This is a genomic window from Actinocorallia herbida, assembly GCF_003751225.1.
Classification (GTDB): domain Bacteria; phylum Actinomycetota; class Actinomycetes; order Streptosporangiales; family Streptosporangiaceae; genus Actinocorallia; species Actinocorallia herbida.
In genome coordinates this window covers 7,885,627-8,000,969 of the sequence record NZ_RJKE01000001.1, presented here as the reverse complement: position 1 = coordinate 8,000,969, position 115,343 = coordinate 7,885,627, and the positions used below count along the sequence as shown (strand labels likewise).

Below are 115,343 nucleotides of genomic sequence, written 5' to 3'. Positions count from 1 at the left end.
GGTCACGGTGGAGACGCCGAGCTGGCCGGCGAGTTCGGCCTCGCTCGGCAGCTGCTCGCCGTCCGCCAGCAGCTCCAGGGCGATCGCGTCGGCGAGGCGGCGGACCACGAGGTCGACGCGCGCGCCATTGCCGACGGGCGCGAAGACGACCTGCCGGGGGTCGGCCCCGCCCATGCGCCCTCCCCGTCGATCACGCTCGTTACCTCAGGTTATCGAACCGTGTCTTGAGCTGAAACATATGAATCCATATTTTTAATGTTATGAGCGAACGGCAGGTGGCGGTCCGGCTGCGCGGAGTCCGCAAGAGCTTCGGCGGCGTCGAAGCCGTGGCGGGCGTCGACCTCGACGTCCACGACGGCGAGTTCTTCTCCATGCTCGGCCCGTCCGGCTCGGGCAAGACCACGGTCCTGCGGATGATCGCGGGCTTCGAGCAGGCCACCGCGGGCGCCGTCGAACTCGACGGCCGCGACGTGACCCGCCTCGCCCCGTTCGACCGGGACGTCAACACCGTCTTCCAGGACTACGCGCTGTTCCCGCACATGACGGTCGCGCAGAACGTGGAGTACGGGCTGATGGTCCGGAAGGTCGGGAAGAAGGACCGCCGGGCGCGAGCCGAAGAAGCCCTGCGCTCGGTACGCCTCGACGGCTTCGGCGGCCGCAAGCCGTCGGAGCTGTCGGGCGGCCAAAGGCAGCGCGTCGCCTTGGCCCGCGCCCTCGTCAACGAACCCCGCGTGCTCCTCCTCGACGAGCCGCTCGGCGCCCTCGACCTCAAGCTGCGCGAGCAGATGCAGGTCGAGCTCAAGGAGATCCAGCGCCGCGCCGGGATCACGTTCCTGTTCGTCACCCACGACCAGGAGGAGGCGCTCACCATGTCCGACCGGATCGCGGTGTTCAACGCGGGCCAGATCGAACAGGTCGGCACCCCCGAGGAGGTCTACGAGCGGCCCGCGACCGAGTTCGTCGCCGGGTTCGTCGGGACCTCCAACCGGCTCGGTGGCGGCCGCGTCCGGCCCGAGAAGGTGCGCCTGCACGCCGACCCCGACGCCCCGGCCCCCGACGGGCACGGCCACGCCTTCGGCACCGTCGCCGAGGTCGTCTACGCCGGGTCGGTCACCCGGTACGTCGTGGACCTGGAGGACGGGGGCGGCCGGGTCGTCGCCGTCCGGCAGAACACCTCGGACCCCGCAGGAGCGGCCTCCCTGCGCACCCGAAGGGTCCGGCTCACCTGGGACCCCGCGCACGAGTTCGCCGTGTCCTGAACCCCCACGCCATCTCCTTAACCCCTCAACCCCCATCAAGGAGAAACCCCTATGTGGTCCAAGCGCGCGGCCGGAGTCGCCTCTTCGGCGGCCCTGGCCCTTGCCCTGCTCACCGGCTGCGGCGGCGGCGATGACGACGCCGTCACCGCGGAACAGGGCTTCAAGGTCCCCGACCTCCCCGCGGCCACCGCCGTCGGCGCCCCCGAAGGCCAGGTCAACATCGTCAACTGGGCGGGCTACGTCGAGGACGGGTCGACCGACCCGAAGGTCGACTGGGTCACCGAGTTCGAGAAGACCACCGGCTGCACCGTCAACAGCAAGGTCGCGGGCACCTCCGACGAGATGGTCACGCTGATGAAGACCGGCGAGTACGACCTCGTCTCGGCCTCCGGCGACGCCTCGCTCCGGCTCATCGCGGGCGGCGACGTCGCCCCCGTCAACACCGGCCTCATCCCGAACTACGCCGACGTGTACCCGGCGCTCAAGAACCAGCGGCACAACTCCGTCAACGGGGTCTCCTACGGCGTCCCGCACGGCCGCGGAGCCAACCTGCTGATGTGGCGCACCGACAAGGTCTCCCCGGCGCCCGACTCCTGGGGCGCCGTCTTCGACGCGAACTCCCCGTACAAGGGCAACATCACGGCCTACGACTCGCCCATCTACATCGCCGACGCGGCCCTGTACCTGATGGCGACCGAGCCCGACCTCGGCATCAAGAACCCGTACGCGCTCGACCAGGACCAGTTCGACGCCGCGGTCACCCTCCTCAAGGCGCAGAACGGCCTCATCGGCGAGTACTGGTCGGACTACACCAAGGAGCTCCAGGCCTTCTCCAGCGGCGACTCCGTGCTCGGCACCACCTGGCAGGTCATCGCCAACCTCGCCCAGGCCGACGGCGCCAAGGTCGACGTGACCCTGCCCAAGGAAGGCGCGACCGGCTGGTCCGACACCTGGATGATCTCCAGCCGGGCCGAGAACCCCAACTGCGCCTACAAGTGGATGGACTGGATCATCTCCCCGAAGGCCAACGCCGCGGTCTCGGAATGGTTCGGCGAGGCCCCCTCCAACGCCAAGGCCTGCGCCGAGACCGCCGACCCGAAGCACTGCGCGACCTTCCACGCGGACGACGAGGACTACTTCAAGCAGATCTGGTACTGGACCACCCCCATCGCCCAGTGCCTGGACGGCCGCACCGACATCGAGTGCGTCGACTACTCCGAATGGACCAGAGCCTGGACGGCGATCAAAGGTTGACCTCCTCCACTGCCCTGCTGGGCGGGGATTCCTTCCCTCGCGGGTCGGGTTTCCTGCTTCGCGACCGGTCGCCCGCCGGGCTGGCGCCCTTGGGGTCTTACACCGGCTCCACAGGCGTTTCAGCTCTCCGCCAGCCCGGCGGCGAGAAGGTTTCTGGCTGCGTTGGCATCCCGGTCGTGGGTGGTTCCGCAGCAAGTGCAGGTCCGGGCCCGGACGCTGAGGGGCATTGCGGCGGCTTGACGGCCACAGGCCGAGCACAGTTTGGAACTGGGGTACCAGCGGTCCACCACGATCAGGTTCCGCCCGTACCAGGCCGTCTTGTACTCGAGCATGCCGCGCATTTGACGCCATGCGGCATCGCTGATCGCGCGGGCGAGGGCGACCATTCGGCGGGCCTTCTCCCGGTTTCTGCTGCCCTTGGCCTTGCGGGACGACGCGCGTTGGGCTTTGGCCAGGCGTCGCCGGTGGCGTCGCTCGTGCCGGGGATCGGCGATCTTCTCTCCGGTGGAGAGCGTTACCAGGGAGGTCGGCCCTGCGTCGATGCCGACCATGGTGTCAGTGGGTGGCAGGGTGGTGATGGTGTCATCGCACAGCAGGGACACGAACCAGCGGCCCGCGGCGTCGCGGGACACCGTCACCGTGGATGGCTGCGCGCCTTCGGGCAGGGGCCGGGACCACGCGATGTCGAGCGGCTCGCTCATCTTGGCCAGGGTGCGCAGCCCGTTCCGGAGCCTGAAACCGGAGCGGGTGTACTCGGCAGATGCGCGGGACTTCTTCTTCGACTTGAACGTCGGGTACTCCGCGAGCCTGCCCCAGAAGTTCATGAACGCGCCTTGCAGGTGCCGCGGCGCCTGCTGCGACGGCACGCACGACACCTCGCCCAGGAACGCGAGTTCTTCGGTGCGCTTCCATTCGGTGAGCATCGCCGAGGAATCAGCGTAGGAGACGCGACGGCCTTCGTCTCGGTAGGCGCGGGTTCGCTCTTGCAGGGCCCGGTTGTAGACCAGGCGGACGCAGCCGAACGTGCGAGACAGCTCCGCGGTCTGCGCGTTCGTTGGATGGAAGCGGTATCGGAATGCCCGCTTCACCTGCCGTCCCATGGCCGGGATATTACCAAGAGAACATTCGGGAACACGAACCGTGAAGGGAGGGGGCGGCGTCACCTCCCCTGCTTGAAGACTGGGGTCTCCACGCCGTGAATCAGAGGACCGTTCTGCCTGGTGACCGTCCGGTGCTGCGGCGCCGGGCGGCCGCCCTGTTGCATCGGCGGCCGGGGCTGCGGCTCGGGTTGCTGCTCTCGGCGCCGATGGTCTGGCTCGTCGTCGCTTATCTCGGTGCGCTCGCCGCGCTGTTCCTGTCGGCCTTCTGGTCGACGGACGTGTTCACGGGGGACCTCGTTCACGAGTTCACGCTGAGGAACTTCGAGGACGTGTTCACCGACCCGGTCTACCTGACGATCGCGCTGCGCAGCGTGGGGGTCGCGGTCCTCGTCACGGTGCTGTGCCTGGTCATCGGGTTCCCGATGGCGTTCGCGATGGCGAAGGTGGTCGCGCCGCGGTGGCGTCCGGTGCTGTTGATCGGGGTGCTCATGCCGCTGTGGGCGGCGTACCTCGTCAAGGCGTACGCGTGGCGGGTCATGCTCGCGCAGGGCGGGGTCGTGGACTGGGCGCTGTCTCCGCTCGGCCTGGAAGGGCCCGGCTACGGGCTCACCGCGACGGTCATAGTGCTGACCTACCTGTGGCTGCCGTACATGATCCTGCCTATCTACACCGGGCTGGAGCGGCTTCCCGAGTCGCTTCTCGACGCGTCCGGCGACCTCGGGGCGAAGGCGTGGACGACCTTCCGCAGGGTCGTGCTGCCGATGACGTTCCCGTCGGTCGTCGCCGGGACGCTGTTCACGTTCTCGCTCAGCCTCGGCGACTACATCACCGTCAAGATCGTCGGCGGGAAGAGCCAGCTCATCGGCAACGTCGTCTACGACAACATCGGCGCCGCCAACAACCTGCCCTTCGCCGCGGCCGTCGCGACCCTGCCCGTCGTCGTCATGCTCGGCTACATCCTCGCCGTCCGCCGGACCGGCGCCCTGGAGGAGATGTGAACCTCTCCGCGACGTCCCGGACCGTCCTGCGGGTGTGCCTCGCCGCGGGCTTCGTCTTCCTGTACGTGCCGCTCGCGCTGGTGCTGCTCAACTCCTTCAACGCCGACCGCGCGTTCGGCTGGCCGCCGAGCGGGCTCACCGCCAAGTGGTGGGCGACCGCCGCGGACAACGCGGGGGCGCGCGAGGCGGTCCTCACCAGCCTCAAGGCGGGGCTCGGCGCGACCGCGATCGCGCTCGTGCTCGGCACGATGATCGCGTTCGCGGTGCAGCGGTACTCCTTCTTCGGCCGGGACGCCGTGTCGCTGCTCGTCGTGCTGCCGATCGCGCTGCCCGGCATCGTCACCGGCATCGCCCTGTCGAACGCGTTCCACCTCGTGCTGCAGCCGCTCGGCATCGGCCTCGGGCTGTTCACCGTCATCGTCGGCCACGCCACGTTCTGCGTGGTCACGGTCTACAACAACGTGCTGGCCCGCCTCCGCAGACAGGGCACCCTCGTCGAGGAGGCTTCCGCCGACCTGGGCGCCGACACCTTCCAGACCTTCCGGCACGTCACCTTCCCCCTGCTGCGCCCGGCCCTCCTCGCGGGCGGCCTCCTCGCCTTCGCCCTCTCCTTCGACGAGATCATCGTCACCACCTTCACCGCGGGCCCCGGCGTCACCACGCTCCCCATCTGGATCTTCAACAACCTCTTCCGGCCGAACCAGGCCCCCGTCATCAACGTCGTCGCGGCGGTCCTCGTCGTCCTCTCGATCGTCCCCGTCCACCTGGCCCAGCGGCTGTCCGGCGAGAAGACGCCCAAGGGCCACTGAGGCCACGCCGGCGCGGCCGTCAGGAGGAGGCGGGGTCGGGTTCCGGGACGGGTTGCGGTTCCGGTTCCGGTTCCGGAACAGGGGTGGGCTCGGGCTTGGGGGAGCGGAAGCGGTTGAGGGCGGAGTAGGTGAGTCCGGCCAGGAGGCCCCAGAAGGGGGCGCCGATGCCCAGGAGGGTGATGCCGGAGGCGGTGACGGCGAAGGTGATGACCGAGGCGTCGCGGGCCGCGGGGTCCTGGACGGCGGTGTGGAGGGCGGAGGCCAGGGAGGCCAGGAGGGCGAGGCCCGCGACGGTCTCGATGAGGAGCGGGGGCGAGGTCGCGATCAGGGAGACCGCGACGCCGGAGGCCAGCGCGATGAAGAGGTAGACGACCCCGCTCGAGACCGAGGCGATCCAGCGCCGTGCCGGATCGGGGTGGGCGTCCGGTCCCGCGGCGAGTTGCGCGGTGATCGCCGCGAGGTTGAGCGTGTGCCCGCCGAACGGTGCGGTCACCACCGTCGCCGCACCCGTCGAGACGAGGATCGGGCGCAGGTCGGGGCGGTAGCCGTTGGCCGCGAGCACCCCCATGCCCGGCACGTTCTGGGACGCCATCGTCACGATGAACAGGGGCAGCGCCACCCCGACGAGGGCCTGCAGGGAGAGCGCCGGGACCTCCCAGGTCAGGACGGGGAGGAGCCCGGAGGAGGCCTTGCCGGGCTCGCGCAGCAGCAGCACCGCGACCACGCTCACCGCGAGCGCCGCCGGGACCGCCCACCGCCGGGTCGCCGCGAAGCGCCCGAGCACGAGCCAGGTCAGCACGATCGGCACGGCCGCGCGGGGCAGCTCCGCCACCGCGTGGACGGGGGCGAGGCACAGCGGCAGCAGCACCCCGGCGAGCATCGCCGCGGCCAGCGGCACCGGGATCGCCGCGATCAGCCTGCCGAGCGTCTTCGACAGCCCGGCGACGATGATCAGGCAGCCCGTCACCGCGAAGGCGCCCAGCGCCTCCCGGTAGGAGACGCCCTCGGCCGCCGAGGTCGCCAGCAGGGCCGCGCCCGGCGTGGACCAGGCGATGCTGATCGGCATCCGGTACCTGAGCCCGAGGAAGATCGCGACGAGGCCCAGCATCAGGCAGAGGATCAGCAGGCCCGACGCGGCCTGTCGTTCGTCCGCGCCGACCGCCCGCAGTCCGGCGAGCACCACCGCGAAGGAGCTCGCGAAGCCCACGACGGAGAGCACGATCCCCGCCAGCACCGGTTGTAGATATCGCATGGCCCCACCGCCCGTTCTGTTTACGGAACAGACAGTGTAGGCAGAGCGTTCCGTAAACGGAACAGTGGCATCCTGGTCCCGTGACCGATCTTCCCGCCACCGGCGGCGCCGCCTTCGCCGCCGCCATCGGCCGCCGCATCAGGGCGCTGCGCGGCGCCCGCGGCCTCTCGCTCTCGGAGCTGGCGCAGCGCGCCGGTGTCGGCAAGGCCACCCTCTCGGCCCTCGAGGCGGGCACCCGCAACCCGACCATCGAGACCCTCTACGCCATCACCGCCCAGCTCGACGTGCCGCTCACCGCGCTGCTCACCGACCCGGGCCCGCACCCGGCCGTCCCGCCCGTGCACGGCGAGGCGGTCACCGCCGAGCTGCTCGAGACGTTCGAGGACGCCGCCTGGACCACCGAGCTGTACCGCCTGCGGATCCGGCCGGGCCGCCGCCAGATCTCCCCGGCCCACCCCGCCGGCGTGACCGAGTACCTCACCGTCTTCCAGGGCACCGCCCTCGTCGGCCCGCCCGACGCCCCCCTCGCCGTCCCGCCCGGCGGCCACGCCTCCTGGACCTCCGACACCCCGCACCTGTACGCCACCGCCACGTCCGAAGAAGTCCACGCCGCCCTCCTCATCCGCCACCCCCACTCCTGAGCGGCGCGCGGGGGCGGCGTGTCGGGGCGTCCCGCTATGGGCCCGTGTGGTGGTCGGAGGGCGGGTAGGGACCTTGGGCCCTTTTCTGAGCGTGTGGTCGCGGTCACAATTGGTTCGAATGGTTGGTTGTTCGGCTCGGGAGTACAGTCTTCGCGGGACGCCCGGGAGCGGCGTCTCCGGGGCACGGGGAGCGCGGTTGGGTACTGGATCTTGGGGGCGGGATTGAGCATCGCGGGACCATCGTGACCGCGCAGGGGATCCGGGAACGCCAGGTGTCCGACCTGCGGCACGGAGACCATCTGTGCCTGGCGTTCGCCGACGAGTCGGAGCGCAGAGACGTGCTCACCTGCTACCTGTCGGTGGGCTTGGAACGGGGCGAGCGCCTCCTCTACTACACCGAGCGCAGCGCCCCGGAGACCGTCAAGGGCTGGCTGCGCGACGCGGGCGTCGACTCCGGCAAGGCGGTCGCCGACGGCCGGCTCAAGATCCTCCCGGTGGACGCCTCCCTGCTCGCCTCCGGCCGGTTCGACGCCGACGCCACGGTCGCCACGATCGAGCGGGAGGTCGCCGAGAGCCTGCGGGAGGGCCACTCGGGGCTGCGCCTGACGGGCGAGATGGACTGGGCACTGCGCGATGTGCCCGGTGCCGAGAAGCTGCCCGCGTTCGAGGAGAAGGTCGGCGCGCTGGTCGCCGGGCGCCGCGCGACCGCGTTGTGCCAGTACGACGTGCGCAGATTCGACGCCGACCGCATGACGGTCGCCGACCAGGTCCATCCGGCGGCGGCCACCGTGCCCGCCCTGCACGAGGACGCGATGCTCCAGCTCCTGCCGGTGCTGCGCGACGGTCGGCGGGAGCTGAGGGTCGCCGGGACCGTCGACTACCGGACGACCGAGGTCCTCGCCGAGGCGCTATACACGGCCGCGCGGTGGCCGGGCGACCTTCGCCTGGACATGAGCGCGCTCGAGTTCATCGACCTCTCCGGGGTCCGCACGATCGCGCGGGTGGCCGCGAGCCTGGAGCCCGGCCGCATGCTGTACGTGAACGACCTGGCGCCGCTGCTGTGCCATGTGGTGCGGCTGGTCGGCTGGGACGAGGAGCCGTCCCTGGTCGTCCGCCCCCGGGGGGAGCGGGGATGAGCCTGGCAGGCCCGGCACCCGGACGCCCCGGCGGAGCCGGGTTCTCCGAGTGGTCGGGTGGCGGGCCCGATGAGGACGGTCCGGCACCCGGACGCCCCGGCGGAGCCGGGTTCTCCGAGCGGTCGGGTGGCGGGCTCGATGAGGACGGCCCGGCACCGCGGCTGAACCACCACGGCCTCCTGTACGGGAGCGACGAGGAGTTCCTCGCCGCGGCGGTGCCGTTCTGCAGGGACGGCGTGGAGAACGGCGACGCGGTCCTCGCGGTGACGACCCCGGGCAACATCGGCCTGCTGCGCGACGCGCTCGGCGGCGCGGCCGGCAGGGTGGAGTTCGTGGTGGCCGAGCAGTGGTACGACACACCGGGACGGGCGCTGGCCGAGTACTTCAGGTACGTCGGAAGGCACACCGCGGAAGGCGGCCTGGCGAGGGTGCTGGGGGAGCCGGTCTGGCACGGGCGTTCTCCCCTGGAGACCGCGGAGTGGACGCGCTACGAGGCGGTCGTGAACCTCGCCTTCGCCGCCAGCCCCGCGTGGATCGTCTGCCCCTACGACACGCGGGTCACCTCTCCCGGCGTCGTCGCGGACTCCCTGCGCACTCACCCCCGGCTGCTCGAAGGCACCGGCGAAAGGCTCAGCGACTCCTACGCGCCGCCCACCGACGAGTCGTCCTGGGGCCGTCCGGTGCCGCCGCCTCCACCCGGAAGAGGACGGACCGAGGCGGAGTTCGAAGGCGGGCTGGCGCCTCTGCGCGCGTTCGTCGGGGCGGCGGGGCTGTCCCTGGGCATGTCGCGGGAGGGCGCGGAGCGGCTGGTCCTCGCGGCCAACGAGGTGGCGACCAACGCGGTGCGGCACGGCGGCGGGCGCGGGAGGGCCGCGGTGTGGCGGGACGCCCACCAGGTCGTCTGCGACATCACCGACCCGGGATCCGGCGGCGCCGACGAAGCCGTCTGGTACGCCGGTTATGTCGCGCCCGATCCGTGCGCCCCGTCAGGCCACGGGCTGTGGGCGGTCCGGCAGCTCTGCGAGCTCGTGGAGCTGGAGACCGGCCCGCGGGGCACGACGGTCAGGCTGCGCCTCGCCTTGCGCTGACCGGCGACATAGCGGCGGAGAAGACCCCGACACGGCTGAGTGGGGTGTCCGGTGACGAAGCCGAAAGCCCTGGGGAAGCCGGACGAGCCCCTGGTAGAACGCGGGTTGGGCCGGGTGAGCCGTCGGTCCCGTCGGGTGGCTGAGGGGCCGCATGGAAGTCAAGAACCGGGCGTCTCTCGCCCACAAGATGAGGTACGCGGTAAGCCATCCGCACCGGATCTCCGCCTACGCCCAGCGCTGGGCGCGCGACTCCTGGCTGCGCATGACGACCGACGGCCACGTGGGCTACTACCGCGCGGTCATGCGCTCGGACTCCGCGAAGAGCCCTGAGCAGGCCGTGGGCAGCGCGTCCCACGACAGATGGCTGGCGCTCGGCGCCCTTCAGTTCGACTACCTCCTGCGCCACGGGCTCAGACCCGGGCACCGCCTCCTGGAGATCGGCTGCGGCAATCTGCGGGCGGGCTGGCGGTTCATCGAGTACCTGGACGAGGGCAACTACCACGGGATCGACATCTCCCCGGACATCCTGTTCGCCGCGCAGAAGGTGCTGGCCGGGCAGGGCCTGCAAAGCAAGGTCCCCCATCTCACCCCGGTGTGCGGCCTCGACTTCGCGTTCCTGCCCACGGGGTACTTCGACGTCGTTCACGCGCACAGCGTCTTCTCCCACTCGCCTTTGCCGGTCATCGACGAGTGCCTGGCGCACGTCGGGCGGATCCTCGCTCCCGGCGGCTTCTTCGACTTCACCTTCGACCGGACCACCGGCCCGGAGCACCAGGTGCTGCGCGAGGACTTCTACTACCGCACCGAGACGCTGACCGCGCTGGCCCGGAGGCACGGCCTGGACGCCGTGTTCATGCACGACTGGGAAGAGCTCCCGCACAAGCAGTCGAAGCTGCGCGTGTCCGTGCGGTGCCCGTGACCGTCGTCTGAGAAGGAGGGTTTTATGGCGTCCGTCTGGCCGTCGCTGCCGCTCGCCGAGTTCGAGCCGACCAAGAACACGCTGATCCTGTGGGCGCAGGTCGTCGGCAAGGTCCGCATCGCCCGCACCCCGCTGGTGAACCACTGGTGGAACGCGCCGCTGTATCTGACGCCGCGCGGCCTCACCACGTCGCTCATCCCGGGCGGGCCCGGCCGGAGCTTCGCGATCGACTTCGACTTCCTGGCCGGGTCGCTCGACCTCGCCGTCACCGACGGCTCGGGCCGCCGGATGGCCTTGGCCGAGCAGCGGACCGTGGAGGAGTTCCACGCGCGGCTGATGGAGCTGCTCGACGAGCTCGGCCTGCACACCGAGATCTGGCCGGTGCCCGTCGAGCTGGAGGGGGCGATCCCGTTCCCCGACGATGACGCGCCGCGCGCCTACGACCCGGAGCAGGCGCTGCGCTTCTGGCGGCTGCTGGTGGAGGCGGAAAGGGTGCTCACCGCCTTCCGGGCCGGGTTCGTCGGCAAGAACAGCCCGGTGCACCTGTTCTGGGGCGCGCTGGACCTGGCGACGACCCGGTTCTCCGGGCGGACGGCGCCGCCGCATCCGGGCGGGGCGCCCAACTGTGGCCCGCACGTGATGCACGAGGCGTACTCGCATGAGGTGAGCAGCGCCGGGTACTGGCCGGGAGGGGAAGGAGAAGGCTTCTTCTACTCCTACGCCTACCCGGAGCCATCCGGCTATCGCGAGATGCCGGCGGGCGTGCCGGAGGCCCACTACGACGCGGCGCTGGGCGAGTTCGTCCTGCCGTACGAGGCGGTGCGCACCGCGGCCGACCCCGACGCGACGCTCCTCGCGTTCCTCCAGGCGACGTACGAGGCCGCCGCGGTGGGCGCGGACTGGCCCCGTGCCGAGCTGGAGCGCTGACCCGCCCGCGCAATTCCCGCAGTTGAGAAGGCCTCCGCCGTGCCGGCGGGGGCCTTCAAGATTTTTGCCCAGTCCGAGTTCTCCGTTCTGGCTGGTTTGTCACTGTCGCCCGCTAAGTTCTGATCGTCGTCAGGCGGGACGCCATAGCGTTCCCGTTCTCTCCGGCGTCTCCCCCTTGCCCGTGTGCGCGGGCGACGCCGTCGCGAGCATCAGGAGGTGGGCCTGCGTGGGTTGGGTGTCAGCGGGTGAGGGCTACGAGATAGCCCTCGTGGAGGGCAAGGTGGCGGTGCGCGCCACCACCGGTCGTTCGGCCGGAAGGCAGCTCAAGACGCTGCCCAAGGCGCTGCGGGACCATCCGGAGGTGGAGCGGCTGCGCGGCTTCGCCGAGTGGCTCGACCGGCACGCCGTCGCGTGCGTCGCGCAGGTCGACGCGTGGATGGTGTCCTCCCTGCCCGTGCCGACCGCGCTGATCGGCCGGGTCTGGGCGGACGAGGCCTGGCGGCACGCGCTGCGCGACCTCGCCGTCCTCGGCGACGACCCCGACGAGGTCGGCTTCCTGCGCGACGCCACCCCCGAGGGCGAGCTGCGGGTGGTGAACCTCGACGGGGAGACCGTCAGGCTCGCCCCGGAGACGGTGACGCTCCCGCACCCGGTGCTGCTGCCCGACCTCGACGAGCTGCGGGAGTTCGCCGCGGAGCTGGAACTGACCCAGCGCGTCGAGCAGATCTACCGCGCCACCTTCGCCAAGCCCGGCGACGTCGACCCCAAGGCCACCGAGGAGAAGCGCTTCCAGGGAGGCAAGTACGGCTCCCGCTTCCGCCTCGCCGCCCGCGCGACGTCGCTCGGCTACAAGGTGTCGGGCGGGTACGCGTCGAGCCGGGTGCGCGACGACGCGCGCATGTTCGACGCGACGGTCTGGATCGGCGAGCCCTACTGGGACGGCGACTCCGAGACCGGCGCGCTCACCTTCCGCGACGGAGACGGCCGCGCCGTGCCGCTCGGGGAGGTCGGCCCCGTCGCGTGGTCGGAAGGGATGCGGATGGCTTCGGCTCTGTACGCGGGACGGGTTGTGGAGGAGGAGAAGGCGTGAGCGGCGTGGACATCGAAGGCAAGGAAGAGAACGCGGCGGCGGAGCTGCTGGCGGCAGGGGCCGTGCTGCCTCCGGGCGGGCAGGCCGAGGGCGCGGTGCCGATCGCGGCGCGCGCGTACACGCACCCCGCCCTGGACGACCGCGTCGTCGTCCGCCTGGCCCCGGCCGACCTCGGCGCGGCCGAGGACCTGGCGGCGGGGTTCCTCGGGCTGGTGCCCGACGGCGAGCCCGCGATCGTCGGGGCGGGCCCGCGCCAGACGCTCGGGTTCCCCGAGTGGGTCCTCGCCCATCACCCCGAGGACGGCCACCGCGCCCTCGCGGTCGTGCCCGAGCTGGACCGCCTGTCCAAGCAGGCCAAGACCAAGCCCAAGGCAGCCATGGACGGCATGGTCGGGCTCGGGCAGCGGCTCGCCTCGTCCGTCCCGCACCTGCTGCCGACCTACTTCGAACGGGCCGGCCGCGCCTTCCTCGCCGTGGAGAACGCCCAGTACGCGGGCCAGCTCTTCAGCCGCGCGCGCAAGGCCGAGGTGGAGCACGGCCTGGACGTCGACGAGGACCGGCTGGACGAGGTCTTCCTCGAGTACGCGCTGGCCGGGGCCCTGCCCGTCAAGACCCTCTCCGGTTACGCCAAGGAGCTGAGCGCGCGCGTCGCCCCCGCGGGGGCGCTGCGCCGCTACACCACGCTGTGCGTGCGCCGCGCCTCGGGCGGTATGCCGCCGTCGGCCCAGATGGGCAACGACCTGCGCAGGCTCGCCCGTGAGGCGGGCGGCGACGCGCTGGAGGTGGAGACCGAGTACGTCGCCGAGATGCTGGAGCTGCCCGCGACGACGCGCGCCGGGGCCGGCTGGTGGAAGGCGCACCGGGCCGCGCTGGTCGAGCTGGCCAAGCGCCGCCCGGAGACGCGCGGCAGGCTGCTGGACCTGATGCCGTCCTACGACGAGCACCGGCTGTCGGACCTGTGGCTCGAAGTCCTGGTGGATTCCGGCGCGATCGAGGGCCTGTACGACGCCGCCGTGCCCGCCGCGCAGCGGCCCCGGGACGGGTCGGCGGGCTGGCTGCGCCGCTACCTGAAGTTCCGCAGGGACGGCTGGCGCCTGCCGTCGCGCCAGGAGGCCCTGGAAGAGCTCGTCGCGCGGATGGCCGAGCGGCTGCGCGCCGAACTCGCCGCCGACGGCTCGGCGCTGCCGGTCCCGAGCAGCCTCGACCTCCTCGACCTCATGCTGGAGCTCGGCCTTCCGATCGAGGATCCGACGCGGGTCCGCGTCCTTCCGCTGGAGGCGTGGGCGCGTTCGGAGGAGCGGCGCGCCCTCACCGCGCTGGCCGCGGACGAGCGCTTCCACGAGGGGCTCCACTACTCCTTCGACCGCCTCGGCCCGAGCGAGATCACGGTGTTCCGGGCGCTGGCGGAGACCGACCTCCGGGACCTGCTCACCTCGTGGGTCCGGGTCGTGGCCGGGCGCTCCTTCGCGATGGGCCTGCCCGGCCTCCCTTCCGCGCTGCACAGGCTCTCCTGGCTGCCGGGGGAGATCCTCTCCCTCGCCGAGGACGCCGTGCGCGCCGCCACGAAGGCCGACCTCGGGGAGGTCCTCGCGCGGACCCTGCGCACGGGCCTCTTCGACGAGTTGTCCTGGCCCGCCTTCGAGGAGGCCGTCAACGAGCTCAGCGACCGCGACAACGCGCGGAACCTCGTCATCACCGAGGAGTGGCCCTACCTGGTCGTCGCCAACAAGGCGAAGGCCGTGGTGGTCGGCGTCGAGGGCCGTGTCCTGGAGCACGACCTGCGCGTCCCGGCCGACGCGCACGAGACGTGCTTCCACTACGTGGACGGGGACCTCCTCGTCTACTGGCTGTCCTCCAACGTGTCGCACGGCTACTGGCTGAGCGAGCCGGGCCGCGTCCTGCGCCTCGAGGGCGAGAACCCGGACTCCCTCACCCTGAACTGGCACCGCGGCACCGAGCCCGTCACGCTCGCGGTGCCCGGCGGCGGCCGGACCACGGCGCACGGCATGATCCGGCCCGGCGACAGCGTGCTGCCCGAGGCCGGCGGCGAGATCATCACCGACGGCCGCGGCTACTGGGTCAGGCGCTACCGGGACAACGGGCACAGCTACTGGACCGAGTACGACCCCGCCAGCGGCGAGTTCGGCAGGGAGAGCGTCCCGGCCTTCCTGACGCGGCACGCGGGCGAGCCGGACGACGGCGAACCGGCCTTGGACGGGTGGCTGCTGCCGTTCCCGGGCGAGGGACCGACCCCGGTCGGCCCGGTCGTCGACGGGCTGGTCGGCATGCGCCTCATCCGCAAGGACGGCTCGCTGCGCGCCGAGGACCTGTCCGGGAAGAGCTCGCTGTACAACGACAACGGCGGCTGGATCCCGGGCACGCTCTACTTCCCCGGCGACGACAGCCCGCGCACCTACGTCCGTCAGTCCTGGCGGGTGGACCTGCACGACGCCGACGGGACGCACACCGCCCAGGTCGTCACGGACGGGCCCGCGGGCGCCTACGCGCTCGGCACGGTCATCCTGCCGCCGCTGCGCTACTGGACCCACATGTCGGCGCGCGACGAGCGCGGTTCCGCGGCCCTGCGCGGGATCGGCGCGGAGACGGGCGGGGCGCTCCTCGACGCCGTCGCCAAGGGCGGGGACCCGGTCGAGGCGATCCGCGCCCTCCTGCCCGAGGTCACCCACGAGAGCCTGATCGCGGGCATCGCGGGCATCGTGCAGAAGGCGTCCGAGCAGCGGACCACCCTGGACGAGACGGTGGTCCGGCTCGAGCAGACGCTGGCCGGGGAGGTCGAGGAAGAGCACGTCGACGGCCCTTCCGACCGGCAGTTCCTCGAGGCGCTCAGCGGAGTCACGGGCGGCTCCCGCTACTGGGGGGACGAGAGCCGGACCGCCGCGGGGATCCTGCACCACTACGCGGTGCTCGCGGACGGCTCGGCGGAGCCGGCCGACCCCGGCGCGCTGCACCTGGACCAGCGGCCGCTGCCCGCCACCCGGATGAGCATCGATGCGGTGTTCGGCGCCAGGGAGGCCGCGATCTTCCGCGCGCTGACGTGGGCCACGGACAACGAGGCGAGGGAGACCCTGCGGTACCTGAGCGGGGCGCTCGACCGCGCGGGCTTCACCGCGGACGCGGCGGGCCGGTGGCGCCAGGTCGCGTTCCGCCTCCCCAACGCCCGCACCCGCCTGCCCAACGGATCCACCCGCCCCGGCCATTGGCGCGGCACCCTCGCGCTGCCGGGCGGCGGATTCCTGGCGTTCGAGGACTGGAAGCTCCAGGACACGGGCGACGTCTTCAACGGGATCTTCCACGACCCGTCCGGCGCGTTCGAGGCGCCCGCGCCCTACGAGGCCCTGTCGATCACGGAGTTCGAGGGCTGGTGGAGCCGTCCGCTTCCGCCCTCGGCCTACCTCGCCGCGCTGGACGAGAGGGGCCCGGCGCCCTGGTTCGCCGACGCCGCCGCGGAGTTCGCCAGGCTCACCGGGACCACCCCGACGATCGCGGCGCTCGTCGTCTCCGGCCTGCCCCGGCTCGACAGCAGCGACCACTCCTTCCTGCCCGCCGAGATCCGCAAGGCGCTCGGGGTGAAGGTGGCCGAGGCCGCGGTGGCCAGGGCCGAGGTGCGGTCCCTGCCGGCGCGGCTGCGGGGCGCCGTCGTGGGCGCGCTGCTGCCCGACGACCCGGCCGAGCTGTGGACGCGCGGCCCGGACGTGGCGGCGGCGGCCGAAGTGTGGAACCGGGAGCGGGGCGGCCAGATCGCGCTGCCCGAGGCGCTGCTGGCCGAGGCGAAGAAGGCGGTGGCCGTCGGCTGGGACGCGGCCGCGTCCATGCGCGCGGTCCTCGCCCCCGCCTCCTCGCCGCAGCTCACCCGGGACCTGGCGTGGAAGGTCGACGGCGACAAGGTCGTCGTGGCGGCCGGAGACACCGAGGGCTTCACCGCGCAGGTCCTGACGGGAACCGCGCTCATGACCGCGTGGCTCGCGTACCGGCTGCCCGCCGGGGATCCGCTGCGCGCGACCCTGCCCGAGGCCCTGGCCGCGATCCGCGCACGGCTCGCGCACCCCGGCCTCATGCTCGGCTTCGACAGGTACTTCGACGTGACGGCCTTCCGCAAGGCTGCGGGTGCGCCGACCGAGGAAGGCACCGGCTTCGTCCGCTACGGGGCCATCGTCCTGCCGACCCATGACGACCTGCCTTACCCCGCGCTGAGGACGTCGCTCCTCGACGAGGCGGGGGAGGACCCGTACCTCCCCGCGCTCCGATCGGCCGCTGGGGAGCCCTTCGCCATCGAGCTCGCCCTTCGGATCGTCAAGAGCGAGCGGTTCGCCGCGCTGCTCGCCGACCCCGGGGACCCGGTCGAAGGCGAGCGGTCGAAGGACGGCACCTGGTACCCGCAGGATCCGGGGCGGTCGGTTCCCGACGTCGTCGCGGAGGTCGCGGGGGCCTACGGCCTGTCGGCCGACGCGGCGGCGGTGTACCTGATGCTGCTGGCGCTGCCCGACCCGTCGGACCGCAACACCGCGCGCTGGACGGGCTGGCGTCCGGCGCGGCTCAAGGCGGCGCGGGCCGAGCTCGCGGCGAGCGACCTCGTCGTCGAGGCGCGGCGGACCCGGGCGGGCCGGACGCTGTTCCTGCCCGGCCCGTGGACGGACGCGCGCTCCCCGGCGCCCTCGATGGAGAGCTGGAAGCACACGATGTTCGACCTGGCCCCGGGCGGTACGACGCCGCTGCGCACCGTCGTGCCGACCGAGCCCGTCGCCGACCTGTTCCGGAAGGCCTGGCGCAGGATCGCCGACGGCGACGGCCCGCGCTTCGCCGACCTCCAGGTCCGTAAGGGCGGCCGCCGCAGGTGACGCAGGGACGCCGCCCGTCCGGATCGGTGCCGGACGGGCGGCGTCGCCGGTGGTCTCCGGCGGATTTCGCGGACTGTCGGTGCCGCCCGCTAAGTTCTGATCATGGTCGCGGAACCGCCCCGGTCTGCGGCTTTCCCCCCGGTCCGTCCCCCGACGGGCCGCTCAGGCAAAGGAGGTGAGGCTCGCGTGAGCTGGACGGCCGCGGGAGAGGACTACGAGGTCGCCCTCGTCGAAGGCAAGGTGGCCGCGCGCCGCGTCACCTCCGGGAAAGCGCCGGGACAGCCGCTCAAGACGCTGCCCAAGGCGCTGCGCGACCATCCGGAGGTCGAGAGCCTGCGCCGGTTCGCCACCTGGCTGGATCGGCACGCGGCCGAGTGCGTCGCGAAGGTCGACACCTGGATGACGTCTTCGCTGCCCGTTCCCGCGCCCCTGCTCGGCAAGGTGTGGGCGGACGAGGCGTGGCGGGACGCGCTGCGCGACATGGCCGTCGTCGGAGACGACCCGGAAGAGGTCGGCTTCCTCCGGGACATCACCGAGAGCGGCGAGCTGCGCGTGGTGAACCTCGACGGCGAGACCGTCAGGCTCGACGCGCGCACGGTCCGGATGCCGCATCCGGTGCTGCTGCCCGACCTGGACGAGCTGCGGGACTTCGCCGCCGAACTCGGCGTCACCCAGCGCGTCGAGCAGATCTACCGGGCCACCTGGGCGCGCCCCGACGACGTCGAGGGCAACCGCGTCCAGAAGTTCGCCGGAGGCCGCTACGGCTCCCGCTTCCGGGTCGCGGCGCGCGCCGGGAGCCTGGGCTACCGGGTGTCCGGCGGGTACGCGGTGTGCCCGGTCCGCGAGGGCGGCCGGACCCTTGAGGCGATGCTCTGGATCGGCGCGCCGAGCTGGGACGCCGAGGAGGTCCAGATCGGCTCGCTGACCTGGCACGGGCCGGACGGGAAGGCCGTGCCGTTCGCGGAGGTCGGCCCGGTCGCGTGGTCGGAGGGCATGCGGATGGCCGCCGCGCTGTTCGCGGGCCGCATCGTGGAGGAGAGCGGCGAATGAGCGTTCCCACCGTCTCCCGGCCCTCGGCCGGGACCGCCGCGGAGCTGCTGGCGGCGGGCGCGTACCTGCCCTCGGACACCGCCGACGCCGGGGAAGGCGTGCCCGTCACCGCGCGCGCTTATCAACGCGCCGGTCTGGGCGGCCGCACCGTCGTCAGGCTGGTCCCCGAGGAGATCGGCGAGGCCGAGGACGCCGCGGCGGCCTTCCTCGGCCTGGCCCGGGTGGGGCTGGCCGAGGTCGTCGGGTTCGGCGTCCGCGAAAGGCTCGCGTTCCCCGAATGGGTGCTCGTGCACCATCCGGCGGACGGCCACCACGCGCTGGGGCTGCTGCCGGAGATCGACAGGCTGGCGCGGCTGGCGGTGACCAAGGCCAAGGTGGCCTCCGAGGGCTTCACCGCCCTGGGGAAGCAGCTGGCCACTTCGGTCCCGCACCTTCTGCCGACGTTCTACGAGCGGGCCGGCCGGGAGTTCCTCACCGTCGAGAAACCGGAACTCGCCGCGCGCATGTTCGCCGCGGCGCGCAAGGCCGAGACCGAGCACGGTCTGCCCATCGACGAGGCGCGCCTCGACGACGTCTTCGTGGAGTTCGCCCTCGCCGGGGCGCTCCCGGCGAAGACCCTCTCGGAGTACGCCAAGGCACTCGCCCTGCGCCTTCCCCCGGACGAGGCCCTGGAGAGGTTCCTCCGCCTCGCCGTACGCCGGGCGGCAGGAGGGCTGCCTCCCGCCTCGACGACGGCGCACGACCTTCGCCGGCTCGCCAAGGCCGCGTCCGGGGAGGCCGGGAAGATCGAGCGTGACCACCTCGCCGAGATGCTGACGTACCCGGCGACCGCCCTCGCCCCCGAGACCTGGTGGAAGGCGCACCGGGCGGCGCTGGTCGAGCTCGCCGCCGAGCGCCCCGAGACGTCCGGCGTCCTCCTGCGGATCATGCCGGACCACCCCGATCTCGGGTTCCAGGGGAGCTGGCTCGATCTGCTGGAGGACACCGGGGCCGCGGCGCTGCTGTCCGACGAGGCCGGGAACGCCGGGCCGGAAGACGGCGTGGCCGGCTGGCTGATCCGCTTCCTTCAGGCCCGCGGCCCCGTCTACCAGGCTTCGCGGCGGCTGCCGAGGCTGGAATCCATGGTCGGGCGGATGGCCGGGAGGCTGAAGGCCGAACTCGCCGAGCGGGGCACGTCCCTGCCCGTCCCGGTTTCGGCCGACCTGCTCGATCTCCTGCTGGAACTCGGCGTGCCCGTCGCGGACCCGTCGCCCGGCCAGCGGGCGCACCTCGACACCTGGGCGATGGGAGACGGCCGCAGGGATCTCGCCGCGCTGTGCGCCGACCCCCGCTTCGCCCGCGCCCTGCACCTGGGCATCGCCGGGATGCAGGGCCGTGAGGCGTCCCGCCAGGAGGCGCTGCTCGCCGCCGTGCCCCTGCACCCTCACCTTCGCGCCTACGTCGAGGAGCTCCGTGGCCGCGTCGCCCACGCGGGCCTGCCGGAGACGGCCGCCGCGCTCACCGACCTCGGCCGGCTGCACCCGGGCGTCCAGCGGCTCGCCGAAGAGCCGGTGCGCGCCGCCCTGGCCGTCGACTTCCCCGAACTGCTCGCCCGGACGCTGCGCGGCGGCCTGTTCGACGAGATGTCGTGGCCCGCGTTCGACACCGCGGTCGCCGAGCTGTTCCCGGAGCACTACCGGGGCCACCGGACCATCGCCGAGGAATGGCCCTACCTGGTGGTGGCGAACCGGCAGCGCGCGCTCGTCCTCGACGGCTCGGGGATCGTCCTCGACCATGCCCTGCGCGTCCCGGCGAACACCTACCGCCTCGGCTTCCGCTATGTGGACGGGGCACTGCTCGTCCAGTGGAGCGATGGCCACCGGGGCGTGACCAGCGGCTACTGGCACACCCTTCCCGACCGCGTCCTGCGGCTGGAGGGCGACAGCCTGAACGGCTACGACGCCATGCGCTTCCGGGGGGACCAGAAGATCAGCCTGGCGGCCCCCGGAGGCGGCAGCCTCACCGGGTCCACCGTGCTCCACCGGGGCGACGCCCTGGCGCCGGACCAGCACGAGATCGCCTCCGACGGCAAGGGGTACTGGGCGCGCCGCACCGTGGCGCACCGCCCCGTCTGGCACGCACTCGACCCCGTCACCGGAGCGGTCGGCGAGCCGGACCTGCCCGCGTTCTTCGCCGAGCCCGGCGAGTCCTTCCGCAACGGCTTCCTCGCGCCCTTCCCGGGCACCGGCACGACCCCGGTCGGCGCCGTCGTCGACGGGGTGCTCGGCCAGCGGACCGTCGTCCTGCCCGACGGCGCCGTGCGGGGCGAGGACCTCGCCGGGAACGCCTCCCCCGCGGTGCGCGGACACGGCACGGTGTGGCAGGTCCGGCTGCCCGGCGACGACAAGGCGCGCGCCGTGCTCCGCGAGATGTCCTATGGCCGCAGCGGCTTCCGGCTGATCGGTCCCGACGGCCTCCTCCTGGCCGACTCGGTGCAGGCCGCGCATTTCCGGGCCGGGAGCGGCCAGCTGCCGCCGCTGCACTACTGGGCCCACCTGACCCCGCGCGATCCGCGCGGCTCCGCGGCGCTGCGCCGTGCCGACCGGGACGTCGCGGTCCGGCTCCTCGAAGGCGGCGACACCGAGGCGGAGATCGCCGCACGTGTGCGCGCGGCCCTGCCCGACCTCGCGCACGACGCACTCGTCGCTGGAGTCGCCGGGGTCGTCGCCGCCGCGCTCGCCGCCCGCAAGGTGCTCGCCGGGGTCCGCGAGAAGGCCGAGTCCGCGTTCGCCCCCGGCGCGGTCGAGGAGCTTCCCGCCTCGCCCACGGACGTCGCGCTCTTCCGCGGTCTGGACGGTCTGGGCGAGTACGCCTCCAGGCCGCGCGGGACCGCCGCGCACTCCGCTCATCTGCTGTGGAAGCTCGGCCGGCTGTACGCGGGCGCGTATGCCGCGCGGTCTTCCGATGGCGAAGCCGCGCCGCGCGTCGCGCTGCCGGACCAGAACCTGCACCTTCCCTCGGTCGTGGCGGCCCTCGCGGGCGTCGCCCTGCGCGCGGTGTCGGAGACCACGCCGGAGGACGCCCGAAGCGCACTGCGCGAGCTGTTCGGCCTGCTCGGCGAGGCGGGCCTCCTCGCGCCCGAGCCCGATGCCTGGCGGATCCTCCGGCTCCGGCCGGCCGATCAGCTGGAGCCGCGGACCGACCACCTCTACGGATCGGAGCTGGCCGGAGGCGGGTTCTTCGCCGTCACCGCGCAGCGGTGGAACCGGTTCGGTCAGCAGAACACGCTGGAACTCCAGGCGCTGTGCCACGACCCGTCCGGCGCGTTCGAGGCGCCCGCGGACTACGCGGTCACGGCGGCGGAGCCCCTCGTCGCCGCCCGGCCGGACGTCCCCGTCGCGGAGATCCTCGCGCTGCTGGACGCCCGGGGCCCCGCGCCCTGGCGGCCCGACGCCGTGGCGGAGTTCGGCAGGCTGACCGGCGTCACCCCGACCACGGCGGCCCTCGTGGTCGCGGGGCTGCCCGGCCTGTCGGGCTCCGTGGAATCGGCGCCGCCGGCCGAGTTCCGCAGGCTGCTCAAGGCCAAGGTCGCCGACCTCGATGCGGCTCAGGAGGGCCTGCGGAAGCTGTCCGGGACGGTGCGCCGTGAGCTGGTCGGGGCGCTGCTGCCCGCCGATCCCGCGCGGCTGTGGACCGAGGGCCCGGACGTCGCGGCGGCGGCCGAGGTGTGGAACCGGGCGGTGCCCCGGCGGATCGCGGTGCCCGAGGCGCTGCTCACCGAGTTGGCCAAGGACTTCGGGTCCGGTCGGCTCCAGGCCCAGGCGCAGGCGGTGCTCGATCCGTCGGGCGACGCGGGGATGTCCCAGGACGTGGAGTGGCGGCCGGAGAGCCGCACGTTCGAGCCCCTGGGGAACTCCGGATTCACCGCGCGGACGCTGAACTCGTCGGTGCGGATCCTGGCCTGGCTCGCGCACCGGCTGCCGGTCGGCGATCCGCTGCGCGCGCTGTTGCCCGAGGGGCTCGCGGCGGTGCGCGAGCGTCTCGCGAACCCGGGGCTGGTCCTGCGCGCCGAGCCGGCCGTCTACAGGGCGGAGTTCAAGAAGGCGGCGGGCGCGCCGGACGAGGAGGGACCCACGTGGGAGCGGTACGGCCCCGTCCTGCTCCTGACCGACACCTACTACCAGCGGCCCGGCGTGAAGGTCGCGCTGCTCGACGAGAACGGCGACGACCCCCGCCTCGCGCTGCTGCGCGGCAGCGAGGGCGCGCCCATGCCCTTCGAGGTCGCCATGCGGGTGGCCCGCGACGCCCGGTTCGCGGCGCTGCTCGACGATCCGGGTGAGCCGGTCGATGGCGGGACGTTGAAGGACGGCACCTGGTATCCGCAGGATCCTTCGCGGTCGGTTCCGGAGCTCGTGGCCGAGGCCGCCGCGCGGTTCGGGCTGTCGGCGGACGCGGCCGCGGTGTACCTGATGCTGCTGGCGATGCCCGACCCGACGGACCGCAACACCGCGCGTTGGACGGGGTGGCGGCCTGCCCGGTTGAAGGAGGCCCGGGCCGAGCTGACCGCGACCGATCTGGTGGTCGAGGCACGCCGGACCAGGGCGAACCGGACGTTGTTCCTGCCCTGCCCCTGGACGGAGGTGCGCTCCCCGCAGATCCCCATGGAGGACTGGAAGCAGGAGCTCTACCTCCTTTTCCGGGGCGGTAGGGCGCCGCTGACCAACGTCCTGCCGACCGAGCCCGTCACCGACGTGTACCGGCGGGCGTGGCGGCGGATCGCCGAGGGCGACCTCCCGCGCTTCGGCGAGCTGGAGATCCCCCGGCAGAAGCGCCGCCGCTGACCCCCGATCGTGAAAGAGATCCGATGATGACCGCTGTCCCGACCGCGCCGGAGACCGCCGCCGACCTGCTGGCGGCGGGCGCCTACCTGCACCCGGAGACCGGCGACCCGGGCGCGGGCGTGCCCGTCACCGCCCGTGCGTACCGGCGGGCCGGCCTGGCCGGCCGCACCGTCGTCAGGCTGGTCCCCGAGGAGATCGGCGAGGCGGAGGACAGCGCGGCGGCCTTCCTGGGCATGACGCGCGCCGGTTCGGCCGACGTCGTGGGATTCGGGGCACGCGAACGCCTCTCTTTCCCCGGATGGGTGCTGGTCCACCATCCGGGGGACGGCCACCACGCGCTCGCGCTGGTGCCGGAGATCGACAGGCTGGCGCGGCTCGCGGTCGCGAAGCCTCAGGCCGCGCTCGACGGATTCAACGGGCTCGGCACGCGGATGGCGGTGTCCGTCCCGCACCTCCTGCCGACGTTCTACGAGCGCGCCGCCCGGGAGTTCCTCGCCGCGGAGCGGCCCGACCACGCCGCGCGCATGTTCACCGCGGCCCGCAAGGCGGAGATCGAGCACGGCCTCCCGATCGACCAGGACCGGGTGGACGACGTCTTCGTCGAGTTCGCCCTGGCCGGGGTGCTCCCGGCGAAGACCCTTTCCGAGTACTCCAAGGAACTCGCCCTGCGCCTCTCCCCGGACGAGGCCCTGGGCAGGTTCGTCCGGCTGGCGGTACGCCGGACGTCAGGGGGGCTGCCTCCGGCCTCGACCATGGCGGCCGACCTTCGCCGGCTCGCCAAGGCCGCGTCCGGGGACGCCGGGAGGATCGAACGGGACTACCTCGCCGAGATCCTGACGTATCCGGTCACCGCCCTCGCCTCCGAGAGCTGGTGGAAGGCGCACAAGGCCGCCGTGGTGGCCCTGTGCGCGGAGCGTCCCGAGATCCGCGGCGCCCTCCTGCGGATCATGCCGGAGATCGAGGAGGCGGGCTTCGCCGACCTCTGGCTCGACCTGCTGGAGCGGACCGGGGCCGTGACGCCGCTGGTCGAGGGCGCCGCGCCGGAGGACGGCGCGACGGGCTGGCTGGGACGCTTCCTCAAGGCACGCGGGAGATCGCGCTCGGCGGCGAACCGCCTGGTCGCCCTCGAGTCCGTGGTCACCCGGATGGCCGGGCGGCTGAAGGCCGAGATCGCCGAGCAGGGCACGCCCCTGCCCGCCCCGGCCGGCGCCGATCTGCTCGACCTGCTGCTGGAGCTCGGCGTGCCCGTCGCGGACCCGGCGCCCGGCCACAGGGTGAACCTCGCACCGTGGGCGGGCGGCGCCGACCGCCGCGACCTCGCCGTGCTGTGCGCCGACCCCCGGTTCGCCCCCGCGCTGCTCCAGGGGCTCGGCATGGTGGGGCAGACCGACACGCCCCGCCAGCAGGTGTTCGCCACGACGCTCCCGCTGCGCCCCCACCTCCTCGCCTACGTCGATCGCTGCACGGCGCGCGTGGCCGAGGCGGGCCTGCCCACGTTGCACCAGGCGCTCAACGGTGTCCGAGTGCTCGCGCCGAGCACGACGCGGATCGCCGAGGCCGCGGTGCGGACCGCCCTGGCGGTCGATCTTCCCGAGCTGCTGGCGCGGACGCTGCGCGGCGGCCTCTTCGACGAACTGTCCTGGCCGGCCCTGGAAGACGCCTTGGCCGAGCTGTTCCCCGAGGGATTCACGAACGGCGCCCCGAGGATCGCCGAGGAGTGGCCCTACCTCGTGGTGGCCGGCCCGACGCGCGCCCTCGTCCTCGACGGCTCCGGCGCAGTCCTGGACCACGCCCTGCGGCTTCCGCAGGGCGTGCACGACTTCGGATTCCGCTACGTGGACGGCGCCCTGCTCGTCCACTGGTCCCTGGGCGAGCAGCGCAGCGGATACTGGCACCCGCGCCCCGACCGCGTCGTGCCGCTGGACGGTACGGGGATGAACCGGTCCCGCCTGGTGAACCATTGGAGCACCGGGCAGCAGATCAGCCTTGAGGTCCGCGGAGGCGGCCGGGCCACCGGCACCGCCGTGATCCACCATGGCGACACCCTCGCACCGGGTGGAACGGAGATCGTCTCCGACGGAGAGAAGTACTGGGCGCTGCACGCGGACGAGTCGGGCGCCGTCGTCTGGCACGCCTTCGACCCCGGTGCCGGGGAGATCGGCGAACCGGACCTGCCCGCGTTCTTCGCCGAGCCCGGTGAGTCCTTCCGGCACGGGTTCCTCGCGCCCTTCCCCGGCACCGGCATGACGCCGGTCGGCGCGGTCGTCGGCGGGGTGTTCGGCCGGCGGACGGTCACGCTGCCCGACGGCACGGTGCGGGGCGAGGATCTCGCGGGGAACGCCTCCCCGGCCGTCACCGGGTACGAGAACGTGTGGCCGCTGCGCCTGCCCGGCGACGACCGGGCACGCGCCCTGGTCCGCTCGGGCGCGGGGAACAAGGCCACCTACCGGCTGATCGGCCCCGACGGGCTCGTCCTCGGCGACACCTTCCTGACCTCGCGTTACCGCGCGGGGAGCAGGGCGACGCCGCCGCCGCACTACTGGGCGCACCTGCGGCCCCGCGACGAGCGCGGCTCCGCGGCGCTGCGCCGGGCCGACCGGGCGCTCGCCGTGCGGCTCCTCGACGGACCCGAGGAGGAGACCGCCGACCGGGTGCGCGCGCTCCTGCCGGAGATCGGGCATCCGGGGCTCCGCGAGGGCGTGACCGCGCTCGTCCAGGGGGTGTCGCGCGACCGTGCCGAGCTCGCCGGGATCGTGGCGGGCATCGAGCTCAAGCTCAGTCCCGTGGGCGCCGCCGAGCGTCCGGCGGCGCCCACGGACGGGGCGCTGTACCGCGCCATCGACGGCCTGAACGACGACCCGAACGGCTGGCGGGGAGAGCACACCACCGAATCCGCGCATCTGCTGTGGCGGCTGGGGAGGCTGCGCGCGGGTGCTGAGCGACCGTCGCAGGACGGCACGGCGCCGCAGGTCGAGCTGCCCCAGCAGATCCTGGACCTGCCGCACATCGTCGAGGGTCTCTCCGCCCTCGTCCTGCGCGCGGTGTCGGGCATCACCCCCGAGCCGGGCCGGACCGCTCTGCGTGCGCTGCTCGACCGGCTCGGCGAGGCGGGCATGGCGGACGCCGAGCCCGACGCCTGGCGGGTCTTCCGGCTGCGCGCGCCGAATCCGACGGGGTCCTACGTGAATCACCGCAGGGGCCATCAGCTCGGTGGCGGGGCGTTCTTCGCCGTCGTGGACCAGGGCCGGGCGCACCGGAACCGTCCGCAGGAGGTCACCGCGGTGTTCCACGACCCGTCCGGCGGTTTCGAGGTGCCGGAAGGCCACGAGATCGTCGAGGAGCTGCCCTTCGTCGAAGGTCGGCCCGACGTGCCCGTCACGGAGGTCCTGGCGCTCCTCGACGCCCGGGGCCCCGCGCCCTGGCGGGCCGAGAGCGTCGCGGAGTTCGCGCGGCTGACCGGGGTCACGCCGACCACGGCGGCCCTTGTGGTGTCCGGGCTGCTCGGCCTTTCCGGCAGCCACGCCTCGTCGCTGCCCGCCGAGATGCGCAAGACCCTCAGGCTCAAGGCCGCCGAGGTGGACGCCGCGCAACCCGACCTGGGGAGGCTTCCGGGAAAGGTGCGCCGCGCGCTGGTCGGGGCGCTGCTGCCCGCCGATCCCGCGCGGCTGTGGACCCACGGTCCGGACGTCGCGGCGGCGGCGGAGGTGTGGAACCGCGCGGTGCCCCGCAAGATCGCGGTGCCCGAGGCGCTGCTCGCCGAGGCGGACAAGGCCTTCGGTGGGCGATCCCAGACGCAGAACCACCTGAGGGGCGTGCTCGAACCGTCGGCCTGCTCCCCGCTGTCCCGTGACGTGGAGTTCACGGTGGCCGCGTACGGTTTCGAGGCGGTCGAGAAGGGCGGATTCACCTCGGGCACGCTGCTCCCGGCGGTGGGGATGCTGGCCTGGCTGGCGCATCGCCTGCCCGCAGGCGATCCGCTGCGCGCGCTGCTGCCCGCGGGGCTCGCGGCGGTGCGCGACCGCCTCGCCCACCCGGGGCTCGTCCTCAACGCGCTGAAGCGCGTCGCGGCGGACTTCGAGAAGGCGGCGGGCACTCCTGACGAGGTCGGCGACGGCTGGGCACGGTACGGCGCGATCCTCATCAAGCCCGGTGACGTGCACCACCGCCCGGGCGTCAAGGTCGCGCACCTCGATGCGGACTCCGACGACCCCCGCCTGGTCCTGCTGCGGGGGAGCCTCGGGCACCTCATGGGATTCGAGGTCGCCCTGCGCACGGCCCGGGACGCGCGTTTCGCGGCGCTGCTCGACGATCCGGGCGAACCGGTCGAAGGCGGGCGGTCGAAGGACGGCACCTGGTATCCGCAGGATCCGACGCGGTCGGTTCCCGACCTCGTCGAGGAGGCCGCAAAGGCCCACGGATCGTCCGCGGACGCGGCGGCGGTGTACCTGATGCTGCTGGCGATGCCGGATCCGACGGACCGCCACACCGCGCGCTGGACGGGCTGGAAGCCCGCCCGGCTGAAGGAGGCCCGCGCCGAGCTGGCCGCCACCGAGCTCGTCGTCGAGGCGCGCCGGACCAGGGCGGGGCGGACCCTCTTCCTGCCCTGCCCGTGGACCGAGGCGCGTTCCCCGCAGGTCCCGATGGAGGACTGGAAGCAGGCCCTTTACCCCCTCGCCAACGGCGGCACGGCGCCGCTGACCACGGTCGTGCCGACCGAGCCCGTCGCCGACGTCTACCGGCACGCGTGGCGGCGGATCACCGAGGGCGATCTCCCGCGCTTCGGCGAGCTGGAGATCCCCCGTCAGACGCGCCGCCGCTGAGCCCGGAGAGAGACACCTCATGACCATGTCACCGCCTGAGGGCACCGCCGAACTGCTGGAGGCCGGCGCCTACCTGCCCGCCGACACCGCGGAACCGGGCGCCGGCCTGCCCGTCACGGCCCGCGTCTTCCGGCGGCCCGGCCTGGCCGATCGCGTCGTCGTGCGGCTGGTCCCGGAGGAGAACGGCGTGGCCGAGGACGCCGCGGCGGCCTTCCTCGGCATGACCCGCGTGGGTCCCGCCGAGGTGGTCGGGTTCGGCGCCCGGCAGCGGCTCGCCTTCCCCGAGTGGGTGCTGCTGCACCATCCGGAGGACGGCCACCACGCGCTGGCGCTCCTGCCGGAGATCGACAGGCTCGCCCACTGGGCGCACCGCAAGCCCAATGTCGCGTTCACCGGCTTCCTCGGGCTGGGCGCCCAGCTCGCCGTCTCGGTGCCGCACCTCATGCCGACGTTCTACGAGCGTGCCGCCAGGGAGCTCCTGGCCGCGGAGCGGCCGGACTACGCGGCCCGCCTTTTCGCGGCGGCGCGCAAGGCCGAGAGCGAGCACGGCCTGGACATCGACCAGGACCGGGTGGACGACGTCTTCGTGGAGTTCACCTTGGCGGGTGTCCTTCCGGCGCGGACCCTTTCGGAGTTCTCCAAGGAACTCGCCCTGCGCCTTCCCCCGGAGGAGGCCCTGCGCAGGTTCGTCCGGCTGGCGCTGCGCAGGACGTCCGGCGGGCTGCCTCCGACCTCGACGATGGCGGCCGACCTGCGCCGGCTCGCCAAGGCGGTCCCGGGGGACGCCGGGAAGGCCGAGCGCGCCTACCTCGCGGAGACGCTGACGTATCCGGCGACGGCGCTCGCCCCCGAGACCTGGTGGAAGGCGCACCGGGCCGCCCTGAAGGCCCTGGCCGCGGAGCGTCCGGAGACCCGGCTCGCCCTCCTGCGCGTCATGCCGCATGAGCCGGAGACGAGCCTCGCCGCGCTCTGGCTCGACCTCCTGGAGGACACCGGCGCGGCCGCCCTGCTCGGCGAGGGGGAGCCGCCCGAGGGCGGCGCCGCGGGGTGGCTGGAGCGCCTGCTGGAGGCGCGCGGCACCGGCCACGTGGCCGCGGAGCGGCTGGTGCCGTTGGAGTCGCTGGTCACCCGGATGGCCGGAAGGCTGAAGGCCGAGATCGCCGAGCGGGGCGCGCCGCTGCCCGTCCCCGTCAGCGCCGACCTGCTCGAACTGCTGCTGGAACTGAAGATCCCCGTCGCCGACCCGGCACCCGGCCACACGGTGCGGCTCGGTACGTGGGCGCGGAGCGCGGAACGCCGCGACCTCGCCCTGCTGTGCGCCGACCCCCGCTTCGCCCCCGCACTGCGCCGGGCGCTCGACGTGCACAGGACGGGCGTGTACGCCGCCTCGCTCCCGCTCCGTCCGCACGTCCTGGCCCGCGCCGAGGAGATCGCGGGACGCGTCGCGGAAGCCGGGCTGCCGACCCTGGAGGGCGCGGTCCACCGTGTCCGCCGCCTCGATCCGGGAACCCTGCGGATCGCCGAGCGCGCGGTCCGCGCGGCCCTGGCGGTGGACGTGCCAGAACTGCTGGCCCGGACACTGCGCGGAGGTCTGCTCGACGAGCTGCACTGGCCCGCCTTCGACGCGGCCTGCGCGGAGCTGTTCCCCGACTGGCTCCGCTCGTGCGTGATCGCCGAGGAATGGCCCTACCTCGTGGTGTCCGACCGGAAGCGCGCGCTGGTCCTCGACGGCTCCGGTGTCGTTCTCGACCACGCCCTGCGCCTGCCGCCGACCGGCAGCCGGTGGATCGGATTCCATTACGTGGACGGTGCGCTGCTCGTCCACTGGCGCGGTGACCAGGGCGAGGAGATCCGCGGTTACTGGCACACCGATCCCGACCGGATCATCAGCCTGGAAGGCCCCAAGACCTTCAGCAGGTACCTGTCGCACAGGTGGAACACCCCCCGGATCAGCCTGGAGTCGCCCGGGGGCGGCCGGACGACCGGGACCGCCGTGCTCCGTCCGGGAGACGCCCTCGTGCCCGCCCGCGTTCCGATCGCCTCCGACGGCCGGGCGCACTGGGCGCGGCTCCCCTTCGAGGGCGGCCACGCCTGGCACGGCCTGGACCCGCGCACCGCGGAGCCCCGCGAGCCCGGGATGCCCGGATTCTTCGCCGAGCCGGGAGCGGACTTCGAGGGCGGCTTCCTCCTGCCGTTCCCCGGCACCGGGACCACCCCCCTGGGCGAGGTCGTGGACGGCCTGCTCGGCCAGCGGATGGTCGGCCTGCCCGACGGCGCCGTACGGGCCGAGGACCTCGCGGGGAACGCCTCCCCGGCCGTGTCCGGGTCCCCGTCCGTCTGGCTGGTGCGCCTCCCCGGCGACGACCGGCCGCGCGCCCTGGCGCCCGCCAAGAACAAGAACGACAGCACGTACCGCCTGATCGGCCCCGACGGCCTGGTCCTCGCCGACACCGTCATGCCGAAGCTCTTCGCGGCCGGGAGCGAGACGATGCTGCCGCCGCACTACTGGGCCTACCTGAGGCCGAGGGATCCACGCGGCTCCGCGGCGCTGCGCCGCGCGGACCGGGCGCTGGCCGAGCGGCTGCTCGACGGGCCGTGGGAGACGATCGCCGACCGGGTCCGCGAGGCGCTGCCGGAGGTGAGCCACCCGGCGCTGGTCCAGGGACTGGCCGGGATCGTCAGCGCGGCGCAGCGCGTCGGCGCGACCGTCTCCTCGGCGCGGGAGACCGTCGAGGCCGTGTTCGAGCCCCCGGCGCCCGTCGTCTCGGAGCGCCCCGCCTCGCCACGGGACGGCGCCCTGATCCACGCCGTCGACGGCCTGAACAACGTGCTGTCCGTCACCGCCAGGAGCGCTGGAGGCACCGAGTCCGCGTTCCTTCTCCGGCAGCTCGGAAGGCTGCGCGCGGGCGCCTTCCCGGCGGAGCCTTCGGGTGCGGTACCGCAGATCGAGCTGCCCCGGCAGGGACTGCATCTGCCGTGGCTGGTGGAGGGCCTGCCCGCGCTCGTCCTGCGCATGGCGTCGCGGATCACCCCCGGGGAGAGCCGGACGGCGCTGCGCGAACTGCTCGGACTGCTCGACGCGGCGGGCCTGATGGCGGGCACGCCCGCGCAATGGCGGCTCTTCAGGCTGATCGCGCCCGGGGAGGCGAGCCACTCCACGAACTTCTGCCGCGGCTTCCAGCTCGATGGAGGCGCCTTCTTCGCCGTCGTCTCCCAGAGCAGGCCGGAGTGGAAGAAACCGCAGCAGGTCACGGCGATCTTCCATGATCCGTCCGGGGTGTTCGCGGTGCCCGCCGAGTACGAGGTGGTGGAGGAATCGCCCTTCGTGGAGGACTGGCCGGACGTGTCCGTCACCGCGTTCCTGGGGCTCCTGGACGCCCAGGGGCCCGCGCCTTGGCGGGACGGGAGCGTCGCGGAGTTCGCGCGGCTGACCGGTGTCACGCCGACCACGGCGGCGCTCGTGGTGTCCGGATTCCCGGGCATCCTCCGGGTCCTCTCCCCGCTGCTGCCCGAGGAGGTGCGCAAGACCCTCAAGCTCAAGACCGCCGAGGCGGACACGGCTCAGAAGGAACTGGCGAAGCTGCCCGCGAAGGCCCGCCGTGAGCTGGTCGGGGCGCTGCTGCCCGCCGATCCCGCGCGGCTGTGGACCGAGGGCCCGGACGTCGCGGCGGCGGCCGAGGTCTGGAACCGGGTGGCACCGCGCAGGGCCGCGGTGCCCGAGGCGCTGCTCATCGAGGCGGACAAGGCCTTCGAGAAGGGGATGCCATCGCAGAACCACCTGCGCTGGGTCCTCGATCCTGCGGACTCTCCGTATCTGTCGCGCGATGTGGAGTTCGCGGTGAGGCAGGGCAAGTTCGAGCCGACCGAGAAGGAAGGATTCACCGCGGTCATCCTCGAGCACACGGTGCGGATGCTCGCCTGGCTGGCGCACCGGCTGCCCGCAGGGGATCCGCTGCGCGCCCGGCTGCCCGCGGGGCTCGCCGCCGTGCGCGCACGCCTCACCCACCCGGGGCTCGTCCTCCGTGCGTCCTATTCGCTCGACATGGCGCAGTTCAAGACCGCCGTCGGCCCTCCTGACGAGGAGCGCGACGGGTGGGAGAGGTACGGAGCCCTCCTCGTCGTCGCCGATGCCTTCTTCTGCCGTCCGGGCCTCAAGGTCGCGTTGCTGGACGAGCACGGCGAAGACCCCCTGCTGCCCCTCGTGCGGGGCGTGCTCGGCCGTCCCATGCCCGTCGAGATCGCGCTGCGCACGGCCATGGCCGAGCGGTTCGCGGCGCTGCTGGCCGATCCGGGAGAGCCCGTCGAAGGCGGACGGCTGAAGGACGGCACCTGGTATCCGCAGGACCCTTCGCGGTCGGTGCCCGAGCTCGTCGCCGAAGCGGCCAAGGTCCACGGGCTGTCGGCCGACGCGGCGGCGCTGTACCTGATGCTGCTGGCCATGCCCGACCCCACCGACCGCGACACCGCCCGCTGGACGGGCTGGCGTCCCGCCCGGCTCAAGGAGGCCCGCGCCGAGCTGGCCGCCACCGACCTCGTCACCGAGGCGCGCCGGGCCAGGGCCGGCCGGACCCTCTTCCTGCCCTGCCCCTGGGTCGAGGCGAAGAGCCCCGAGATCCCCATGGAGGACTGGAAGCAGGAGCTGTACCCCTTCTCCAACGGCGGCCTCGCACCGCTGACCACGGTCGTCCCGACCGAGCCCGTCGCCGACGTCTACCGGCACGCGTGGCGGCGGATCACCGAGGGCGATCTCCCGCGCTTCGGCGAGCTGGAGATCCCCCGCACCAAACGCCGCCGCTGACCCCTACCCCCGAAAGGAACCCCCCATGACGACCCCAGCACCTACCCGGCAGGTCCTGCCCGCCGAGGAGCGGTACGCCGAGGAACTGGCCTTCCTCGCCGCCTACGACGCCGGATCCCGGCCGCCCGGCTGGGCGCTCACGCCCCGCGCCGCGGTGACCTTCGTGTGCGGCAGCGGCGAGGCGCTCATGCTGCCCTCGCCCGTCGAGGGCCTGCCCGACAAGCTGGAGATCGCGCCCAAGTTCGTCGGCGAGCGCGCCCTGGTCGAGCGGTGCGTCGTCACCCTCGCCGGAGAGCGCGGCCTGCTGCTCGTCGGCGAGCCGGGCACCGCCAAGTCGATGCTCTCGGAGCTGCTGTCGGCCGCGGTCTCCGGGACCAGCGCCCTGACGGTCCAAGGCACCGCGGGCACCACCGAGGACGCCTTCCGCTACGGCTGGAACTACGCCCTTCTCCTCGCGCAGGGACCGTCCAGGCAGGCCCTCGTGGACTCCCCGGTGCTCACCGCGATGCGCACGGGCCGGGTGGCCCGCATCGAAGAGGTGACCCGTTGCCTTCCCGAGGTGCAGGACGCGCTCGTGTCGATCCTGTCCGACCGCCGGGTGAACGTGCCCGAGCTGGCCGGGACCGAGGACGGCATCGTCGCCGCGGCCCAGGGCTTCACCGTCATCGGCACCGCGAACCTCCGCGACCGGGGCGTGTCGGAGATGTCGGCCGCGCTCAAGCGCCGGTTCAACTTCGAGACGGTCGCGCCCATCGGCGACCCGGTCGCCGAGACCGCGCTCGTGCGCCGCCAGGCGACCAGCGCCGTCGAGCGGGCGGGCGCCGCCTTCGGGGTGGACGCCTCGGTCCTCGACGCGCTCGTCACGGTCTTCCGCGACCTGCGCGCCGGACGCTCGGCCGAAGGCTGGGACGTGGAGCGGCCCGGCACCGTCATGTCCACGGCCGAGGCCGTCCAGGTGGCCGCCTCGCTGGCCATCGCGACCGCCTACCTGCCCGCCGGAGACGTCGTCGACCTGCTGCCCGGACACCTGCTCGGCGTCGTGCGCAAGGACGACCCCGCCGACCACGACAGGCTCCTCGGCTACTGGGACGGCCCCGTCCGCCGCCGCGCCGAAGAGGGCTCCGCCCTGTGGCGCCGCCTCTGGGACCTGCGGGAGACGCTGCGTTGATCGCCGTCGACCCGCGCGCGGCCGTCGCGACGCTCGCCGACGGCACGCGCCCCTATCTGCTGGGCGTGCGGCACCACAGCCCGGCCCTCGCCGCGGTGATCCCCGCGCTGCTGGACGCCGCCGCCCCCGACGTCGTCTGCGTGGAGCTGCCCGCCGACTTCCAGCGCTGGCTGCCCCACCTGGCCGCCCCCGGCACCGTCGCGCCCGTCGCCCTCGCCGGGGCGCAGGCCGAAGGCGGCCTGGGCTTCTACCCCTTCGCGGACTTCTCGCCGGAGCTCGCCGCGCTCCGCTGGGCCCGCGACCACGACGTGCCCGTCCTGTGCTGCGACCTTCCGCTCGGCGATCCGGGCTGGTCGGCGGACGAAGACCACGGGTCGCCTTCCGCGCGCGTCTACGCCGACGCCCTCCAGGCCTCGGCCACGGGACGCGAAGGCGACGACCTGTGGGACCGCTCGGTGGAGGTGCGCGCCCCCGGATGTGCTCCCGAGGAGGTGAGGCGGGCCGCCCTGTCCGTCGGCTGGGCGCTGCGCACGGACTCCGAGGCAGGCGGGGTCGGCGCCGTCAACCTCGCCCGGGAGGCCCACATGCGGGCCGTCCTCCGGCACGCGGCCTCCGACGGGCGCCGTGCGGTCGCCGTCGTCGGGTCCTTCCACGCCGCGGCCCTCACCGAGGAGGCGTGCGCCGAAGACACCACCACGTACGACCCCGCGAAGGAGGCCGGGGAAGGCACCGCGGTCACTTCACTGGTCCCGTACGCGTTCGACCTTCTGGACTCCCGGTCGGGCTACCCGGCGGGCATCCGCGACCCGCGCTGGCAGCAGTCGGTCTTCCGGGCGGGCGGCGACCCCGGCGCGCTGCACGAGGCGGCGGCCCGCGCGATCACCGACGTGTGCCGCGCGCTGCGCGGCGCGGGCCACACCGCGGGGACCGGCGAGGCCGCCGAGACCCTCCGGGTCGCCGGGGACCTCGCCTCACTGCGCGGGCTGCCCGCGCCCGGCCGCGGCGAACTCGTCGAGGGCGTCACCACGGTGCTCGGCCAGGGCGAGACCCTCGGACGCGGCCGTGCCCTCGCCAAGGCGCTGGAGACCGTACTCGTCGGCACCGACCGGGGCAGGACCGCCCCGGGCACCCCGCGCTCCGGCCTCGGCCCGTCCGTCGAGGCCGAACTCGAGGCGCTGCGGCTGCCCGGCCCGCACGACCCCGAGACCCGCGAGATCAGGCTCGACCCCCTGCGCTCCGACCTCGACCGCCGGCGCGAGATCCTCCTCCAGCGCCTGACGGTCTGCGGCGTCGGCTACGCCAGTGCCCTGGACGTCGCGGGCACCGGCGACGCGGCGGCGCTCACCACCAAGTGGAAGCTGAGCTGGACGCCTTCCGTCGCGGCGCGTCTCGACCTCGCCGGGGTCCGCGGTGTCACCGCGGCCCAGGCGGCGGCGGGCACCCTCGCGGAGGCGCATCGCCGGGAGAACGCGGAAGGCGGCGCGACGAGCACCAGGGTCCTCGCCGGGCTGGAGGCCGCGGCCCGCTGCGACCTGCCCGACCTCGTCGAAGTGAGGCTGGAGGAGGCGGCCGAGGTTCTTCCGTCCGCCGCCACCCTTCCGGAGCTGATCGCCGGACTCGACCTCACCGAAGGGCTCCGCCGCGGCCACCTGCCCGGCACCACCGAGCCGCTGCGCGAGCGCGCGGCGGCCCTGGGGGAGGCGCTGCTGGAGACCGCGGTCCAGGCGCTGCCCGGCCTCGCGGGCGGCGACCGGCCCGAGGACGCCGCCGCGGTGGTCGAACTCGCCGTGCGCGCCGCCGAGCACCGCGTCGGCCTGCGCATGCGCGCGGCGCTCGACTTCCTCGCCCGCGAAGGCTCGCCGCTCATGCAGGGCGCGGCCCTGGCCGTCCGGGTCCTGCTGGAACTGGAGGACGCCCCGGCGCTCGGCGCGCGCGTCGCCGGATGGGTGGACGGCGCGACGAACCCGGAGGGGCGGCGCGCGCTCGCCCGGCGTCTGCGCGGCCTGCTCACCGCCGCGGGGCCCCTGCTCCAGAGCGCGGCCGCCGCCCTCGACCCGCTGCTCGACCGGGTCGACGACCTGCCCGACAGCGGCTTCCTGGCGCGGCTGCCCGCCCTGCGCGACGGGTTCGAGGCACTGTCGCCCGCCGCGCGCGGACGGCTCCTCGACACCGTCGCGGAACGGCTGGGGGAACGGGTCTCCACCGACCTCGACGCGCCCGCGGAACTCCTCGCCCAATGGACGGCCGCCGACGTGGCCGCCATGGCCGCGCTCCGGGCGCTCGGCCTCGCCCCGCCGGAGCCGTCTCCCGTGGCGGAGGCGGCCGAGGAGACGGAGGAGAGGGAGGAGACGGAGACACAAGAGGCCGCCGAAGAGCGGCCCGTCCAGGGCATCGTCCCCGCGGACCGGTGGAGGCTGCTGCTCGGAAGGCAGCGGGAGCAGCTCTCCGATCACCTCCGCCGCCATGCGACCGCCCTTGACGAGCTGTACGGCGCGGGCAGGGGCGAGGGCGCCGCCGACTTCGGAGCCGAAGGCCAGGCCCCCTCCCAGGGCGGCGGCAAGGAGGCGGCGTTCCCGACCGCGCGCGAATGGGCCGACGAACTCGAGGCGCTGTTCGGCGCGGACGTCCGCGAGGAGGTGCTCGCCGAGGCCGTCGACGCGGGCCGCACCGACGTGCTCACCCAGCTCGACCCCGCGTCCGTGCGCCCGTCCGTCGAGCTGCTGACCTCCGTGCTCAGCCTCGCCGGAGGAATGCCCGAGCAGCAGCTCGCCAAGCTGCGCCCGCTCGTGCGCAGACTGGTCGACGAGCTCGCCAAGGAGATGGCGACAAGGCTGCGACCCGCCCTCACCGGCCTGGCGAACCCCCGCCCGACCTACCGCCCCGGCGGGCCGCTCGACCTGGCGCGGACCCTGCGCGCCAACCTCGCGCACACCCGCACCCTCGAAGACGGCAGGACCATCGTCGTCCCCGAGAAGCCCGTGTTCGCCACCCGCTCCCAGACCGCGTCCGACTGGCGGCTGATCCTCCTCGTCGACGTGTCGGGCTCCATGGAGGCGTCGGTCATCTGGTCGGCGCTCACCGCGGCCGTGCTGGGCGGGGTCCCGACCCTGTCCACGCACTTCCTGGCGTTCTCCACGGAGGTCATCGACCTCACCGACCGCGTCAGCGACCCCCTGTCGCTGCTGCTCGAGGTGCGCGTCGGCGGCGGCACCCACATCGCGAAGGGCCTCGCGCACGCGCGCGGGCTCGTCACCGTCCCGACCCGGACGCTCGTGGTGACCGTCAGCGACTTCGAGGAGGGCTACTCGCTCGGAGGGCTGCTCGGCGAGGTGCGCCAGCTGACGTCTTCGGGCGTCCACCTGCTCGGCTGCGCCGCCCTCGACGACACGGGCAAGCCGCGCTACTCCCTGCCCGTCGCCCGGCAGCTCGCCGCCGCCGGGATGCCCGTGGCCGCCCTCAGCCCGCTCGCGCTGGCCCGGTGGGTCGGCGAACGCCTCCGCGGAGAGACCCGATGACCGAGATCCCGCTCCCGCCCGCAGCCCCCGGCGTCGTCGCCGAGGCCGTAGAGGCACTGACCACAAGACTGCGCAAGAAACTCGACGCGGCGGTCGCGCAATACGCGGAGTCGCCCAGGACGTCGGACGACGGCGGCGTCATCCGGATCGTCTGCGGTGAGGACACGATCGTCACCCTGACGCCGGGGCCTTCCGGCCTCGTCGGGGACGCGGCCTCGGCGGCGTGCTCCTGCCTCCTGGCGCCTCGTTGCCTGCACCGCGCCGCGGTCCTCAGCCTCTGCCCGGTCGGAGAAGCCGTAGAGGCGGCCGCTCCGGCCGGCGCGGAAGGCACGCCGGACGAGGACCTCGCCGGAGACGGTCAGGCCTCTGCCCTGGCAGAGTCGGAGTCCGGCCCGGTGCCGCCGTCGCCCAAGCAGCTACGGGCCGCGCAGGACCTCTTCCGGGCCGCCGCGACGGTCCTGGCCTCGGGGGTGCCCGCCGCGGGGGCCGTCCAGCAGGCCGAGCTGCTGCGCGCCGCGCACACCGCCCGCGTCGCCGGGCTGCACCGGGCCGAGGCCGCCGCCCTGCGGGTCGTGCGCGGGCTGCGCTCGGCCCGTGCCCGCCACGACGGGCACCGGCTCGGCGACCTCGTCACCGCGCTGCGCGAACTGCTGCTGACCAGCGGCCTCCTCGCCGCCGCGCACCCCGACCCGGCGCTCGTCGGCGTCGCCCGCCGCGCCTACAAGCCCGGCGGGAGCCTGCGCCTGCACGGCGTCTTCCGGGAACCGGTGATCAGCGCGACCGGCTACGGCGGCGTCGTCACCCACCTGATCGGCCCGGACGGCGCCTGGTACGACCTCGGCGACGTCCGGCCCGGCGGCGCGGCGCGGGCGCGCGGCGCCGGCACCGCGGCGGTCGGGCTCGCGGGCGGCGTCCTCGACCATTCGCGGCTCGCCAGGACCGGCATCCTCGTCACCGGCGCGACCGTCTCGCACGACGGCCGCCTCGGCACCGGCAAGGGCGTGCGGGCCACCGAGGTGCAGGGCGACGGCTGGGCCGCGCCCGGCCTGTTCGGGCGGCACCTCGCCGAGGTCGTCGCGGAACGGCTCGGCGCCCCGGGCGCGGTCGCCGACCCCGAGGACGCCGAACGCCGCGCCCGCACCCCGCTCGGCTGCGATCTGGTGATCCTCGGACCGTCCGGCGACCACATCCTCGCCCGGGAGGAACTGCCGGACGGGACCGCGGGGACCGTCGTGCGGCTACTCCCCGCGCTGCGCCACCCCGACCTCGGCCACCTGGAGAACCTGCGCAGGATCGGCGACCACCCGGGCCTGCGCCTGCGCGTCGTCGCCCGGCTCGAACCGGGCCGCGCGACCGCCCTGGTGCCTCTCGCGGTCGCCCCGGCGCCGTCCGGGGAGTCGACCCTGCGGCTGCCCAAGGACTGGGGCGGCCACGCCGACCTCGGCTACGACCGCCTCCAAGGCGTGCACTTCCCGCCCGACCTGGAGGCCCCGCCCTACGGCTTCGCCGCCTCCGACCCCCTGGCCGACTCGCCCCTGTGGCGCATACGCCGTCTCGTAGAACTCGCCGTCTCCGGCGGCCGAAGGGCGACCGCCCAATCCCTGCGCGGAGACGCCGACCCCGCGCACCTCCGCCGCACGGGCTTCCCCGGCGCGGCCACCCTGGCCGCCGCCCTCACCGCGGAAGCCGACCGCCGCCCCCGAGACCCCTTCGGCCGCCTCACCGACCCCGACCCGGCCCCCTTCGCCCAGGCCTGGCTCACCTCCGCCCTCCACCTCCAACAAGCCGAACAAGCCCTGATCCGTTCCGCCTGGACCCCCCACCCCTGACCCCCACCCGCCCCGGGCGAAGGCCCCCCTCCACCCGGGGCGGACACCACCCGGCCGGCACCCTCCCGGCCCAGCCGGGCGCCGGCCGGGTGACACCCTCTCGGCCTGAGCGGGTGTCAGGTGGCGGGGGTGTTCAGGTGGGCGAGGGAGGCTTCGGCGGCGGCGAGCATGCGGGAGGCGTGGTCGTGGAGGAATTCCAGGTAGGCGCGGTCGGCCTGCACCTCGTAGGAGACGCCGGCGGGGATCCAGGCGAGGGCCGTGGTCATGGTCGGGTGGTCGTCGCCGCCGAACGGCCAGGCGGTGCGCGCCCCGTCGACCGGTGAGGCGTTCTGCGCCCACGGGCCGAAGTGGGCGCGCATGTCCTCGAAGGGCATCGCCATGATCGCGGTGGCGTTCTCGGCGACCTTGCGGTCGGAGGCGGCGAGGGCGAACTCGGCCGCCTCCTCCGGCGACAGCTCTCGCGGCTCGGCCCGCACTCCCGTGCCGAGCAGATCGGCGATCCGGTCGGCGCGGAAGGTGCGCCAGGCGGCGCGATCGAGGTCCCAGGCGATGAGGAACCACTTGCGGTCGCCCGACACCAGCGAGTGCGGCTCCACCAGGCGGCGCGTCTCGACGCCGTTCGCGGCCGTGTAGGCGAACCTGACGCGCTCATGGTCGCGGCAGGCCAGCGCGAGCGCGCCGAGCAGCTCCGACGGGACCGGTCCGCCGCGCGGCGGCCGTGACCCGATCGAGCGGCCGAGGGCGTTGACCCGCTCCCGGAGGGCGGGCGGCAGCACCTGCTCGAACTTCGCCAGCGCGCTGAGGGCCGTGCTCTCCCCGTCCACGATCCCCGTGGCGGCCGCGACGCGCAGGCCGACCGCGACCGTCACCGCCTCGTCGTCGGTGAGCAGCAGCGGCGGCATCCGGGTGCCCGCGGCCAGCCGGTAGCCGCCGCCGAGGCCCGGGGTCGACTCGATCTCGTAGCCCAGCTCGCGCAGCGCGTCGACGCGGCGGCGCACCGACCGGGTGGTGACCCCCAGCCGGTCGGCCAGTTCCTCGCCCGGCCACCAGCGGTGCGCCTGGAGCAGTGTGAGAAGGCTCAGTGTCCGTGCGGTGCTCTCGCCCATGCCGCTCAGATTAGGCGGCAATGCGGACATGAAGCGTCCGCGTCTCTTCCTATCGTCGGCGGCATGGACACACCGATCATCACGGCGCGGGGACTGGCCAAGACCTTCACGGTGGCGCGCGCCCCCGTCACCGCCGTCGCGGGGCTCGACCTCGACGTCGCCGAAGGGGAGCTGCTGGCGTTCCTCGGCCCGAACGGGGCGGGTAAATCCACCACGATCAAGATGCTGACCACGCTGCTGCCCGCGACGTCCGGTACGGCCCGGGTCGCCGGGCACGACATCGCCGCCGAGCGCGCCGCGGTGCGCCGCGCGATCGGCTACGTCGGGCAGGGCGACAGCGCGGGCCACAACCAGCGGGTCCGCGACGAGCTGCTCAGCCAGGGCGCGTTCTACGGCCTCAGTGGCAAGGACGCCGCCCGCAGGGCCGAGGAGCTGATCGACTCGCTCGACCTCACGGCCCTCGCGCGGCGGCCGGTGTCGGGGCTGAGCGGCGGCCAGAAGCGCCGGCTGGACATCGCCCTCGGGCTGATCCACCGGCCGCGCGTGCTCTTCCTGGACGAGCCGTCGACCGGCCTCGACCCGCAGAGCCGCGCGAACCTGTGGGCGCACATCCAGGACCTGCGCCGCTCCCACGGGACCACGGTCTTCCTCACCACCCACTACCTGGAGGAGGCCGACCAGTACGCCGAACGCGTCCTGGTGATGGACCACGGCCGCGTCATCGCCGACGACACCGCCGACCGCCTCAAGGCCGACCTCGCCGGCGACACCCTCACCCTCGGCTTCGCCACCTCGGCCGACGCCGACACCGCGACGCCCGTCGTCGCCCGTCTCACCTCTCGCACCCCCGAACGCCTGGACCCCCGCACCCTCCGGTGCGCGGCCGACTCCGGGCCGACCCTCGTCCCGGAGCTCACCCGCGCCCTGGACGCCGCCGCCGCGCCCCCGCAACGCGTCTCCCTCCGCGAACCCACCCTCGACGACGTCTTCCTCGCCCTGACGGGCCGCACCCTCCGCGAGACCACGGCCTCCGCCCCCACCCCGACGTCCGAACCCGCTTCCGTCCCCACCGGATGACGTCCCGCGCCGCAGGACGGGCGCCGCTCGGCGAGTGTCCCCCGGGCGCCGGGCAGCGGCGTCGAAATGTCCCGAGTGGCGCGCCTGAGGGTCGTTGTTCAGTGTTCTCCGTTTTCGGCGCCGCTGCGGCGGCGCCCGGTCCGAAGGAGTCGTCATGTCCGTTGCCTCTGTTCCCCTGCTGCGGGAGCGGCCCGTCAGGGACACGTGGCACGTGTTCGTGCGGGAGTTGCGGCCGGTGCTGCGGGACCCGTTCTCGCTGATCTTCAGCCTGCTGCAGCCGCTGGTGTTCCTCGGGCTGTTCGGGCCCCTGCTCGTCGGGTCGGCGGGCGGTCCCGCCGCCGACACGCTGGTCTGGTTCGTGCCGGGCATCCTGGTGATGACCGTGCTGTTCGGCGCCGGGGCGACCGGCGCGAACCTGCTCTTCGAGGCGCAGACCGGATCGCACGAGCGCACGCTGGTCGCGCCGATCGCCCGGTCGGCCCTCCTGGTCGGCCGCGCGCTGAAGGAGATCGCGCCGATCATCGTGCAGTCCCTGCTGATCGTCGCCGTGGCCCTGCCCTTCGGCTACCGCGCCGACCCGCTGGGCCTGATCGCGGGCCTCGCCCTCCTCGCCGTCTTCGGCATCGGCCTGGGCAGCCTCAGCTACGCGCTCGCCCTGGCCAGCCGCAAGAAGGACTGGATGTTCTGGGCCGTCCAGCAGTCCCTCATCTTCCCCCTCATGATCCTCTCCGGCATGCTCCTCCCCCTGGACGACGGCCCGGCCTGGATGCGCTCCGCCGCCTCCATCAACCCCATCAGCCACATCGTCACCGCCGAACGCACCCTCCTCGCCGGCGACCTCCTCACCGCAGAAGTCCTCTACGGCTTCGCCGCCGCGCTGGCCTTGGCCGCCCTGGGCCTCACCATCGGCATCCGCGCCATGCGCCGCCAATCCTGACCCGTGCCTCCGCGCCGTTCCGCCGGTCCCGCCCCGTCCCCCTGACCGGGGACGACGTCCTCCCCGCTCTCACCGGAAGGATCCGCGCCCTCGAACTGTCGGTGCGGGCCGCTAGATTCCGGCCAAGGTCACGCCGCGGAAGAGACGCCGCGGTTCGGCGCGCCGAAGTCCCCCCGCCCTGGAGCCGCCGTGCCCGGCCTCGGAGAGATCTTCGAGGTCCCTGGTCATGGCTGCGAGCGGCCCCGCACAGCGGGCCGCCGCGCGAGGGGAGAAGCAGTGAACGAGGCCATCGAAGGCCCGTCCGGGGCCGGGGGAGCCGCGCAGTTCCTGAGGGCGGGCGCTTATCTGCACCCGGACACCGCCGACCCCGGCGAGGGCGTGCCGGTCACCGCCCGCGCCTACCGGCGGCCCGGTCTTCCCGGCCGCACCGTCGTCAGGCTGGTTCCGGCGGAGACCGGCGCGGCCGAGGACGCCGCGGCGGCCTTCCACGGCCTAGAGCTCTCCGGTCCCGCCGAGGTCGTCGGGTTCGGGGCGGGCCGGAGCGTGGCTTTCCCCGAATGGGTGCTGGTCCACCATCCCGGGGACGGGCCGAGGGCGCTGGCCCTGCTGCCGGAGATCGACCGGCTGTCCCGGCTGGCGCCCACCCGGCCGCGCGCCGCACTCGACGGCTTCACCGAACTCGGCGCGCGGATCGCCGCGTCGCTGCCCCACTTCCTGCCGACGTTCTTCGAACGGGCGGCGAGGGAGTTCCTCGCCGCCGGGCAGCCCGGCTGCGCGGCCCGCATGTTCACCGCGGCCCGCAAGGCCGAGGACGTCCACGGCCTGCCCATCGACCGGAACAGGGTGGACGACGTCTTCCTGGAGTTCGCCCTGGAAGGCGTGCTGCCGGCGACGTCCCTCCGGCAGTACTCCAGGGAACTGGCTCTGCGCCTGCCCCCGGACGAGGCGCTGGCGAGGTTCCTGCGGCTCCTCTCACGCCGGACGGCCGGCGGGCTGCCTCCCACCGCGTCGGTCGCGCCGAGCCTGCGCGGGCTGGCGCAGGCCGCGTCCGGGGACGCCGGGCGGATCGAGCGGGAGCACCTCGCCGAGATGCTGGCGCAGCCGGCCACCGCGCTCGCCGCGGAGAGCTGGTGGAAGACCCACCGAACCGCCCTCAAGGCCCTGGCCGGCGAACGTCCCGGGATCCGCCGCGTCCTGCTGGACCTGACCCCGGCAGCCCTCGCGCACCTCGTCTCACCGCTCCGGTCGGATGCCGTGCAGGGCGTGGTGGAGTTCTGGATCGGGCTGCTTGAGGAGACCGGAGCGGCCGGGCTGCTCGCCGACGACGCCGGCGCCGCGCTCCCGGAAGGGGGCGCGCTCGGCCTCCTGGAATGCCTGCTGAAGGCGCGCGGGAACGACCACCGCGATGCCTCACGGCGGCTGATGGCGCTGGAGACCCTGGTCATCCGGATGAAGGGCCGGCTGAAGACCGAGCTCGCGGAGCGGGGCACGCCGCTGGCCGTCCCGAAGAGCGCCGATCTGCTCGACCTGCTGCTGGCCCTCGACCTGCCGGTCGCGGACCCGGGGACCGCCTACCGGCTGAACCTGGACGGCTGGGCCACGGGCGCGGACCGCCGCGACCTCGCCGCGCTCTGCGCCGACCCCCGTTTCGCCGCGGCACTGCGCTCGTCGATCCGCTGGCCGGGCGCGAAGCTCGCCGGTGTGCTCTGCACCACGCCTCCGCTGCGCCCCCACCTCAGGGCCTACGGCGCGTGGCGGGCAATGCGCGTCGCGAAGGCGGGGCCGCCCACCCTGCGCGGAGAACTCAAGGAGCTGCGCGATCTTCCCGCCGGGATCACGCGGATCGCCGCGGCCGAGGTGCGCGCCGCGCTGCCGCCGGACCTCGCGGAGCTGCTGGCCAGGACCCTGCGCGGCGGCCTGTTCGCCGAGTTGTCCTGGCCCGCCCTCGACGACGCCGTCGCGGAACTCTTCCCCGAGGGGTACCTGGGCGCCCCGACGGCCGCCGAGGAATGGCCCTACCTGGTCGTGGCGTACGACCGGCGCGCGATGGTGCTGGACGGCTCCGGCGTCGTCCTCGACCACGGGCTGCGGGTGCCCGCCCGCCACCTCACCCTCGGCTTCCGCTACGTGGACGGGGAACTGCTCGTGCACTGGGAGGCCGGTGACGGCCTGGTCCACGGGTACTGGCACACCCGCCCCGACGAGGTCCTGGAACTGGAAGGGGAGCGGCCCAACCGCGTCTACCTGAGCGGTCCGTGGCGACCTCCTCGGATCAGCCTGGAGACGCCCGGGGGCGGGCGGATGACGGGGACCGCGGTGATCCGCCGCGGCGAGCCGCGCGCCCCCGGCGGCGCGGAACTCGTCTCCGACGGCACGGCCTGGTGGGCGCGCCTCCCCTCGGAAGACGGGCCCGGCTGGCACAGGCTCGATCCGCGCACCGGGCGGGCCGCGAGGCCGGGCATGCCGGGCTTCTTCGCCGAGCCGGGCGCGGCCTTCCTCGGCGGCTTCCTCGCGCCTTTCCCGGGCTTCGGCTCGACCCCGGTGGGCGCGGTCGTGGACGGCCTGGTCGGGCAGCGGACCGTCCGGCTGCCCGACGGCACCGCGCGCGGCGAGGACCTCGCGGGGAACGCCACCCCGGCGCTGGCCGGATACGACACCCTGTGGCCGCTGCGCGTGCCCGGCGACGACCTGCCGCGTGCGCTCGCCCGCGTCGGCGAGGGAGACCGCGCCACCTATCGGCTGATCGGCCCCGACGGGTTCGTGCTCGCCGACACCGCCCGGCCGGGAACGCTCAATAAGGGGTTCCGGTTGCCGCCCGCGCACTACTGGGTGTACGTCAGGCCGCGTGACCCGCGCGGTTCGCAGGCGCTGCGCCGAGCGGGCAGGGAACTCGCCGAGCGCCTCCTGGAGGGGCCGGAGGAGACCACCGTGGAAAGGGTGCGCGCGGCCCTGCCTGAGGTGGGCGACACCGCGCTGATCGAGGCCGTCGCGGGCGTGGTCGTCGCGGTGGCGGACCTCGCGCCCGACCTGGAGGAGACGCGGCGGTCCGTCGCCTCGGTGCTCGGTCCGCCCGTCCCCGTTCCCGCACCCGCCCCGCTCGCCGAGCGCCCCTCCTCGCCTCAGGACATCGACGTGTTCCGCGCGGTGGACGGCCTGCGCGAGGACCAGAGCGGCCGCTGGTTCGGCCGGCCGACGACCGAGACCGCGCACCTGCTGTGGAAGCTCGCCGGGCTCCGGGCCGGAGTGTACGAGGGGCACGACGGTGCGGGCGGCGTTCCCCGGGTGGAACTGCCCGTCCAGGACCTCGACCTGGTCCGGGTGCCCGAGGCGCTAGCGGCCTTCACGCTGCTCGCCGTGTCCGGGATCGTCCCGGAGAAGATCCGGGAGACCCTGCGCGAACTGCTCGCCCTGCTCGACGGCGCGGGCCTGGCCGCGGCCGAGCCGGACGCCTGGCGGCTGTTCCGGCTGCGGCCGAAGGGGGACGCGGGCTCTTCGAACCTCCGCCGCGGATACCAGGGACCGGACGGGGCCTTCTTCGCCGTCGTGGGGCAGGAGCGGGGGGATCGCACGGCTCCGGAAGAGTTCTGGGCGGTCTGCCACGACCCGTCCGGCGCGTTCGACCCGCCCGGGGAGTTCGAGGTCCTGAGGGTGCTGCCCTACGCCGAAGGCACGGCGGACGTCCCGGTCGCGGCGGCGCTCGCGGTGCTCGGCGCGCGGGGGCCCGCGCCGTGGCGGACAGGCCCCGCCGCGGAGTTCGCGCGCCTGACCGGGGTCACGCCGACGATGGCCGGCCTCGTGGTGTCCGGACTGATCGGGCTCTCGGCGAGCACGCACTCCGCGCTTCCCGACGAGGTGCGCAAGACCCTCGGGCTCAAGGTCGCCGAGACCGCCGCGGCCCAGGCGCACCTGCGGACCCTGCCCGGGAAGGTGCGCCGCGCGCTCGTGGGGGCGCTGCTGCCCGCCGAACCCGCGCTGCTGTGGAGCCGGGGTCCGGACGTCGCGGCGGCCGCCGAGGTGTGGAACCGCGCGGTGCCGCGGCGCACTACCGTGCCCGAGCACCTGCTCGTCGAGGCGGACAAGGTGTTCGGATCCGAGGCCGGAGCGCACGGCCACCTGCGCGCCGTGCTAGACCCGGCGGGCTCCCCGCACCTCTCCCGGGACCTGGAGTTCACGCCGCGCGGCTACGGTTTCGAGCCCGCCGAGAGGGAGGGCTTCACCGCGGGCGTGCTGGCGTCTTCGGTGCGGACCCTGGCCTGGCTGGCGCACCGCCTGCCCGCAGGCGATCGGCTGCGCGCGCTGCTGCCGGAGGGGCTCGCGGCGGTGCGCGAGCGCCTGGCGCACCCCGGGCTCGTCCTGGGCCTCCCGGACGAGATCGACACCGCGGACTTCGGGAAGGCGGCGGGCGCCCCCGACGAGGAGGGCGACGGCTGGGCGCGGTACGGCGCGGTCCTGCTCAAGACCGGGGTCTCCCGCTACCGCCCCGGGATCCTCGCCGCGCGTCTCGCCGAGGATCCCGCGGACCTCCGGCTGCCCCTGCTGCGGAGGGCTCCCGATCTGCCGCACGCCGCCGAGATCGCCTTCCGGACGGCGCGGGACGAGTGCTTCGCGGCGCTGCTCACGGATCCGGGCGACCCCGCCGAAGGGGGGCGGCTCAAGGACGGCACCTGGTATCCGCAGGACCCGTCGCGGTCCGCGCCGGAGGTCGTGGCCGAGGCCGCCGAGCGGTTCGGCATCTCACCGGACGCGGCCGCGGTGTACCTCATGCTGCTGGCGATGCCCGACCCGACCGACCGCGACACCGCCCGCTGGACCGGCTGGACGCCCGCCAGGCTGCGCGAGGCCCGCACCGAACTCGCCGCCACCGACCTCGTCACGATGGCCCGCCGCCCGAAGGCGGGGCGGATGCTCTTCCTGCCCTGCCCGTGGCCGGAGGCGCGCGCCCCCCGCATCCCGATGGAGACCTGGAAACACGACCTCCACCCCTTCTCCGCCCGCGGCACCGCCCCCCTCACCGCCGTGGTGCCCACCGAACCCGCCCCCGACCTGTACCGCCGCGCCTGGCGCCGCATCACCGAAGGAGACCTGCCCCGCTTCGAAGCCGAGATCCCACGCCGCCCACCGACCGGCTGAACCCCTGTCGGGGCCCCGGACGAGTCTCGGCGGGGAAAGCGAGCAGCCGCCAGAGGACAGGCCGGTGCCGCTGTTTCGTTTCGCGAGGGTCCCGTCGTGCCTGAGGGACCCTCGCGGGGGATGGTCAGGGCCGGTGCTTGACCTCGTGCAGGAGGCCCGTGAAGGCTCGTCGGCCCAGGGCCAGGTGGCCGGAGGCCGGGTGCTTGGAGTCGCGGACGCCGATGGCGTCGGGAAGCCGCGCGAGTTCCACACAGGCGTTGTCGTTCACCATTCCGCTGTGGGAACTCTTCCGCCACTCTGTACGCATCGGTACCACTCCAGCTTCCGCTCGATGAGGGCGCAGGTGTCACGTTCGGACAGCGCCTTTTGGCTGATCCGCTCGTAATCTATGACAACCTCCCGGACTTCGGCAGGGCTCTCGATCAGGCGTCCTCCACGGTAGGCACCGGCGTAGGCGATGTCCCGACCCTTCATGCTGATGACGCGGAAGGCGCCGTCGGTGCCCAGGTGCGCACCCGCCGACTTGGGGATGACGCGCGTGCAGACGTTGGCTCTTTCGGCGAGGCACAGCAGGTATTCGAGCTGGGTGATCAGCGTGCTGACGCCCCCTACCTCCAGTTCGAGTGCGGCTTCGTCCAGGAGGGCCCAAACATAGGGTGGGTCGGCACGTTCGAGGATGAGGTCCCTGCGCAGGATCCGCGACTTCAGCTCGGTCTCGCGGTCGCCCAGGCTGTGTTCCGAGACCAGGCTCCTGGTGTAGAGATCGGTCTGCAACGGCATCGGGATGCCCTGCCCGGCGTAGACGCGGATGATGGAGGACGTGGCCTCGTACTGGGTGTACTGGCGGAACCAGTCGGGGTCGTGGCCGAGGCGGGCGAAGTAGAGCACCAGCTCCAGGGTGCGGCCGGTGCCGTAGCGGGCGTCGAGGATCTTGACCTGGTCCTCGTTGATGCGGGCTCGGCCCGCCTCGATGTTGCAGACGGTGCTGCGGGCGGCGTGGATGAGCCGGCCGACCTGGGTGAGGCTGAGGCCGTGGCGTTCGCGCTGGGCGCGCAGCTCGTAGGCGAGCCAGGACCACAGGGAGTTCTCGGGATCGAGGGGCGCTCGGACGACGGGCACGGCACCTCCGCTGTTTCGAATCGGCGCTTGTCCGGCTTCAACCTAACCTTCTCCCGCCATTGTCAAGGGTGTTCCGGTCGAGAAATCCACCGCCGGTGGAAAAGTCACCCGAAGGGGTCCGATGATTCACGCCACCTCCTCTGAGCTGCGCATGGAGCTGCCCGCGTCGCCCGCCGCGAGCGGCCTGGCCCGCACTCTCGTCGAACAGCGCCTAGCAAAATGGGACATTCTCGGCATTCGCGATGACGTGCTGCTCGTGGTCGCGGAATTCGTGACCAACGCCTGCGCCGAGACACCCTTCAAGGCGATCGCGATCAATCTCATCCGCGAGCCCGCATCCGTTCTCGTCGAGGTCTGGGACGGCGGCGCGGGCCGTCCCCGGCTGCGCGCGCAGTCCCCGCTCACCCTGGACGCGCTGGACGCCGTCCCCGACGAGGCCCACTGGGACCACGGCGGCGGCTGGGGCCTGCCCCTGGTCCAGGCCCTCAGCACCGCCTGCGGCACCCGCGAGGACCCGGCCGGCGGCAAGTGGGTCTGGTCCCGCCTCGCCACCCCCGCACCACGAGTTCCGTCCGATCCGGGGACTTCCAGGCCTTCCCGAGCATAAGGTGGGGCCACCTGTGTGAGATTTCCACAGGAAATCGGGTAGGTCTTCAACAGGAGCCAGTGAGGAGGGCCAATGCTGCTGAGTTTCCGCGCGAGCAACCACAGGTCGCTGGCCGCAGAGCAGCAGGTGCTGCTCACCCCCGTCTACGCCGCCGAGGGCCCGGACGAGGAGGAGTGGGACGCCGTGCCCGTCGCGGGGATCTTCGGACCCAACGCCTCGGGTAAGTCCAACGTCCTGGACGCCCTGCTCTACATGCGGCGCATGGTCCGCGACTCTCTTCAGGACAGCGAGCCCGGACGCGGCCCGATCCGGCACCCCTACGCACTGGATCCCGCGGCCCGGCGCGAGCCGTCGTCCTTCGTGGTGGACCTCCTCCTGGGCCGCCGCAGGAACGACGACGAGCTCTTCTCCGAGCCCGGCGTCCGCCACGAGTACGGCTTCACCCTCGACGACGACCAGATCGTGGAGGAGTGGCTGTACTCCTATCCGCACAAGCAGCGGCGCAAGGTGTTCCACCGCCAAGGTGACGTCTACGACTGGGGATCGCACAGCTTCAAGGAGCTGAAGTCCGTCGCCGACATCGTCGAGACCAACGTGCTGTTCCTCTCGGTTGCGGCGAGATCCAGGCAGGGCCAGGCCGAGATCGCGCAGGTCTACGACTGGTTCACGCACCGCCTGTCGGCCCGTCGCCCCATGGGCACCCTGTCGCAGCAGCAGCTGGGCGCGCTGCTCGGCCGGTCCGGCGACGCCTACCTCTCCTGGCTCAACGGCCTGCTCCGGGCCGCCGACACCGGCATCGAGGACACCGAGCTGGTCGAGGAGAGCGAAGAGGAGTTCGAGCTGCGGCGGGCGATGCTCTCCGAATCCTCCTCCCGGAAAGCCAGGCCGGAACGGACCGTCCTCTTCCGCCACCGGGGTGAGCACGGCACGGTCCCGCTAGGCGTCTTCGACGAGTCCACCGGCACCCAGTCGCTCATCGCCCTCAGCAACCCCGTCTTCACGGCGCTGCGGCGCGGCGACACCCTGATCGTCGACGAGCTCGACGCCAGCCTGCACCCGTACCTCTCGGCCCACCTGATCGGGCTGTTCCAGAGCGCGAAGACCAACCCGCTCGCCGCCCAGCTGGTCTTCAGCACCCACGATGCCGCGCTGCTCGGGAAGATCCAAGGTGCCGAGGTACTGCGCCGCGACCAGATCTGGTTCACCGAGAAGGACGAGTGCGGCCGCACTGAGCTGTTCCCGCTCACCGACTTCAAACCGCGCAAGGACGAGAACCGCGAGCTGCGCTACCTCGCGGGCCGCTACGGCGCGGTCCCGACCATCACCGACGACCTCGTCCTCGCCACGCTGGCCGAGAGGGGACCCGACCTCGATGACGCGTGACCCCGCACGCCGCCCCCGCCGCGACGCCAGCCGCCCCACCGACCTGCGCCGCCGCTCGGCGGGAGCCCGCCAGGAGCACCCGCGCTACCTGGTGCTCGGCGAGGGCCCCACGGAGAAGAACTACTTCGACGGTTTCAAACGGCGTGGTCTCAACCTGATCGTCAAGGACGGCGGCGACGACCACCGCGCGGTCGCACGCCGTGCGGTGGAGGCCACCAGGGAGGACTACGATGCGGTGTGGTGCGTCTTGGACACCGAGCTGGACTCCGCGCTCGTCGCCGACCTCCAGGAGATCGTCGCGGGCCACGATGTGCGCCTGGCCTTGTCCGCGCCGTGCTTCGAGGTGTGGCTCCTGCTGCACAAGCGCAAGTGGACAAGACCGCTGCACAGCGCGGACGCCGCGGGGCGCGAGCTGAGACAGCTCATGCCGCAGTGGCGCAAGGGCGCCGGCACCCGGCACGCGGACTTCGTCAAGCACATCGACACGGCGATCACCGAGGCCAAGCGGCTCGACCCGACGGGCCGTGACCACGGGAAGAACCCGTCCACCAACGTATGGCAGCTCGTGGAGCTGATCAGGTGAGCTGCTGCGCGTAGTGGAGCACCGCGCCCGTCGTCGTGAAGACGCGGTACCCGGCCCAATCGAGCCCGCTCCTGGTGGACTCCTCCAGCTCGAAGATCAGTACGATCGGATCATCGTCGAGGTCTGTTCGCAGGCCGTCCGGCCAGTGGGCGTCCGCGACCGGGAGCCCCGGAACGGAGCTCAGCTCCGACTGCTGCTGAGGCCGGTTGAAGCCCAGCTCCACCAGCTCGTCGGAGAGCCGACGGAGCTCTGGGTCCTCCTCATCCTTGGACTGCGCGCGCTCCAGCGGAGCGGGTCGCTCCCGGCCGGTGAGCAGCTCGTACAGGAAGGCGTTCGCCGCCGGAGCGAGCAACTCCCGCCGCGCCGCGAGGAAGTCCGGATACCGCTCGGCGCTCCACAGCTCGGGATCGGCCGGGATCCACTGCGAGGTGAGCGCCTCGGCGGACGCCTCGCCCAGGAGCGCGGAAACCGTGGTCCCCGGCGCGGGAGGAGCGCCGAACCAGTAGTTGGCGATGGCGTTCGTCTCCGAACGGCCGTATCCGTTGAGCGAAGCTTTGGGGAAGACATGCTGGACCGCCTGCCCTGGGCCCGCAGGCTTGCCTGTCCGCAGATCCCTGATGTCGCGGACCCGGGCGAGCATGTACAAGACGGGGAAGAACCGGGAACCGGGGGTGGCCGCCGCGAAGTCCTCGGGCGTCACCTCCAGGTTTCCGCCTCGCGAGTGCTTCAGCTCCTCGATCAGCCCGTCGAGCCCGCTCGTCCTGACCGTGTCGTAGTCGCGGGTGAGTACCGTCTCGACCGAGCTGGCGAACCGCCCCCACATGCCGGTCTGCACGTACCAGTAGAGCATCCGGTCGCGCTGCTCGTCATCGGCGAACGTCCCGCCGTTGAGGTGCAGGAACCGGCACGCCACCGTGATCGCGTAGTGGCCCAGCAGCACCCTTCCGTAGTCCAGGCCCAGCCGGGTGGAGACCGCGTCCAGGAAGGTGTCGATGTAGCCGACGGTCAGTTCCAGAGCGCGGCGGACGTCGGCGACGTCCACGTACTCCAGCGCGGAGAACGGGGCGCGGCCGGTGACGACGGCGTTGACGCAGCGCAGCAGCCAGTCGAGGTCGAAACGGTCGTAGCCCGCGGCGGTCCAGCGGTCCAGCGGTCCAGGTGGTCCTGCATGACCTTGCGGGCCTCCGGCCAGGACGCGCAGATCGTCGCCAGCGCGAGGTCGCCCGAAGAGAGCTCGGTGCCGAGGGCGGGGGCGGAGGCGTTCGGCGGTGTTGTGGCCAGGCCGGGCCGGTTCTCAGGCCGCGGTGCCCGTGGGCCGGTGGCTGACGGGAAGCCGCATCGTACGGTTCCCGAAGTCGGCGACCAGGTCGAGGTGGCCGCCGAGGGCTTCCACGTATTTGGCGATGACGTCGATGGAGGTGACCTCGCCATGCTCGATCTGGGAGACGCGCGCGGTGCTCAGGCCCATGATCGCCGCCAGGGCCCGCTGGGTGACACCCGCATGCCTGCGGGCTTCTGCGAGCTGGTGCCCGCGCGCCTCGGCCAGAAGCTGACGCGCGCCCGCCTCGATCTCCGCTGGAAGGACGCCGGCGTCGTGAAGCTCCTGTTCCAGGCTTTCCCAGTCCTGCGGAGTGCGCCGAGGCATGATCACGTCTCCTCTTCGGCGGTGTAGGCGATGTAGAGCTGTTCGGCCAGCGGGCGATCGACGAGGGGCCTGCCCAGAGTCGGGCCTTCTTCGCGTAGTGCCGCGACTGCTTGGGCCACCTGCGTGGCGGAGGCGAGGTCCTCCTTGACCAGGCCACGGAACCACAGGGCGTACTCTGCCGGTGGTCGTGGAAAACGGACGGGGTAATGAGCCCGTTCCGGAGGCATGGGCGGGCGGCGTGGCGACAGGACACCACCGCGCAGCACAGGCGCACTGGTGGCACGTCACGGATCATCGCGGAAGAAATGTCCGGGTTGCCAGTGTCTGACTACGGCATCGTTGGGGACCAGCCGAGGGCTGGGGCTAGGCGTTCGGCGGTGTCGGTGAGGATCTGGACGTAGTCGTCTTGGGCGAAGGTGAAGGGGAGGGCGAAGGCGACCTCTTCGACTTCGGCGAAGGCGGGGTCGGCGGCTAGGCGGTCGGCGATCTCGGTGGAGGTGCCTACGAGGTCGGGGGCGAACATCACGCGGGCGGGGCCCTGGGGTTCCCTCGTGCGGGGGGTGCGGGTCTCGGCGTAGGCGGCGTACTTGGCGCGCTGCTCTGAGGTCGCGGAGTCGGTGGGGATCACGACCAGGCCCTGGGAGACCCGGGCGGACTCGCCGTCCGGGTGGGCGGCGCGGAACGCCTGGATGTGGGAGAGCTGGATCTCCTGGAAGTCCTCGGACTCCTCGGCGCGCACGACGTTGGAGGTGAGGAAGTTCATGCCGTTCGCACCGGCCCAGCGGGCCGAGTGCAGGCCGCCTCCGCCGTACCACAGGCGGGAGGCGAGGCCGGGGGAGTGCGGCTGGACGCGGTCGGCGAACACGTCGAACCCCTCGGTCCCGGCCGTGCCGAGCGGGCGCTCTCCGCGGATGAGGTCGAGCAGGCGGGCGACCCGGCCGTATCCGAAGTCCTCGGCCTCCGCGGTGTCCGGGTACAGCGCCTCCTTGACGGTGTCCCACCGCATCGGCGGACCGACGCTGACGCCCGGGTTCAGCCGCCCGCCGGACAGGACGTCCACGGTGGCGAGGTCCTCGGCCAGCCGCAGCGGGTTCTCCCAGCCGAGGGGGATCACCGCCGTGCCGAGTTCGATCCGGCTCGTCCGCTGGGAGGCGGCCGCGAGCACCGCCACCGGCGAGGAGATCCCGTACTGCAGGTGCCGGTGCCGCACCCACGCGGTGTCGAACCCGAGCCGTTCGCCCAGTTCGATGATCTCCAGGGTCGTCTCGTGGCCGCGCGCCGGGTCGCTCCCGTCGAACAGCCCGATCGTCAGGAATCCCAGTTTCCGCAGCTTGCGCCCGCTCATTTCCCGGCCTCTCCGCCCCGCGACGTGCACGGCGGACCCCGAGATCCGCCCGATCACGATTCTGCCACCGGAGGCCGCCCGAAGATTTTTTCGGCTGTGGATAACCCACCAGATGGCAAAGGAGGCGGGCGGAGCGGGGAAAAGCAGATGAGCCCGTTCCGGGGGGAACGGGCTCGATCTTTGTGGTGCGCCGCCAGGGACTCGAACCCCGGACCCGCTGATTAAGAGTCAGCTGCTCTAACCAACTGAGCTAGCGGCGCGGGTTGTTGAGCAGTGCTTCGCTCGACGTGGAGAACATTACCAGGAGGCGGGGAGGTGTGCGAATCGGTTTCGGGGGCCCTAGTCGTCGTAGACGGGCGGACGGGACTCGCGGCGGGCGCGGACGGCCTCGTCGAAGTTGCGGGTGGTGAGGCGGACGAGGAGCTGGGCGTAGGTCTCCTGCTCCATGTGGGACTGGAGGCTCGCGGCGTCGAGCGACGACCAGAGCAGGCGCTTGGTCATCTCGGTGCCCAGGCGGCTGAAGGACGCGGTCCGTTCGGCGAGGTCTTCGGCGACGGTGAGGAGGTCGTCGCCGGGGACGGTCCGGGAGACGAGTCCGATCCTTTCGGCCTCGCCGGAGTCGACGTCCCTGCCGGACAGCATGATCTCGAAGGCGCGGGAGGAGCCGATGGCCCGGGGGAGCAGGTAGGACAGGCCGAGCTCGGCGGCGGTGAGGCCGTTGGTGATGCCCGCCGCGCGGAACACCGCGCTTTCCGCCGCGATCCGCACGTCGGCGGCCATCGCCAGGCAGAAGCCGCCCCCGATGGCGGGGCCGTTCACCGCGGCGATGACGGGCTGGTGGGCCTGGCGCAGGGCGAGGACGACCCGGTCGAGCACCTCCATGGCGCGGCGGGCGATCGAGGGCAGGGTGAGCCCCGCGATGCCCGGGGGAGGGCCGGGGTCGGTGAGGTCGGCGCCGGAGCAGAAGCCCTCGCCCGCCCCGGTCAGCACGATGGCCCGGACGTCGTTGTCGGCGGAGGCGTTCTCGATCGCGTCCCGCAGCGGGACCATGACGTCGAAGGCCATCGCGTTCATCCGGTCGGGGCGGTTCAGCGTGATCCGCGCGATCCCCTTGCGGGGCCTGTCCACCAGTACGTAGCTCACACCCGGAAATCTAGAACACGTTCTACCTATTGCGCCAGGCCGTCTGGAGGGCGTCGATCTCCTTCTGGTCGAGGTCCACGAGGAGGTCCGAGGCGGTGAACCCTCCGGCGTCGCCCATGCGGACGTGTTCTACCAGGCCGTGCAGGGCCGTCGAGAGGTCGTCGGCGAGGGCCCGGACGTCGGAGGACGCCAAGACGTCCTGCGGCCAAGTCAGCGTGACGCGCAGGACGGGGCCGTCCGGACGGTCCTCGGTCACCGCGTTGATCTCCAGCACGTGCGCGACGGGCATCCCCGGGTCCTCTCCGGGCGGCAGCTCCTCCGGTGCGGGGCTCCAGTCGTCCTCCGACGAGGCGACGCGGCCGAGGTAGTTGAAGACGATCTGCGCCTGCGGAAGGTCGCGCAGTTCCTCCGCGGTCTCCTCGTTGAGGTACCTGAGGAGCCCGAATCCGATCCCGTTGTCGGGGACCTTGCGCAGCTGCTCCTTGACGGCCTTGAGGGCCCGCCCGGCGGCGGCCCCGCCCGTCGCGACGTCCTGCCAGTCGGCCGCGCCGGGATCGAGCCGCACCGGGTACAGGCTGGTGAACCACCCGACGGTCCGGGAGAGGTCGACGCCGGGGACGACCTCCTCGCGGCCATGGCCCTCCAGGTCGAGGAGAACACCGCTGCCACGGCCCCCGCGAGTCCGGCGCCAGTGGCCGACGGCGAGGGACAGCCCGGTGAGCAGGACGTCGTCGGGGCCCGCGTGGAACGCCGAGGTGACGTCCGAAAGCAGTGGCCCCGTCGTGTCGGTTCCGATCTCGACGGTGTGCGCCAGCGTGGTCGCCGCGGTGTCCTTGACCGGGTCGAGCGCGCGGGCGCCGAGGCGAGGGTTGGGCCCCTCGACGAGGTCGAGCCAGGTGTCGAGTTCCGCGGCCCGGCCGGGGTCGGCGGCCTCGGCGGTGAGCTTGCCCGCCCAGCGGCGGAACGAGGTCGGCACCGGGGCGAGCGGGGCGTCGGAGACCAGCGCGGTGACCAGGTCGGGCAGCAGGATGCGCCAGGAGACCCCGTCGACGGCCAGGTGGTGGCCCATCACCAGGAGCCTGCCCTGCGCGTCTCCGGCGTCGAACCAGACGGCTTGGACGAGCACACCGCGGTACGGGTCGAGGCGGGCGGCCGCGGCGCGCGCCTCGACGTCCAGGGCGTCGAGCCCGGCGACGCGGCGGACGAGCGGGGCGGCGTCCACGCTCCCGGGATCCGCGACGACGAGGCGGCCGTCCTCCAGACGCGCGCGCAGCATGTCGTGGTGGTCGATGACCGCGCGCAAGGCGTGGACCAGCCTTGCCTCGTCCAGGCCGGGCGGCACCCGGAGCAGCACCGACTGCTGGAAGGCGGTGAGGTCGCCGCCGCGCTCCAGCAGCCACGCGGTGATCGGGGTCGGCGGGACGGCGCCCAGCCCGGCGCCCGGCTCCTCCCGCTCGACCGCGTCGTCGGCGCCCGCCGGACGGGCCGCGGCGGCGAGCGCGGCGACCGTGCGCAGCTGGAACACCTCGCGCGCGGTGATCACCAGGCCGGCCTGCCGCGCCCGCGCGACGAGCTGGATCGCGACGATCGAGTCGCCGCCGAGGTCGAAGAACGCGTCGTCGGAGCCGACCCCGGACACCCCGAGAACCTCGGCGAACAGGGCGGCCATCGTCTCTTCCGCCTCACCCTGCGGCATCCGTCCCGCGCCGCGTTCGGGCGCCGAAGGCTCGGGCAGGGCTCCGCGGTCGAGCTTGCCGTTGGAGGTGAGCGGCAGCCTGTCGAGGATCTGGAACAGCGCGGGGACCATGTGCGAAGGCAGTGTCTCGCCCAACGCGGCCCGCAGCGCCGCGACGTCCAGGGGCGGCCCTTCGGGGTTCGCGGGCACGGCGTAGGCGACGAGCCTGCTGTCCCGCGCGACGACCGCCGCGTCCGCGACCTCGGGCAGGGCCGCGAGGGCGGCCTCGATCTCGCCGAGTTCGATCCGGAAGCCGCGGATCTTCACCTGGTGGTCGGCGCGGCCGAGGTAGTCGAGGGTCCCGTCGGGCAGGTGCCTGGCGAGGTCGCCGGACCGGTACATGCGGCCGCCGGGCTCCGGCCCGTACGGGTCGGCGACGAACCGCCCGGCGCTCAGCGCGGGCCGGTTCAGGTAGCCGCGGGCGAGTCCCGCCCCGGCGACGTAGAGCTCCCCGACGACTCCGGGCGGGACGGGGCGCAGCCGCGCGTCGAGCACATAGGTGCGCAGGTCAGGGATGCCGGTGCCTATGACGGACCCGGGCGCGGTCGCGCACGTCAGCGGATCGAGCGCGGCGTAGGAGACGTGCACGGTCGTCTCCGTGATGCCGTACATGTTGACCAGGAGCGCGTCCCGGCCGTGGGCGTACCAGTCGGCGAGGCGCTTGAGCTCCAGGGCCTCGCCGCCGAAGACCACGTACCGAAGAGCGAGCGGCCGGCCGTCGTCGGAGGCCATCAGCTGGTAGAACGCCGAAGGCGTCTGGTTGAGCACGGTGACGCGCTCGCGGTCGAGGAGGCCGAGGAAGTCCTCGGGGCTCCGGGAGACCGCGTAAGGCACGACGACGAGGCGACCCCCGTAGAGCAGCGCCCCCCACAGCTCCCAGACGGAGAAGTCGAACGCCGCAGAGTGGAACAGCGTCCACACGTCGTCCGGGCCGAACGAGAACCACCGCTCGGTCGAGGACATGAGCCGCAGCACGTTCGCGTGCGGGACGACGACGCCCTTGGGCAGTCCGGTCGAGCCCGACGTGTAGATCACGTACGCGGGGTGGCCGGGATCGAGCGCGACGCCCGGATCGGTGTCGGGCAGGCCCTCGGCGTCGGCGAGCACCGCCTCGTCCACGGTGAGCACGGGCGCGCTGTCGGCGACGGTGTAGGCGATCCGCTCGGCCGGGTAGTCGGGGTCGATCGGCACATAGGCCGCGCCGGACTTGAGGACGCCCAGGATCGCGGCCACGAGGTCGGCGGACCGGGGCAGGGCGACCGCCACGAACCGCTCGGGCCCTGCGCCGCGCTCGATGAGCAGCCGGGCCAGCCGGTTCGCGCGCCGGTTCAGCTCGCCGTACGAGACCTGTTCGCCCTCGTAAGACACCGCGACGGCTTCGGGTGCCCGCGCCGCCCAGCCCTCGAACACCTCGACCACCGACCGCGCCTCGCGAAGGGGGGACCGGGGGACCGCCCGGAGCCCGCCCGTTCCTCCCCTGGCCGGGCCCGCGAGAGCGGCTTCGGCCGAAGGTTCCGCACCGGGGAAGGGCACCGGCGGAAGCGTCTCCAGCAGGCCGTTGGCCCAGTCGTCAAGGATGACGTCCCGCTCGGCGGGCGTGAGCAGGGAATGCGAGGCGACGGGTGCGTCGGGAGCGTCGAGAAACGCCTCAAGGAGCAGCGCGAAGCGGGCCGCGAAGGCGCGCGCCGTAGCCGGGTCGTAGAGGTCGAGTGCGTATTCGAGCTCGCAGACGAGGCCGTCAGGGTCCCCGTCGGGGGTGAAGGTCTCGCTGAGGGCCAGCAGAAGGTCGAAGCGGGCCACCGCGGCGTGCAGCGGCTCCACCCGCGCGCTGAACCCGTCGAGGTCGAGGCTCGCCTCGGGGTTGTTCTGGAAGGTGAGGCCGTGCTGGAAGAGCGGGTGGCGGCCGAGGTGCCGTGGCGGGTTCAGCGCCTCCACGATCCGCTCGAAGGGCAGGTCCTGGTGGGCGTAGGCGGCGAGGTCGGTCTCGCGGACGCGGGCGAGGAGTTCTCGGAAGGTGGGGTCGCCGGAAGTGTCGGTGCGCAGGACGAGCATGTTCACGAACATGCCGATGAGGTCGTCCAGGGCGGCGTCCGTGCGGCCCGCGATGGGTGAGCCGACGGGGACGTCGGTGGCTCCGCTCAGCCGTGACAGCAGCGCGGCGAATGCGGCGCGCGCCACCATGAACTCCGACGTGCGGGTCTCCCGCGCGAACGCCGAGAGCGCGGCGTGCAGGCGCGCGGGCAGGGTGAAGCGCAGGGTGCCGCCCCGGTAGGTGGCCTGCTCCGGGCGGGGCCTGTCGGCGGGCAGAGGCAGTTCCTCCGGGAGCCCGGCCAGGGCCTCGGTCCAGTAGGCGAGCTGCCTTGCGGTGAGGCTCGCGGGGTCGTCGTCGGCGCCGAGCAGCTCCTGCTGCCACAGCGTGTAGTCGGCGTACTGGACGGGCAGCGGCCGCAGGCCGGGCTCGGCGCCCCCCGCACGGGCCGCGTAGGCGGTGACGACGTCACGGGCCAGCGGCGCGAGGGACCAGCCGTCGCCCGCGATGTGGTGCAGCACCAGGAGCGCGACGTGTTCGGTCGGGGACAGCCGGAACAGGTGGGCGCGCAGCGGCGGTTCGGCGGCGATGTCGAACCCTCGGCCGGCGGCCTCGGCGAGCAGCGCGGGCAGCGCGGCGTCGGTGGCGTCGGCGACGGCGAGCGCGGGCACGGCGGTGCGCGGGTCGAGGATCTGCTGGCGCGGCACGCCCGCGGTGTCGGGGAAGACGGTCCGCAGGGACTCGTGCCGGGAGACGACGTCGCCCAGCGCCTTGCGCAGCGCCTCGTGGGAGAGCTCTCCGGTGAGCCGCAGCGCGATCGGCAGGTTGTAGGTCGCCGACGGGCCTTCGAACCGGTTGATGAACCACAGCCGGGCCTGGGCGTAGGACAGCGGGATCGGGGAGGGCCGCTCGGCGGGCAGCAGCGGGGGCCGGGCGGGCACCGCGTCGGCGAGCAGCCCGGCGAGCCCCGCGACGGTCGGGGTCTCGAACAGCGCCCGGACGGGCAGCTCGACCGCGAGGGCGGTCCGCGCCCGCGAGGTGACGCGCATGGCGAGCAGCGAGTTGCCGCCGAGCGCGAAGAAGTCGTCGTCGACGCCGACGCGGTCGGCGCCGAGCAGCTCGCCGAAGATCTCGGCGAGGATCCGCTCCGGCTCGCTGCGCGGCGCCCGGTACACCGCGGTGGCGAGGGCCGAAGGGTCGGGTCTCGGCAGGTTCTTGACGTCGACCTTGCCGTTGGCGGTGAGCGGCAGCGCGTCCAGGACGGTCAGGGCCGAGGGGACCATCGACTCCGGCAGGTGCTCGCGGACGAACGCGAGCAGTTCGGCGGGGTCGATGACGGCGCCCGGCGCGGGCACCACGTAGGCGACGAGCCGGGGGTCGGCCTGCCGGGCGACCCGCCGCCGGACCGCGTCGCGGGTCTCGGCGGCGCCCGGCAGGTCGAGGTCCTCCACGCGCACCGACGGGTCGGCGGCGACGGCGGCGAGCACCGCGCGCAGCCAGCCGCCGAGCCGGGCCGCCGTGGCGGCGCCGAACAGGTCGGTGGCGTACTCGATCGATCCGAGCAGGGTGCCGTCGGGGCCCGGCTCGAACTGGACCTCCAGATCGAACTTGGCGACCCCGGCGTCCACCGGTTCGACCGCGACGGCCAGGCCGTCGACCTCGACGCGCGCGGGAGGGTTGTTCTGGAGGGTGAGCATCACCTGGAACAGCGGGTGCCGGGCGAGGGAGCGCACGGGGTTGAGCAGCTCGACCAGCCGCTCGAAGGGCAGGTCCTGGTGGGCGTAGGCGGCGAGGTCGGTCTCGCGGACACGGGCGAGCAGTTCCGTGAACGCGGGGTCCCCGGAGGTGTCCGAGCGGAGGACGAGGGTGTTGACGAACACGCCGACGACGTCGTCGAGCGCGGCGTCGGAGCGTCCGGCGACGGGGGAGCCGAGGGGGATGTCGGTGCCCGCGCCCAGCCGGGTGAGCAGAGCGGCCAGCGCGGCCTGCACGACCATGAACAGGCTCGCCTGCGCCTGACGGGCGAGCGCGTTGAGCGCGGTGTGGAGGTCGGCGTCGATGGTGAACCGGTAGGTGTCTCCGGCGTATGAGGCGACGGACGGGCGCGCGTGGTCGACCGGCAGAGGGAGCGTGTCGGGCAGCCCGGCAAGGGCGCGCTGCCAGTAGTCGCTCTGACGGGACAGCAGGCTTTCCGGGTCGTCCTCGGACCCGAAGACGGACTCCTGCCATACGGCGTAGTCCCGGTACCGGACGGAAGGCTCGTCCCACTCCGGGGCCTTCCCGGCGGCACGTGCGGTGTAGGCGGCGATGACGTCGGCGGCCAGAGGGGCCATGGACCATCCGTCGCCCGCGATGTGGTGCAGGACGAGGAGCAGGACGTGCTCGGTGGGCGAGACGCGGAAGACCGAGGCGCGCAGCGGCACCGAGGACTCCAGGTCGAACCCGCGCACGGCCTCCGCGCGCAGGGACTCGCCCAGCCCTTCCGGAACGGTCTCGGCGATCCGGAACAACTCGCCGAACGCCGGGTCGCCTTCGCCGTGCGACTCCCAGGGGTGAACGCGCTGCCGAGGCTCGCCGTCCACTTCGGGGAAGGTCGTGCGCAGCGTCTCGTGCCGACCGACGACGTCCGCGAGGGCGGCCGCCAAGGCCGAGGTGTCCAGCGGCCCGGAAAGCCGCAGGGGCACGGGCATGTTGTAGGTGGCCGCGGGGCCTTCGAGCCTGTTCAGGAACCACAGCCTGCGCTGGGCGTAGGACAGCTGGGAGAGCGGGGCGTGCTCGACGCGGCGGAGCTGGGGGAGAGCCGCCTCGCGGGACGCCGCCGCGGCGAGGCCCGCGACCGTCGGGTGCTCGAACAGGTCGCGTACGGACAGCTCTACGCCCAGGGCGGCACGGGCGCGGGCGACGAGCCTCGCCGCGATGAGGGAGTCGCCGCCGAGCGCGAAGAAGTCGGCGTCGGCGCCCGCCTCGGGCAGGCCGAGGAGCTCGGCGAAGATCCCGGCGAGGATCTCCTCGCGCGCGGTGCGCGGCGCACGGGAGGCGGCCGCGGCGAAGACCGGCGCGGGGAGCGCGCGGACGTCGAGCTTGCCGCTGGGCGTGAGCGGCAGCGCGGCGAGCATCACGAAGGCCGCGGGCACCATGTGCTCGGGCAGTTCGGCGGCGAGGAACCCGCGCAGCGCCGCGGAGGCCGAGCCGGGATCTCCGCTCTCGGTGGGCACGACGTAGGCGACGAGCCGCCTGACGCCCCCGTCTTCGCGCACGACCACATGTCCCCGCGCCACCGCGGGATGCCGCCGCAGGACCGTCTCGATCTCGCCGAGTTCGATCCGGAACCCGCGCACCTTGACCTGGGCGTCGGCCCGGCCGAGGTAGTCCAGCACCCCGTCCGGCCGCCGGACGGCGAGGTCGCCGGTGCGGTACATGCGCGCGCCGGGCGCGAACGGGTCGGCGACGAAGCGCTCGGCGGTCAGTCCGGGCCGCCCCAGATAGCCCCGTGCGACCCCGGCGCCCCCGACGTACAGCTCACCCGGCACCCCGACGTGCGAGGGCCGCAGCGAGCCGTCCAGGACGTAGTGGCGCGCGCCGCGGACCGGCCGCCCGATCGGCGCGCCCTCCCCGTCGGGCAGCGGTCCCATCGCGGTGACGATCGTGGTCTCGGTCGGCCCGTACGCGTTGAGCATCACCCGTCCCGGCGCCCACCGGCCGATCAGCTCGGGCGGGCAGGCCTCGCCGCCGACGGAGATCGCGCGCAGCTCGGGGAGCGGCCCTTCGGGGACCGAGGCGAGGACCGAAGGGATGAAGAAGGCGTGCGTCACCCCGGCGAGGCGGTCGCGCAGCTCGCCGCCGACGTTGACGCCGCGCGGGGTCAGCACCAGGCTCGCGCCGGAGGCGAACGCCAGCAGCAGCTCCAGGATCGAGGCGTCGAAGCTCGGCGAGGACCCGCTGAGGACCCGGTCCCCGGGGGAGACGTCGTTCAGCGCGCGCTGGTGGTCGGCGAGTGAGGCGAGCCCTCGGTGGGTGACGAGGACGCCCTTGGGATGCCCTGTGGACCCCGACGTGTAGATGACGTAGGCCGTCTCATCGGGGCGGGCCGCATAGGAGACGGGCTCCGTGGGGGACGAAGGAACGTCGCCGGGAGACAGCCATTCCCGCGCGGGAAGGGCGGGGACGTCCTCGGGAAGGGCGAGGGCGAGCAGCGGACGGCAGTCGTCCAGCATGTACCGCAGCCGCTCGGCGGGGTAGGCCGGGTCCAGAGGCACGTAAGCGGCGCCGGTCTTGCCGGCCGCCACGATCGCCGTGATCAGCTCGGCCGAGCGCGGCAGCGCCAGCGCGACGAGTTCGCCGGGTCCCGCGCCCCGGTCCAGGAGGCGGCGGGCGAGGCGGTCGGCCGCGGACTCCAGCTCGGCGTAGGTCAGCCGCGCGTCGTCGGTCTCCACCGCGACGGCGTCAGGGCGCAGCCCGGCCTGTTCGGCGACGTAAGAGGCGAGCGTGCGGGCCTCGGCCTCCGCCGGTCCGATGAGGGCCTCAGGCTCCGGCCCAAGGGCGAGCCGCCCGTACGGGGTCTCAGGAGCCGCCGACGCGAGGGCGCCGAGGACGGCGAGGAAGGACTCGCGCAGGGAGGCGAGGCTTTCCGGGGTGTAGAGGGCGGGGTTGCCGTCGAAGTCGACGCGCAGCGCCCCCTCGAAGCCGTCGTAGACGTTGACGGCGAGGTCCTGGGTCGGCCCGAGGGCGAGCACGCGCAGGTCGAGCCGGGTCCCCGGCAGTGTGATCGCCTTGTCGAGGCGCAGGATGTTCACGACGGGCCCGTACAGCGGCCGGGGGTCGGCGGCGAGCCCGAGCTCACGCCGCAGCTCCTCGTACCGGTACCGCTGCCGGCGCAGCAGCGCCCCCGCGTCGGCGGTGACGGACCTGACGAACTCCGCGACGGTCAGGGCCGGGTCGATCCTGGTGCGCAGCGGCAGCACGTTGGACATCATCGCCGGGGTCCGCCGCGCGACCGGGGTGGTCCTGGCCGCCACAGGCACGCCGAGGCTCACGTCGTCCGTCCCGGTGGTCCGCGCGGTGAAGGCGGCGGCCGCGGCCAGGAGCAGCCCGGGGACGTTCGTGCCCAGCGCGCGCGCAGGCCCGGAGAGGTCCTCGGTCAGAAGTCCGCCGACCCGGTGGAAGTCGATGGACGGCGGTACGGGGTCGTGCCGCCCGGACGGGCTGCGCACCTCCGGAGGCTCGGCGAACCGCTCCGTCCAGTAGGCGCGGTCGCGCGCGTGCCGCTCGGACGAGGTGTAAGCGATCTCGCCCGCCACGGCGTCGGCGAGCGAGCCGAAGTCGATGTCGGGCTCTTCGCCGCGGAGCACCGCCGCATACGCCGCGGTGGCCTGCCGGATGATGATCTGGCCGCCGTACCCGTCGAGGGCCATGTGGTGCGACCTGACGTAGAAGTACGCCCGTCCCGGTCCGAGCGTCAGCAGGGCGAGCCGGAACAGGGGGTCGGCGCCGAGCCGGAGCGGCGCCCGGAGATCGGCCCGCATCCAACGCTGCGCGGCGGTCTCGGGATCCGATTCCCCCGCGAAATTTACACGGGTCACTGAATTGTCAAGACAATGGCCGGGGGCCTGTCGCGGAACCCCGTCGACGGTCTCGATCCGCACCTGCAGGGCCTCGATTTCGCTCAGTATCCGAGCGGCGACGGAGCAGAGTGTGTCCGGGTCGAAGGCACCGTCCAGGTCGGCGTAAAGGCCGATCTTCAGGGGAAGTTCCGGTGCGAGCTGCTGCGCCGCCCACATGCTGAACTGCGCCGGCGAGAGGTCCATGAATTCAGGACCGTACAGTGGCCCAACTCACCTGGCAACCGGCGCAATTGGCGGCTTTCCCGTCTGCCTGCGGGCTGTGCATCGGCGACAAAACCGCACCCCGTTTCTATCGGGAATTGAGCCGGGCCGGACCCCCGTGGGCGCCCCTCGCGGGCCCGCCACGGTCCCCTCCGAGGCCACTCCGTCACCTTCCGACCGCCCCGCGCCCTTGACCACACCCGTATCCGTCAGGGAAACTCCGTATGCCTAAGTGGAACAATGTTTCACAACGGAAACTCTCCATATGGAACCCCTCTCCTTCGGAGGAAGCCCGTGCGTCTTGGACGTACCCCCCGTCTCGCCGTGGCCGCCGCTCTCGCGGCCGGGCTCCTGTCCACCTTCCAGGCGCCCGCGTCCGCGGTGCCCGTCGTCGCCCACTACTCCAGCCAGGTGGAGAACGACGGCGCCGACGTCTACTACCCGGCCGGCGCGACCGGCCGCCTGCCCGTCGCGCTGCTCATGCAGGGCGCGAAGGTGCACCGGATGTACTACGCGCAGTACGCCGAGGCGATCGCCGCCTACGGCTTCATCGTCGTGGTGCCCAACCACAAGCGCCTGGTCTTCTTCGACCAGAACTACTACCCGTCGCAGACGATGCCCGCCGAGGCCGTCGACTGGATGAACGACGAGGACGCCAACGCCGCCTCGCCGCTCGCCGGCAAGATCGACACCGACAGCCTCGTCCTGCTCGGCCACTCCTTCGGCGGCGCGGCCGCCCTGGGCGTCGCCGAGGAGTCGTGCGGCATCCCGTTCTGCACCACGCTCGGCTACTCCCGGCCGGCCGAGGTGAAGGCCGCCGCGCTGTACGGCACCAACAACAAGCTGCCCCTCTTCGGCACCTTCGCCGCGATGGACAACGACATCCCCGTCCAGCTGCTCCAGGGCACCGTCGACGGCGCCGCGCTCCCGGCCGACGCCGAGTCCTCCTACGGCAAGCTGAAGAACGGGCCGAAGCAGATCGTCCGGATCGCCGGCGCCAACCACTACGGCATCACCAACGTGCAGAGCCCGCCCGGGGCCGAGGCCGAGACCTCGACCCAGACCATCGGGCAGGCCGACAGCATCGCCACCACCGCGCGCTGGGCCGCGCTGTTCCTCAAGGCGCAGCTCGGTGACACCGCGGCGGCCGCGTACGTCTACCAGACCGGTGACGCCGCGGACACCGGTGTGACGGTCACCACGCAGGTCTCCTGACACCGCAGCGCTTTATTGCTCATTGAGCCGTCATCCGGAGGGAAATTGCACTTCGGGTGACGGCTCGTCACGCAAGCAGATCTGGATCTTGTGCCGCTCGCTCCTTAGGGTGAAAGTCGGAAACTTCCCCGACGAGAGGCCTGATCGTGACCGGGACAATTCCCGATATGCTGTCGCCGGAATTCGCTGCGGACCCGTACAGCGCGTACGCAGTCTTCCGTGAGCAGGCGCCCCTCTTCTACCACGAGGCCATGCAGTCCTACGTGGTCTCGCGTTACACGGACGTCGAGCGGGTCTTCAAGGACTCGGCCTTCACTACCGCGAACTACGACTGGCAGCTTGAGCCGGTCCACGGAAAGACCATTGTGCAGTTGAGCGGCCGGGAGCACTCCGTCCGCCGCGCGCTCGTCGCCCCCGCGTTTAGGGGAAGCGAACTCCAGGAGAAGTTCCTGCCGATCATCGAGCGGAACTCCGCGGACCTCATCGACGGGTTCCGGTCGACCGGATCGGCGGATCTCGTCGCCCAATTCGCGACCCGTTTCCCGGTCGGCGTCATCGTGGACATGCTCGGCCTCGACAAGGCCGACCAGCCCAAGTTCCAGAAGTGGTACACCTCGATCATCGCCTTCCTCGGCAACCTGAGCGGCGACGAGCAGGTGACCGCCAGCGGCCTCCAGACCAAGGCCGAGTTCGCCGAGTACATGCTCCCGGTCGTCCAGGCCCGCAGGTCGGCGCTCGGCGACGACCTCCTGTCCACGCTCGTCACCGCCGAGATCGACGGCGAGACCATGAGCGACGAGGACGTGAAGTCCTTCTGCAGCCTTCTGCTCGCCGCGGGCGGGGAGACCACCGACAAGGCGGTCGCGAGCATGTTCGCGCTGCTCCTCCAGCACCCCGAGCAGCTCGCGGCGGTGCGCGAGGACCGCGGCCTCATCTCCGCCGCGTTCGCCGAGACCCTGCGGCTGCGCCCGCCGGTGCACATGATCATGCGCGAGCCCGCGGAAGAGGTGGAGATCGCCGGGGGCGTCATCCCCGCGGGCAAGACCGTCACCGCGCTGATCGGGTCCGCCAACCGCGACCCCGAGCGCTACAAGGACCCGGACTCCTTCAACATCTTCCGGGACGACCTCAACACCACGAGCGCCTTCTCGGCCGCCGCCGACCACCTGGCGTTCGCGCTCGGCCGGCATTTCTGCGTGGGCGCCCTGCTGGCCAAGACCGAGATCGAGGTCGCCACCAACCAGCTGCTCGACGCCCTCCCCGACCTGAAGCTGGCCGACGGCTTCGTCCCGGTCGAGAAGGGCGTCTTCACGCGCGGCCCGGCTTCGCTCCAGGTGGAGTTCACCCCGGCCTGACGCGCTAGAAGTCCATCCGCGCGGTGGGCGTGAAGGTGACGGGCAGGGTGAACAGGCCGCGCATCCACAGCGACGGCCGCCACTGCAGCTCCTTCGCGCTCACCGCGAGCGCCACGTCGGGCAGCCGGTCCAGCAGCACCTCGATCGCCGTCTTCGCGATGACCTCGCCCAGCTCGGGGCCCGGGTAGGGGCAGCCGTGCTCGCCATGCCCGAAGGACATGTGCGCCCGGTTCGTCCCGGTGTGGTGGTAGGACGGGGACACCTGCGGGTCGCGGTTCGCGGCCGCGTATCCCATGACGAGCAGGTCGCCCCGCTTGATCCGGCGCCCGCCCAGCTCGCTGTCGTGCACCGCGAACCGCCCGATGAAGTTCTGCGTCGGGGTGTCCTTCCACAGGACCTCGTTCAGCGCGTGCGAGACGCTGGAGCGGCCGCCCTGGAGCGACACCGAGAAGTCGTCGTCGATGAGCATCAGCCGCAGCGCGTTGCCGATCCAGTTGCCCACCGGCGCCTGCGCGGCGGCCATCACCACGAGCAGGTCGATGATGATCTCGTCGTCGGTCAGCCCCGCGGAGTGCTCGATCAGCCGCGACGGCACGTCCGGCCCGGGGACGGCGTGCTTCTCCGCCACCAGGCGCTGCATCCGCTCCTGGATGCGGCCGTGCGCGAGCGCCGCCTTCTCGTCGACGTCCAAAGACTCCGCGACGTCCTGGACCAGGATCGGGATGTCCTTGTCCGGCAGCCCGAAGAGCTTCGCCAGCACCTGAAGGGTGATCTGCGAGGAGAACTGCGCGATGAGGTCGGCCGAGCCGTCGCCGGAGAACTCGTCGATGAGCACGTCGGCGGCCCGCTCGCAGATCGCGGCGACCTCGGTCCGGTCGAAGATGTCCAGCGCGTCGCCGATCGCGCCCGCGCGCCGCTGGTGCTCGGGGCCCTCGGCGAACATCACCGACGGCGTCCAGCCCACGTACGGCATGAGCGGCCACTCCGCCGAGATGTGCTCCCACTGGTTCCAGCGGCGCGAGTCCCGGGCGAACAGCTGCGGGTTGCTCGTGATGTGGTGCGCCTCCCGGTATCCGATGACGAACCAGGCGGGCACGTCGTCGTCCAGGAGGATCGGCGCGACGGGCCCGTAGGAGCGCCGGATCTCCTCGTACAGATCGGTCGGGTCGGCCGCGATGTGCGTGCCGTACAGACGGATCGGCTCTTCCGCGGTCAAAGCTTGGCCTCCGAGAGACGGGTCAGATGGCGGACCAGCGAGATCAGGACGAGCTTGCACGACTCGCGCATGCGCGCGTCGCAGTCCAGCATGGGCACGTCCGGCGACAGCGACAGCGCGTCCCGCACCTGCTCCAGGCTCGGTTCGGTCGGCTCGAAGCGGTTGACCGCCACGACGAACGGCATTCCGTGGTGTTCGAGCCGGTCGATCGCGTACCAGGAGTCCTTCAACCTGCGGGTGTCCACCAGGACGACCGCGCCGAGGCTGCCGGAGAACAGCTGGTCCCATAGGAACCAGAACCTGTCCTGGCCGGGCGCCCCGAACAGATAGAGGACCTGCTCGGCGTTGAGGGTGATGCGGCCGAAGTCGAACGCGACGGTGGTGGTGCGCTTGCTGGCGACTTTGCCGATGTCGTCGACGCCCACCCCCGCCTGCGTCATGACCTCCTCGGTGCTGAGCGGACTGATCTCGCTCACCGCGCCGACCATCGATGTCTTGCCGACCCCGAAGCCGCCCACGACGACGATCTTCAGACCGTCGGTGGCGGTGCTGCGCAGGGGGGTGCGCGCGGCGGGGTCAGAGACTTTGGAGTCCAAGGAGCACCTGCTTCAGCGTTTCCATGTCGGGGAGTTCGGAGCGCCGGCGCGCGGCGGAGCCGCGCACCGACAGGCGTCCGGTGTCGATGAGGTCGACCAGGAGGAGCTTGACGACGCTGATCGGCAGCCGTAGCTCCGCCGACAGCTCGACGACGGAGACCGGCGATTCGGCCAGCGTCAGGATCTGGGCGTGCTCGGACTGTATGCCGGGGGTCGGCGCCGACTCGGTGAGGACGAGTGTGACGATGTCCAGACCCGTGTCGGCCGCGTCGGTCCGTCCGCCGGTGACGGTGTAGAACCGGTCCGGATCTTCGGTGTCGAGCTGCCGCGGGGTCACGGCGCCGGATCAGGTCGGCGGGGCGCTGCGGTGAGGAACCCGCCGATCTGCTCGACGAGTTCGCTCATGTTGTGCCCGATGACCCCCACGTCGGAGTCTTCGGCGGCGACCACGGCGAGGTGGGCGCCCTCACCGGCGGGCACGATCAGCAGGAGCCCGCCGAGGAACTCGACCATCGCCTGGCCGGGCCCGAGCCGCTGCCCGAACTCCGCCGACGCGCTGAGCGACAGGCTCTGGATCCCCGCGGAGATCGCGGCTAGCTGGTCGGCCTGGTCCACGCCGAGTCCTGTGGTGTAGCACATCTTCAAACCGTCCTTGGACAGCACGAGGATGTGCCGGATGCCTGGCGTTCTCTGCCGCAGCGCCTCCAGCAACCATTCGAGGGTCTGCTCCGTGGCGCTGGTGGAGTCAATGGTGCTCATATCGGGGAAGACCGGTTCCTATCGTTCGTCCTGGGTCTGCGACGCGTCTTTCCCGGCCTGCCGGAAGGCGGCGAACCGGGCCCCTGCCTCGCGAATGTCCGCCGGAGGGGCGGGCTCGGCCGGGAGATCGAGGTGGCCCGCAGCGGCCAGGGCGGCGCCTCGCGGGCGCTTGGGCAGGTCGGACCAGTCACCGCCGGACGACGTCGCCGCGGCCTCCTGGAGGTCCTCAGCGGCGGGCGCGGGGACGGTCACGGTGGGCCGGCCGGTGAGGGCGGCGGGCGGCGAGTCGGGCCGCTGCTGGGTGACCAGCTGGCGCGGGATCATCATGACGACGCCGGTGCCGCCCCGCGAGGACGGCCGGAAGTTCACCTTCAGCCCGTACTTGGAGTTGAGGCGGCCGACGACGGCGAGGCCGAGGCGGGTGCCGGGCATCGTTCGCAGGTCGAACGGGCCGGCGACGAGGGACTCGGCGCGCTGCCGTTCGCGCTTGCGCATGCCGAGGCCGCTGTCCTCGATGGTGATGATGACGCCCGCGTCCTCCTCTTCCAGGTAGACGTGGACCTCGCTGCCGTGCGCCGAGAACGTCGTCGCGTTGTCCATGAGCTCGGCGAGCGCGTGCATGACGCCCTCGGCCGCGTAGCCGACGACCGCGGCCTTGCTCGTGTTGTGCAGCCGGACGCGCCGGTAGGCGTCGATCCGGCCCATCGCGCCGCGCAGGACGCTCTCCATGACGATGGGCTTGGTCCAGCGGCGGCCGGTGCGGCCGCCGCTGAGCAGCGCGATGCTGTCGGCGAGCCGGCCGAGCTGGGAGACCCGGTGGTCGATCTCCAGCAGGTCGGCGAAGACCTTGTCGTCGCCGTACCTGTGCTCCATCTCGCGCAGTTCGGCGAGAAGGCTCGTGGTCTGGGCCTGCACCCGGGCCGCGGCGTTCGCGCACGCGGCCATCGCCGCACCGCCCCGCCGCTCGCCGCTGGTGACCGCCTCGGCGATCTCCTCCAGCAGCCGGTCCAGCTCGGCGTCCGCGGGCCGCTCCAGCGCGGCGAGCACCGTCTCGCGGGACGCGCGCTCGTCGCGGGCGAGGCGCACCATCTCGGGTAGCAGCACATCGGTGAGGCGGGCCGCCTCGAGTTCGTGCCGGGTGGTCGCGGCGGCCGCGGCGGCGGTGCGCTGCTCGGCCGCGTGCAGTTCGGCGGCGACGGTGTGCAGCAGCCGCTGGAGGGTGACGTTCGCCGGACGCCGGATCTCGCCGAGCATGACCTCCAGCGGGGCGCCTTCGCGGGCGCGGCGCACGAGGATCGGCAGGGACTCCTCGCCGATCCGGTACAGCTCGGTCTCGACCCCGTTGAGCTCGGTGCCGACGTGCGCGAACCGCGTGGCGTCCCAGCGGCCGCGGGCCGCGAAGTAGACGGTGAGGGCGCACGACAGGCACAGGGCGAGGGCGGCGCCGCCACCGCCCCAGGCGGTGACCTCGCGGACCTCGGCGGGCACGGTCGTGACGGCCCACACCCAGCCGGCCCCGGAGGCCAGGACACAGCACAGCCAGGCGAGCAGGGCCCGTTCGACCGGCGGACGGGGGGCTTTGGCGGGTGGGGAAGCCGTAGACATGGACCAGGTCCTCATCACGTGACGGACACGATTCTTACGCAGGTGGCAGCATGCCGTATTCGGCGACCTGAAGGGGCATTTTCTGTTATCTCCCGGGGCGGTGTGGCAGCTAACGCGAAGGTTGACACCTGTCCCCGGAGTGTAAATTGTCCCGGTCCAGCGGGTGAAAGCCCAGGTCGTCTCTCCCCGCGGGCCGGATCCGCGGGGGCGCGTTAGTGTTGTAGGTCATAGTTGGTAGTTCGCGTTATCTAATCCATTTGTTGTGAAAAGTCCGTTTAGTGGTGATATGTCCAGTACCGTGCTCCGGCTCGAAGGGTCCGCCCCGGATGTGGGGGCGCCAGGGGCGGCCGAGCGTCGTTCTGTCGCCCCCGGCCCCCCTTTCCCGGGTTCCGGCCATACTGGACATCTGCCAGAAAGGGACGGAAGCGGACGCCCTTCGCCTGACGGGTAAGGGAATCTCCGGGAACGGGTGCGGCCCCCGTCCCGGGAAGGGACAGGGGCCGCGGGGAAGGGCGGGAAGGGGCTAGGACACCGGCGTGAGCTCGGCGGCCTCGTCCTCGTCGCGCTCGGCCGGAGGCTCGGCCGCGGCGCCCTTCTTCTTGGCGTGCTTGGCCTCGCGCCGCCCCTCGACCATCGTGTAGAGGGTCGGGATCAGCACCAGGGTCAGCAGCGTCGAGCTGAGCAGGCCGCCGATGACCACGATCGCCAGCGGCTTGGAGATGAACCCGCCGTGGCCGGTGATCCCCAGCGCCATCGGGATCAGCGCGAAGATCGTCGCCAGGGCCGTCATCAGGATCGGCCGCAGGCGGCGCCGACCGCCCTCGAACACCGCCTCGTGCAGCGGCATGCCCTGCTCGCGGTAGGTGTTGATGAGGTCCACCAGCACGATCGCGTTGGTGATGACGATGCCGATCAGCATCAGCATGCCGATCATCGCGGCGACGTCCAGCGGCGTGCCGGTGATGAGCAGCAGCAGGATCGCGCCGGTCGCGGCGAACGGGATGGAGACCAGCAGCACCAGGGTCTGGCGGATGCTGCCGAACACGGCGACCAGGATCAGGAAGACGATCAGGATCGCCGCGAGCATCGCCAGGCCGAGCTGGCCGAACGCGTCGCCCTGGTCGGAGAGGACACCGGCGAGGGTGTAGGTCGCGCCCTCGGGCGGGTCGGTCTCGTCCAGCACCTTCTGGACCGCGGCGCTCGCCTTGGTGAGGTCCTCGGCCACCGGGGTCGCCGAGACCGTGACGGTGCGCTCCCCGTCGAGGCGGCTGCGCTCGACCGAGCCGGCCACCTCCTTCACGTCGGCGATGTCGGAGAGCTTCACCAGGCCGGCCGCCGTCGGGACCCGCAGGTTGCGGACGTCGGCCAGGGAGGCCGGCTTCTCGGTGCTGCTCTTGACCACGACGTCGGTCTCGGCGCCCTCGACGTTGACCGTGGAGACGGTCGAGCCCTGGATCGCCTGGGCGACGATCTGGGAGATGGCGACCTCGGACAGGCCGGCCTTCGCCGCGCGGACGTCGTTGGCGCGGATGGTGATCTGCGGCGCGCTCTCCGAGAGGTCGGTGGTGACCTCCTTGAGCTCCGGCAGCTTCGCCAGCGCGTCGCGCATCTTCTCCGCGCCGGCCTTCAGCGTCGCGTCGTCGGTGGCCTTGACCTGGATCTCGATGGCGTTGCTGGCGCCGACGCCGGTGTCCGCGGCGACGCTCAGCTCGCCGGCGCCCTGGAGCGCCTTGAGCTTCTCGTCCAGCTCGTCCTGGACCGCCTCGGCGTCGGCGCCGTCGGCCAGCGCGACGGTGAGGCCCGCGGTGTTGCCCGCGCCGCCGCCGAACATGCCGCCGCTGCCCTCGCCGACGGTGACCTGGTAGGACTCGACGCCCTTGGTGCCCTTGACCGCCGCCTCGACCTTCTGGGCCGCGGTGTTCGTGGTCGCGAGGTCGGTGCCGACGGGGAGGGTCTGGGTGACGCGCAGCGAGGCGACCTCGCCCGAGCCGATGAAGCTGCTCTTCAGCAGACCCGCCATGCCGAAGGTGGCGATGAGGATCACCAGGGAGAGCGCCAGGACGGTCTTCCGCCTGGTGATGGCCCACCCGATGATCGGGACGTAGTAGCGCTGGAGCGGACCCTGCCGCTCCTCCTCCTCGATCTTGGCGCGGAACGCCTCGACGTCGCCGCCGGTGTCGGGGATCTTGAGGAACCAGAAGGCGAGCACCGGGACGATCGTCAGCGAGACGACCAGGGAGGCGATCATCGCGACGGCCACGGTGATGGAGAACGGCCGGAACAGCTCGCCGATGAAGCCGCCGACCACGGCGATGGGCAGGAACACCGCGACCGTGGTGGCGGTGGAGGAGGTGACGGCGCCCGCCACTTCCTTGACCGCGCCGATGATGGCGGTGCGCTTCTCCTCGCCGTAGCCGAGGTGGCGCTTGATGTTCTCCAGGACGACGATCGAGTCGTCCACCACTCGTCCGACGGCCATGGTGAGCGCGCCGAGGGTGAGCATGTTGAGCGAGTAGTCGGCGAACTTCAGCGTGATCAGCGCGACGAGCAGCGACAGCGGGATCGAGATCGCGGTGACCAGGGTGGAGCGGCCGGAGCGCAGGAAGACCACGATCACGAGCACGGCCATGAGGAGGCCGAGCAGGCCCTCCTCGACCAGGCCGCGGACGGAGGAGGCGACCTGTGGTCCGTTGTCGGAGATGACCGTGAGCTCGGCCCCGTCGCCGAGCGCCTTCTCCAGGTCGGGCAGCTTCTCCTGGACGGCGTCGGACACCGTGGTGGCGCTGCCGTCGTGGTCCAGGGTGATCGAGACGCCCAGGCTGTCCTGGCCGTTGGTGCGGGTCAGCGAGGTCGGCTCGCTGTCGGCGAGGGTGACGTCGGCGATCGCCGACAGCCGGACCGGGCCGGAGGACGCGCCCGGCGCGGTGGCGCCGGCGGGCGCGGACGGGGTGATCCAGAGATCCTGGATGTCCTTGACCGAGGTGATCGGGCCGCCGGTCTGCACGCTGAGGTTCTTGCCGTCCGCGGCGATCGAGCCGCTCGGCACGGTCATGCCCGCGGTGCTCAGGGCGCCGGTGATGGAGGTGACGTTCAGACCGCGCGCGGCCATGGCCGCGGCGTCCGGGACGATCTGCACGAGCTTCTCGCGCTCACCGCTGACGGTGACCTCGTTGACTCCGTCGATGGACTGGAGCTCCGGGACGACCGAGCGCTGGAGCCGGTCGGCGAGATCCTGCGCGTTCGCGCCGCCGGTGGCCGCCAGCGTGACGGTCGGGATGTCGCCGAGGGAGCCGGTCCGCACCTCGGGGTCGACCGACTCGGGCAGCTGCGACAGCCGGTTGATCGCCTGCTGCACCTCGCTGACCCTGGCGTCGGTGTCCGTGCCGAACTCGTACATCATGATGACCACGCCGACGGACTGGCGCGACGTCGACGACATCGTGTCCAGGCCCTCGGAGCCCTTGGCCACGTTCTCGATCGGCTTGATGATCTGTTCCTCGATGACCTCGGGGGAGGCGCCGGGGTAGACGGCCGTGATCGAGACCACCGGAAGGCTCAGGTTCGGCAGCAGCTGCTGCTTGAGGGTCGGGATCGCGTACGCGCCCACCGCGAGCACCGCGAGCGTGATCAGCATGATCAGCTTGCGATGCTTGAGGCTGATTCTGGACAACCAGGACACGGGGGATAGCTCGTTTCACAGGAGTTCGGACAGGACGCTATTCACTTTGCCGCCGAGGGGGCGGCTCCCGAATCGGAGCACGGCGGGTATTCCGACTACCGCGACCGCGGTATGCGGAGAGTCACCTCTCGCCCGGACGGACGAGTCCGGTCTCGTAGGCGATCACCACGAGTTGGGCCCGATCGCTGACGCCGAGCTTTGACATGGTGCGGTTGATGTGCGTCTTTACCGTATGCGGGCTCAAGTGGAGTCTGAGCGAGATGTCGTCGTTGGAGAGGCCCCACGCGACGAGCGACAGCACCTCGCGCTCACGCGGAGTGAGCTCCGCAAGCCGCTCCTGCCCGTATTCGGAGGGCTGCGCCGGGCTCTCGCGGAAGTGCGCGATGAGCGCCTTGGTGGCCGCGGGGGAGAGCAAGGACTCACCCGCGGCGACGGTCCGGATGCCGTTCAGGAGGTCGACGGGCTCCACGCCCTTGCCGAGGAAACCGCTCGCGCCCGCGCGCAGCGCCTCGAAGACGTACTCGTCGAGCTCGAAGGTGGTGAGGATGAGGACCTTGCACTCCGGGATCGCCTCTTTGAGCTTGCGGGTCGCCTCGAGGCCGTCCATGCCGGGCATCCGGATGTCCATGATCACCAGATCGGCGCGCGCCTCGACGGCGAGGGCGACGGCCTCGCCGCCCTCGGACGCCTCGCCGACCACCTCCATGCCCGGCTCGCGGCTCAGCAGGTACCGCAGCGTGCCGCGGAGGAGCGCCTGGTCGTCGGCCAGCACCACCTTGATCATCGCACCCCCAAAGGAAGCTCCGCATCCACCTTGAAACCTCCGCCGCCGACCGGACCGACCGTGATCGACCCGCCCACCGCCGCGGTGCGCTCGCGCATGCCCAGCAGGCCGCGCCCGACGCCGTCGCCCGGAGGCTCGTCCCCCGGGCCGTCGTCCTCCACGGTGATCCGCAGCGCGTTCGGCGCGTACCGGAGGCGGACCTTCGCCTCGGCGGCGCGCGAGTGCTTGCGGACGTTGGTGAGCGCCTCCTGGACGATCCGGTAGCCCGACACGTTCACCGCCGACGGTAGCTGCCGCGGCTCGCCCTCAGTCGAGATGTCCACAGCCAATCCTGCCCGTCTGAACGATTTGACCAGATCGTCGAGGCGATCGATTCCGGGGACGGGCGCTCGCGGAGTGTCGGACTCGTCCTCTCCGCTCCCGAGAAGCCCCACTATCGCGCGCAGCTCCGTCAGCGCCTCGCGCGAGTCGTCCTTGATGTGGGCGAGGACCTCGGCGGCGTGGCCGGACGCCTCGTTCAGATGGAGGGTGACCGCCGCCTGGGCGTTGATCAGCGTGAGCTGGTGGGCGACCACGTCGTGCAGCTCGCGGGCGATGCGCATGCGCTCCTCGGCGACGCGGCGGGCGGCGACCTCGTCGCGGGTGCGCTCGGCCCGCGCCGCCCGCTCCACCAGGGCCGCGACATAGGCGCGCCGGTTGCGGATGGCGTCGCCGAGCGCGACCGCGAGCCCCGCGCCGGTGAAGACGCCGAGGAACTCCGTCTCCCAGTCCCAGTGGCTCGCGACGGCGATCAGCAGGATCGTCCACGTGGCCGCCGTGGCGCCCGCGAGCCAGCCGCGCAGCCTGTCGGTGCGCAGGGCGACCCCGTAGATCGCGACCTGGACGGGGAGCACGACCATCTCGCCGCCGGGCAGCAGCTGGTGCAGGGTGGTGACGGCCATCACCGCGCCGAGGACGCCGATCGGCCACCGGTCACGGAGCGCGAGGGGCAGCGCGGCCAGCACCGCGAGGACGTAGTTGACGGGCAGGAGATCGCGGGGCCGCCCGTGCGGATCGATCCGCAGCATTGCCAGCGACAGGCCGCAGATCGCGACGCACATCACCGCGCTGAACAGCGCCGGGTGCCCACTCCACCAGCGCCTCCACCCGAGCGATCTCACCCGACTACGGTAAGCGAGCTTTGTCGTAAAAATCGCCTAAATCCGACAATGGGGATGGTCATCACGAGGGGCCCTGAGGCGGATTGCGGACGGCGGACGGGACGGGCCGCCCCGTCCGAAGCCGTTTTCGGACCGCTCCAGTGCGGGCTCCCCGGTGGCAGGTCGTTTCGCCGATGCCCGCCGGGCTCCGGCGGCGGAGACTGCGAGGCGAGCGCCCGCGGTACCCACCGCCCCCGCATGCCGCGGGCACGAGAGGAGCCCCCATGTTCGGCAAGAGCCTGGACACCCTGCGCCTGCTGCCGGCCGCCGTGGCCGTCGCGGCGGTCGCCGCGTTCGCCTCCGCCCCCGCGCAGGCCGCGGCCAACCCCTACGAGAGGGGCCCCGCCCCCACCAACTCCAGCATCGAGGCCCTGCGCGGCTCGTACTCGACCTCGCAGACCTCGGTGTCGAGCCTGGGCGTGACCGGCTTCGGCGGCGGCACGATCTACTACCCGACCTCCACCAGCGACGGGACCTTCGGTGCCGTCGTGATCGCGCCCGGCTACACCGCCTACCAGTCGAGCATGTCCTGGCTCGGCGCGCGCCTCGCCTCCCAGGGCTTCGTGATCTTCACGATCGACACCAACACCACCCTCGACCAGCCCGCCAGCCGCGGCGACCAGATGCTCGCCGCGCTGGACTACCTGACCCAGCGCAGCTCCGTCCGGACCCGCATCGACGCCTCCCGGCTCGCCGTCATGGGCCACTCCATGGGCGGAGGCGGCGTCCTGGAAGCGATCAAGGACAGGCCGTCGCTCAAGGCCGGCATCCCGCTGACCCCGTGGAACCTCACCAAGAGCTGGAGCGGCAACCGCGTCCCGACGTTCATCGTGGGCGCCGAGAGCGACACCGTCGCCCCCGTCGCGAGCCACTCCGAGCCCTTCTACACCAGTCTCCCGAGCACCCCCGACAAGGCGTACCTGGAGCTGAACAACGCGTCCCACTTCGCCCCGAACAGCGCCAACACCACCATCGCCAAGTACTCGATCTCCTGGTTGAAGCGCTTCGTCGACAACGACACCCGCTTCGAGCAGTTCCTCTGCCCCGGCCCGTCCGCCGGCGGGGACGTGGAGGAGTTCCGCAGCACCTGCCCGAACGGCTGACGGCCCCGCGGGAACGGGAACGGCCCCACCTGGCTTCCAGGTGGGGCCGTTCTGGTCTGTGTGGCCCGTGTTGCCGCTGTACTGCTGTGCCCGTTCCATCGCACCGATTCCGGGCCTGCCCGATTTCGGCCCCGGTGCCTGCGCGGCTCTAGGAGCTGCGCTTCGGGAGGATCCGCTTCAGGGCGAGGCAGGCCGACACCAGGGTGAAGGTCGCCAGGCCGATCCAGACGGCCTGGAGGCCGACGAAAGGCGCTGAGGCCGCGGCGCCACCGGCGCCGGCGGCGAGGCTGCCCATGGGGGCGTTGTTGTACATCGTCACCACTTTCTCTCTTTACCGATTGCTGCTTCCCAGAACGCTTTCGCCTGGGCGACCTGTAGAAAGACGTCGAAGATCATTTCGATCCAGATGGTGGCGGCTATCGCCATCTGCACGGCGCCCCGCTGCCGTACCGAGACGATCCGCTCGACCATGAAGATCACCGTCACGCCCAGCCAGAGCGGGTGGAAATGGAACTCTCCGACGACCGCCGAGTACGCCAGCGTGGCCAGGTAGGTCATGATCACGATGATGCCGAGCAGGGAGAGCGCCTGGCGCCCCCAATAGGTGCGGGTGATCGGCGTCCAGCCGTAGTCGACCAGGTTCTCCAGCGCGCCGCGCTTCCAGCGCAGGCGCTGCCGGAACAGGTCGCCCCAGGTGAACATCACCTCGGTCGTCAGGGTGCACTCCGGAGGGCACAGGATGCGGAAGTCCCGGTGCAGGATCCCCAGGGTGAGCTCGTTGTCCTCGGTGAGGACGCGGACGTCGTAGACCGTGGGGAGGCCCGGCAGCTCTCCTGCGCGCCGCGCCTCCACGACCTCGTGCAGGACGCCCGCCCTGAACAGGGTGGCGGTCCCGGTGAGGACGAGGGCCTGCCCGTCGAGGCGCCTCACGTCGCGGGCGTAGCGCGCGTACTCATTGCGCTGGAACATCCCGACGAGGCCGCCGCCGGGTTTGCCGGTGAACGTTCCGCCGACCGCCGCGTAGTCGCCGGACGCGAGGTACTCGACGCCGTAGTGGATGAATCCGGCGTCCAAGGACGAGTCCGCATCCATTACCATGATCACGTCGTGGTCGTCGCACACGTCGAGGAGGCGGTCGAGAACCTGGTTGAGCGCCCCGGCCTTCTTGTGCTTGTTCCCCGCGGTCTCGACGATCTCCGCGCCGAGCAGGTGCGCGAGCGCGGCGGTCTTGTCGGTGCAGTTGTCCGCGATGACCACGATGTGGTCCGGCGGGCGCATCTGGCCGCGCAGGGAGGCGATGGTCTCGGTGATCTGCTTGACCTCGTTGTGCGCCGGGATGAGCACCGTCACCCGCAGCGCCGAGGGATCCATGCGCGGTAGGTCGCGCTTGCCGTCGCCGGAGTACTTGCGGTTCCGTTTGCGCGCGGCGGTCTTGGGCGCCGCCCCGTCGGCCGGCTTGGCCGGGCGGGTGGTCACCTGGCGGCCGGGCACCGGCCGTGCGACCGGCACGTCGGCCGGAGGGGGAGTGGGGACGCCCGGCATGGGGCGCCGGGGCGCGCGATGCGGCGGGGCGACCTGCGGCGCGGTGCGCAGCGCGGGCGGCGTATGGGCGCGCGCGGGTACGGAGCGGAGTGGGATGAACCCTTCCGAACGGGTCTTCAACGGATCGTCGTCGAACCGGCGTTCGATGCCGGGAACCCAGGTCTCAACGGGATGGGGGGAGGGGGCACCCCACGGTGGCTGCTCGTCCGCGGCCATCTCGGCTCACTCTCCACATCGTGCCACATCGGCACCGATAGCCTCTGTGTGGAATTATCGTACAGAGGCGTATCCGACCGCGTTTGTCGGTATAACCATCTGTTCACGGTCATGTCACGGATCATGAAGGCGGCCGCACCAAGATCGGCGCCCTACCCCGGGGGAACCCTTGTTGAAGCGTCTGCGCGGCCTGGGGATGGTCGTCCTCGTGCTGGTCTGCTTCGCCGTCGCCCTGGTCGTCAACCTCGGTCCGCCCCAATGGCTCAGGGACGTGTGGGAGGATCCCGCGCCCGTCGCGGCGCCGGAGACCGCGGGTCCCGTCCTCGGCCCCGGCGACCTCGTCGACGCGGAGACGCCGGAGGGGATGCACCTCACGTGGCGCGAGGAGTTCACCGGACGGCGCGGCGCGAAGCCGGACCCGGCGCGGTGGAACATCGAGACCACCACCCCCGACACCGGTGAGCTCGAGCGCAACACCCGGAAGAACGTCGCCCTCGACGGCAAGGGCAGGCTCGTGATCACCGCGAGGTCCGGCGCGCAGGGCTACACCTCGGCCCGCATCACGACCGAGGGCAAGTTCGCGCCTACCTACGGCCGCGTCACCGTGCGGATGAAGTCGCCCGACGGGAAGGGCCTGTGGCCCGCCTTCTGGCTGCTCGGCGCCGACCACATGACGAACCCGTGGCCCGCCTCCGGCGAGATCGACGTCATGGAGCGCCGCGGCGACCTCACCGACCGCTACTACTCGACGGTGCAGGGCCCCGGCTACTCCGGTGTGGGCATCAGCAAGCAGTACGCGCCAGGTCGCAAGGTCGCCTTCTCGAGCCGCTTCCACGTCTTCGGCGTCGACTGGACCCCCACCGCCCTCACCTTCATGATCGACGGCAAGGCCGTCCACACCGTCGACAAGGCCTCGGTCCCGGGTGAGTGGGTCTTCGACCATCCCTTCTTCCTCGTGCTCAATCTCGCGGTAGGCGGCCCCTTCCCTGGTGAACCCACCGAAGCCACCCCCTTCCCCGCCAAAATGGTCGTCGACTACATCCGCGCCTACTCCTTCGACATCGACCCCGCGACCTGACCTTCGGGCGGGCTCCGGCGGGGTGCGGCGCGGAACCAACATGTAACGTGCGTCACAATCTGGCCATCGGTTGGGCCCTACAGGTCGGTTGACCCGGGTCGGGGGTGTCTTTACCGTCGGTTATCTAGAACATGTTTCACTCAGGTCGCCCGGTTGCGCAAAGAGCACTTCCCGGCCCCTGTTTCGGCGCATTTTCTGTTGCGGTGCCGACGAATGCTCGGTGTCGATGCCGCCCACCCGATGAGGGCGGAACGGCGCCGTAGGGTTCCCGCCATCCTGGCGGGAACCCGTTCCGTATTTCGGGCCGGTCAGGGCGATGGACCGACGGTCTTCCGCGTGGAAGTTTTTCCGGGAAGCGTGGGTGTTTCTCCAGATTGCCGTACTTGCGGATGCTTCACTCTGACTCGGTGTGAAATGGAGTTTCCCGAGCGTGAGGAGGGGCCATGCCCGGTGTTGGCGCGTGAGCGGTCCCGGCCGTCGGCGTGCCGGGAGGACCACCGGCTTCCGGTTGCGACGGCCCGCGAGCGCCGGCGAGTGGGCGGTCGCGGTGGGCGGCGCGGCGCTGGGCGGGGCGGTGGTGGCGGCCCTCTTCTTCGGCCTCGCCGAGGCCCTGATGCGGCACCCGTCCGGGATGGTCGTGGTGGTGCTCCTCGCGGTGAGCGCCGTCCTGTACTGCGCGGAGCGGCTCACCGCGGCGTGGACGGAGCAGGAGGCCGACGCCGCGCTCGTCGACCTCGACGGACTCGACCACGCGGCCCTCACCCTCGCCGTACGCGACCTCATGCGCCGTGACGGGTGCACCGCCGAGGCCGCGGCCCACGGGCTGTTCGCGCAGACGCCCGAAGGAGTCCGTCTCCACGTCCGGGTGGAAGGCACCCGCTCGAACGGCGGCGTAGACGCCTACGCCGTCTTCGCCGCCCGAGACGCCGCGATCCCCGGCCGCCGAAGCGCCCTGGTCGTCACCAACGGCTCCTACACCCCCCAGGCCCGCACCCAGGCCGCCACCCTCGGCGTCCACCTGATGGACCGCACCCTTCTGCACCGCTGGTCCACCGAAGGCAGACCCCTCACCACCCTTCTCCCCCTACCCCACCCCCACCCCTAGCCCGCAGGGCCGGTCTCCGGGGGCGCCATGCCTCCTCCTGAAGGAGGTTGCCGGGGTGGTTACGATCGGGGGCTGGGAACCATGGGGAGGGAGAGACATGTCTGAGCGGTATGTCGCGGTGTTCGCGCGGTACGACACCGATGGGGACGGGCAGCTCACGGTGGACGAGGTGACGGCGGCGATCGCCGGGATGTTCCCGGCGGCGGAGGTCGCCGATCTTTCGGGGATCGTGAAGGCGCTGTTCGCCGAGTACGACGTGGACCATGACGGGCTGCTGTCGGTGGAGGAGTTCGTGCCGCTGGCGGCGAACCTCCCGGAGCTGGGCGCGGAGGACTGACTCAGGACGACGTCGCGGCGATGTCGTCGGGCTCCGGTTCCGGCTCGGCGAGGAAACCGCCGGACTGGTGGTGCCACAGCCGGGCGTAGGGGCCCCGCGCGGCGAGCAGTTCGCGGTGCGAGCCCTGCTCGATGATCGTGCCGCGGTCGAGGACCACGAGCTGGTCCATCTTGACGACGGTGCTCAGCCGGTGGGCGACGACGAGGGCCGTCCGGTTCCGCATGAGCCGCCACAGGGCGTCCTGGACGAGGGCCTCGCTCTCGGAGTCCAGGGCGCTCGTCGCCTCGTCGAGGAGCAGGACGGGGGAGTCCCGCAGGATGGCGCGGGCGAGCGCCACCCGCTGGCGCTGGCCGCCCGACAGCTTCACGCCGCGCTCGCCGACCAGTGTGTCCCATCCGGAGGGCAGGAGGTCGGTGAACTCGGTGACGTGCGCGGCTCGCGCGGCCCGCAGGATCTCGGCCTCGGTGGCGCCGGGCCGGGCGAAGGCGATGTTGTCCCTGACCGACCTGTGGAACATCACGGGCTCCTGCGGAACGTAGGCGATCATCTCGCGCAGGTCGCGCTGCCGGATCCGCGCGATGTCCTGGCCGCCGATGAGGATCCGGCCGCCTTCGACGTCCATGAGGCGGAGAAGCAGGCGCGTGATGGTGGTCTTGCCGCCGCCGGAGCGGCCGACGAGCCCGATCTTCGCGCCGCCGGCGATGTCCAGGTCGAGCCCGTCGAAGAGGGGGGCCGCGCCGCCGTGCGCGAACCTGACCCGTTCGAAGCGGACCGCGGCGTCGGCGGGCCGCGGCGGCTCGGCGTCGGCGGCGTCGACGACGGTCGGGGGCGCCAGCAGCAGCTCGGTGAACTGGGCGGCCTCGGTGAGGGTGCTCTCCAGGCGCCGGTACACCTGGTTGAACTCGAACATGATGCGGATCGCGTTGGAGTAGTACGCGAACGTCACGACGATCGCCTCCGCGCCGAGCCCGCCGCGCAGCGCGACCGCGAGCAGCAGCCCGACCGCGCTGGTGAGGACCGACATCGGCGCGACGACCATGTCGACGCGGAGGTTGCCGTAGTCCCAGGACCGGAGGGCGAGCCGCTGCTGTTCGGCGAGCCCCTTGCGGTACGCGGCGGCCTCCCGCTCTTCGGCCGCGAAGGCCCGGACGGTCTCCATGTTCGTCAGGATGTCGGCGACATGTCCGGACACCCTGGCTTTCGCCGCTTCGCGGGCGTCCACCAGCCGCTGCCGGCGCCGGATGAACGGCGTCGCCAGCAGCGCGGTGACGGTGATGAGGCCCAGGAGCACCAGCACGAGCAGCGGGTCGTAGTGCCACAGCACGACCGACGCGAACACGACGGGGATGACGCTCGCCATGATCGAGAAGGTGAGCGTGTCGGCGAAGTCCTCGAACCCGCCGGAGAACGATAGGACGCGCTTGGTGAGCGACCCGGCGAAGGCGTCCTGGAAGAACGCCGCGTCCTTGGCGAGCAGTTCGTCCATGCCCTGCGCGCCGAGGCTTTCGATGCCCCGGGAGTCGGTGCGGTTGAGGAAGTGCATCCCGCCCCGCCAGCACGCCTCCCCGGCGAGCAGGGTCCCGCCGAAGCCGAGCACGTACGGCAGCAACTCGCGGACCGGCACCTCGCCGCCCTCGGCGAGCCGCCCGACGAGCGCCGCCACGAACAGCGGCGCCAGGTAGTACAGGCACACGTTCCCCGCCGCGGGCAGTGTCAGCGTCGGTACCGCGGTCCTCCACTGCCGCCGCAACTCCCCGAGGTAGCGCCGCAGCACCAGCATGACCGCGGCCTTCCCCGCTCCTTCCCCCGTCATCCGCCCTCCCCAGAGCAGCCGAAAAGCTCAATGCTGCCCCGCCCCCACCACCCGGGTCGAATCCTTTTCCCGCCACATCCCCGTCATCCCCGGTCCCGCCACCCTGCCCACCGCCCGCACCCCCTTTCCGGACACCCCATTCCAACAACCCGAAAAGCCACCCGCAACCGCCCCTCGCCCCCAATTTCCCAACATTCCCCCCGTGGTCGAAAAGCAAGAATCGATCGCCGATATCACCATCCATTCACCGCGCCCCGCACAACGAGAACGTGTTCTCGCTACCGGCCCGTCGACGCCTGCCGGAGCCGTACCCGTCGACCCCCGGCCACTCCTCGTCGTCGGCATCGCGCTGTTCTTCCGCACGCTCGCCCTGCGCAGGTTCGCGGTGCGCCGTGGTCCGACCCGCGTCTGCGCGGATTCGTGTCTGCGCGGATTCGTGTCTGCGGCGGACCGCCGTGCTTGCGGTAGATCCGCGTCTGCGGTGGACCTGCGTCTGCGCGGATCCGTGTCTGCGTCGGACCCGTGCTTGCGGTGGACCTGCGTCTGCGCGGATCCGTGTCTGCGTCGGACCCGTGCTTGCGGCGGACCCGCGTCTGCGGGGACCCGTGTCTGCGGCGGACCGCCGTGCTTGCGATAGATCCGCGTCTGCGGTGGACCCGTGCTTGCGGTAGATCCGCGTCTGTGGTGGGCCCGCGTCTGCGTGGAGGCGTGCTTGCGGTGGGCCCGCGTCTGCGCGGACCCGCGTCTGCGGTGGAGGCGTGCTTGCGGCGGGGGCGTGTGCGGGCTGCTCGCCGGGATCCGGGCGCGCGGGTCGCGCTCGAGGGGAAGGGGGTTCAGGGGCGGGTTGGCTCGGCGGTGGGGTTCTGTGCGGTTTCGGGGGCTAATCATGTTTTCTCTATCTATAATGTGTGGAATCTTCCCCGGTGGATCGGTGTCGGTCGGAGGGGGCCGGTGATCGTTTACGGGGAAGCATCTGTTCATGGACGGGGACGCTGGGGGAGGCGTGCGGGCCAGGGTGGTCCTTGGCGTGTTCGCTGTTTTGGTGGTCCTTGCAGCATTTGTTGCGGTTGGGGGAGGGGAGGACGTGCCGCGGTCGCCCCGGGTGGCGGCGCCGGCGCGTCCCGTCACGAAGCAGGGGACGGCGGAGCTTCCGGCGGTCATGCCGGTGATGGACTGCGCGGCGCTGGAGGGGCTGGCGCTGGACGGGGTCACCGACGCGCCCGCCGAGATCCGGTCGGCGAGGGTGTCGGTGGCGGACGCGGCGGCGCCGTACTGCGAGGTGCGGGCGGTCGTCGCGCCGGCCAACAGGGTGGTCCTGCGGCTGCCCGTCGACGGGTGGACGCAGCGGTACGTGCAGACCGGATGCGGCGGCAGGTGCGGCAGGACCGTCATCAACTACGGCAGGGCCGCGAACTGCCCGCAGGTCAGGGCGGGCACCGTGGCGAGCGCGACCACGGACATGGGGCACCAGGGCAGGGACGACGGGTCGTGGGCGGCGTTCGACCCGCAGGCGCAGATCGACTTCGCCTACCGCGGGGTGCACGTGACGGCCGAGGTGGCCAAGGCGGTCATCACGGGGTTCTACGGCCGTCCGCCGTCTTACTCCTACTTCGTCGGATGCTCCGACGGCGGTCGCGAGGGGCTGATGGAGGCCCAGCGCTACCCCGGCGACTTCGACGGGATCGTCGCGGGCGCGCCCGCCAACAACCTCCTCGCGCAGAACTTCTTCCACCACGGCTGGAGCGTGCTGGCCAACCGCGACGCCGGGGGTGACCCCATCCTGCTCGCGGGCCGCCTCCCGCTGCTGCACAGGGCGGTCCTGGCCGCCTGCGACACCCTGGACGGCGTCGCGGACGGAGTCCTGACCGACCCGCGCCGCTGCGACTTCGATCCGGGGACGCTGCGCTGCGCGCCGGGCCAGAACCGCGCCAGGTGCCTGTCGGCCGCGGAGGTCGGTGCGGTCCGGCGGCTGCACGGTGGAGCCGTCGACGGGCAGGGGAACCGGCTCGAGCCGGAGGTCGCCCACGAATGGGGCTCCGAACTGGGCTGGAGCCTGTTCGTCCCCGCGCGGCCCGGCCGGACGACGTACAGCGAAAGGGCGGCCCTCGCCTACGGCCGCTACCTTGGCCGTCCGAATCTCGTGGACCCGAGCTGGCGGCTGTCCGATCTGAAATTCACCGTCGCGTCCTTCTGGGACGCCGTCCGGGCCTCAGGCCATCTCGCGGCCTTGGACCCCGATCTCGGCGGCTTCCAGCGCGCCGGGGGCAAACTGCTGCTCTGGCACGGCTGGAACGACCAGTACATCGCGCCGCGGAACACCCTCGCCTACTACGCGGCGATGCGCGAGGCCATGGGCGGCGCGGCCGTCGACGGTTTCGCCAGGCTGTTCCTCTTCCCCGGCGTCGCGCACTGCGCGGGCGGGGAGGGCCCCGCCCGCTTCGACGTCCTCACGCCCCTGATGGCCTGGACGGAGAGCGGCAGGGCGCCCGACCGCATCATCGCCTCGTCCGACGGGCACGTGACCCGCCCCGTCTACCCGTATCCCGCGGTCGCCCGTCACACCGGGACGGGCAGCGTGGACGACGCGGCGAACTTCGCTCCGGCACAGCCGAAGAATCCTGACACGCCGGACAATGATATGAATCTCCGATGGCTCGGTCGACGCCTCTATTCCGGTGACTACCGGACGTGGTGCACGGCGACCGGCGTGGAACTCGTCTGCCGCCCCGAGAACACCTGGCTGATCCGCGGTGAATTGCGGCGGCCTTCCGGAGACAGGGCGGACTGATGGCCATGACAGGGTGTTGCCGTCCTTTTCACTTTCGTGAATTCTGCGGCCCGGGGCGGTACTCCCGCTGGCCCGGAGCCCGCCGTCCGCGACGGCCCGCACCGCCCGTCCGGGCGGGGGTTTCCGCGTCCGGATCCCCTGAAGTGGCGCGCCGCCGACCGTTGACGTGCGAAGGTTCTGCGAAGCACCATGCTTCACGGGGGCGGGCGAAGACATTTCTTCGCTTATATCCTAAGCTCCCGGGAGTCAGGGAGCAGCGGTTTTCGTCCGTTCTGGAAGCCATCGGTAAGCGGAGAGTGCCTTGAGTCGTCCGGCCGGTCGTGAGGCGTATTTCGACAACGCCAAATTCGTCATCGGCTGCCTGGTCGTCATCGGTCACGCCTTCACCTGGGTCGATCTCGGCCCGTGGTTCACGGCGTTCGAGGCGATGGGGTCGTCGTTCCGGATGCCGGTGTTCGCGTTCCTCGTCGGCTACTTCAGCCAGGGCTTCCTGCGCTCGACGGGACGCGCGCGCAGGCTCATCGCGAAGATCGCGCTCGCCTACCTGGTGTTCGACCTGCTGTACCAGATCCTCGACGCGGTGCTCGGCCTGCGGCCGTTCGAGTTCTCGCCGCTGGCGCCCTACACCCACCTGTGGTTCCTGACCGCGATGTTCCTGTGGCGGGGGAGCGCCCCGCTCTGGTGGCAGATGCGGCACCCGTTCCCGGTCGCGGTGTTCGTCTCCCTCGTGGCGGGTCTGTCGGAGCTCGGGATCTTCACGAAGATCCTGTCGATGCTCCCGTTCTTCGTGCTCGGGCTGATGGTGAAGCGGGAGCACTTCGACGTCCTGCGCCGCCCGGCCGTCCGGCTCGCCGCCGTAGGGATCCTGCTCGTCGAGTTCGCCCTGATCTTCCTCGTCCTCCCCGAGTTCATGGACGGCAGGGACTTCTTCCGGGCCCTGTGGAACCGCTCCTATGAGTACGCGGGCTGGGTCGCCCCGGTCGGCACGGGGCTCCGCTTCTTCGCCATCTTCGGCACGATGGTGGTGGGCGCCGCGGTGCTCGCCCTGATCCCGACGGGGGCCGGCCTGATCTCCCGCCTGGGCTCCCGCTCGCTCTACATGTACGTCCTGCACTACGCCGTCATCAGGATCGTCCTGGCCAACGGCTGGTTCGAGCTCGTGCCCGGAGGCGCGCTCGGGGCCGCGCTCACCTGCGTGCTGTGCGTGGCCCTGGGCGTCGTGCTGTGCAGCCGCCCCACCCAGATCGTCTTCAAGCCGATCCTCGAACCCCCCACGGACTGGCTCTTCAAACGCCGTCCCAAGCGCGCCAGGCCCGGGGTCCCCGCGCCGTCCGACGGGCGAAGCACACCGGTCCCGCAGGCGACGCCGGTCCCGCAGGCGAGGATCGCGCAGCGATAACGGGCGAGCCGCCTTATGCCGACGTTATGTCCGAAATGCTTGCGGCGTTAGTGATCTACTCAGCTCCCCGATCCACCGCGTTCACCTGAGTGATCCAGCGTGTCGGTGTTTGTCTCCTCTATGAAGGGACTGCACCTGATGCAGCCGGTACGAGGCCGCGGATGGCTACGGACAGCCACTGCGGTCACAACGCTGCTCGCCGTCAATCTGGCGACGGCGGCATATGCGGCCCCCAAACCGCAGCCCACCAGCCCGTCCGAAAACGGGACCCCGCCCGTCCTCGCCCCCGCGGACGGCGCTTACCTCGAAGGCGCCCAGAAGTTCACCGCGGTGCCGACCACGGCCGACGACAGCGTCACCGAACTCGCCGTGGACGGTAAGGCGATCGACGCGGCCAAGACGGTGGGCACGTCCCGTCTGAGCTTCGACGTCGGCTCGAACTCCACCGAGGCCATCTACCACAGCTACCTCAAGGTCAACGGCGCCTACCAGGTGGAGATCGGCGACTTCGTCAGCGAGCGGGCCACGCTGGAGATCCCGAACGAGTACCTCGTCAAGGGCGAGAACAAGGTCGAGATCGTCGTCGGCGCGATCCAGAACAGCTCCTGCGGCGTCAACTACGACGACTTCGTCCTCACCGACGTCGGCCTGGAACTGCTGGGCGAGGTCGCCGACGGCGAGGAGAACCCCTACACGTTCTCCTTCGGCGACGGGAGCTGCGGCAGCAGCCCCACGCTGCTGAAGCAGGCGACGCTCACGTTCACCGTCCTCGGCGACCCGCAGCGCACCACGGGCCTCGCCGCCGACGTGGACACCGCGAAGCTGGCCAACGGCGAGCACACGATCACCGCGGCGACCGCCTCGGGCACCGAGGTCGCGCACAAGGTGACGGTGAACAACGCCCCCGCCGGCGCGCCCAAGCTCACCCCGACAGACGGCACGCTCGCCAAGGGCACCCAGTCGGTGTTCGCCGCCCTGCCCGCCGAGGGCTCCGGCGAGGTCTCCTCGCTCGCCGTCGACGGCGGCGAGGTCCCGGCCAAGGCGAGCCTCGGCACCGGCGCCGCGACGTTCTCCTTCGACGTCGGCGCGAACTCCATCGACGACAAGTTCGACAACTACCTGCTCGTCAACGGCAAGCGGATCGACCTCGGCGGCAGCTGGGTCGGCCAGCGCGTCTCGATCGGGATCCCGGCCCGCTTCCTGGTGCCCGGCGAGAACTCGATCAAGGTCGTCACCGGTGACTACGCCGAATCCTGCGGCGCCAACCGCGACGACTTCGTCATCTCGAACCTGGAGCTGGCCTTCGCCGACGGCACCGTCACCGGCCGGGACATCCAGGCCGCGTACGAGATGGGCGACGGCGCCTGCGGCACCAGCACCACGTTCCTGCGCGACGCCGAGCTGAAGTACGCGATCGACGCTCCGGCGGTGACCGTCCCGCAGACCCTCGGGGCCGGCGAGGCCACCCTCGGCTTCACCGTGGGCGGCAACTCGATCGAGAAGCGCTACCAGAACCACCTGCTGGTCAACGGCCAGAAGGTCCTCCTCGACGACGACTACGTCAGCAGGCACGTCGACTTCAAGTTCCCCAACGAGTACCTCGTGCCCGGGTGGAACACGATCGACTTCGTCACCGGCACCTGGACGACGACCTGCGCCAACCGCGACGACTTCGCCATCTCCGGGATCACGCTGACCCCGGCGAAGGGCACCGCCGCCGGCAGGATGGTCAAGCCGTCCTACAGCATGGGCGACGGAACCTGCGGCAGCAGCGTCAACGCCTTCACCGAGGTCGACCTCGAGTTCTTCGTGGACGGGCCCGCGCAGGGCCGCACGGCGGAACTCGACACCACCGCGCTCAAGGACGGCAGGCACACGCTCGCCGCGAAGTCCGGCACCGGTGAGGAGGCCACCCGCGCGCTGTTCAGCGACAACACCGCGCCGGTCGTCACCGAGAGCGTCCCCGCCGCGGGCAAGAAGATCACCGCCTCGGTGGTCCTGGACCTCGCCATGGACGACATGTCCGGCATCGCCACCGGCCCCGAGGTCACCCTCGACGGCGCGGCCATCGAGCTCGGCACGCTGGTCGGCCCCGGCCTGAAGGCCGGTGAGCACACCCTGGGCGTCACCGCCGCCGACGGCCTGGGCAACACCGCCACGCGCGAGGTCAAGTTCACCTCCGCGGGCATCCCCGACGCCCCGGCCGAGCTGTCCCCGGCGCTCGGCGCCACCGACGTCGACGGCTCCGTGACGCTCTCGGCGAAGGTCGCCGAGCCCGACGGAGGCAAGGTCGAGGCCACGTTCTCGCAGGCCGAGATCGTCGCGCCGGACAAGGTCTACCAGGGCTCGGTGAAGGAACTGCCGACCACCCTGAAGGTCAAGGGCGAGAAGAAGGCCAAGACCGACGCGCTGGCTCCCGCCGACGGCAGGACGCTCGCGTCGCCGAACAGCGCCGACATCACCTACCAGCGGTTCGACCTCAAGGTCGACAAGCGCGTCGACTCCCCGGTCCTGCGCTGGGAAGGCGCCATCGACCCCGAGCGGCTCGCCGGGCTCCGCGCGTGGAACACCAGGACCGACGCGTGGGACCTGCTGACCAGCTCCCGCGGCGCCGCCTCCGGGAACACCATGCTCACCGCCGTCGTCGACGAGAAGTACATCGACGGCAAGCAGGTCCACGTCATGGTGACGGGCGAGGACCCGTTCGCCGACGACATCGACGCCGGAGACCCGAACGGTTTCGCCGACCCGAAGGACTTCGACTTCTCCATCGTCCACTTCACCGACACGCAGTACCTCTCCGAAGGCGCGGTGGAGCAGGAGACCGCTGAGGAGCGCGCTGTCTGGGAGGCCGCCTACGGCAAGGTCGTCGACTGGGTGACCGCGAACAAGGACACCCGGAAGATCGCCTACGCCGCGCACACCGGCGACATCATCGAGAACAACATCCGCAAGCCCGCCACCGAGGCGGCGCAGCAGCAGGTCGTCGGCGAGTTCGAGCTGTCGTCCAAGCTCATGAACGGGCTCGACGTGGCGGGCGTGCCCACCGGCGTCATCGCGGGCAACCACGACAACCAGTCGGGCACCGAGGACGGGCCGGACGCGATCTACAACAAGTACTACGGCCCCGACCGGTACCAGAACGCCGCTTCCGGCTGGAAGCACGCCACGTACGGCGGTCCGTGGAAGGAGGGCGACAACCAGAACCACTACGACCTGTTCTCCGCGGGCGGCCTGGACTTCGTCGTCGTCGGCCTCTCCTACGGCGTCACCCGGGACGAGGCCGAGTGGGCCGACTCCATCTTCAAGAAGTACCCCGAGCGCAACGGCATCCTGCTGTCGCACGACTACCTGGCCCCGAGCACCAACCCCGACGGGCGCGGCGCCGGATTCTCCGCCCCCGACGGCTCGATGCTCTACAAGACCGTCGTCGCGCAGAACCCGAACGTGTTCCTCATCCTCGCCGGGCACGAGCACGGCGTCGGCACCAACGTGAAGCGGCAGGTCGGCGCGGTCGGCAACGACGTCGTCGAGCTGCTGGCCGACTACCAGTTCTACACGGTCTCGGCCGACCGGCTCGGGCTCACCGAGATCGGCGGGTACGACCCCGCCGACCAGCTCCAGTTCGGCGCGAGCTTCCTGCGGCTGCTCCAGTTCGACGTGGACCGGTCGGAGATGATCGTCGACACGTACTCGCCGCTCCTGAACGACTTCGGCGCCTCGGAGTTCGACACGCTCCACCGGTACAACGGCACCGAGGACAACATGGTGCTCCCGGTCGACCTGACCACGCGGGCCACCGGCTTCCAGACGGACTCGCTGGCGCTCTACGAGCCGACGAAGGTCATCGGCACGAGCGCCGTCGGCTCCGGCCAGGTCGCCTCGGTCACCTGGAAGAAGCTCAAGGCCGACACCGCCTACGCCTGGTTCGTCACCGCCCGCTCGACGGGCGGCGGCGTGACGGCGTCCGAGCCGAGCGTCTTCCTCACCAAGGACGAGCACGGCAAGCCGGGCCACTGGGATGAGAACTCCCCGATGTACCCGTGGTTCCAGCACCACGAGGGCACCAAGAAGCCGCGTCGTCACTGACGTCCGCGGTGCGTACCACCACGGTCGCCCCGGAGTCCCCCTCCGGGGCGACCCGTCCCCTTTTCTGGAGATCTCCCATGCGCTGGTTCTTCGCCCTCCTGTTCGCGGTCCTCCTGGGCGGCGCCCCGGCCTCGGCCCACGACGCGACCACCGAGGCGCACGTTCGGGTGACGGGCTCGGGCGCCGACGCCACGGCCGTCTTCGAACTCGAGTACGACCTCCTCATGAAGTCGGCGTGGCTCTATGCCGAGTCCTACGAGGCGACCGAGAAGGACGAGCAGCTCCGGCAACTCGCCCTCAACCGCGACGCGGTCTTCGAGTACGTGTCGGAGCGCTTCGCCGTCGCCTACGACGACGCGCGCTGCGCCGCCTCCCAGGCGGGTGACGCGGACCTCGTCACGCGCGGCGAGAAGGCCTTCGCGAAGCTGACCCTCGCCTACGACTGCGCCGACGCCCCCGGCGGCCGCCACGCGATCTCCAGCGCCCTGTTCCCCGAGCTCGAGAACTTCGTCCACAGCACGAAGACCCTCGTCACCTATGACCTCGACGGCGTCGCCTCCTCCGCGATCCTCACCGAGACCGACCCGACCGTCCACATCGGCGCCGAGAAGACCGAGGCCCACGTCGGCGAGTTCTTCAGGCTGGGCATCGAGCACCTCCTCCTCGGCCTCGACCACCTCTGCTTCCTGTTCGCCCTCCTCCTGGGCGCCCGCCGCCTCCGCGACATCGTCTACACCGCCACCGCCTTCACCGCGGCCCACAGCATCACGTTCCTCCTGGCCGCCCTCGGCTACGTGACGGCCCCCGCCTCGGTCGTCGAGCCCGTCATCGCCGCCTCCATCGCCATCGTCGCCGTGGCCGACCTCCTCGGCCGCGGAGAGGACCGCCTGGGCCGCTGGCGCCTCCCCATCGTCTTCCTCTTCGGCCTGGTCCACGGTCTGGGCTTCGCCTCCTCCCTGGACCTCGACGAGGACGCCTCCTGGTCCCTCCTTCTCCCCCTCCTCAGCTTCAACCTCGGCATCGAAGCCACCCAGCTCCTCCTCATCGCCCTCGTCCACCCCCTCCTCACCCTGCTCCGCCGCCACTCGTCCTCCCGCTGGACCCTCCCCACCCTCACCGCCCCCATCCTCATCCTGAGCCTCTACTGGCTCACCACCCGCGCTCTCCTCTGATCGCCGTGCGGCCGACGTCAGGTACCCCGGAGACCACCACGTACACGGAGACCTACCTGGCCCGGCCGAAGTTCCAGGCGCGCCGACCGGATCGGCCGAGCCGGGGCAGAAAACAGAAGATCCCGTTCCGGAAGGACCGGAACGGGATCTTCTGTGTGCACTGTGCGCCGCCAGGGACTCGAACCCCGGACCCGCTGATTAAGAGTCAGCTGCTCTAACCAACTGAGCTAGCGGCGCTTGTCGCGACGGGAAGACTCTACCGGGGTGGGGGGAGTTGTGCGAATCGGGAGGTGCGGGTGATCTGGAGGAGGCCGATGAGCCAGAGGGGGTAGAGGGCGAGCCAGGCCAGGCGGAAGGACTCGGGGGTGAAGGCGCCCGAGGGGCTGGCGAAGTCGAGGATGAGCCCCATCGCGAGGATGGCGAGCATGGCGGCGAAGAAGCCACCGCCGTTGACGATGCCGGCGGCGACGCCGTGGCTGGCCGGCGGGTTGTGGTCGCGGGCGTGGTCCATGCCGATCATGCTGGCCGGGCCGCCGACGGACGTCGTGACGATGAGCAGGACGAGCAGCCAGAACGGGGCGTGGCCCGGCCACAGGAGGACGGCGGTCCAGCAGGCGGCGAGGACGAGGACGATCCCGACGGCGGTCCGGGTGCGCAGGTGGGGGCGGGGCCCGAGGACGCGGCCGAGGACGGGCCCGGCGACCATCGTCGCGATGACGAAGACGGTGAGGAGGGCCCCGGCCGTCTCGGGGGAGAGGCCCTGCGCGGTGACGAGGTAGGGGTAGCCCCACATGAGGACGAACGCGTTGCCGGCGACCTGGGTGGTGAAGTGCGTCCAGACGCCGAGCCGCGTCCCTGGACGCCGCCAGGCGGCCGCCAGGGACGCCAGGAGGCGCTCGGAGGGTGCGTCCGGGGCCCGGGCCGCGGTGAGGTGCGGCGGGTCCCTGAGGACGAGGAGGGCGAGGATCCCGACGAGGACGCCGACCGCCGCGACCGAGCCGAAGGCCGCCTGCCAGCCGGGTCCGTGCAGGAGCGCGACGAGGGGGATCGCGCTGAGGACCTGGCCGATCTGGCCGAGCGTGGCGATGAGCTGGGTGGCCAGCGGGGCGTGCCGGGGCGGGAACCAGCCGTTGACCAGGCCGAGCACGCTGATGAAGGTGGCCGCGTCGCCCGCGCCGACGAGCACCCGTGCCCCGACGGCCGTCGCGACGTTCGGCGCGAGGGCGAGCATGACCTGTCCCGCGGCCATCAGCAGCGCCCCGGCGGCGATCATGATCCGGGGGCCGTACCTGTCCAGCAGGATGCCGACCGGGATCTGGAGCGACGCGTAGACGAGCACCTGGAGGACGGTGAACGACGACAGGACGCCCGCGGAGATGCCGAAGCGCTCGGACGCCTCAAGGCTCGCGACCCCGAAGGACGTCCGGTGCAGCACCGCCGCGATGTAGGCGAGCACCGCCACGGACGCGAAGACCCAGACCGTCCTGGAGAGCCGCCGGACGGGGGGCGCGGCGGACTCGACGGACGGGACGGGGACCGGAACATTTGGCACGATCCATAACTTTATGGTCTCTTGACCGCGCAGGACCCATACGCGGGGCCCTGACCTCTATATCCAGTACATGGGCGCACCCTTCCGTCGGCGTACGGGAAGGAGGATGCGCGATCGCGCCGCCCGGTTGACCGCCGGGGAGTAACCATTGCGTCACGCTCGGCTAGCCGATGGCGCGTTCCGCGAGCACGCCGCGCCACAGCGCGATCGCCACGGCCCGGTTCGGCACGCCGAGCTTGGCGTAGATCCGGTTCACGTGGTTCTTGATGGTCTTCTCGCTGAGATACAGCTCACGGGCGATCTCGCCGTTGGAGCGGCCGGACGCGATGAGGTCCATGACCTCGGATTCGCGGGCCGAAAGGCCGAGCCCCGCCTTGGCGGCGGCCCGCACCGCCCGGATGAGGTCCATGGGCTCGCCCTTCTCGGGCAGGTCGGCGCCGAGGACGAGCACCCGGCACCGCTTGTCGAGCGCGGGCGCGAACGCCGGGTCGTCCAGGACCACGACGTCGGGCCGCAGCCGCAGGACATGCGGAAGGGGGTCGGCGGGGGTGTCGCCGACCACCACGGTCTCGTCGGGGATGGTGAAGCGGTCCACGAGGTCGGCCCGTGTCCGGGCGTCCGCGTGCACCACAAGGACCCTGACGGGTTCGCGCCCGTCATCCATCGTGCCCATCGCCGGCTCCACTCGTCTGCGAACGCCCGTCCGGAGGGGGGATCGTAACCCCCCGGACATGACCGGCGGTATACCCGGCGGTCACTGATCCGGGACGAGATCGCGCGGATCTACAGCTGTGGCATGACCTCCGAGGCGATCAGCTCCAGGTGGTCGAGGTCGGCGAGGTCGAGTACCTGGAGGTAGAGGCGGGTCGCGCCGAGTTCGGCGAACCGCCCGATCCGGTCGACGACCTCGGCGGGGCTGCCGGTGAATCCGTTCTCGCGGAGCTCGGCGACGTCGCGGTGGATCGCCTCGGCGCGCCGGGCGATCTCGGACTCGTCCCGGCCGCAGCAGACCACCTGGGCGGCGGAGTAGACGAGTTCGCGCCCTCCGGCGGCGGCGCGCACCCGGTCGAAGGCCGCGCCGGTGTCCGCGACGGAGCTGAACGGGACGTTGTACTCCGCGGCGTACGCGGCGGCCAGCCGCGGGGTGCGCTTCGGTCCGGTGCCGCCGATGATCACCGGCGGGCCGCCCGCCTGGACGGGCTTGGGCAGCGCGGGGGAGCCGGTGATCGTGTAGTACTCGCCGGCGTAGTCGAAGGCGCCTTCCGCGCGCCACAGGCCGGTGATGACGGCCAGCTGCTCCTCGAGCCGGGCGAACCGCTCGCCGGTGGGCGGGAACGGGATGCCGTAGGACTCGTGCTCTGCCTGGTACCAGCCTGCGCCGAGGCCCAGTTCGACCCGTCCGCCGCTCATCTCGTCGACCTGCGCGACGCTGATGGCCAGCGGGCCGGGGAGCCGGAAGGTGGCGCTGGTGACGAGCGTGCCGAGCCGGATGGTGGACGTCTCGCGGGCCAGCGCCGCCAGCGTCAGCCAGGCATCGGTGGAACCGGGCGCGCCGGTGCCGCCGCCCGCGATCTGCTGGTAGTGGTCGGAGCGGAAGAACGCGCCGAAGCCGAGCCGCTCGGCCTGCCGGGCGACCGCCAGGAGGTCGCCGTACGTGGCGCCCTCTTGGGGCTCGGTGAAGATGCGGAGTTCCATGGAGGAAACCTTCCCGTCGTGTGTCGACCTGGTTGCTAATTTGTTTCCGTCTACGTCTTAAAATCGGGCATTTGTCACGCTAAGATCATCCCTTCTGTGAACTGAGTCACACACGAGGGATGGCGTGATGGGTGGGAGTAGGCACCGCACGCGGTCCGTCCGGCGGATGATCTTCTCATTGCTCGCGGTGCCGGTGTCCGCGCTGATCGTCCTCTGGGCCGTGATGCTGTCGACGACGCTCCAGGACAGCCTTCGGCTCCTCCAGGCGCGCGACTACCTGTCGATGGTCGTCGAGCCCGTGCGGGACCTGACGATCTCGCTCCAGGCCGAGCGCCGCATGTCGATGGCCTACCTCGGCGCCGACCCCATGGTCGGGCTCACCGGCCTCCAGGCGCAGCGCCTCATCACCGACCGCGCGGTCGACGTCGTCAAGGGGCACGCCGCGTCGTCCGGGTACGCGGGGGCGACCAACGAGCTGACCAGGATCCGGACCAAGCGGGTGCTGGACCGCCTGGCGAACCTCGCCGCGCTCCGCGACGCGGTCGAAGGCGGCCGCGACGTCAGCCCGCCCGACCTGCTGCGCCAGTACACCGAGCTGATCGTCGCCGCGAACCTCATCTACGACGCCGCCGAGACCGGCGACGCCGAGATCAACCGCGACACCCGGGTCCAGGTCAGCCTCGCCGACGCCTTCGAACTCCTCAACTACGAGGACGCGCTCCTCGCGGGTGTCGTGGACTCGGGCGCGCACCGGGAGGAGGTGCACGCGGAGTTCGTCAAGGCCGTCGGCGCCCAGCGCGCGCGCTACGCCGAGCTGATCCGGCAGATGAACACGCAGGACGCGCTCAAACTCGAACGCCTCCACGGCACCGCCCACTACAAGGAGTTCGCCGCGCTCGAGGACGCCCTCGTCGCCGACCGGGGCACCGCGGCCGCGCCGACCGTCGACGCGGGCGCCTGGCACACCGCGGTCGAACGCTGGCGCAACGATCTGACGGTCTACGCGGCCGAGACCCAGGACGCCCTCGCCGTCCGGGCGGTCAACTGGGCCAAGGGCGTCATCTTCCGGCTCGTGTTCACCGCGGGCGTCGGCCTCATCGCGATCATCGGGGCCATCGCCGTCGGCCTCCGGCTGGCGCGGCGGCTCATCGCCGAGAACCGGCGCATGGTCGAGGAGCTGGAGACGTTCACCCACGAGCGGCTCCCGAAGATCCCCGCGCTCGTCCAGGAGGGCGTCGAGATCGACCTCGACGCCGACGTGAAGGCCGACGACTACACGATCACCGAGATCGCCCGGGTCTTCGAGGCCTTCGACAGTTCCCGCCGCGCGGTCGTCGCCGCGGCCGTCAGCGAGGCGGCCGCCCGGCGCGGGCTGGGCGCGGTGTTCGTCAACCTCGCGCGGCGCGAGCAGGTGCTGCTCCGCCGCCTGCTGAAGATGCTCGACGCGATGGAGCGCAAGGCCAAGTCGCCCGACGACCTCAACGACCTGTTCGCCATCGACCACCTGGTCACCCGGATGCGGCGGCACGCCGAGGGCCTGATCATCCTCGCCGGCCAGTCCGCCGGACGGACCTGGCGGCGGCCCGTCCCGCTCGTCGACGTCGTGCGCGGCTCCGTCGCCGAGGTCGAGGACTACACCCGCGTCAAGATCTCCGCCTCCCTGCCGCAGACCGCGCTCAACGGCACCGTCGCCGCCGACGTCATCCACCTGCTCGCCGAGCTGGTCGAGAACGCCGTCATGTACTCGCCGCCGGAGATGCAGGTCGAGGTCACCGCCCAGCTCGTCGCGCACGGCCTGGCGGTGGAGGTCGAGGACCGCGGCCTCGGCCTGGAGGAGGCCAAGATCGCCTCCTTCAACAGGACCCTCGCCGAGGCGCCCGACTTCGACCTGTTCGACAGCGCGCGGCTCGGCATGTTCGTCATCGCCAGGCTGGCCCGCAAGCACGACATCAGGGTGCAGCTCAGGCCGTCGCCCTACGGCGGGGTCACCGCCATCGCCATCATCCCCGGCTCCCTGCTCGCGGAGGCGGGCGCGGCGGAGCCGGAGGCGGAGGCGCCCGAGCCGCAGGCGGAGGAGCCGCGGCCGAGGGTGCGGATGGAGCCCGCCGTCGTCAGGCCGCCCGCGCAGGAGGGCGAACTGCCCAAGCGTGTGCGCCAGCGCAGCCTCGCGCCGCAGCTGCGCGCGCGCGACGGCGAAGCCGGGCAGCCGCCGGAAGCCGCCGAGCCGCAGCCCGCGCCCCTCGCGGCGCCCACGGCGCGGCCGCCGGAAGAGGCACGCAACGTCCTGTCCGCGATGCAGCAGGGCTGGCAGCGCGGGCGGGCCGAAGTTCAATCGCGTGAGGAAGGACGGGAAGAACGTGAGCGCTGACACACCCCAGGGGGATCTCAACTGGCTCCTCAACGCGATGCTCGATCGCGTCGTGGAGGCGCGGCACGTCGTGGTGCTGAGCGGGGACGGGCTGCGCATCGCGTCATCGCGGGGGCTGCTGCGCGACGACGCCGAGCATCTGTCGGCCGTCGCGTCGGGGTTCCAGAGCCTCGCGCGGGGCACCGCCGAGCACTTCGCGGCGGGCAACGTCAGGCAGACCATCGTGGAGATGGACGGGGGGTTCCTGTTCGTCACGGCGGCGGGGCACGGCGCCTGCCTCGCCCTCCTCGCCGAGGAGGGCGCCGACGTGGGCGTCATCGCCTATGAGATGGCGCTCCTGGTCAGCAGGGTCGGCGAGCACCTGTCCGCGCAGGCGCGGGTGCCGGGCGGCCGCTGACGATGGACGAGCCGGCCTGGGCCGAGGAGGACGCCGGCCCGATCGTGCGTCCCTACGCGCTGACGGGGGGCCGCACCCGCCATGACTCCGGCGCGGTGCTCGACCTCATCGACCTCATCGCCGCCGAGGACGCCGAGCCGACCGCGGCGATGGAACTCGGCCCCGAGCACCTGCTCATCCGGCGCATGTCGGTCGAGCACCCTTCGGTGGCCGAGGTGGCCACCGAGCTCGACCTTCCGGTCGACGTCGTCCGGGTGCTGCTCGGCGACCTCCTGCGATACGGGCTGATCCGCGTACGCAAGCCCGCTTCGGTGTCGCGCCTCCCCGACGCGCGCCTGCTCAAGGAAGTGATGGATGGACTCTCAGCGCTATAGCCCGGACCCCGTGGCCATCAAGATCATGATCGCGGGCGGCTTCGGCGTCGGCAAGACGACCCTCGTCGGGGCGGTCAGCGAGATCAGGCCGCTGCGCACGGAGGCGCCGCTCACCGAGCGGAGCGAGGGCGTCGACGACATCGGGCACGTCAAGGACAAGTCCACCACCACGGTCGCCATGGACTTCGGCAGGATCACCCTGCGCGAAGGGCTCAGCGTCTACCTGTTCGGCACGCCCGGCCAGGACCGCTTCTGGTTCATGTGGGACGAACTGGCCACGGGCGCGCTCGGCGCCATCGTCATGGCCGACACCCGAAGGCTCAGCGACTGCTTCTCCTCGGTCGACTACTTCGAGGAGCGGAAGCTTCCCTTCATCATCGCCGTGAACTGCTTCGACGGGGCCAAGCTCTACAACGTCGACGACGTCCGCGCCGCGCTGGACCTCGACCCCGCGGTGCCCGTCGTGCTGTGCGACGCGCGGCGGCGGGACTCGGCCAAGCACGCCCTGGTGACGCTGGTGCGCCATGTGCTGGAGCAGACGGAGCCCGCGGCGTGAGAGCTCGCACCGCGGCCGTGACCTGCCTCATCTCGGCGCTGGTCCTGCTCACGGGCTGCGCCGACGACGGCCGGGTGCCCGCGCCCGGCACCCCGGGCGTCACCGCGGCGCCCTGCCCGAAGCCGGTGAACGAGGGCAACGGCTGCATCTACCTCGGCACCCTCACCGATCTGACCGGGCCGTTCAGCCCCCTGACGACCCTCGCGACCAAGGCGCAGGAGGCGTTCTGGCAGCGGGTCAACACCCAGGGCGGCATCGGCGGCTACGACATCGACGTGACGACCTACGTCCGTGACACCGGCTACAACGTCGCGGCGCACGAGCGGATGTTCACCGAGACCAAGGACTCCGTGCTCGCCTACGCCCAGATGCTCGGCTCCCAGCACACCCTGCGGGTCCTGCCGACGATGGAGAACGAGCAGATCGTCACGACGCCGATGAGCTGGACGTCCCAGTGGGCGTTCTCGGCGAACGTCATCGAGTCGGGCGGCAACTACTGCTTCGAGGCGATGAACCTCGTCGACTACGCGGCCGAGTACTTCCCGCTCGAAGACAAGCCGTTCAAGATCAAGAGCGTGGTGTCGGTGCACTACGAGGGCGAGTACGGCGCGGACGCCGCGGCCGGCGCCCGGCTCGCCGCCAAGCGCAACGGCTTCGAGTTCTCCGACCTGTCGGTGAAGACGGGCGGGGGAGAGACCGCCGTCCAGCGGGTGCTCAAAGGGAAGCCGAACCTCATCCAGCTGTCCATGGCGCCCGCCGACGCGTCCGCCTTCATCACCGGGGCGGTCCAGGCCGGATACAAGGGAAGGTTCCTCGGCAGCACGACCAACTGGCACCACGCGATGGCGGCGCTGCCCGGAGCGCAGGAGCAGTACTGGCAGGGCGGCGCCTGGTGGCCGTTCGCCGCGGACTCCCCGGGGCACGCCGCCATGCGCCGAGCGGTGGGCGACGTCACCCCCGACGACGCTTACGTGAGCGGCTGGACGTTCTCCTACCCCCTGCTCGAGGCTCTGCGCGACACCGTCGCCTCGGGGCCCCTGACCCGGCAGCGGCTGCTCCAGGCCGTGCGGGACCTTCGGAGTGTGGACTACGAGGGCATCCTGCCGGTGGAGGCCGGGGACGCGACCCGCCCGTACCGCGGGACGGTCGTGAGCCGGGTCGACCCCGGGCAGTACACCGGGGTCCGGGTCGTCTCGGACTTCTATGTCGGGGAGACGGCGAAGGAGCATGTCCTGACGTCGGCCTGCTACCACGCGGCGGGCTGAGCGCGCGCGGGGGCCGGCCACGGCCCCCGCCGCGAGAAATGGTGATTCCTAAAGTTTTCGGAAATGCCCCGGAAAAGATCTGCTCTTTCCGAATTGTGTACTTTTTCCAGCCCTTCCTCGGGTAGGGATTCGGGCGACAAGTACTTTTCGGGGGAGTCGCGATGAACTTCGGGCAGAGTTTTCAGAGCATGTTCGACACGGTCGTGCGGACACTTCCGCAGATCCTTGTGTTCATCCTGGTCCTGGTGGTCGGCTGGATCATCGCCAAGGTGCTGCGGAGCATCGTCACCAGACTCCTGCACAAGGTGAACTTCGACCGGCTGACCGAGCGCGGGGTCGTCGGCGACGCGCTGGCCCGCAGTGACTACACCGCCTCGGGCCTGGTCGGCGCCCTCGTCTACTACGCGATCCTGCTGGTGGCGCTCCAGATGGCCTTCGGCGTCTTCGGCGCCAACCCGATCAGCGCCTTCCTCACCGCGATCGTCGCCTGGATCCCGAGGCTGATCGTCGCGATCGTCCTCGTGGTGATCGCCGCGGCCATCGGCCACGCGTTGAAGAACATCACCAACGCCGCCCTGGGCGACCTCTCCTACGGCAGGTTCCTGGCCAACCTCGTCGAGATCTTCGTGGTGGCGCTCGGTGTGATCGCCGCGCTCAACCAGATCGGGATCGCCAACGCGATCACCGGCCCGGTGCTCATCGCGGTGCTGGCCACGGTCGGCGCGATCCTGGCGATCGGCGTCGGCGGCGGTCTCGTCCGGCCCATGCAGCAGCGCTGGGAGCGCTGGCTGGAGGGCATGGAGAACGAGACCCGGACGCGCCGCGGCGGAGCCCGCGCGCGGGGCCGCGAGGACGCCATGCGCGGCGAGGGCGCGGGGATGCCGCACGAGACCGGGGCGACCAGCCCCTCGAGCGCGCACCTCGGCGGCACCGCTCAGGGCGGGCCGGAGCGGCCCGGCCAGATGCCGCCGCGGTAGCGCGGCGAGCGACGCGGGCGCGGAGGCCGTCTTTCCGGTTCAGACCGGGGGGACGGCCTCGATCATGCGCTGCACGGCCAGCATCCGCTGGGCGTGCCAGTCGAGCTGCGGGCCGAGGGTCCAGCCGGTCTCGGCGCAGCCGCTGAGGAACCCGTCGAGGTACTCCGACAGGGTGTCGCGATCGGGCTCGAGACCGCTGGCGACGAGGATGTCGCGCACGGCGGAGGCGTGCTGGTCGGCTGCGGCGTGCAGGCCGGGCGCCCAGCCGACACGGGCGAGCGGGATGAGGTGGGAGGTCTCCGGAGGCATGAATCTCACTGTAGTCAAGATTTCGTCAAGAGGAAACTCGGCGCCAAATTCCCGCAAATACAGGTGATATCAAGATCTGTCGGTTGTAGGGCGGGTACCTCCCCGGCATGGAATCTGCGGCGACGGACTTCGACGTGCTCGTGATCGGCTCCGGTTTCGGCGGCGCGGTCGCGGCGCTCAGGCTGAGCGAGAAGGGCTATCGCGTCGGCGTCCTGGAAGCGGGGAGGCGGCGGGCCAGGACCGCGCTCCCGGCGACCTCCTGGCGGCTGCACGACTACCTGTGGCTGCCCGCGGTCGGCCTCAAGGGCATCCAGCGGGTCAAGATCCTGCGCGGCGACCGGAGCGGTCGCCTGCTCGTCCTCGGCGGAGCGGGCCACGGGGGCGGCTCGCTCGTCTCGGCCAACGTGTTCCAGCGCCCATCCGACGAGTTCTTCGCCGCGCCGCAGTGGGCGCACATCACCGACTGGAAGAGCGAGCTCGAGCCCTACTTCGACCAGGCCGCCCGCATGTTCGGCGTCATGGAGAACCCGACGACCACGGCCGCCGACCTCCTGCTGCGCCAGACCGCCGCGGAGACCGGCGTCTCCGACAGCTTCCGCCGCGCCCCCGTGGGCGTCTTCTTCAACGACCCCGCCGGGGTCCAGGTCCCCGACCCCTACTTCGGCGGCTCGGGACCGGCCCGTAGCGGGTGCATCGAGTGCGGCGAGTGCATGACGGGCTGCCGCCACGGGGCCAAGAACACCCTGCCCGAGAACTACCTCCACCTCGCCGAACGGGCGGGGGCCGCCATGCACCCGTCCTGCGAGGCGGTGGCCGTGCGGCCCGAGGCGTCCGGAGGATTCACCGTGCACTGCGTGCGGCCCGGCGCCGGGCGCTCCGGCCGCCGGACGTTCCGGGCCACCCACGTCGTGCTCGCGGCCGGCGCGGAAGGCACCCAGCGGCTGCTGCACCGGATGAAGTCCGGCAAGATCCTGCCCAAGCTCTCCGACACCCTCGGCACCTTCAGCCGGGCCGCCGCGACGGACTTCCTCAGCCTCACCGGCGAGGAGGGCAAGCAGGTGAACCGGGGAGTCGCCGTCACCTCGTCGATCTCCCCGGCGCCGGGCACCCGCCTCGAACCCGTCAGGTACGGCAGCGGCTCCAACCTCGTGGGCCTCCTGCGGGCGCCGCTGCCCGGCCGCGTGGACGGCGGAGGCGGCCGCTGGAGGCGGGCGCTGCGCGAGGCGGCCAAGAGCCCCGCCGACGCTCTGCGCCTGTTCGACCAGCGCCGCTGGTCCGACCGCTCGATCATCCTCATGGCGACCCGTACCCGGGCGGCCGTCTTCACCGTCTTCGAGGAACGCGGCCTCCTCGGCCACCGCCTGCGGTTCAAGGAGCCCCGCACGGGCTCGAGCGACTTCCCGAAGGCGAGGAAGACCGCCGAGGTGATGGCCCGCCGGATGCACGCCAAGGCCGCGGGCTCCCTAGGAGACCTCTTCGGCCTCTGGACCACCGCCCACTTCCAAGGCGGCTGCCCGATCGGCGTCTCCCGCATCACCGGTGTGATCGACCCTTACCACCGCGTCCACGGCTACCCCAACCTCCACGTCGTCGATTCCTCCGCCATCACCGCCGACCCCGGCGCGGGCCCCGCCCTGACGATCACCGCCCAGGCGGAACGCGCCATGTCCCTCTGGCCCAACAAGGGCGACCAGGACCCCCGGCCCCTCCAGGGCGACCCTTACGTCCGGCTGACCGCCATTCCGCCCCGCAACCCGGCGGTCCCGGAGACGGCCAGGGGAGCCCTTCTCCTTCCCCTCCCGATGGTCCGCACCGGCCCTGACCCGGAGGAGACTCCCGGCTGGGGCTGATCGGCGTACTGGTCTTCTCTCTGTGTTCTGCGCAGGCGACTTCCCGGGAATTCCTGTGCAATTCTCCGCTCTGTCGGACAATGGGGCTGATCCGGGTGGGGGCTCGGACTTCCGCAGCGCCGACCGGGGAGCCGCACGTTGGAGCCGATCAGTTTCCTCACCGCGTGGGTCACCTCGCCCGTCTGGTCGGAACTCGTCGCCCGCATGATCCCCCGCAGGTCCACCGCAGGGCGGGACGCCGTCGAGCGCGACATCCGGCGGATCGTCCGCGCCCTCACCCTCGAAGCCACCGAGGCCGACCCGTCCCTCCGGCTGCTGGAGGCGGGCGACCGGGTCACCGAGGCCGTGGTCGCCACCCTCATGGCCCTGGACGCGCCCTCCATGGCCCTGGTCCAGTCCGCCGGGGTCAACGCCGAGATCCTCGAACTCCGACTCCGCGCCGCGGCTCCCGACGCCCCCGCCGACCTCCCCGAAGGGGCCGCCCGCACCCTTTACGACGGCTTCGTCACCGCGGCCTGCCGGCATCTCGTCGACCACTTCACCGGATCCGCCGACTTCGTTCCCCGCACCGTCAGGGAGACCCGCCAGGTCGTGGGGGAGTTGTCCCGCCGCCTTCCCGACGCGGACGAGGCGTCGGGCGCCTACGAGGCCGTCTACCGTCGGGAGACCGAGGCGCTGCACGGCGACGTCGAACTCCACGGCCTTGGGCTGCCCCTGCGCGAGCAGTCCTACGAGCTCGGCACCGCGTACGTGAACCTTTCCGTCAGGGTGGACGACGAGGACGTCACCCGGCGACTGGGCCGAAGGTTCGAGGACGCCTTGTCCCAGTACCCCCGCCTCCTCTTGGAGGGGCCGGCCGGGGCGGGCAAGACGACCCTGTTGCAGCACCTCACCCTTCTGATGTGCCGGGGCGACCTGCCTGAACAGCTCGCCCATTGGGAGGAGCGCGAGGTCGTCCCCCTGCTGCTCAAGGTCCGCTCCTTCGCCACGAACGGCGGCCTCGCCCTGCCGACGCCCGAAGGGTTCGTGCACCGGGACGTCGCGGAAGGCAAGCCGCCGCTCTGGGTGAAGAGCCTTCTGGCCTCGGGCCGGGCCCTCGTCATGGTCGACGGCGTGGACGAGCTGCCCCAGGCCGACCGGCCCGCGCTGATGGGCTGGCTCCGCGACCTCCTCAGGCGCTACCCGTCCTCCGCCTACGTCCTCACCGCCCGTCCCGGGGCTCTCGACGCCGACCAGCACGACCAGCTCGCCGCCTGGGGCTTCGTCTCCGGCCGGCTGGAGCCGATGGACGTCGACCAGGTCGACTCGTTCATCCGCCGCTGGCACGAGACCCGCGTCGACCTCGACCCGCGCACCCCCGTCACCCAGGCCCACGCCGAAGCCCTCATCCGGGCTCTGGCCACCCGCCGGGACCTCTCCCGCCTGGCCACGAGCCCCCTGTTGTGCGCGATGCTCTGCGCCCTCGGCGTCAACCGCCGGGGCGCCCTCCCCAAGGGCCGCAACGCCATCTACGACGACGCGCTCCGCATGCTCCTCGAGGCCCGCGACCGCGAGCGCTACATCCCACCGGGCGCCCTCGCCCTCACCCGCCTCCAGTCCGAGATCTTCCTCGCCGACCTGGCCATGTCGATGACGCTCGCCGCCCGCCGCACCATGGGCCGCGAGACGGCTTTGGCGAAGATCGGCAACCTGCTGCCGCGCCTGCGCGGCGTCGAGACCGACGCCCCCACCGTCTTCCACTTCCTCAAGGAGCGCTCCGGCCTCCTCCAGGAACCCGTCCCGGGCGAGATCGAGTTCCGCCACCCCAGCTTCCAGGACTACCTCGCCGCCGCCGACATCTTCCGCGAACACAACCTCGACCACCTCATCGCCCGCGCCGAGGACCCCCTCTACCACGACGTCCTCATCATGGCCGTCGGCCAGTGCGACGGCGACGACCAGCGCCAGTCCGACGTCCTCGGCAGACTCCTCACCCGCGCGAGATCCTCCGGCGAGGATCTGGCCCGCACCCTGTGGCTCCTCGCGGCGGCCTGCGTCGCCGACGTCGACTGGGTCGACCCTGCGCACGGCGAAGAGATAGGGCTGCACACGAGAGAACTCCTGCCGCCCAGAACCCGCGGCGAAGCCACGGCGATCGCCAAGGCGGGAAGCTTCGTCCTCGACCTCCTCTCCGACCACATCGACGCGAACGGGATCGACGACGAGTGGACCGGGCTCATCGCGAGTACGGCACTCCAGGTGGATGCCGACGAGGCGATTCCGCTCCTGGCGAGGCTCGCCCCATCGGCCGAGGCGAGCGTGAAGGTGCGGTTGTGGGATGGATGGTCGAAATCGCGGATGCCAAAGAGGTATGCGGAGCAGGTCCTCACCAAGGTGTCCTCCCTCGCGGGTTCGGACATCCCCCTGGATGATGAGAGGTGGGGCCTTCTCTCATCCATGCCCGGATTGACGGCATTCGCCATCGATTTTTCGTGTGCGCGCTGGGAAGCGCTGGGCCGCCTGTCCGCCGTCGAGTTCCTGTTCGTCGGAGAGGCAAGGGATTTCGACTTCTCCCTGATCTCGGGCATGCGTTCGTTGCGGATGCTTCACGTGGAAGGCTCGGGCACCGTCCGGAAGACCGGTGCTCCTGCCGATGTGCCGAGTCTGCGGATGCTGCAGCTGACCGGGCTCACCGTCGATGGTGAGTTCTTGCGCGCGTGCACCGGCCTGAGCTCGTTGATGGTGGAAAGAGCAGGGCTTGGAGCCATCCCGGAGAACCCCTGCCTTGAGCGCCTGACGAGTCTGATCGTCGGGCACAACCCCATCGTCGACATCGGCCCTGTGGCGGACTGCGGACGGCTCCTGTACCTGGACCTGCACGGGACGCTCGTGGAAGACCTTCGGCCGCTGTCCGGGCTGAGCGGGCTCGCGGAACTCGGTCTCCGCGGAACCCCCGTGCGGGATCTGACGCCCCTCAGCGCGTTGAACCAATTGACGAAGCTGGATCTGGGCGGGGTAGAGGTGGCGGATCTCAGCCCGATCGCCTCCCTCGAAGGACTGCGTGAGCTCGTCCTGCCGGGCGGGTCACGAGACCTCGGCGTTCTTGACGGGTTGATCGCGAACGGACTCGTCCTCAAGGTGGCCGACCCTCGTCAGCGCTGAGCCGTCTCGGACCCCAGGGTGCTCGGCGGTGTCCGGTGGAGACACCACTCTTCGGTGGCCCGGACATCAGAGAGATATGGCGCTTAAGCGAGGCGAGACGGTCACCAGGTTCACTTACCACCCTTCCGTCACAGGAAGGATCGCGGCGAGCGCGGGTGGTCGCCGGGTGGGGAACCGGGGGCGGAGGCCGGGCGTTGGGCGGGCGAGTGGCGTCCTGGAGAGGGGCGTCGCCGAATCGAGGAGGATGTCGTGGCCTCGTTGGTGAGTCGGATTCAGAGGTTCCTGCGGAGCCCGCAGGGGAGGCAGGCGCGGTCTCGGGTCGAGCGGATCGCGCGCGACCCGCGGACGCAGGCGAAGGTGCGAGGGCTGCTGCAGCGCAGGGGGCGGCGGCACTGACGCTCCGGTGCGGCCTCCGGCCGTGCCGCGGAACGGGTGAGGCGGTGGCGCTGAGGCGCCGCCGCCTTTCCGCGTCAGGGGCGCCCTTGTGCCCAGGAGAAAACGGCGTTATTGTCAGAAAACATTGTTATGGGAGGCGGGGCCATGGGGATCACGGTCTTGGTGGACGGGCGCGCGGTCGTCGTCGAGGGGCGGGACGGCCGGTGGGCGCGGCGCGCGGACGTGCGGGAGGCGCTCGGGTGGGAGCGCAAGCCGCACGGGTGGTGCCAAGAGGAGGCCTGTGTGCCGGCCGCGGCGGCGGCGCGGGTCGAGGACGGGGAGTGGGTGGATCTCGTCGGGTTCGCGGAGCTGCTGGGGCGGCCGGTGGCCGTCGCCGATGGGGTGGTGGCCGTGGGTGTCTCGGCGGGGGACCGGGCGTCGGCGCTGGCCGGGGAGGCCGCGCCCGACTTCACCCTGCGTGATGTGGAAGGCGAGCCGCACTCTTTGAGCGACCTGCGCGGCACGAAGGTGGCCCTGGTGTTCTGGGCCTCGTGGTGCGGCTGCCGGTACGACCTGGCCGTCTGGCAGGCCCAGCACGCGGCGCTCGCACCGCGGGGGTTCGCGGTGCTGAGCGTCGCGCTGGACCGGCGGCCCGAGGACGCCGCGCCCTGGATCACCGAGGCGCTCGCCGAAGGGGCGCCGCACACCGCGCTGATCGACGCCGACGGGCACGTCGCGGAGCTCTACGACGTGCTCAACGTGCCGACCGTGGTGTGGATCGACGAGGAGGGCAGGGTGGCGCGTCCGCAGGACACCCAGTTCGCCACCGATCTGTTCCGGGAGATGTCCGGCATCGACTCCTCAGCGGTGCTGAGCGCGCTGAGCCGCTGGGTGACCGAGGGCGACAGCGGGCTGAGCCGGGAGGAGGCCGCGCGCGCCACCCGGCACGCCACCCCGGCGCGGCAGCGCGCCAGGACCGAGGCCGCGCTCGGCCTGTGGCTGCACCGGAACGGCCGGGAGGCCGAGGCGGAAGAGCACTTCGCCGAGGCCACCGAGCTGGCTCCCGAGGACGTGACGATCTGGCGCGGGTCGATGCCGCTGCGCGGGATCGACCCGATGGGCGACGCGTACTTCGCCCGGCGGGACGCCATGGTGGAGGCGGGCATCCCCGTCTACCGTCCGCTCGCGGACCGGCCCAAGGCATGAGCTTCTATCTCGACGTCCGGGAGCGCGGAGAGGCGGCGCTCCGTACGGGCCTCATCGACCTCGCCGCCCAGCTCCTGACGGACGAGGGCTCTTCCGCGCTCACCATGCGGCGCATGGCGACGACCGCAGGGTGCTCCACGACGGTGCTGTACAGGGTGTTCGGCGGGAAGGACGGCATAGCAGACGCCCTGTACCGGGAGGGATTCACCCGGCTCAAGAGACGGCTGGAGGAAGCGCCGCGCGGAGGCGGCCCCGCCGAACACCTCGCAAGCCTGGGACGTGCCTACCGCGACAACGCGCTCGTCGAACGGAACCTGTACCGGGTGATGTTCTTCGCCGTCATCCCGGGCTTCGCCCCCGACGAGCAGGCCCGCGCCGTCGCACGGGCGAGCCTCGACGTGCTGCGCGCCGCGGTCGCCGCCTGCGCGGAGGCGGGGATCTTCACCCGGGGCACCGACCCCGACGAGGTCACCGACCTGCTCTGGGCCGCCTCGCACGGCGCGCTCAGCCTCGAACTCGCGGGCCACTACGGCGGGGAGACCGCGGCCGTCCGCTACCGCGCGCTGACCACCGCCGCGGTCCGGGCCTTCCTGGCTGATCCGGCCGCGCCCTGGCCGCCCTGACGTCAGGGCGCGGGGTGCAGCGCGTTGGCGATGTCGATGATCTCGACGCCCGTCCAGCCCGGGAAGCGCTCGATCATCTTGGCCTTGTAGGTGGCCCCGTCGTAGCCGGCGAAGTCCCCGGCGACGTCGAGGTAGTCGTACAGTTCCCGCCAGACCGTGCGGTCGGTGGGCTCGCCGTGGCCCGGCAGGATCGTCTCGTACCGCCGGTTGACGAGTCTTTCGATGTTGGCCTTCCATCCGGCGAAGTCGCGGTCCGCGACCCACAGGTGGACCCGGTTGCTGACGACCTGGGCGATGAGGATGCGGTGCTCGGGCAGCGCGATGATGAGGGAGTCGGCGATCTCGCCGCCGTGCAGGTGCTCGAAGGAGAGCGGGATGCCGTCCACGAGGTCGGTGCCGAGGATGACGGTCTCGGTCGGCAGGACGTCGTCGATGCGGACCTCCCGCCCGGACGGGTCCTTGAGGTCGGCCATGGCGGCGATCGCGGCCCGGGTCTCGCGCAGGGCGAAGATCGGCGCGCCGAACCGCGCGGCGCCGAGGAAGTGGTCGGGGTGGGCGTGGCTGATGATCAGCCGGTCGATGGGCTTGCCCAGTCCCTTGGCGTACGCGACGACCTCGTCGGCGTACTCCAGCTTGTACTGCCCGTCGATGGCGATGATCCGCTTCGGTGTCTCGATGAGCTGCGTGGTCACCTCCAGGCCGTCGGCCGGTGCCTGATAGCTGTGCACCGTGACCGGGCCCTTGCTGATGACCGTGACCTTGCCCTTCATCACGCCCCCCGTAGTCAGCTCTAAGACCGTCATACCGATCCGTACCTCGACGCAGGCCCCCGAAAGGGTCGGGGCCCGGTCAAGGTGCGGGCGCGCCGCCGTCCAGGCGGTCGTCCAACGCGAGGGCGGTTCCGATGAACGCGATCTCCTCCATGGAGCCGCCCTTCTCCAGACCTGCACCTACGTCGGGTGATCATCCTGAGTGGTGGAGGTCATGCGGGACGCGTCAGATGGCGGACTGCTCCGTCGACGCCTGGTCGCTGTCCTTGAACTCGCCCCAGCCGTGCCAGCGGTCGACCGTGATCGTCGCGGTGACGCGGGGGCGCACCCGGTCGGGGTACTCCCGGCCGGTGTAGTGCCGGGAGATCCGGTCGGCGTCGGCGAGGCCCACGTCGTCGCGCAGTTCGGTGACCCGGCCGAGCAGGGTCACATGGGAGTACCAGTCCTCGGCGATCACGGTGAGCGACACATGCGGATCGCGCCGGATGTGCTTCAGCCGCACCCGGTCGGCGTCCATGGTGAGGAGGGCCCTGCCGTTCTCCCACAGGTACCAGGTCGGGGTCGTCACCGGCGCCCCGTCGGACCGGACCGTGGCGATGACGCACGGCAGCGGCTTGGCGAGCAGGTCCTGCGCCTCGGCGGGCAACGGTGGCAGGGACATGACGGCTCCTCGAATAATCGGACGGTCTCCCTGACCGCCGTACCCGGAACGATCGCCCTGACGCGGTCCACACCGAGTCCGCGCCCGGCCCGGTCGGCCCGCGCCCGGCCCGGTCGGCCCGCGCCGGGTCCGGCCCGCGCCCGCGTCGGCCCGCGCCCGCGTCGGCCCGCGCCCGCGTCGGCCCGCGCCCAGTCCGGTTCGTGGCGAATCCGGTTCGCGCCGAGTCCGCGCTCGGTCGCGCTGAGCTCAGCCCTGCCGAAGCGTGTCGGCCTCGTCCTGGACGCGACGGCGCAGCGCGGCCTTGTCGGAGTCGTCGAGCCAGCTCGCCTCGACGCCGTCGAGGGCGATCGCGACCATGTCGTCGAAGGTGTAGCCGAACGCCTCGGCGACCGAGCGGTACTCGTAGCCCAGGTCGAGGTCGGTCATCGCCGGGTCGTCGGTGTTGAGGGTGGCCAGCAGGCCCGCCTTCCGCATCGCCGGGTAGGGGTGCAGCTCCAGCGACGGAAAGGCGTTGGCGATGCGGATGTTGGAGTTCGGGCAGACCGTCAGCGGGATCCGCTCGCCCGCGAACCGCCGGACCAGCTCCGCGTCCTCCATCAGCGACAGCCCGTGGTCGATCCGCTCGGCCCCGAGTACGTCCACCACGGTCGCGATCGCCGACGCGGGACTGTTCTCTCCCTGGTGCCCGGTCCGCCGCAGCCCGAGCCGCGCCGCGAGCGCGTAGGCCTCCCGGAACGACGCGGGATCCACCCCCAGCTCAGTGGAGTCCATCCCGATCCCGAGCACCCGCTCCGGCTGCAGCTCACCCAGCTCCGTGACCAGCTGAAGCCCGGCGGCCGGCCCATAGGCCCGATCGATGTCCGCGATGAGCATCGCCCGAGACCCCGTCTCCGCCTCCGCGGCCTCCAGCCCCTCCGTCAACCCCGCCACGATGTCCGCCAGCCGCTGCCCCGCCGCCAGATGCCGCGCCGGCGTGAAGAACAACTCCGCATAGACCCGCCCATGCCCCGCCGCATCCACCACGCTCTCGTACGCCAACCGCGCCCAATCCCCCCGGGTCACCAGCACCGACTGCACCAGCCAGAACACCGACAAAAACTCATCGAGCGACCCATACCGATACAACTCGGTCACATCCCCGACCGGCAACCCCACCCCATTGGCCCGAGCCAGTTCCCCCACCGTCTCCGGCCGCATCGCCCCCTCCACATGGCAGTGCAACTCCACCTTGGGCAGCAACTCCAACACATCGATCATGAACCCAGCATAATTCGCCACCCCCACCCCATCCCACCCATCACCCCCCACCAACCGAGAGCATGTCACCACCCCCCGACCCGCAACATCCCTCACCCGAGGGAGACCCCGCCCACCAAGGGAGACCCGGCGCCAAGGGCCACTACTCGGGGCGAGCGCCGAGGCGCTAAGGAGATCCACTCGGCGGGCGGCACCGTCGTCAACAGCCTCCAGCGCGCCACTCACACCGAGATGCCCACCCTCGCCCGCGGTCAGTCCGCCTACATGTGCTTCGGCGTCGCCAAGGACGAGGACGCCGACTACGGCCTGTCCGACGCCCAGCAGGAAGCCGAGGCCCGCCCGCAGATGTGGGGAAACAAGCAGCCCGGCATGGCCTACCTCGACGCCCCCGGCATCCCCGAGACCCACATCGCCATGCCCCTGCGCACCTACTCCTGGGGCACGACCCCGCGCGAAGCCACCGCCGCCATGCGCGAGCACGCGGCGGCCTGGCCCGCCCGAGCCAAGGACACCGACGAGTTCACCGCCCGCCTCACCGCCTTCCCCGACGAGACATCCCCCGCCTTCCTGCCCCGTCCCGCGGAGCCTGACGAGGCCGTCGACGAACTCTCCGAGCACGTCCGGGACAACGCCGACGACCTCGCCGAACTCCTCGCCCAGGCCGCCGAACTCGTCATCACGACCCGACACGCCGGCTCGGCCGGGCTCTCTCGCGAACTCCGCGTCGATCACGCCATCGCCGTCCGCGGCGTCCTCGACGAAGACAAGGAAGGCTCGACCACCCTCTACACCGATACCGACACCGACCCCCTGAGGCCGCTCGTCTCGGCCTGGTCCGCGATGAAGCCCGGACCGCCCCGGGGCGGTCCGGGCTTTCTTTCGCCCCGTCAAACCCCACGCGTCCCGGCTGGTTCCTGGAGATAGGTCAGAACAGTCCTTCCTGTTCAACCACGCCGGTGGACCGTAGCGCTCGAATGGCGGGGTCGAGCGCCGTCCAAGCTTCGCCCTCAACGCCTGACTCCCTGTTCAGCTCGTGCAGCTCGCTGCCCTCGCTATGGGCTCTTTCCAAGGCTTCGAGCGCGAAGCCGACGAGTTCAGGCGAGGCATCTACCGCGAGGTCGGTCCACCAGGCCGCCACGTTCGGGTCGGGAGCCTCACCCGCGATCAGTGCGGCGGCGGCGACGGCGCTGACCGCGCGCACGTAGCCGATCCGCCCATCGGCGCTTGCACACTCGACCACGGCACGCTCGATGCGTTCCGCGGCCTTCGATGGTGTGAGGTCCAAGCCCCCGCCCGCGACAGGAAGGGCGTCATCGCGAGGGGGAGAGTCTCGATCCAGCAGTCGGCGATCCTGGGGCGGATGTGTGCGAGGTAGTCGTCGGCGTCGGCGCGGGTGAGGAAGACGCCCGCGCCTGTGACCTCGTCGCCGTCGGGGTAGGCGACCTTCTTCATGACGACGTGGACCATACGCCAACGGGTGCGCGGGACGGGTGCGTCCTCGTCGGCCTCGGCGAGGGCGGTGAGGAGGTCCGCGGCGGAGGCGATGGCGAACCCGGGGTCCGCGCCGGGGGAGCCCACGCCGTAGTGCGGCCAGACGGGTTCGTAGGGGTCGCCCGAGGCGAAGAAGCTCAGCCGGGTGGTCCCCAGGACGTCTTCATGCCGGCCGACGGCCATCGCGACGACCTAATCGGTCTCGCCTTGCGTGTCCAGGGCGAACACACGGTCGTCCCACAGGAACGGGACACCGGGCGTGAGGGCTTTGATCTGTCGGCCCCGGGCACCAGCGCTCCGTCGTCGTTGAGCCAGGTTCGCGCACCGTTCATCGCCACAGGCTTCCGACCTCTCACCGAACGGTCAATACGTTCCCATCTCGAAGGAGACAACCATGGCCGGAGATACCAGCATCACGATCGTCGGGAACCTCGTT

Annotated in this window: 75 protein-coding genes, 2 tRNA genes and 1 pseudogene (1 of these 78 running past the window's edge); 45 read left to right on the top strand and 33 right to left on the bottom strand. The window is 72.1% G+C overall.

The genetic code is table 11. The features are described 5' to 3' along the window. Positions 1-174: the 5' portion of a FadR/GntR family transcriptional regulator gene (locus tag EDD29_RS36255; RefSeq protein WP_123668726.1), read on the bottom strand. Its footprint begins 546 nt before the window's first position; only the first 174 of its 720 coding nucleotides appear in the window; its start codon is at positions 172-174; its stop codon lies beyond the left edge, outside the window. An 86-nt stretch (positions 175-260) separates the two neighbouring features. Here EDD29_RS36255 and EDD29_RS36250 point away from each other — a divergent pair, with 86 nt between their 5' ends. Both EDD29_RS36250 and EDD29_RS36245 read left to right on the top strand, forming a co-directional pair. Continuing rightward, positions 261-1,259, top strand: coding sequence for an ABC transporter ATP-binding protein (locus tag EDD29_RS36250; RefSeq protein WP_123668725.1), 999 nt, complete (start codon positions 261-263; stop codon positions 1,257-1,259). A gap of 51 nt (positions 1,260-1,310) precedes the next feature. After that, positions 1,311-2,513: an ABC transporter substrate-binding protein gene (locus EDD29_RS36245; RefSeq protein ID WP_123668724.1), complete on the top strand. Its 1,203-nt coding sequence runs from the start codon at positions 1,311-1,313 to the stop codon at positions 2,511-2,513. On the opposite strand, the pseudogene EDD29_RS36240 reads toward EDD29_RS36245, so the two are convergent. Further along, a pseudogene (locus EDD29_RS36240) lies at positions 2,471-3,613 on the bottom strand (RNA-guided endonuclease InsQ/TnpB family protein). The gene EDD29_RS36245 and the pseudogene EDD29_RS36240 sit on opposite strands and share 43 nt — an antisense overlap. A 131-nt stretch (positions 3,614-3,744) precedes the next feature. Between EDD29_RS36240 and EDD29_RS36235 the strand changes: the two are divergent. Both EDD29_RS36235 and EDD29_RS36230 read left to right on the top strand, forming a co-directional pair. Further along, positions 3,745-4,611, top strand: coding sequence for an ABC transporter permease (locus EDD29_RS36235; RefSeq protein ID WP_246053182.1), 867 nt, complete (start codon positions 3,745-3,747; stop codon positions 4,609-4,611). After that, positions 4,608-5,420, top strand: coding sequence for an ABC transporter permease (locus tag EDD29_RS36230; RefSeq protein ID WP_123668722.1), 813 nt, complete (start codon positions 4,608-4,610; stop codon positions 5,418-5,420). Before EDD29_RS36235 ends, EDD29_RS36230 begins: the two co-directional genes overlap by 4 nt. A gap of 19 nt (positions 5,421-5,439) precedes the next feature. On the opposite strand, the gene EDD29_RS36225 is transcribed toward EDD29_RS36230, so the two are convergent. Continuing rightward, complete coding sequence (locus EDD29_RS36225; protein ID WP_123668721.1) at positions 5,440-6,672, bottom strand: benzoate/H(+) symporter BenE family transporter; 1,233 nt, start codon at positions 6,670-6,672, stop codon at positions 5,440-5,442. An 80-nt stretch (positions 6,673-6,752) separates the two neighbouring features. On the opposite strand from EDD29_RS36225, the gene EDD29_RS36220 reads away from it, so the two are divergent. The 14 genes from EDD29_RS36220 (at position 6,753) to EDD29_RS47890 (ending at position 39,329) form a co-directional block, all read left to right on the top strand. Next, positions 6,753-7,313 carry a helix-turn-helix domain-containing protein gene (locus EDD29_RS36220; protein ID WP_123668720.1) on the top strand — a complete coding sequence of 187 codons (561 nt, stop codon included), beginning with the start codon at positions 6,753-6,755 and terminating at the stop codon, positions 7,311-7,313. Positions 7,314-7,555: 242 nt separating this feature from the next. Beyond that, positions 7,556-8,449 (top strand): MEDS domain-containing protein, encoded by an 894-nt coding sequence (locus EDD29_RS36215; RefSeq protein WP_170201715.1) that lies wholly within the window; start codon positions 7,556-7,558, stop codon positions 8,447-8,449. Then, the gene (locus EDD29_RS36210) at positions 8,446-9,537 is read left to right on the top strand and encodes a sensor histidine kinase (protein WP_123668718.1); all 1,092 of its coding nucleotides are present in this window, start codon (positions 8,446-8,448) and stop codon (positions 9,535-9,537) included. Before EDD29_RS36215 ends, EDD29_RS36210 begins: the two co-directional genes overlap by 4 nt. Before the next feature lie 151 nt (positions 9,538-9,688). Then, positions 9,689-10,456 (top strand): class I SAM-dependent methyltransferase, encoded by a 768-nt coding sequence (locus EDD29_RS36205; protein ID WP_123668717.1) that lies wholly within the window; start codon positions 9,689-9,691, stop codon positions 10,454-10,456. A gap of 24 nt (positions 10,457-10,480) precedes the next feature. Further along, a complete protein-coding gene (locus EDD29_RS36200; protein WP_123668716.1) occupies positions 10,481-11,383 on the top strand; it encodes a DUF5996 family protein in 903 nt (300 codons plus the stop codon). Positions 11,384-11,609: 226 nt separating this feature from the next. Further along, positions 11,610-12,473 (top strand): DUF4132 domain-containing protein, encoded by an 864-nt coding sequence (locus tag EDD29_RS36195; protein WP_123668715.1) that lies wholly within the window; start codon positions 11,610-11,612, stop codon positions 12,471-12,473. Next, on the top strand, positions 12,470-17,329 hold the full coding sequence (locus EDD29_RS36190; protein ID WP_211360118.1) for a DNA-binding protein: 4,860 nt from the start codon (positions 12,470-12,472) through the stop codon (positions 17,327-17,329). Before EDD29_RS36195 ends, EDD29_RS36190 begins: the two co-directional genes overlap by 4 nt. Positions 17,330-17,515: 186 nt before the next feature. Beyond that, a complete protein-coding gene (locus EDD29_RS36185; protein WP_123668714.1) occupies positions 17,516-18,379 on the top strand; it encodes a DUF4132 domain-containing protein in 864 nt (287 codons plus the stop codon). Continuing rightward, the gene (locus EDD29_RS36180) at positions 18,376-23,199 is read left to right on the top strand and encodes a DNA-binding protein (protein ID WP_123668713.1); all 4,824 of its coding nucleotides are present in this window, start codon (positions 18,376-18,378) and stop codon (positions 23,197-23,199) included. The genes EDD29_RS36185 and EDD29_RS36180 overlap by 4 nt, the downstream gene beginning before the upstream one ends. Positions 23,200-23,222: 23 nt before the next feature. Beyond that, positions 23,223-28,019: a DNA-binding protein gene (locus EDD29_RS36175; protein WP_123668712.1), complete on the top strand. Its 4,797-nt coding sequence runs from the start codon at positions 23,223-23,225 to the stop codon at positions 28,017-28,019. Between the two features lie 19 nt (positions 28,020-28,038). Further along, positions 28,039-32,817, top strand: coding sequence for a DNA-binding protein (locus EDD29_RS45940; RefSeq protein WP_170201714.1), 4,779 nt, complete (start codon positions 28,039-28,041; stop codon positions 32,815-32,817). Positions 32,818-32,842: 25 nt separating this feature from the next. Then, the gene (locus tag EDD29_RS36165) at positions 32,843-33,985 is read left to right on the top strand and encodes an ATP-binding protein (RefSeq protein ID WP_123668711.1); all 1,143 of its coding nucleotides are present in this window, start codon (positions 32,843-32,845) and stop codon (positions 33,983-33,985) included. Beyond that, positions 33,982-37,500, top strand: coding sequence for a DUF5682 family protein (locus EDD29_RS36160; protein WP_246053181.1), 3,519 nt, complete (start codon positions 33,982-33,984; stop codon positions 37,498-37,500). The genes EDD29_RS36165 and EDD29_RS36160 overlap by 4 nt, the downstream gene beginning before the upstream one ends. Beyond that, entirely contained in the window at positions 37,497-39,329 is a 1,833-nt protein-coding gene (locus tag EDD29_RS47890) for a hypothetical protein (protein WP_123668710.1), read from the top strand. The genes EDD29_RS36160 and EDD29_RS47890 overlap by 4 nt, the downstream gene beginning before the upstream one ends. Positions 39,330-39,445: 116 nt before the next feature. Here EDD29_RS47890 and EDD29_RS36150 read toward each other — a convergent pair whose 3' ends face one another. Then, positions 39,446-40,435, bottom strand: coding sequence for a helix-turn-helix transcriptional regulator (locus EDD29_RS36150; protein WP_123668709.1), 990 nt, complete (start codon positions 40,433-40,435; stop codon positions 39,446-39,448). 75 nt (positions 40,436-40,510) lie between these two features. On the opposite strand from EDD29_RS36150, the gene EDD29_RS36145 reads away from it, so the two are divergent. From EDD29_RS36145 to EDD29_RS47885, 3 genes are all read left to right on the top strand, one after another. Beyond that, entirely contained in the window at positions 40,511-41,512 is a 1,002-nt protein-coding gene (locus EDD29_RS36145) for an ATP-binding cassette domain-containing protein (protein ID WP_123670898.1), read from the top strand. 154 nt (positions 41,513-41,666) lie between these two features. Then, positions 41,667-42,449 (top strand): ABC transporter permease, encoded by a 783-nt coding sequence (locus EDD29_RS36140; RefSeq protein ID WP_123668708.1) that lies wholly within the window; start codon positions 41,667-41,669, stop codon positions 42,447-42,449. A 276-nt stretch (positions 42,450-42,725) separates the two neighbouring features. Further along, a complete protein-coding gene (locus EDD29_RS47885; protein ID WP_123668707.1) occupies positions 42,726-47,579 on the top strand; it encodes a DNA-binding protein in 4,854 nt (1,617 codons plus the stop codon). Positions 47,580-47,703: 124 nt separating this feature from the next. On the opposite strand, the gene EDD29_RS36130 is transcribed toward EDD29_RS47885, so the two are convergent. Continuing rightward, positions 47,704-47,850 carry a DUF397 domain-containing protein gene (locus tag EDD29_RS36130; protein WP_342774462.1) on the bottom strand — a complete coding sequence of 49 codons (147 nt, stop codon included), beginning with the start codon at positions 47,848-47,850 and terminating at the stop codon, positions 47,704-47,706. After that, on the bottom strand, positions 47,844-48,698 hold the full coding sequence (locus tag EDD29_RS36125) for a helix-turn-helix domain-containing protein (protein ID WP_170201713.1): 855 nt from the start codon (positions 48,696-48,698) through the stop codon (positions 47,844-47,846). Before EDD29_RS36125 ends, EDD29_RS36130 begins: the two co-directional genes overlap by 7 nt. 121 nt (positions 48,699-48,819) lie before the next feature. On the opposite strand from EDD29_RS36125, the gene EDD29_RS36120 reads away from it, so the two are divergent. The 3 genes from EDD29_RS36120 (at position 48,820) to EDD29_RS36110 (ending at position 51,271) form a co-directional block, all read left to right on the top strand. After that, a complete protein-coding gene (locus EDD29_RS36120) occupies positions 48,820-49,305 on the top strand; it encodes an ATP-binding protein (RefSeq protein ID WP_148086213.1) in 486 nt (161 codons plus the stop codon). Positions 49,306-49,377: 72 nt separating this feature from the next. Continuing rightward, positions 49,378-50,688, top strand: a complete 1,311-nt coding sequence (locus EDD29_RS36115; protein WP_123668703.1) for an AAA family ATPase — start codon at positions 49,378-49,380, stop codon at positions 50,686-50,688. Further along, positions 50,678-51,271, top strand: coding sequence for an RloB family protein (locus tag EDD29_RS36110; protein ID WP_123668702.1), 594 nt, complete (start codon positions 50,678-50,680; stop codon positions 51,269-51,271). Before EDD29_RS36115 ends, EDD29_RS36110 begins: the two co-directional genes overlap by 11 nt. Here EDD29_RS36110 and EDD29_RS36105 read toward each other — a convergent pair. From EDD29_RS36105 to EDD29_RS36075, 7 genes are all read right to left on the bottom strand, one after another. Next, the gene (locus EDD29_RS36105; RefSeq protein ID WP_123668701.1) at positions 51,264-52,313 is read right to left on the bottom strand and encodes a hypothetical protein; all 1,050 of its coding nucleotides are present in this window, start codon (positions 52,311-52,313) and stop codon (positions 51,264-51,266) included. The genes EDD29_RS36110 and EDD29_RS36105 overlap by 8 nt on opposite strands. 252 nt (positions 52,314-52,565) lie before the next feature. Beyond that, positions 52,566-52,916 (bottom strand): helix-turn-helix domain-containing protein, encoded by a 351-nt coding sequence (locus tag EDD29_RS36100; protein WP_123668700.1) that lies wholly within the window; start codon positions 52,914-52,916, stop codon positions 52,566-52,568. A gap of 2 nt (positions 52,917-52,918) precedes the next feature. Continuing rightward, entirely contained in the window at positions 52,919-53,143 is a 225-nt protein-coding gene (locus tag EDD29_RS36095) for a hypothetical protein (RefSeq protein WP_123668699.1), read from the bottom strand. A gap of 101 nt (positions 53,144-53,244) precedes the next feature. Beyond that, a complete protein-coding gene (locus EDD29_RS36090; RefSeq protein WP_123668698.1) occupies positions 53,245-54,261 on the bottom strand; it encodes an LLM class flavin-dependent oxidoreductase in 1,017 nt (338 codons plus the stop codon). A 183-nt stretch (positions 54,262-54,444) separates the two neighbouring features. Then, positions 54,445-54,521, bottom strand: a tRNA-Lys gene (locus EDD29_RS36085). Positions 54,522-54,600: 79 nt separating this feature from the next. Continuing rightward, the gene (locus tag EDD29_RS36080; RefSeq protein ID WP_123668697.1) at positions 54,601-55,404 is read right to left on the bottom strand and encodes an enoyl-CoA hydratase; all 804 of its coding nucleotides are present in this window, start codon (positions 55,402-55,404) and stop codon (positions 54,601-54,603) included. 22 nt (positions 55,405-55,426) lie between these two features. After that, positions 55,427-64,972, bottom strand: a complete 9,546-nt coding sequence (locus EDD29_RS36075) for a non-ribosomal peptide synthetase (protein WP_123668696.1) — start codon at positions 64,970-64,972, stop codon at positions 55,427-55,429. A 312-nt stretch (positions 64,973-65,284) separates the two neighbouring features. Here EDD29_RS36075 and EDD29_RS36070 point away from each other — a divergent pair, with 312 nt between their 5' ends. Together EDD29_RS36070 and EDD29_RS36065 are read left to right on the top strand one after the other, a co-directional pair. Continuing rightward, the gene (locus tag EDD29_RS36070) at positions 65,285-66,205 is read left to right on the top strand and encodes an alpha/beta hydrolase family protein (RefSeq protein ID WP_170201712.1); all 921 of its coding nucleotides are present in this window, start codon (positions 65,285-65,287) and stop codon (positions 66,203-66,205) included. Positions 66,206-66,372: 167 nt separating this feature from the next. Beyond that, positions 66,373-67,560 carry a cytochrome P450 gene (locus EDD29_RS36065; protein WP_123668694.1) on the top strand — a complete coding sequence of 396 codons (1,188 nt, stop codon included), beginning with the start codon at positions 66,373-66,375 and terminating at the stop codon, positions 67,558-67,560. Positions 67,561-67,564: 4 nt separating this feature from the next. Here EDD29_RS36065 and EDD29_RS36060 read toward each other — a convergent pair whose 3' ends face one another. The 8 genes from EDD29_RS36060 to EDD29_RS36025 all read right to left on the bottom strand — a co-directional run bounded on the left by EDD29_RS36060 (position 67,565) and on the right by EDD29_RS36025 (position 77,359). Beyond that, on the bottom strand, positions 67,565-68,776 hold the full coding sequence (locus EDD29_RS36060; protein WP_123668693.1) for a cytochrome P450: 1,212 nt from the start codon (positions 68,774-68,776) through the stop codon (positions 67,565-67,567). Further along, positions 68,773-69,372 carry a GTP-binding protein gene (locus tag EDD29_RS36055; RefSeq protein WP_123668692.1) on the bottom strand — a complete coding sequence of 200 codons (600 nt, stop codon included), beginning with the start codon at positions 69,370-69,372 and terminating at the stop codon, positions 68,773-68,775. The genes EDD29_RS36060 and EDD29_RS36055 overlap by 4 nt, the downstream gene beginning before the upstream one ends. Next, positions 69,353-69,709, bottom strand: a complete 357-nt coding sequence (locus tag EDD29_RS36050; protein ID WP_123668691.1) for a DUF742 domain-containing protein — start codon at positions 69,707-69,709, stop codon at positions 69,353-69,355. Before EDD29_RS36050 ends, EDD29_RS36055 begins: the two co-directional genes overlap by 20 nt. Further along, positions 69,706-70,131 carry a roadblock/LC7 domain-containing protein gene (locus tag EDD29_RS36045; RefSeq protein WP_123668690.1) on the bottom strand — a complete coding sequence of 142 codons (426 nt, stop codon included), beginning with the start codon at positions 70,129-70,131 and terminating at the stop codon, positions 69,706-69,708. Before EDD29_RS36045 ends, EDD29_RS36050 begins: the two co-directional genes overlap by 4 nt. Positions 70,132-70,149: 18 nt before the next feature. Continuing rightward, positions 70,150-71,736: a sensor histidine kinase gene (locus EDD29_RS36040; RefSeq protein WP_123668689.1), complete on the bottom strand. Its 1,587-nt coding sequence runs from the start codon at positions 71,734-71,736 to the stop codon at positions 70,150-70,152. A gap of 523 nt (positions 71,737-72,259) precedes the next feature. Further along, positions 72,260-75,415 (bottom strand): efflux RND transporter permease subunit, encoded by a 3,156-nt coding sequence (locus tag EDD29_RS36035; protein WP_123668688.1) that lies wholly within the window; start codon positions 75,413-75,415, stop codon positions 72,260-72,262. A 121-nt stretch (positions 75,416-75,536) separates the two neighbouring features. Next, positions 75,537-76,199 (bottom strand): response regulator, encoded by a 663-nt coding sequence (locus EDD29_RS36030; RefSeq protein ID WP_123668687.1) that lies wholly within the window; start codon positions 76,197-76,199, stop codon positions 75,537-75,539. Beyond that, positions 76,196-77,359 (bottom strand): sensor histidine kinase, encoded by a 1,164-nt coding sequence (locus EDD29_RS36025; protein ID WP_148086212.1) that lies wholly within the window; start codon positions 77,357-77,359, stop codon positions 76,196-76,198. Before EDD29_RS36025 ends, EDD29_RS36030 begins: the two co-directional genes overlap by 4 nt. A 263-nt stretch (positions 77,360-77,622) precedes the next feature. Between EDD29_RS36025 and bdeA the strand changes: the two genes are divergently transcribed. Further along, positions 77,623-78,501 (top strand): bis(hydroxyethyl) terephthalate hydrolase, encoded by an 879-nt coding sequence (gene bdeA / locus EDD29_RS36020; RefSeq protein ID WP_123668685.1) that lies wholly within the window; start codon positions 77,623-77,625, stop codon positions 78,499-78,501. A 148-nt stretch (positions 78,502-78,649) separates the two neighbouring features. Here bdeA and EDD29_RS45935 read toward each other — a convergent pair whose 3' ends face one another. Both EDD29_RS45935 and EDD29_RS36015 read right to left on the bottom strand, forming a co-directional pair. Beyond that, positions 78,650-78,820, bottom strand: a complete 171-nt coding sequence (locus tag EDD29_RS45935; protein ID WP_170201711.1) for a hypothetical protein — start codon at positions 78,818-78,820, stop codon at positions 78,650-78,652. Continuing rightward, positions 78,817-80,163: a glycosyltransferase family 2 protein gene (locus EDD29_RS36015; RefSeq protein WP_211360115.1), complete on the bottom strand. Its 1,347-nt coding sequence runs from the start codon at positions 80,161-80,163 to the stop codon at positions 78,817-78,819. The genes EDD29_RS45935 and EDD29_RS36015 overlap by 4 nt, the downstream gene beginning before the upstream one ends. Before the next feature lie 268 nt (positions 80,164-80,431). Here EDD29_RS36015 and EDD29_RS36010 point away from each other — a divergent pair, with 268 nt between their 5' ends. The 3 genes from EDD29_RS36010 (at position 80,432) to EDD29_RS36000 (ending at position 82,779) form a co-directional block, all read left to right on the top strand. Beyond that, positions 80,432-81,337: a glycoside hydrolase family 16 protein gene (locus EDD29_RS36010; protein WP_123668684.1), complete on the top strand. Its 906-nt coding sequence runs from the start codon at positions 80,432-80,434 to the stop codon at positions 81,335-81,337. Positions 81,338-81,845: 508 nt separating this feature from the next. Next, the gene (locus EDD29_RS36005) at positions 81,846-82,442 is read left to right on the top strand and encodes a restriction endonuclease (RefSeq protein WP_123668683.1); all 597 of its coding nucleotides are present in this window, start codon (positions 81,846-81,848) and stop codon (positions 82,440-82,442) included. 97 nt (positions 82,443-82,539) lie between these two features. Continuing rightward, positions 82,540-82,779, top strand: coding sequence for an EF-hand domain-containing protein (locus tag EDD29_RS36000; protein WP_123668682.1), 240 nt, complete (start codon positions 82,540-82,542; stop codon positions 82,777-82,779). Position 82,780: 1 nt separating this feature from the next. On the opposite strand, the gene EDD29_RS35995 is transcribed toward EDD29_RS36000, so the two are convergent. Further along, complete coding sequence (locus EDD29_RS35995) at positions 82,781-84,592, bottom strand: ABC transporter ATP-binding protein (protein WP_123668681.1); 1,812 nt, start codon at positions 84,590-84,592, stop codon at positions 82,781-82,783. A gap of 1,084 nt (positions 84,593-85,676) precedes the next feature. Here EDD29_RS35995 and EDD29_RS35990 point away from each other — a divergent pair. From EDD29_RS35990 to EDD29_RS35975, 4 genes are all read left to right on the top strand, one after another. Beyond that, on the top strand, positions 85,677-87,380 hold the full coding sequence (locus tag EDD29_RS35990) for a tannase/feruloyl esterase family alpha/beta hydrolase (protein WP_211360114.1): 1,704 nt from the start codon (positions 85,677-85,679) through the stop codon (positions 87,378-87,380). 301 nt (positions 87,381-87,681) lie between these two features. Beyond that, positions 87,682-88,779, top strand: coding sequence for an acyltransferase family protein (locus EDD29_RS35985; protein ID WP_123668679.1), 1,098 nt, complete (start codon positions 87,682-87,684; stop codon positions 88,777-88,779). Positions 88,780-88,899: 120 nt separating this feature from the next. Beyond that, positions 88,900-92,868 (top strand): metallophosphoesterase, encoded by a 3,969-nt coding sequence (locus EDD29_RS35980; RefSeq protein ID WP_123668678.1) that lies wholly within the window; start codon positions 88,900-88,902, stop codon positions 92,866-92,868. Positions 92,869-92,945: 77 nt separating this feature from the next. Further along, entirely contained in the window at positions 92,946-94,040 is a 1,095-nt protein-coding gene (locus EDD29_RS35975) for a HupE/UreJ family protein (RefSeq protein WP_123668677.1), read from the top strand. A 163-nt stretch (positions 94,041-94,203) separates the two neighbouring features. Here the strand turns inward: EDD29_RS35975 and EDD29_RS35970 are convergent. The 4 genes from EDD29_RS35970 to EDD29_RS35955 form a co-directional block, all read right to left on the bottom strand. Next, positions 94,204-94,277: transfer RNA gene (locus tag EDD29_RS35970), tRNA-Lys, on the bottom strand. A gap of 19 nt (positions 94,278-94,296) precedes the next feature. Further along, a complete protein-coding gene (locus EDD29_RS35965) occupies positions 94,297-95,592 on the bottom strand; it encodes an MFS transporter (RefSeq protein WP_246053180.1) in 1,296 nt (431 codons plus the stop codon). 163 nt (positions 95,593-95,755) lie between these two features. After that, complete coding sequence (locus EDD29_RS35960; RefSeq protein ID WP_246053179.1) at positions 95,756-96,265, bottom strand: response regulator transcription factor; 510 nt, start codon at positions 96,263-96,265, stop codon at positions 95,756-95,758. Positions 96,266-96,375: 110 nt separating this feature from the next. Continuing rightward, a complete protein-coding gene (locus EDD29_RS35955) occupies positions 96,376-97,287 on the bottom strand; it encodes an LLM class F420-dependent oxidoreductase (RefSeq protein WP_123668676.1) in 912 nt (303 codons plus the stop codon). 166 nt (positions 97,288-97,453) lie between these two features. Here EDD29_RS35955 and EDD29_RS35950 point away from each other — a divergent pair, with 166 nt between their 5' ends. The 6 genes from EDD29_RS35950 to EDD29_RS35925 all read left to right on the top strand — a co-directional run bounded on the left by EDD29_RS35950 (position 97,454) and on the right by EDD29_RS35925 (position 103,224). After that, positions 97,454-99,655: a sensor histidine kinase gene (locus EDD29_RS35950; protein ID WP_170201710.1), complete on the top strand. Its 2,202-nt coding sequence runs from the start codon at positions 97,454-97,456 to the stop codon at positions 99,653-99,655. Next, complete coding sequence (locus EDD29_RS35945) at positions 99,645-100,052, top strand: roadblock/LC7 domain-containing protein (protein ID WP_281280976.1); 408 nt, start codon at positions 99,645-99,647, stop codon at positions 100,050-100,052. The genes EDD29_RS35950 and EDD29_RS35945 overlap by 11 nt, the downstream gene beginning before the upstream one ends. Before the next feature lie 2 nt (positions 100,053-100,054). Beyond that, on the top strand, positions 100,055-100,426 hold the full coding sequence (locus EDD29_RS35940; RefSeq protein ID WP_123668674.1) for a DUF742 domain-containing protein: 372 nt from the start codon (positions 100,055-100,057) through the stop codon (positions 100,424-100,426). Further along, entirely contained in the window at positions 100,407-100,982 is a 576-nt protein-coding gene (locus EDD29_RS35935) for a GTP-binding protein (RefSeq protein ID WP_123668673.1), read from the top strand. The genes EDD29_RS35940 and EDD29_RS35935 overlap by 20 nt, the downstream gene beginning before the upstream one ends. Continuing rightward, positions 100,979-102,247, top strand: a complete 1,269-nt coding sequence (locus EDD29_RS35930) for an ABC transporter substrate-binding protein (RefSeq protein WP_170201709.1) — start codon at positions 100,979-100,981, stop codon at positions 102,245-102,247. Before EDD29_RS35935 ends, EDD29_RS35930 begins: the two co-directional genes overlap by 4 nt. 161 nt (positions 102,248-102,408) lie before the next feature. Then, complete coding sequence (locus EDD29_RS35925; protein WP_123668671.1) at positions 102,409-103,224, top strand: mechanosensitive ion channel family protein; 816 nt, start codon at positions 102,409-102,411, stop codon at positions 103,222-103,224. Between the two features lie 39 nt (positions 103,225-103,263). Here EDD29_RS35925 and EDD29_RS35920 read toward each other — a convergent pair whose 3' ends face one another. Next, complete coding sequence (locus tag EDD29_RS35920; RefSeq protein ID WP_123668670.1) at positions 103,264-103,533, bottom strand: DUF6401 family natural product biosynthesis protein; 270 nt, start codon at positions 103,531-103,533, stop codon at positions 103,264-103,266. A gap of 107 nt (positions 103,534-103,640) precedes the next feature. On the opposite strand from EDD29_RS35920, the gene EDD29_RS35915 reads away from it, so the two are divergent. From EDD29_RS35915 to EDD29_RS35900, 4 genes are all read left to right on the top strand, one after another. Further along, positions 103,641-105,383, top strand: coding sequence for a GMC oxidoreductase (locus EDD29_RS35915; RefSeq protein WP_123668669.1), 1,743 nt, complete (start codon positions 103,641-103,643; stop codon positions 105,381-105,383). Positions 105,384-105,521: 138 nt separating this feature from the next. Beyond that, the gene (locus tag EDD29_RS35910; protein WP_123668668.1) at positions 105,522-108,524 is read left to right on the top strand and encodes an NACHT domain-containing protein; all 3,003 of its coding nucleotides are present in this window, start codon (positions 105,522-105,524) and stop codon (positions 108,522-108,524) included. 540 nt (positions 108,525-109,064) lie between these two features. After that, the gene (locus tag EDD29_RS35905; RefSeq protein ID WP_148086210.1) at positions 109,065-110,105 is read left to right on the top strand and encodes a TlpA disulfide reductase family protein; all 1,041 of its coding nucleotides are present in this window, start codon (positions 109,065-109,067) and stop codon (positions 110,103-110,105) included. Next, complete coding sequence (locus EDD29_RS35900; protein ID WP_123668666.1) at positions 110,102-110,728, top strand: TetR/AcrR family transcriptional regulator; 627 nt, start codon at positions 110,102-110,104, stop codon at positions 110,726-110,728. Before EDD29_RS35905 ends, EDD29_RS35900 begins: the two co-directional genes overlap by 4 nt. Positions 110,729-110,730: 2 nt before the next feature. Here the strand turns inward: EDD29_RS35900 and EDD29_RS35895 are convergent, their stop codons facing one another. The 3 genes from EDD29_RS35895 to add all read right to left on the bottom strand — a co-directional run bounded on the left by EDD29_RS35895 (position 110,731) and on the right by add (position 113,416). Further along, a complete protein-coding gene (locus EDD29_RS35895) occupies positions 110,731-111,498 on the bottom strand; it encodes an MBL fold metallo-hydrolase (RefSeq protein ID WP_123670893.1) in 768 nt (255 codons plus the stop codon). Between the two features lie 226 nt (positions 111,499-111,724). After that, complete coding sequence (locus tag EDD29_RS35890) at positions 111,725-112,159, bottom strand: PPOX class F420-dependent oxidoreductase (protein ID WP_123668665.1); 435 nt, start codon at positions 112,157-112,159, stop codon at positions 111,725-111,727. 246 nt (positions 112,160-112,405) lie between these two features. Further along, positions 112,406-113,416, bottom strand: a complete 1,011-nt coding sequence (gene add, locus EDD29_RS35885) for an adenosine deaminase (protein WP_123670892.1) — start codon at positions 113,414-113,416, stop codon at positions 112,406-112,408. Positions 113,417-113,647: 231 nt separating this feature from the next. On the opposite strand from add, the gene EDD29_RS35880 reads away from it, so the two are divergent. Next, on the top strand, positions 113,648-114,340 hold the full coding sequence (locus EDD29_RS35880; RefSeq protein ID WP_123668664.1) for a hypothetical protein: 693 nt from the start codon (positions 113,648-113,650) through the stop codon (positions 114,338-114,340). A gap of 1 nt (position 114,341) precedes the next feature. On the opposite strand, the gene EDD29_RS45930 is transcribed toward EDD29_RS35880, so the two are convergent. Continuing rightward, positions 114,342-114,701, bottom strand: a complete 360-nt coding sequence (locus EDD29_RS45930; protein ID WP_170201708.1) for a DUF4259 domain-containing protein — start codon at positions 114,699-114,701, stop codon at positions 114,342-114,344. Between the last annotated feature and the right edge of the window lie 642 nt (positions 114,702-115,343).

What these genes read in the sequence shown, in the direction of transcription:
- EDD29_RS36115 (WP_123668703.1), top strand. Translation starts at nt 49,378, where the DNA reads ATGCTGCTGAGTTTCCGCGCGAGCAACCACAGGTCGCTGGCCGCAGAG.
- EDD29_RS35905 (WP_148086210.1), top strand. Translation starts at nt 109,065, where the DNA reads ATGGGGATCACGGTCTTGGTGGACGGGCGCGCGGTCGTCGTCGAGGGG.
- EDD29_RS35980 (WP_123668678.1), top strand. Translation starts at nt 88,900, where the DNA reads ATGAAGGGACTGCACCTGATGCAGCCGGTACGAGGCCGCGGATGGCTA.
- EDD29_RS35975 (WP_123668677.1), top strand. Translation starts at nt 92,946, where the DNA reads ATGCGCTGGTTCTTCGCCCTCCTGTTCGCGGTCCTCCTGGGCGGCGCC.
- EDD29_RS35925 (WP_123668671.1), top strand. Translation starts at nt 102,409, where the DNA reads ATGAACTTCGGGCAGAGTTTTCAGAGCATGTTCGACACGGTCGTGCGG.
- EDD29_RS36150 (WP_123668709.1), bottom strand. Translation starts at nt 40,435, where the DNA reads ATGGGCGAGAGCACCGCACGGACACTGAGCCTTCTCACACTGCTCCAG.
- EDD29_RS36130 (WP_342774462.1), bottom strand. Translation starts at nt 47,850, where the DNA reads ATGGTGAACGACAACGCCTGTGTGGAACTCGCGCGGCTTCCCGACGCC.
- EDD29_RS36250 (WP_123668725.1), top strand. Translation starts at nt 261, where the DNA reads ATGAGCGAACGGCAGGTGGCGGTCCGGCTGCGCGGAGTCCGCAAGAGC.
- EDD29_RS36030 (WP_123668687.1), bottom strand. Translation starts at nt 76,199, where the DNA reads ATGATCAAGGTGGTGCTGGCCGACGACCAGGCGCTCCTCCGCGGCACG.
- EDD29_RS36040 (WP_123668689.1), bottom strand. Translation starts at nt 71,736, where the DNA reads ATGTCTACGGCTTCCCCACCCGCCAAAGCCCCCCGTCCGCCGGTCGAA.
- EDD29_RS36200 (WP_123668716.1), top strand. Translation starts at nt 10,481, where the DNA reads ATGGCGTCCGTCTGGCCGTCGCTGCCGCTCGCCGAGTTCGAGCCGACC.
- EDD29_RS35895 (WP_123670893.1), bottom strand. Translation starts at nt 111,498, where the DNA reads ATGAAGGGCAAGGTCACGGTCATCAGCAAGGGCCCGGTCACGGTGCAC.
- EDD29_RS35890 (WP_123668665.1), bottom strand. Translation starts at nt 112,159, where the DNA reads ATGTCCCTGCCACCGTTGCCCGCCGAGGCGCAGGACCTGCTCGCCAAG.
- EDD29_RS36100 (WP_123668700.1), bottom strand. Translation starts at nt 52,916, where the DNA reads ATGCCTCGGCGCACTCCGCAGGACTGGGAAAGCCTGGAACAGGAGCTT.
- EDD29_RS36180 (WP_123668713.1), top strand. Translation starts at nt 18,376, where the DNA reads ATGAGCGTTCCCACCGTCTCCCGGCCCTCGGCCGGGACCGCCGCGGAG.
- EDD29_RS36075 (WP_123668696.1), bottom strand. Translation starts at nt 64,972, where the DNA reads ATGGACCTCTCGCCGGCGCAGTTCAGCATGTGGGCGGCGCAGCAGCTC.
- EDD29_RS36090 (WP_123668698.1), bottom strand. Translation starts at nt 54,261, where the DNA reads ATGAGCGGGCGCAAGCTGCGGAAACTGGGATTCCTGACGATCGGGCTG.
- EDD29_RS35935 (WP_123668673.1), top strand. Translation starts at nt 100,407, where the DNA reads ATGGACTCTCAGCGCTATAGCCCGGACCCCGTGGCCATCAAGATCATG.
- EDD29_RS36175 (WP_123668712.1), top strand. Translation starts at nt 23,223, where the DNA reads ATGATGACCGCTGTCCCGACCGCGCCGGAGACCGCCGCCGACCTGCTG.
- EDD29_RS35960 (WP_246053179.1), bottom strand. Translation starts at nt 96,265, where the DNA reads ATGGGCACGATGGATGACGGGCGCGAACCCGTCAGGGTCCTTGTGGTG.
- EDD29_RS36165 (WP_123668711.1), top strand. Translation starts at nt 32,843, where the DNA reads ATGACGACCCCAGCACCTACCCGGCAGGTCCTGCCCGCCGAGGAGCGG.
- EDD29_RS36245 (WP_123668724.1), top strand. Translation starts at nt 1,311, where the DNA reads ATGTGGTCCAAGCGCGCGGCCGGAGTCGCCTCTTCGGCGGCCCTGGCC.
- EDD29_RS45940 (WP_170201714.1), top strand. Translation starts at nt 28,039, where the DNA reads ATGACCATGTCACCGCCTGAGGGCACCGCCGAACTGCTGGAGGCCGGC.
- add (WP_123670892.1), bottom strand. Translation starts at nt 113,416, where the DNA reads ATGATCGATGTGTTGGAGTTGCTGCCCAAGGTGGAGTTGCACTGCCAT.
- EDD29_RS36045 (WP_123668690.1), bottom strand. Translation starts at nt 70,131, where the DNA reads ATGAGCACCATTGACTCCACCAGCGCCACGGAGCAGACCCTCGAATGG.
- EDD29_RS36140 (WP_123668708.1), top strand. Translation starts at nt 41,667, where the DNA reads ATGTCCGTTGCCTCTGTTCCCCTGCTGCGGGAGCGGCCCGTCAGGGAC.
- EDD29_RS35955 (WP_123668676.1), bottom strand. Translation starts at nt 97,287, where the DNA reads ATGGAACTCCGCATCTTCACCGAGCCCCAAGAGGGCGCCACGTACGGC.
- EDD29_RS36110 (WP_123668702.1), top strand. Translation starts at nt 50,678, where the DNA reads ATGACGCGTGACCCCGCACGCCGCCCCCGCCGCGACGCCAGCCGCCCC.
- EDD29_RS36210 (WP_123668718.1), top strand. Translation starts at nt 8,446, where the DNA reads ATGAGCCTGGCAGGCCCGGCACCCGGACGCCCCGGCGGAGCCGGGTTC.
- EDD29_RS35900 (WP_123668666.1), top strand. Translation starts at nt 110,102, where the DNA reads ATGAGCTTCTATCTCGACGTCCGGGAGCGCGGAGAGGCGGCGCTCCGT.
- EDD29_RS36095 (WP_123668699.1), bottom strand. Translation starts at nt 53,143, where the DNA reads ATGCCTCCGGAACGGGCTCATTACCCCGTCCGTTTTCCACGACCACCG.
- EDD29_RS35880 (WP_123668664.1), top strand. Translation starts at nt 113,648, where the DNA reads ATGCCCACCCTCGCCCGCGGTCAGTCCGCCTACATGTGCTTCGGCGTC.
- EDD29_RS47890 (WP_123668710.1), top strand. Translation starts at nt 37,497, where the DNA reads ATGACCGAGATCCCGCTCCCGCCCGCAGCCCCCGGCGTCGTCGCCGAG.
- EDD29_RS35995 (WP_123668681.1), bottom strand. Translation starts at nt 84,592, where the DNA reads ATGACGGGGGAAGGAGCGGGGAAGGCCGCGGTCATGCTGGTGCTGCGG.
- EDD29_RS35940 (WP_123668674.1), top strand. Translation starts at nt 100,055, where the DNA reads ATGGACGAGCCGGCCTGGGCCGAGGAGGACGCCGGCCCGATCGTGCGT.
- EDD29_RS36120 (WP_148086213.1), top strand. Translation starts at nt 48,820, where the DNA reads ATGATTCACGCCACCTCCTCTGAGCTGCGCATGGAGCTGCCCGCGTCG.
- EDD29_RS35950 (WP_170201710.1), top strand. Translation starts at nt 97,454, where the DNA reads ATGATCTTCTCATTGCTCGCGGTGCCGGTGTCCGCGCTGATCGTCCTC.
- EDD29_RS35915 (WP_123668669.1), top strand. Translation starts at nt 103,641, where the DNA reads ATGGAATCTGCGGCGACGGACTTCGACGTGCTCGTGATCGGCTCCGGT.
- EDD29_RS36065 (WP_123668694.1), top strand. Translation starts at nt 66,373, where the DNA reads ATGCTGTCGCCGGAATTCGCTGCGGACCCGTACAGCGCGTACGCAGTC.
- EDD29_RS36205 (WP_123668717.1), top strand. Translation starts at nt 9,689, where the DNA reads ATGGAAGTCAAGAACCGGGCGTCTCTCGCCCACAAGATGAGGTACGCG.
- EDD29_RS36000 (WP_123668682.1), top strand. Translation starts at nt 82,540, where the DNA reads ATGTCTGAGCGGTATGTCGCGGTGTTCGCGCGGTACGACACCGATGGG.
- EDD29_RS35920 (WP_123668670.1), bottom strand. Translation starts at nt 103,533, where the DNA reads ATGCCTCCGGAGACCTCCCACCTCATCCCGCTCGCCCGTGTCGGCTGG.
- bdeA (WP_123668685.1), top strand. Translation starts at nt 77,623, where the DNA reads ATGTTCGGCAAGAGCCTGGACACCCTGCGCCTGCTGCCGGCCGCCGTG.
- EDD29_RS36225 (WP_123668721.1), bottom strand. Translation starts at nt 6,672, where the DNA reads ATGCGATATCTACAACCGGTGCTGGCGGGGATCGTGCTCTCCGTCGTG.